We start from the raw sequence: 115,343 nt of genomic DNA, 5'->3' as shown, positions 1-115,343 counted from the left end.
AAGAAACGAATTATATCTTTGCATTCCAATTCGGAGGAAGAGTTAACCAATTAATTAACGCAATCGGAATTGTATATAGTGCGGGATGGAGCAGTTGGTAGCTCGTCGGGCTCATAACCCGAAGGTCATCAGTTCGAGTCTGGTTCCCGCTACCAAAATTGATTCGCTAATTGTAAAATTAGTGGCAGTCAAAATGGCCCGTTCGTCTAGGGGTGAGGACGCCAGATTTTCATTCTGGTAACAGGGGTTCGATTCCCCTACGGGCTACGATCTTCCTTACGTGTAAGGAGGATTTAATGAACTAACCTACAGAGGTAGGATAGTAGTAACATAGAGTGCGGGATGGAGCAGTTGGTAGCTCGTCGGGCTCATAACCCGAAGGTCATCAGTTCGAGTCTGGTTCCCGCTACCAAAACAGGTTCGTCAGCGCAAGTTGAAGGCAACCTTAAATGGCCCGTTCGTCTACCGGTTAGGACGCCAGATTTTCATTCTGGAAATAGGGGTTCGATTCCCCTACGGGCTACAATCTTCCTTTACTATGTAAAGATAGATCATTAACTTGACTACAGTGGTAGGAGAGTATTAACATAGAGTGCGGGATGGAGCAGTTGGTAGCTCGTCGGGCTCATAACCCGAAGGTCATCAGTTCGAGTCTGGTTCCCGCTACCAAAAGAGGTTCGTCAACGTAAGTTGAAGGCAACCTTAAATGGCCCGTTCGTCTACCGGTTAGGACGCCAGATTTTCATTCTGGAAATAGGGGTTCGATTCCCCTACGGGCTACAAAGCCGCTTTACGAAAGTAGAGCGGCTTTTTGCTTTTACGGGTTTTATAGATTTTTCCTACTATAGCCTATATCTGGGGTATTTGATTCAATCCTCATAAAGTTCTATATATTGCGAATTGAATTAGAATTCATGGAAAAAAGAACCGTTTTACATATCTCCGCAATTTTATTAATCATTTTAGGTATCGCTATTATTTTTGTAGGCTTATCAGGACCTAGGCTTATGCTGCCACCAGTGATTACTGGTTTAGGATTTTTTGTAGTCAGCGGGGCACTATTTGCATTAAAAAAATAGAACAATTTTTTCGTTTTTCTGTTTGTTTCGATAAGGAGGCTACTAATTTCTAATCATGGCTGTTTCATTAAAAAAAACAATCATTATATTGAGTTAATTATTAAGCTTTTATTTATCGAAATCATTTTATCATGAAAAAAACAATTCTTTATCTGGCCTGCATGGCAGTACCGTTGGTGTATAGCTGTAGCGGTAACAATTCTGAAAAAAAAGCCGCTGTAAAAACCGATACTACGGTGAGCAGCGAGTGTTTTGTAGCTATTGATGCTTTAGATACGGCTAATCTTCACCTGAATACAAGCAGTGAGGGAAAAATTACCGGACATCTGCTAATCAATTATAAAGATAAGGGAGATAATATTGGTGAAGTAGCCGGGAAATTTACCGGGGATACCCTATTTGTAGATTATACCTTTAAAATAGGGAATGCAAATCCAACTGTTTATAAAAATCCTTTGGCATTTTTAAAGAAAGATGGCAAACTGATCTTAGGCGTTGGTCAGATTGAAACTTCTGTAGGCAGGTCTTATTTTGTAAAAGGTAAACCAATCTCTTTTGATAAAGGCAGATTTACATTTGCTCCTGAAGCTTGTAAATAATTAAAAAATACCATACTCCAAACAAAGCTGCGCCGATCCAACCGCTTTTTTAGGAGGCCTTCTAGGAGCTGTTTTTAGGTACAGTGACTGTTGTGGTTGGTGATGCTGGCACTTTTGTAAACAAAACATTAGCTAATGTTTTGAAATTAATTAGGATGCAATAATACGCTTTGTTAAGCGCTGTGCTGAATTTCAACGCAGCGCTTCATACGCGCTTTATTCCTCTTTTAAAAATCTGGTTACCCAGCCGATTTGCCCTGGTTCGCTCTATTTTCTTTAAGAAGAGCCCCAAATCATTCAGTTTTTTTCTCTAAACCTTCAGTGATTCTGGCAATACTACATTCTTTAAGCCTCTAAATAGGCGATTAAGAGGGGTGTTTGGGGAGAATAAAACTAATTTCAAATAAATTCTATTAAATTAGTAGACTTTATTATCTTTGAACTCAATAAGCATTAAGAATTTGATTCTCAGTTCGTCCGGACTGTTGCTTAAAAATTAGATGTTTGGTTAGATCTAAGTTTTGTTTGGTTAAAAGCCAGGTTGGATGACCTGGCTTTTTCATTGTCCGGGCCACCAGCTTTCCGCTCAAAGGGATGAATCATAAGGGAATTAATTCTTAATTTACGACACACAAATAAATGAACCTACATAAATGACAAAAATTTCAACCAAAACCAAAAAACTCTTAATTCATGAAGACTGGGCAGTAGTCATCCTCGGCTCCCTTGTTATCTTAAGTAGTCTTTTCTTTTTCCTATTGCCAATTCCAGTTTTTAAATGGGATAGCCTAACCAGTTTAACCGACAAAATTTTCCAGCTGGAGAATTTAACTGCTATTTTTATCCAGTTTGTATTTATTACAGTGATTGGAGCAGTGGGTGCCTTCATTATGGGAAAATCTGTAAAAAACTTTTTTATGGGCTTTCCGGCAGTTTATGTACTCACCATTCTTGCCTTGCTGATTGCCGGGAGTTCCAGTATGCGTGCACTGAACCTGGAAGCTGTAATTTTTAGCTTAATGATTGGCCTGGCCATCAGTAATTTCTTTACACTGCCGCAATGGTTTAAATCAGCCCTTTCTACGGAGCTCTTTGTAAAAATCGGATTGGTACTATTGGGGACTACGGTGATCTTTGCAGATATTTTAAAAGCGGGATCTTTAGGCTTAATTCAGGCTTTAGTAGTGGTCATCTCCGTATGGTATTTCGCTTTCTGGCTTTGTAAGAAGTTGAAAGTAGATGATGAACTGACCATGATGATCTCCAGTGCAGTATCTATATGCGGGGTTTCTGCCGCAATAGCAACGTCCGGCGCGATCAAAGGAGATTCTAAAAAGCTCTCTTATGTGATTTCTATGGTATTGATTACTGCCATTCCAATGATGATTTTTATGCCTTACATCGCCCAATATTTCTCTTTTCCACAAGCAGTAACAGGTGCCTGGCTAGGTGGTAGTATTGATACTTCCGGTGCAGTAGTGGCTTCTGGAACTCTGGTAGGGGAAGAGGCTTTGAAAATTAGTACAATTGTGAAGTTCTCCCAAAATGTATTGCTTGGGATTGCTGCTTTTGCCATCAGTATTTACTGGTCTTATACCAACCATAAGGATGAAAACGGAGAACGGGTAAGGCCAACTATAGGGGTGATCTGGGAACGCTTTCCTAAGTTCGTGCTGGGTTTCATTGGTGCTTCTTTATTGTTCTCTTTTTTCTTGCCTCAAGAGACGATTTCTAACGTAAAAGACAGCTTGAAAAACTTACAGGGTGCCTGGTTTGCATTGGCATTTACCAGTATCGGTTTAGAGACTAACTTTAAGGATTTATTCGGTAATCAAAGTAAAAAACCATTGTATGCTTTCTTACTGGCACAACTATTTAACGTGATCATTACGCTGATTATCGCTTTTTATTTATTTGGTGGCACGGAGGTCTTTGCATAAGTTTTTCGAAAATACAGATCATGGCAGGTTCCTTGCTGTTCTATCTGTACATTTGAAATTGTGTTTGTAAAAGATGAGTGATACCCCAAAGAAAAGTCTGTTTAAAGCGATAAAAGGAAAGGTGATTATTGCCTTGTTACTCGCCTGTTTTGCCTTAATTATGGCTTGGGCAGTGAGTAAAGTCGCTTTTAATGAAATGCTGAATACCGTAGAGAATATATCTACACCTAGTGAAAGATTGAGGATGGTCAATCTCATTTCCTTAAAGATCAGCCGACTGGATCAATTGCAGAAAACGCAAGCTTCAAACGATCCGAAAAACTATAGTAAACTCTTGAAGGAATCCGGGGAGTTACGTGCTTCTCTGGATTCTTTATCCAGCTTATATGTTAAAGATTCTGTTCAATTGCAGCGGATCAGCAGTATTCAAAAGCTGCTGAAAGAACGTGATAACCAGTTTTTGAATTACCTAAAGGTGAGAGAGCGACTGGTAAACAATAAATCTTTCTCTACCCAGGTACAGAATCTAAGTGAAATGGTCAATAAAAGTGGGAATGATAGTACTGTTCTCGCTTCCCAATTGCAAACTTCTACCACCACCATTTACTCTTCAGAGGATAAAAACAGAGGTTTCTTTGGTCGTCTTTTTGGAAAGAAAAAAGAAAGTGAAGACAATAAGTCCTATAAGATCATCAATGAAAAGAATTTGAAAGTAGATACCATCTCACTTTCAAATGAAGACAAGACTTCTAAAAGTCTGGAAGAAACACTTCGGAACATTGAGAAAGAACAAAGAAGAAATAGTGCCCGGTTTTTAAATAAAGAAGCGGAACTGGCCAATGCGAATAACCTTTTGATCAATCAGATGCTTAATATTCTCCGTAAGGTAGAAAGCGAAGTGGTGACACAAATTGAGCTCAATGGGATTCAGGCAAAGTATGTGGTAAATACTGGGATCAATACCATTAGTGTCATCATGCTGGTTTTTTTCCTGCTCATGCTCCTGATGCTTTATTTTATCCTAACTGACATCACAAGAAGTAATCGCTATAAAAATGACCTGGAAGAGGCTAGAGATCTAGCGGAATATCATGGGATGGCCAAACAGCGTTTCCTTTCCAATATGAGCCATGAAATCAGGACACCGCTCCAATCTATAATTGGCTATGCCGAACTCATTCGTCAGCAGGAAAAACCTGATGCCAGGGATATTGATGCGATTTATCATTCCTCAGAACACTTATTACAGATTGTAAATGAGGTGCTAGACTATAACCGGATTATTTCTGGCAAGTTTACTTTTATAGAAAAGCCCTTTGATATTGCCAAGTTATTGGAAGAAGTAATTTTCGTGATGCGCCCGCAGGCCGAGCGTAAATCTCTGGATCTGCTCACGGAGATTTCCCTTCATGAAACAAAATACATCAGTGGTGATCCTTTCCGATTAAAGCAAATTCTATATAATTTATTGGGTAATGCCATCAAATTCACCAATGAAGGAGAAGTGGTTTTGTCCGTATTTTACAAGCGACAAGGCGAAAATCTTCATTTTACTTTTATGGTAAGAGATACTGGGATCGGAATTTCGGAGGCTTCAAAGGCAGTGATTTTTAATGAATTTGAACAGATAAATGAAAATGATCAGGAAGTACTGCATCAGGCAGGAACCGGATTGGGGTTAACCATCATTAAGTCTCTGATAGAAACTCAAGGCGGGAGAATTTATGTGAAAAGTCGGGAGGGGGTAGGCAGCGTATTCACTGTTTACCTTACTTTTAAAATAGCAGAAGAGCCGATAGAAGAGAAGTTATCACAATCAAAAGATCGGTTGCGCTGGAAACCATTTAAAGTATGGGTGGTAGATGATGATCCGCTAATATTAGAACTCTGCAGTATTATTTTTAAACGCAATTATATTGATTATAGAAGTTTTAACTCTCCGGTACAGCTGTTGAATGAGGCAGAGAAAGCTGCAGATTTAAAGTATATTTTATTAGATATGCGGATGCCAGAAATGAATGGTATCGAACTCTGTCAGCTGCTGCGGAAAAAGATGGGCAATACAGTGATGATCTTTGCAATTACCGCTCAGGTACTTCCCGATGAACGTGAATTCCTTTTAAATAATGGATTCGATGGCCTGGTGATGAAGCCTTTCCGTGAAAATGAATTACTGGCCGTTTTTTCTGAAGAGTTAGCAGATAAATCTTTTTCAAACGAGGAGGAACTCGTAGTCGAGGATCGAATCGAACCAGATCAAGAAGAAATGCCAGCAGTTACTTCCGAATCTTTAATTGCCCTGGATCTTGGGCCTTTAAGAAAAATGACCTTTGATGATGAGGAGCAATTGAAAAAGATCCTGAGCAGGTTTACCTTGGATTGTGAAAATGACCTTCAGGAATTGGCGGAGGCCATGCAGCATGAAGATACCGAAACGCTAGCTTTGCTGAGCCACAGGCTGGCTGGTCGCATCGCACAGATTGGCTCCAAAAACCTGGCCAGTAACTTCCGACAGCTAGAGCTTCTGTTTCATCAGCAAACTGCTCCCGATGAAAAAAGCAGACAAGCTGTTGTCGGCTTATCCGCAAAATTGAAGCAGTTGCTGGATCAAATTCGGAAGATGTAATGATTTTATTCTATCTCATAGCGTTCCATTTTACTGTATAGGGTCTTCCGATCGATATTCAGTAATTTGGCAGCTTTTGATTTATTGTATTTTACTTTAACTAATGTTTCCATGATCAGCATCTTTTCATTGACCTCATTGATGGCTTTAAGATCTGAACCATTTGGCTTAGGAACCTGATTGATAGAAATGATCATTTCTTCCGGTAAAGCATCTATCTCCGCAGTTTCAGTAGGAGTTAGGAGTACCATTCTTTTGATCACATTCTTCAGTTCTCTTAAATTTCCCGGCCAGTCGTATTGCAGTAAAAGGTCTTTTGCAGCTGGAGAGAGGTGTTGTACATTTCTATGCAGCTCTTCATTCGAAAGTTTAATGAAATGATTGATAAATAGCTCGATGTCTTTTCCCCTATCCCTTAATGGTGGAAGTTGAATTTTAAACTCGTTTAAGCGATGGTATAGATCTTCTCTGAAATCACCATTACTCACACTGTTTTTAAGGTCATCATTGGTCGCTGTAATGATTCTGACGTCTACTTTTACATTTTTAGTACTGCCTAAAGGTTGAATGGTTTTTTCCTGTAAGGCACGAAGCATCTTTACCTGGACTTCGTAGCTTAGGTTTCCTACCTCATCCAAAAACAAGGTACCTCCATTTCCGGCTTCAAACTGCCCTTTTTTATCGTTTAGGGCACCCGTAAAAGCGCCTTTGGCATGGCCAAACAATTCACTTGCGGCCAATTCTTTTGACAATGCACCACAATCTATTGCCACGAAAGGTTTGTCTTTACGCTTGCTGTGCATGTGTAATGCTCTGGCAGCATATTCTTTCCCTGTTCCAGTTTCACCTTGAATAATCACCGACATATCTGTTGGTGCAACCAGGTTAATGTGTTCGTACAATTTATCAGCTATGCTGCTTTTTCCTTTGATGGCATCGGCATGTTCGATCGAATTGCCGGAAACGGGCTTTTCTTTTTTACCTAAAGCATTGTTGATGATCATCAGCAATTCATCAGGATTTACAGGCTTCGTAATGTAATCGAATGCCCCTAATTGTATAGATTTTACGGCGGTTCTTACATCATTAAAACTGGTCATAATGATCACCGGCTGGGTCATGCCCATGTCCCGGATATGAGAGAGTACATCGAGACCTGTGCCATCTGGAAGGCGGTAATCCAGCAGAAATAAGTCGAAATTTTGTTCTGCTGTTAGCTTCAGACTTTTCTTTACATCATTGATCGCAGTTGGTTCATGACCATGCTTGGTCAGGAAGCCTTCCAGAATTTGCGAAAAGGTAAGGTCGTCTTCAATAATCAATATTTTTGCCATAAGAATTTCGCTTGTAATTATAGCAAAAATACGAAAGCCAGGGGACATCCGGCTTTCGTACACTATATTAATTGTTATTTATTGATGGTTTACTCAATAACAGCACCGTCTTTATTGATTTTTAACGATGCGGCTTCGTCTCCTTTTTTAACATCTACCTGAAAGAATTCAGTTTTATCAGCGTTCACGATTAAGAATGCTGCTGCTGGAGTCCAGTCTTTATATTTGTCGGAAGCCAATGTCGTTTTTACTGCATCCGGAAGGTCTTTCAATTCAACTGGAGTTTTGGTAGTGCTATCTTTTTTTACACTGATGATAACTGGGTTTTTAACGTCAGTTGCTTTTACTTGTGTTAATCCTGCGAATGCTAAAAATGCGGCTGATAAGATGATCTTTTTCATAACTCTATATTTAAATTTAAATTCCTTTTGTTTCAATTACGATTATATAAGGTTCATAATGGTGCCAGAATCAACGGATTGGCCGTAAGTGGCTTGTAATCAGTGTTTGGATGGGTTGTGTCAAAATTAGAACTGTTGCATTATTCCACACTTTGTGGCCGAAAGAAACAAGGGGATGGGCTATTTCGACAAATTATTACCTGATGAGAAAGTAATGGATTTTTCTTAACTTTGCCTTATGCTATCTAAGAAGACTAAATATGCAATAAAGGCGCTTGTCGCGCTCGGAAAAAACGCTGGAAACCCTCCTATGCAGATCGTGAGATTGGCAGAACAGGAAATGATCCCCCGCAAATTCCTGGAGCAGATTCTATTGGATATGCGTAATGCAGGGTATTTATACAGTAAGAAAGGTGCCGGCGGCGGTTATAGTTTAAATAAAGAACCAGGAGACATTTTTCTGGCTGATATTCTGCGCATCACCGATGGTCCTATTGCTATGGTTCCTTGTGCCAGCCTTAAATTTTACCGTAAATGCGATGAATGCCATGATGAAATCACTTGTGGAATTAGAAAAACCTTTATCGATGTCCGGGATGCTACACTCAAAGTCTTAGCGCAAACCTCTATTGCAGATGTTATTGCGCGGGAAACTGATGGTAATTTCATAGAATAATCAACTATTTTCAAATAAAGCCTACTACGTCTATAGTCTTTTTGTATATTTGTGTCAGCAATACAAAGATATAATCCCTTTAAACCTAAGACTATGATTTTAAATAAGATTGAAAGTGGTGTAAAAGAATCTAAAATTACATTAGTAGGTGCTGGTCCAGGTGATCCTGAACTGATCAGTTTAAAGGGAGTAAAAGCCATCAACACAGCGGATGTAGTGCTGTATGATGCGCAGGTGAATGAAGCATTGCTTAATCACGCACCTGAAAAAGCAATTAAGATATTTGTAGGGAATAAATCTGAAGACGTATCCTATTCCCAAGATGCAATCAATAAGTTGATGATCGATTACGCTTTAAACTTTGGCCATGTGGTGAGGTTAAAAAGTGGTGATCCATTTGTTTTTGCCCAAGGATTTGAAGAAGTGGATTATGCAGAGTCGTATAACATCCAAACGGAAATCATTCCAGGGATCTCCAGTGCTTTAGGTGTTCCTGGTTTACATAAAATTCCAATGACTTATGCTACATTGAGTGATAGCTTTTGGGTATTGAGTGGTACAAACGCAGCTGGAGAGCTTTCTCCGGATTTGAAAGTTGCCGCAAAATCCAAAGCAACTGTAGTGGTATTAATGGGAATTGAGAAGATCAGAGAGATTGTGGCTATTTTTCAGCAGGAAGGTAAACACAGAATGCCGGTAGCTGTCATTGAAAATGGTTCTTCTGTGAATGAAAATATTAAAATAGGGGTTGTGGATACCATTGCAGAGTTAATTGAAGACCATAAAATCTCCGCGCCAGCATTACTGGTATTCGGAGATGTGGTTTCCTTACATCCTTCTTTTGCCAGAATCAAGAATTTCTATGAACTGATGGAACTGCAATAAGCGTTTATTTTGTCAAATTAACTATAATTTTTTCAGAGAGCCGGATATCAAATCCGGCTTTTTTACGTTTATGGGTGGGATATTGGTGATCGTCGCATATTTGATACGAACACCATTCCTCATTTATTATTTAACTTTGTCCAAAATATCTATTATATGAATATGAAGAAAGCGAACTTTTGCTATCGTGGAATATTAAGTTTGTCCTTATTGGCAATGGTTCCATTCGTGTCTGTAGCACAAAAGCCAAACTGGCAGAACCTGGACCTTAAAACAGATACCACCTTTGGTATTAGTACTGAAAAAGCTTATAACGAATTGTTAAAAGGGAAAAAGTCTAAACCTGTAATTGTTGCAGTATTAGATGGTGGGGTTGATATTAAACATGAAGACCTGAAAAGTGTCATTTGGGTAAATAAGAAAGAGATCGCCGGAAACGGAAAAGACGATGATAAAAACGGATACATTGATGATGTAAACGGCTGGAGCTTTTTAGGATCTAGCAAAGGATCTATCAACTATGAAACTTTAGAATTAACACGTTTAGTTCGCAGAGACAATGCGAAGTTCACCAATTTAGATGCGACTTCAGTAAAGGCGGGAGATCTTCCTGCATTTGAAGCTTATCAAAAAAACAGAGCAGAATTTGAAAAGCAATTGGTAGAAGCTAAAGAAAACCTGGAACGCTATACTGCTTTAAAAAATGCAATTGATGAAGTAGTGAAAAAGATCGGTAAAGAAAACCCAACCGCAGCAGATTTCCAAAGCTACCGTCCTACAAATGACATGGAAAAAAATATCCAGAGAATCATGGTGCAGCAATTAGAAGGTACCAACTTCAAAGACTTTTATGCAGAGCAGATTGTAGATGGTGTGGATCATTTTAAATCTCAGGTAGAGTATAACCTGAACCTTGATTTTGATCCAAGACCAATCGTTGGTGATGATCCTAATGATGTGAAAGACCGTTTCTATGGTAATAATGATGTTGCCGGACCAGATGCTTTACATGGTTCACATGTGGCGGGAATTATTGGTGCAGTAAGAAACAATAAGATTGGTATCAATGGTGTGGCAAATAATGTGGTGATCTTACCAGTTCGTAATACGCCAAATGGTGACGAACGTGATAAAGATGTGGCCAATGGTATTCGTTATGCAGTTGATAATGGAGCGAAGGTGATCAACATGAGTTTTGGAAAAGGTTATTCCTGGGATAAAAAGATCGTGGATGATGCGGTGAAATATGCAGTATCGAAAGATGTCCTATTAGTTCATGCTGCAGGAAACGATAATAAAAACCTGGATGAAGCTCAAAACTTTCCTAACCCGGAATACCAAGATGGTGGTGTAGCTTTTTCATGGATCACAGTAGGTGCTTCAGGATGGAAAAACGACGAAACCATTAAAGCTGATTTTTCTAACTACGGAAAAACGAAAGTAGATGTGTTTGCACCTGGTGTAAACATTAACTCGACTACTCCGGGTTCTAAATATCAAAAGCTGAATGGTACCAGTATGGCTGCTCCGGTGGTAGCTGGTCTGGCCGGTTTAATCCGTTCTTATTACCCTAACTTATCTGCTGCTGAAGTGAAAGACATCATTATGAAGTCTGTAGTGAAAGTAGATCAAGTTGTAAAAGTACAGCAAGGTGATGCCGTTAAAGATATTCCTTTTACTGATTTATGTATTAGTGGTGGTGTTGTTAATGCTTATAACGCACTTAAACTAGCTGCTGAATACAAGAAATAATCGCATAAGTTTTAAAAAAAAAAGCCTGACATCTATCGATGCCAGGCTTTTTTTGTCCTAAAAATTACCCATTACTAGGTATATTTCCTTAATTACAAGCGGAATGCAGTGAAATATAACGCAGTTAATCTAACGCTATTGTATTTTTGTTAAAATGACAGGCAGATTTGATATGGGGTTATGAAATCCATGCTTGTTTTTCAAAAAAATTAAAAATTCTAAGATGTTTTCTTTTTTTAACAAAAAAACGCACATCGACCATATTGAGTGGTTAGGTGTCGACATGCATGCACATTGGTTACCGGGCATTGATGACGGTGCTAAAAATATGGAAATGACGCTAAATTTTATGAAAAGTTTACAGGCGCTGGGCTTCAAAAAATTGCTGGCAACACCTCATATTTTTGCCGAACTGTATCCAAATAATAAGGAGATCATAGAAAACACCTTAGAAAGCACCAAACAGGCTTTAAATGCCAGCTCATTATCCATAGAAACCGGCGCTGCAGCAGAGTATATGGTAAATGAGGATTTCCAAATTAGCAGCAATCTGATTTGCCTCCCCAAAAAGCACATTTTAATAGAGATGTCCTATGTATCGGAAATGCCAAACATAGAGCAAGTTATCTTTAACCTTCAGGTTAAGGGATATGTAGTCGTTTTGGCTCATCCTGAACGTTATAGTTTTTACCAGGATAAGCACCAGCGTTTCCACCGCTTGAAGGAGATGGGGGTATTGTTCCAGCTGAACTTACTTTCCGTATCTGGCTATTATGGCAAAGAGGTAAAAAGACTCGCCGAGTACCTGCTTCAAAAGAAATACTATGATTTAGCAGGAACAGACTTACACCACGACAAACATTTGCAGGCATTGATTGCTGAAATACAGAGTGGACGCTTGTTTACTAAGCTTGGAAATGTTGATTTCAAGAATATGGAGCTGTTTTTCTAGCTAAATACCCATTTGTAGCTAGGTGTAATTGAAATTTAAAACGATTATTTTTGCTTTCACATGATTCTGGTGATTAAGCCGTTTTTTAGATCAAAATTACTATGGTTAAAGTTTTGTTGTCAAGAAAGTGTCTTAATTATTTGGCTATTTTCTCTATTATTTTGCTGAACTCTTGTTCTACGACAAAAAAAGTTCCTTATTTCCAGGATATTACCGCTAATGGTCAGTCTGACATTGAAAATACTACTATTTTTAAGGGCTTAACTATAAATCCTGACGATATTTTATCAATTTCCTTGGCAACTGTTGACCCAACTACTGGTATGCCAGTAAATCAATTGGCTAATCAGACGGTAAACAGCAATGCTATAGCTGCAGTCGCAGCTTCAGGAAGCAGTACCTCTGCAGCCAGTGGTTTCCTGGTGGATAAAAATGGAGAGGTAGACCTCTCTATCATTGGCCAGGTTAAAGTTGCCGGATTAACCACTTATGAGGCAAGGGAACTCCTGAAAACCAAAGCCGCTGTCTTTTATAAAGACCCCAACGTGCAGGTCAGATATGCCAATTTCAAGGTGACTGTATTGGGAGAGGTGGCAAAACCTTCTTCTTATATTCTCCCAAATGAAAAGGTGAGCGTGCTGGATGCTCTCGGTATGGCTGGCGACCTCACCATTTTTGGAAAAAGGGAAAATGTATTGTTGATCAGAGATCAGGATGGCAAAAAAGAATTTGCACGATTAGACCTCAATTCTTCACGGATTTTTGAAAGCCCATTTTATTATCTCAAACAGAACGATGTGATCTATGTGGAGCCTAATAAAGGCAAAGCAGCCTCCTTAAACCAGGCAAGAACGCAAACTTTTGCAGTGATTGGAACAGTCTTGTCCGTTTTAATTGTATTGTTTTCAAGGATTTAACCGCCATTACTTTATTAACCGCTAGACTATAATAAATGAATAACATAAATTCTGAACATAAAACCGCGCATGAAAATTCAGATGGCCTGGATGTTAAACAGCTCCTATTACGCTTATTGGACAATTGGTATTGGATTGCGTTATCCGTATTCCTTTGTCTGGGACTTTCTTATTTATATGGGAAGTATAAAACGCCCTATTATAAAATTTCCGCCAGAGTCCTGGTAAATGACGAGAAAAAAGGAGCAGGAATGTCGGGGGGGGGGGATCTTTTAGGTGACATTGGTGGGCTTCTAGGAACAAAAAGTACCGTAGATAATGAAGCCGAGATCCTTAAAACCCGGAACCTGATGGCTGAAGTAGTGAAAGATATGAACCTGAATGTCACCTATTATAGGACGGGGGCGATTAAGAATGTAGAATTGTATGAATCCCCTTATCAAGTCAAGGTTTTAGCTCCGGTAGATACCATTAAATCGGCTGAGGTAAAAGTAAGCTTTGCAGAAAAAGGAAAAGTAGCGGTGACTGCCGATGGACTGGATACCTTGGTTGCCTTTGGCCGTTCTTTTGCGATTCCAGAGGTAGGTATAGTTCAGATTGTAGAAAATCCGGACGTTGCTTCGGCTAATGAAAATTACCTTTTTACCATCATGTCTGTGGATTCAAGGGTAATTGATCTGATGGCTGCATTAACCGTAGAGGTTAAAAATAAACAGGTGACCGTGATTGACCTTGCCCTGAATCATCCTGTGCCAAAAAAGGGAGAAGATATCTTGGGAAAGCTGATTGAAAAGTACGTACAGGCTAATCTTAAAGATAAGAATGAAGTGGCAGATAGCACGGTAAAGTTTATCCACAACCGACTGGCACATATCAGTGGCGAACTGGGTGGATTGGAAGGCAATATTCAATCTTTTAAGCAGAAGAATAACCTGGCAGACATGTCGGAGCAATCTAAATTACTGGTACAAACCAGTGGCCAATATGTCAATGATCTGGGGAAGATAGAAACGCAAATCAGTGTTTTAAGTAGTTTACAGGACTATTTAAAAGATGAAGGCAAGAATAAAAAAGTGCTGCCAAGCTCATTGATCCCTACAGATATGGTGTTCAATGGAGTGGTAGAGAAATACAATGCCCTGACTTTAGAACGTGCAAGGCGAATGATTGGGCTGACAGAATCGAATCCTAGCATCCAGTTGATGGACAAGGAGATCTCCAATGCCAGAGCTGATATTGAAACTAATATTGCCAGTACGCTAAATGGTTTTCTGATCACCAGAAACCGCATTAATGAACAAATGAAAAAGGCAGAAGGCCAGGTCCGAAATGTTCCTCAAATGGAGCGCAGTTACTTGAACCTCGCCCGACAACAACAGATCAAACAGGAGCTTTACATTTTCCTGATGCAGAAAAGTGAGGAAACCGCGATTTCTAAAACAGCGAACATTGCCAATTCAAGAACGATAGACCCTCCTAAATCTGAAATCAAAGCTTATAGTCCTAAAAAAGCTTATGTATACTTGTTTGGATTGATTGCCGGCTTAGCTATTCCTCTGGGATTAATGTACCTGAAAGACCTCTTGAATGATAAAGTACAGCTGAAAGAGGATGTCACCAGGCTGACTAAAGTGCCCATCATTGGAGAAATCAGTCATCAGGAAGACAACGAGAATATGGCGATTGCAAACAGTTCACGTTCCGCAATTTCAGAACAGTTCAGGGCATTGCGAACCAATCTTTCCTTTCTGTTTAAGAACAAAAATGAAAAAGTCATTCTGTTTACCAGCAGCATGTCGGGCGAAGGAAAATCCTTTGTGGCAATGAACCTCGGACATATTTTGGCACTAGCCAATAAGAAGGTGCTGCTGATGGAGCTGGATCTTCGTAAACCTGGTTTGTCGGCAAAACTGAACCTGCCAGGTACAGTTGGATTTACCAATTATGTGGCCAATTCGGAATTCAAAACAGCAGATATCATCATGCCGCTGAAAATCCAGGAGAACTTATTTATGATCAGTTCAGGTCCGATTCCCCCAAATCCAGCAGAATTATTGTTGAGTGAAAGAACACATTCGCTGATGGAAGAATTAAAAGAACAATTTGATTATATCATCATTGATGCGCCGCCGATAGGTATTGTGACCGATGCGCAATTGCTGGCTTCTTATGCAGATGTATGTATGTACGTAGTGAGACAAAATTACACCTTAAAACAGCAATTGACGATTGTGGATGATCTGCAAAAGAGTCAGAAGATGAAAGGTTTAAGTCTGGTGATCAACGATATCAAGGCAACCAAAGGATACGGCTATGGTTACACCTATGGCGACTATGGAACCAGTCCGCAGAAAACAGGTTTTTTCAACAAATTATTCAAATCATAATTATTAAAAGATCAAATGAAATCAGGAAATAAAGTCGTGATGAACACGGGGATATTATATGCCCGTATGTTGATTACCATGGGGATTTCATTATACGCAACCCGGTTAGTGTTAACCGCCTTGGGTGCGGCAGATTATGGTGTTTTTAACCTGATCGCCGGACTGATTGCGATGCTTTCTTTTCTAAATACAGCAATGGCCACTTCCACCCAGCGTTACCTTTCCTTTTATCAGGGGAAAAATGACCTGGCGATGCAAAGGAGAGTGTTTTCAAATAGTCTTGTTTTGCATCTGGGGATAGGGATACTGATTGTTGCTGGATTGGAAATCGCAGGATTATTTTTGTTCAATGGTTTCCTGAATATTCCGGCGGATAGAATTCATGTTGCAGAGATGATCTATCATTTTATGTCGGTAACAGTTTTCTTTACGATCGTCGCTGTTCCTTTCACCGGCTCCTTGGTGGCACATGAAAATATGCTATGGGTAGCGATAGTGAATGTAGTGGAAACCCTGTTGAAACTAGGAATCGCTTATTTATTATATGTGGTTGCTCAGGACAAACTGGCTGTTTATGGTTTGTTGACTGCAGGGATTAGCATCTCCAGTTTATTGATGTATGCGGTGTACTGCTGCTATAAGTATGAAGATTGCACGTTGAAAGGGATCTTTTCAATTGATACAAAGTTGATGAAGGAGCTGACTTCTTTTGCCGGTTGGAATCTATTTGGCTCTTTATGTGCCTTAGGTAGGGCAGAAGGTTTGGCGATCTTGCTGAATATCTTTCTAGGAACAGTAGTGAATGCGGCTTTCGGTATTGCTAATCAGGTGGCTGCACAGCTTAACTTTTTTTCTTTCACACTATTGCGTGCCATCAACCCACAGATCATGAAAAGTGAAGGCGCCAACAACCGTGAAAAGATGCTGAGACTGTCTATGATCGGTAGCAAATTTGGATTCTTTTTATTGGCTTTTGTGGCTGTTCCCTGCATTTTTGAAATGGATACGATCCTTCATTTATGGTTAACCAAGGTGCCTGAATATACTGTGGTATTTTGTTCCTTAATGTTGTGTGCCACTTTAATTAACCAGCTCACTATAGGCTTACAATCTGCAGTACAAGCTACCGGAAGGGTTAAAGCATATCAGATGGTAGTCGGCTCTGTTTTATTACTCGCCTTACCACTGGCTTATGTGCTGTTAAAGTTAGGTTATCCACCTTATTATGTGTTTATTGGCTATTGTGCGGTTGAATTAATCGCCTGTACATTGAGGTTGTTTTTCTTAAGAAGTATCGCCGGATTGTCTATTTCGCTTTACTTCTCTAACGTAATTTTTAAAATTATTATTCCGCTTGCTCTGCTGGTGCTGACTTGCTATTTATCGGTTACTTACCTGCATTTTGAATTCAGGTTTTTCTTTACCGGCATCGCTGGAGTCCTGATTTTCGGAACAGGAATTTACCTTTTCGGATTGTGCGAAGATGAGAAGTTATTCATAAAAAAGATGATTCCTGCTTTACTGGAAAAGCTGCAGGCAAAGAAGCGGCAATTAAAACATACTTAAAACCAATCAAATATAAACTGAATAGACTTAACCTGCGCTGAAACCTAGTTTCGGCGCATTTGAGCAAGACCGGTATTAAAAAAATAGAAAACTCCGAATGAAAAATTTAATTAAAAAGATCGTTCCAAAATCAGCTAAACGGCTTTATAGAGCGAAGCAAACACAGTTGTCGATTATTAAAGATTATTTATATGACTACCGGAAGTTTAATAGAGAGTCTGCCTCTTTCAAACTAAGAAGTAAGGAAATGATGCAAGCCTATATTCTTAAGGAATATCACGCTGTGGAAAAAGGATTGGCATTACGTGAGCCGCGTCCCGGCTTTGGGGGACCAAGGATTGGAGCATTAGCAGATATTCTGGATGATTATGTGACTAAGTATGGTATCGATGCAATTACGGACATGACCGCTTATACACTTCGTGAATATTTGAATTTTGATGAAGGTCATCAGCAGGTATCTGCGGAATTGAAAAGTAAACTGGAGTGTCTGTTATTGCGATGCGATGAGTCTACGGTAAACAAAACCGGAGGAACAAAGATGGTTCCAAAACAGGAGATTCTGGAGTCCCTAAACTTTGATTACGAGCGCTTTTTCAAATCCAGAAATAGCGTCAGAGATTTTACGGACGAACCTGTGCCCACAGAAAAGATACTTAAAGTGATCGATACCGCCAGGTATACACCTTCAGTATGTAACAGGCAATCCTGGAAGGTCTATGTGATTGAACATTCCAATGTAGAACTGAAACGGAAACTTTTGAATGTTCAAAATGGAAATAAAGGTTTTGGAGAACACATCAGTTCCTTAATTGTGATCACCGGAAAGCTGTCTTCTTTTTTCGCTTATGAAAGAAATCAGGTGTACATCGACGGAGGAATGTTTGCCATGTCGATCGTGTTGGGATTACATGCTCAGGGCTTAGGAGTTTGCTGTCTGAATACCAGTTATGCTAAAAAGCAGTATGAGGCATTTACAAATTCTATGGAAATGGATAGCGATTGTGTTCCGATCATGTTTTTAGCCGTCGGGAATCTCAAAGAGCATTACAGTGTAGCCATCTCGGAGCGCAGGCCATTGACAGATATAGTGGAAGTAAGGTAGTAAACGTAATTTTTAATATATAATTGATGAACAAGTTAAAAGAAGTATTTAAAGGGATTTATGTAGAGTTTTTCTGGTCTTTAGCCCTTTTCTGTTCCCTTTTTATAAAGGGTAAAAAGGATGCGAAGAAAGTATTAGTACTTCCTGCAGCCAATTTAAATGGTGGATTTGGGGAGGATATTATGATCACTTCCTTTATCAATACCTTCGCTAATGATGCGCAGGTTTGTATTTTAAATGGCTATAAAATTATTCGTGAAGACTATAGAGCAATCAATAAAAATGTGGTGTTTCTGGATGGATTTAATGAAAAGGTAAATTTTCTTAAGTTGTTGTTCCTGATCAAAGACTGTGCTTTAGTGTATGTCATCGGAGCAGACATCATGGATGGCACCTATCGTGTTCATAATTCCATCAATCGCCTTAGGGTAATTGAGCTGGCACATCGCATTGGTGTGAAAGCTCAGATCTCTGGGTTTAGTGTCAGCAAAAATATATTGCCGGTCGTGAAAGCGAAGTTTTCATCGGTCGCAAAAGATGTTAAATTGAAAATCAGAGATGTAGAATCTTATGTGAGAATGAAAGATTTCATTCCTGCAGACCGACTGATCCTGACCAATGATATCGCTTTTATCTGCCCGGACTTACCTGGAGTTTATCAAAGTAAAACTTATGACGCTTATAAAACATGGGTAACACAAGTAAAATCTAGTGGTAAAACCGTAATTGGAGTTTGCCCAAATGCAATCCAAGCTAAGAAAATTGGGTTTGACAAATACCTTTCCGGTTTTAAGAGTTTGTTAGAAGGATTTTTGGATGCGGGAGATTACGTTTTTGTTTTTCTTTATCATGACATCAGACCGATTTGCGATGAGGCCAGCGACAGTACCATCAGTCGGATTCTTGACGGCTACTTTCGCGCAAAAGGCCTAGACTGCTTTTTTACAGATCAGATTAAAAATGGAGTGGAGCTGAAAGGCTACGTTTCATTGGTAGATTTTACCATCACCGGAAGAATGCATCTGGGAATTTCAGGACTTACCTATTCGAAGCCAATGTTTGGCGTTTCTTATGCCAATAAGTTCGAAGGTATGGTGAAGCTGTTTGAAATTGATCCGAACCTTTGTCTGATTGATTATGATAAGCTGGACAATTCAAAAGAAAAGATCCGCTTGTTTACGGAGAACTTCCCATCAATTCAAAACAGTGTAAAAAAGAACATCAGTAGTGTAAAATTAGAAACCACCAATAACTATACCTATGGGTAAAGGAATATTATTATTTCTGATCATCTTCTGCTATATCTTTAGATCGGTAGTCCTTAAATCTAAAAATAAGGATACCCGATTTCTGTGGGTCAGCTTTTTTATTTTCTGTATTCCTTTTGAATTTGGAAAAGCATTAAATACCCCGAAATTCGATGATATCGCCGGAACAGTACAGCCAATTTATATCATTTCCTTAACCATAGGTTTGATCATTGCGGTATTGCCTTCTGCAAAAAGAAGATGGATGGAATATTCCTTTAAACCCAATAACTGGGTCAATTGCGTTTGCTCACTGCTCCTTTTATCCTTTCTAAACCCTTACAATTCTTTTCCTACAGGAACCTGGGTTTTGACCATCTTTTTCTTGTCAAACATTCTTTTATTTAAAATGCTCAGCAGTTTCCTGAGTATGCAGGATGTGCTGAATGGCCTGTTTGATGGCTTAATGCTATTGACGGTGGTCCAGTTTTTTCTGGCCATTTGTTTTCCGGTGTTAGGTATTTCTGCAGTCACCAAACTGTTTCATGAATCTGCCGAAATATGGGCCACCAGATTGGATACCAGAAGTGGGGCAGTAGGGTTCTTTAATCACCCCGGCAGACTGGCCTTATTCATGGTGATAACGGCCGCATTTTTCCTGGCCACTTATCTTTATGATTTTAGGGAAAAAGCCAGTAAAATGGCACTGATTCTATGTGTGCTCATTATTTTTCTAACGTATTCCAGGACCTCTTATCTGGCCCTGATCATCACGCTTTCCAGCTGTTATTACCTCAATAAAAACGCGCATAAAAATCTTTTTTCTGTTGGCAATATCTTGAAGTTCGTGGTGCCAACGGTACTGGCATTGGTTTATTTGATCGCCTATTCTCCTTTGAGTGAACTTTTCATGGGGAGTGATTCATCTGATCAATACGACAACCGGATGGTACATTGGCTGATGGCACTTCATTTATTTGACGCTTCGCCGATTATTGGCGTAGGCTTAAATGGCCACCTTTCTTACTTGTCTCAACACTTGGGTATTGTCAATCAAATGACAACAGACGATTTTTTTGCCATCAATCCCATCCATAATATTCACCTGATTGTCCTTGCCGAAGTGGGGATTATAGGGATGACCTTATGGATAGGCTTTTTATTTGGCAACATCTTTAAAGCTAAAAAAGAAATTAGTAAAAGGCATAATGAAATCCTTTCTCTCAGTATGATCGGCTTATTTATCGCTTATATCATTTATGGACTTAGCGGCTGGGCTCCATTTTCAACCGCCATCTTACCCATATTTCTTTTCATCACCTTTTTTTCAATTAAATATAGACAGCAATGAGGAAGATATTAATTGTTACTCCCTATATGCCATTTCCTCTAAATTCGGGTGGCAGAATCGCCCAATTCGAATTCGACAACGAGTTGCGCCATCATTTTGACATGACCATCGCATTTACCATGACAGCTCAAGAGCAAAAAGATCTGGAGCAGCTGAAAGTCTTATGGCCGAATGTGAGTTTTAAACCATATTTGATTACGGAACAATCTATTTCCAAAAAGATGAGTTCAGTACTATTCCGCTTCTCAGAATTTTCGAACCGCTTAATCGGTAAAGGCGTCTTTTCCGCTTTTTGTAAAACAAATTTAGATCGCCTGCTGAAGGTGAATACTACACTCTTCAGGTCCAAAAGCTTTGGCTTTCCTCGTGGCTTTATTGACCATTTCAGAAATGTCTTGCTGGAGAATAACTTCGAATTTGTACAGGTAGAATTTCACCAGCTGATCTCTTTTGCCAAATATATTCCCCGCAGTTCTTACCGGATTTTTGTCCACCATGAATTGCGGTTTGTTAGAGAAAAAAGAGAACTGGAACTTTTCAGTTTCAGTTCTGGTTTCCTGAATCGGGTCTATAAAAAGAACAAATCATTTGAGCTGTCTGCATTAGAAAAATATGATATGGTCTGTACGCTTTCAGAGGTAGATAAGATCATTTTGGAAAAAGACTTGAAAACAGCAAAATTGGTTTCTTCTCCTGTTCCTATTAAAGCGATGGCATCCGGAACGGAATATTCTTTTGATCATAAACTAGTATTCCTTGGCGGAGAAGATCATTTTCCAAATAAAGAAGGATTGGATTGGTTTCTACGGAATTGCTGGACTGGATTGAAAGCAAATTACCCTAAGCTGGAATTGCTGGTCATTGGAAAATGGCACCAGAACAGTGTCGCTGAATATGAAGCAGAGGTAGGTGCTGTGAATTTTGTGGGCTATGTAGAAGACCTGTCCAATGTGTTGGCGAATAGCATTTTTATTGTGCCAATTCGCATTGGCAGTGGGATTCGCATGAAAATTATCGAAGCGGTAAATATGGGTGTTCCTTTTGTGTCTACAGAAGTAGGGGTGGAAGGGCTATGCTTTAAAAATGGTAAAGACTGCTTGATTGGCAATACCCCTCAGGAGTTCTGTTCTTCCATTGCCAAGCTTATTGAATCGGATGATTTAGGGCCCCGATTGTCAAAAAATGCACTGCATACTTTGAATGAAGAGAATTCTTATCAGAAGTTAATGGACAAAAGATTGGCTATATATATTTAATCAATCAGCAGCAGAGTTTAGCAAGCAAAGCGCAGTGGCTTAGGAAAAGCGTGGATAAATTGATAAGGAAATGAAAAATATTGAAAAGCAATCGCCGATGTTTCAGCAAAATAAATCTACTATAGCGGGTAAGGAACAAACTTCTAAACCGAAATTACTCGTTTTAGTGGTATTGTATAAAAAGACGATTTTAGAATCTCCCACGATAAAATCTCTTTTGTCGCAGCACAAAGATTTATTTGAACTGGAACTGGTAATTTGGGACAATAGTCCGGAAAGATGCCCAGACGATCAGATCTATGAACTTGAACAGGATTTTGGCAAATTTCAATACCGATGGTCACCGGAAAATACTTGGCTTTCTAAGCTTTATAATCAAGTGCTGTCTGCCCGTACCTACGATTATGCTTTGCTGCTGGACCAGGATACAGACATTCCTCCTTATTATTTTGATAAGTTGGGAGATGCCCTCTTTAAATTCCCAAAAATTGCGCTATTCCTACCTCTGGTGCTCCATGAGGAAAAAGTAGTAAGCCCTGGTTCCTGGGTGTATTTCAAAGGAAAACATTGGAAAAAAATTAAAACGGGAATACTGCCTGCAAAGAATGTATTGGCCATCACCAGTGGAATGGTGATCTCTGCAAAGGTGTTTTTTGAAAATCAGATGAAATTCGATGAACGTTTAAGTCTTTATGGAATTGACACCGGATTTATGCTCAACTTTTCAAAATTTGAAAAGGAGCTTTATGTGCTGCCTATCAAATTTGATCATGATACAGTGCTGTGGTCTAACCCATCTGCCGATGTCATGTTAATCAGATTTAGAAATTTGAAAAGTACCTGGCCAAAGATTTTATCAGATAGACCCGTAGCAAGGACGCTGGTTTATTTTTACAGTATGGCGGTGTCTTTTAAACTGGCACTGAAATATCAGGACCTCAGATTTTTGAAGTAATCATCCTTATTGAATTATACCCATTAAAATATAATCGCTGAATAATGAATATCATTTGCGTACACCAGAGTGCTGATATGTATGGTTCCGACCGGAGTTTTTTACAAGTTGTAAACTACCTAAGCCTGTCGTCCAACTTTGAAAAGATAACCGTTATTCTTCCACGAAACGGCCCGTTGGTGCTGGAACTGGAAAAACTAAAGGTGGAAATTATTTTCATGAACCTGTCTTTATTAAGTAAAACCTATTTGATGAAACTTCAATGGGGGAAGATCATTTTTCCTTTGTTTTCATTTTCCGCTAAAAAGAAACTGTTTGATCAGTATGATGTGGTGTATGTGAACACTTCGGTGATCCTTGACTTTTACTTGCTGGCACCCTTCCTGAAGCAAATGAAAATTATTCATATCCGGGAGATTCCAAATCGGATGATCAGCAAAGTGTTGTCTTTCTTTTTGAAAGGGGCTAAATCTAAAATCATATTCAATTCTCAGTCTACCTTAAAGAGTTTTGATCCTTTAGCACAAAGTCTGGTGATTCACAATGCATTTGAAGGCTTCGCAAAAGTAAAAGCCATCTCCGAAACAGGAGTCATCTCTGAAAAAGAAACTGTTATTTTCTCAGAAAGTCTAGCATTGGGGATTTCTGAAAAGGCACCACTAAAGGTATTGCTGATTGGTAGGATCAACAGTTGGAAAGGACAGGCTTTTACCATTGAGGCCTTAACATTGATCGCCAATGCGAATGTATTGTTGAGAATAGTGGGGAGTACCTCCGCTGGAAATGAGCAGATGGTGTTGGATTTAAAGGAAAAAGTGGTTCAGCTTGGCTTAAAGGACAAAGTGGAATTTATGGATTTTGTTTCCGATACAGCAGAAGTTTATAGCTGGTCGGATGTGGTGATTGTGCCGAGTACCAAACCTGAACCCTTTGGTAGAATTGCGATTGAAGCGATGAGCTTAAATAAGCCGGTTATTGCAGCTAATCATGGCGGATTGCCCGAAATTATTGAGCATGGATACAGTGGGTTTTTATTCGAACCGGGTAACAAAGCTGAGTTTGTAAAGGTGCTCCGCGAGTATATCGACGACCTGGAGTTGTTGAACAAGCATGGTCGAAATGCTAAAAAGGTATTCGAAGAAAAGTTTTCTTTAGTTGGCTTTTATAAAAAATTAGATGAAGCCTTTAAAAATGAACCCGCTTAAAAGAACAGCCAAATGAAAAAAATAATCTTGTGCTCTTTTCTACTTTCAACGGCCTTATTGGGTATGCAGATCAATCCCATTTATGGGCAAAACTATCCAGCTGGTCAGTTAAAAGTGGGTGCTTATTATTTTGATGGCTGGACAGGTAAGACCAATCACATTACTAAGTCACTAACAGAGAATTATAAGGAACGCGCTCCGGTTTGGGGTTGGGTGACCAGTACGCCTGAGATCATTCGCAAGCAAGTCGCCGCTGCGGTCAGCGCAAATCTTGATTTTTTTACCTTTTGCTGGTATTACTCTGATCTTTCTAAAAAGGAGCTGGAGGAACCCAGAAATAATGCACTTCAGCTATTTGTCCATTCAAAAGAAAAACAAGGACTGAAATTCAATTTGCTGGTGGCCAATCATTACGGATATATTATTGGCCCTGCAGACTGGCCAAAGGTCTCAAAAATATGGCTTGATCTTTTTGAAGATAAAGCCTATTTGACTCTTAATGAAAAACCATTGATTTCCTTTCTAAGTTTAAAAATGCTGATGAGCTCATTTGGTTCCGCTGCAAAAATTAAACAGGCTTTAGGACAATTGAGAGCTGATGCGGTAAGTAGAGGAATGAAAGGGCTAAGTATTGGCATCAGCATTACACCCGATGAAAAAGAAATCGCCTTGGCTAAGCAATGCGGATTTGATGTGCTGACCGGCTACAATTACCATGACCAAACCTTAATTAATGGACAGTCAGTCAGTCCGGTCACCGCTATTCCTAAAAGAGAAAAGGCAGTTTGGACCAGCTTTTTAAAATTTGATATGCCTTATATCCCAGTAAGTACTTTAAACTGGGATCCGCGTCCCTGGGATGAAATGAACAGAATCAGTAAGCCTTCTCCGCATTTTAAAGGGTATGCTCCGGAATCGGTTTATCAGACGGTGAAAGGATTGAAGGAATGGACACTCCAAAATAATCCGACTAAATCAGATGATCATATCGCAGTGCTCTATGCCTGGAATGAATATGGAGAAGGCGCATGGTTAACCCCATCTGTGATTTATAAAAATAGACTGTTAGATGCAGTTAAGAAAGCTTTAAAAAACTAATACGTTAATGAAAATAATATTTCAATCGATTATCAGAAAGAGAAATCCTGCTTTCAAATTTGATGAAAACATCAGCAGCCGAACTTTATTCAACCTGGCATTCAGTAAAAGTATGGAGTTGCTGAGGGGGATGCTGTTCCAGATTTTTCATTTGAAAAAGCCAAAGCCGATCTTTTTGGGCAGGGGAGTGAGAACCTTTAATAACCAGCACATCAGCATTGGAAAGTGGGTTAAAATTGACACCGGAGTATACCTAAGTGGATTGGGCAAAGGGAAATTGATAATTGGTGACGCTTCCGGAATCGGAGCCTATTCTCAAGTGATCATTTCTACTTCATTTAACAATTTAGGAGAGTTTATACATATTGGCAAACAGGTAGGAATCGGGCAGTTTGCAAGTATTGGTGGTTCTGGTGGTGTTTCCATTGGAAACAATACCATCATTGGACAATATTTCAGCTGCCACCCGGAAAATCATAACTACAATGATCCGGGTAAATTGATCAAAAATCAAGGGACTACCCGTGCTAAAATTACTATTGGGGAAAACTGCTGGATAGGAGCTAAGGTAACTATCCTCGCAGGAGTTTCCATTGGGGATAATTCAATCATAGCTGCGGGAGCGGTGGTCAATAAAAGTATGCCTGCAAACTCTATTATTGCCGGTGTTCCTGCTCGCGTGATTAAAGGGACTTATGATTAAAAATGGGCTTTTTAATAAAAAAAATGCAAGATGTTTAATAAGGAGAAAAGGTTTAAGAGTATAGTTTTAAAAGTTTTATGCGCGTTGGTTTTAAGCGCTGGCACGAAGGTATACGGGAATGGCTTATCAGATTCCATCCCTTTAAAAGTACTGATTTTGGGCAACAGCATTACCTGGCATGGTGCAAAGCCTACGGTAGGCTGGTCTGGCAACTGGGGTATGGCAGCAAGCGCTGTCAGTAAAGATTTTTTGCACCTGCTGAAGTCCAGAATATACGGTTTAAGTCCTCAGACGGAATTTCAATTCGCCAATATTGCGGACTCTTTTGAAAGGAAATTCTGGAAATATAATGCCGCAGATTTTAAGAAATTCAGCGATTGGCAACCAGACTTAATTGTGCTGGAAATAGGGGAGAACATCAACGATACATTGGCGGTAAAATACGAGCTAGGCAAACATCTAGCGCATTTTTCGGCTGAATTGTCTGAAGGGAAACCCGTTAAAATTTGTCTGGTTGGCAGCTTTTGGCCAAACCAGTATATAGACCAGATCATGAGATCAACCGCGCTCCAGAACAACTGGATGTATGTAGATCTACAAGGTCTTTATAAAGATAGAAATGAAAATACTGCCATTCAGCAGTACCAAAATCAAGGCGTAGGGATGCACCCTTCCGATGCTGGAATGGAACATATAGCAAATAGAATCTGGAATGAAATACAACACTTATTTAAGTAATCTATAATGAAAATAGCAATTATTGGTACCCGGGGCATCCCAAATCATTATGGAGGATTTGAGCAATGCGCAGAATATTTAGCATTGGGTTTAGTGAAGAAAGGACACGAGGTTGTGGTTTATAATTCTCATAACCACCCTTATCAACAGGATAAATGGAATGGTGTAGACTTGCGTCATTGTTATGATCCGGAATACAAACTGGGGACGGCCGGACAATTTATCTATGATTTGAACTGCATTCTTGACGTAAGAAAACAAAAATGCGATGTGATTCTTCAGCTAGGTTACACCAGTGGCTCGGTTTGGGGATGGCTGCTGCCAAAGAAGGTGGTGGTTACTACTAACATGGACGGACTGGAATGGAAACGTACCAAATACTCCGATAAAGTAAGGACGTTCCTACAGTGGGCAGAAAAGCTAGGGGTGAAATATAGTGATCACCTGATCTCGGATTCTATAGGTATACAAGATTATTTGAAGGAAAAATACAATGTAGATTCTACCTTTATCGCCTACGGTGCAACGTTGTTTAAAGAGCCTACAATAGGCATTCTGAAAAGTTACGACTTAGTTCCTTATCAATATGATATGCTGATTGCCAGATTGGAGCCGGAAAATAGTATTGAAATTATCTTGGATGGCGTCGCAAAAGCAAATGTGAAACGCCCTTTTCTGGTGGTTGGGAAGCATGAAACCACTTATGGAAATTATTTAAAAAAGAAGTTCGAGGCCTATCCGCAAATCAAGTTTATCGGAGGTGTTTACAATATTGATATTTTGAATAACCTGCGTTATTATGCGAACATTTACTTCCATGGACATACCGTTGGCGGAACCAATCCTTCTTTATTAGAAGCAATGGCATCTAATAGCTTAATGTGTGCCAATGACAACCCTTTCAATAGATATATATTAGGGGAAGATGCCATCTATTTCAGGACGGCTGATGAAGTGGCTGGTCATTTGAAAACTGTCCGTTATGACCTTGAAAAGTATCAAATGATGAGAAGAAACAATTGTGATAAGATTAGGGAAATATACGATTGGGAATTGATTGTAAATCAGTATGAAAAACACCTTATGGAGGTAAAAGGTGTATTTACAAGATAGTTTAATCCGGGGGGATGTATTCCTTAGGCAGTATTGGAACGCATTTGATTGCGTTCCAATACTGCCGGGAATTCTTTTAAGCACCCGTTTATTTCAACCTTATTTGACTATCGAAAATCCTTTTTCAATTTAAGCATCAGGCCAAAAGAGTTGTTCAATAATTTTCCCTGATCCAATGCTGTGGCAAAACCCGCACTATATCCATTTTTGAGCGTCTTAGTGCCTTCCAAATAGTAGGAAAATTGATTCACCTTTTCAAATATCTCAAGATTTTTAGGACTTTTTATATTGCCTGTGGAGTTACCATAGATACTAGTTCCAAAAGTTCCATAGTTGTTCGAATAGGTAACTTTGGTCATAAAATCCCAGTTGTAAAGCCTTCCGGTAAGTCCGGCATGAAGGGCAACAACCCGGTTGTTAATGAAGTAATCTGACTTCTTTACGGCCTGAGCGGCTCGGGCTTCCTGTCTGGGGGTGATCAATGGATTTCCAATTCCCATGCCTTGGTAAGACCAGCCTTCTACATAATAAAAGTTGTTGTAGTAATCCTCGTCCCCCGACTTGGTAAATTTAGACCATGGATAGCCGGCCTGATCTTTTGAATAGAAGTATTCCAATAATAGCTTCTTCCAGGCAAAACCCGAACTTTTCGGGTCAAAGCGTTTGTTTTCCAGCGTAACCCCTGTTAAACCATCTTTGATGTTGGCTAGTTTAGATAAAGCACCTACATCATAAAAGGTTTGTCGGTAGAGCATCACCTTAAGGTCATCGAAATCATAATCAGCACCGAAGTCGATGGAGCCAAGCTGATTCCCGATTTTAGAGGTCGGAACCCCTTTCGTGCCATATGATTTTCCGGTCACAACATAAAAAAAGGTCTCGGTAGGAGAGAGTTTGAAATTGCTACCATACGCGGCTTGTTCATTCCCCCAAAATACCTGGTGGTTGAAGCCTCCATACATTTTAAAGCGCCAATCTGCTTTTCCTAACCTCACATATAATGACTTCTGATGGAAATAGCTGACCGGTTTAGTGTCGTTGATGTCGTATTTACTAGTGGGCCCGGCAATGATGCTGTCCAGGATTTTTGTTCTTCCCAGCCAGCCATGCAAAAAGTTTCCTTTCACGGAAAATAGGCCGCCGAAGATAGGTAAAGTGTAATAATTAGGAATCGATAGTTCCAGTTTTGGAATGCCTGGAGCATTTCCGGAGACTGAAAAGTTACCCGTACTCAGCACCGTATCGCCATTTAAACCCATCACATCTTTTGACCTTCCTGCTTTGAGCTGAAAGATGCCCATTCGTCCTTTCGCATAGGCGGAGATCAGTTGCATATTTGAACCTTTTCCTGCATTTGCCCTGGCCTCAAGCCCAAATCCCCAGTCGAAAAGTGATTTCATGGCCAGGCTGTCGGTGCTGCGGTAATCTTTCTCTGCTTTTCCAAGAAAACTTCCTGATAGACCAGAGAGTGGGACTGAGCCAAATTGGTTGGATCGTATCCAGAAAGGAACAACTTTGTTCGTCGTGCCTATGGCTTGTGCCTCTACTGAATATTTAATTTCAGGTCGCTGTGCCTGAACTGCAGTGGAAATTGTCAAAAGCAATAGTGTGGGGAGAAGCGCGTGTTTTACTTGTTGGATGCCATTCATGGAGATGGTGTTTTTAGGTGAGCTTATACATATTGATTTCCATAAGTTTCTGCCATCGTTTTTACGACGTCTTTAATTTCCTGTTCCTGGTTTTTTGGGTAAATCAGCAAGGCATTGCCATCATCTACGACAATAAAATTATCGAGACCTCTGATAACTGCCAACTTGTTTTCATTGATCTGGATGATGCTGTTTTGGGTATCCTTTACATTGATTTGCTTTGCGGAAATGACATTTCCAGAAGCATCTTTATCTGCTGATTCATGCAGGGAAGCCCAGGTGCCTAGATCAGACCAGCCGAAATCTGCGGGAATGGTGTAAATATTATCCGCCTGTTCCATGATGGCATAATCGATGGAGATATTTGGTGCTTTTGGATAATGCTCGTCAACAAAAGCCCTTTCTTCGGGAAGGTTATAATACGGATTTCCAGCTTCAAATAGCGCGTGGATGCTGCTGGTATATCGCTTCAAAGCCTGGAGGATCGATTTCGCTTTCCAGATAAATATTCCGGCATTCCATAGGTAATTTCCTTCTTTCAGGTACTCAATTGCTGTGAGCAGGTTCGGTTTTTCCCTGAACTTCTCCACTTTATAAATGCCTTTTTCACTTTCTGCTCCGTATTGGATATAGCCGTATCCGGTATCTGGCCGTATTGGACTGATGCCTAGTGTAACTAGGGCCTCATGCGTATCGGTATACGCCAAAGCTGCGCGGATTTTCTCTATGAAAATGGCCTCGTATTGTATGAAATGGTCAGAAGGCGCCACAACCAGATTTGCCTCCGGATTCAGTGCTGCCAGTTTAAATGAAGCATAGGCAATGCAGGGTGCCGTATTGTTTCTGCTGGGTTCACAAATGAGTTGATCCGGAGAAATTCCGTGTAACTGCTCCTGAACAAGCTCAGAATATTGACTATTGGTGACAATATAAATATGTGATGCTGGACATAACTTCAGGAAGCGCTCATAAGTGATTTGTAATAATGACCGACCTATTCCTAAAATATCTAAAAACTGCTTCGGAAAATGATTACGGCTTTTTGGCCAAAAGCGACTGCCCACGCCACCAGCTATAATCAGTACATAATTGTTTTTATCCATGTTTCTCAGGTGTTATAAAGACACAAACTCATTTTGATTGCCCGTTAGGTGTACTTGTTTTTCCTCCAGATCTACTGTGGTAACAGGATGGATTAGAGACCTCCCGATGCTATTGTAATAGTATCCTAAGTCAATCATTTTTTGAAGATCATATAGGTTTCGGCCATCAAAAATGACTTTATTGTCCATGATTTCTTCCATCTTTTCAAAGTCTGGATTTCTAAAAACGGACCATTCTGTAGCGATGAGCAGTGCATCTGCAGCCTTTAAGGCCTCATATTGGTGGTCTGCATAACTGATTTTATCACCAAGTAAAGCCTTGATGTTATCCATTCCTTCAGGGTCAAAAGCAGTTACCGTAGCGCCATTTAGGAGCAGTCTATTGATAATGTATAAGGCTGGTGCCTCTCTGATGTCGTCTGTTTCCGGTTTGAAAGCCAATCCCCATAAAGCAAAATGTTTGCCTTTAAGATCTCCTTTGTAATATTTCAAGACCTTATCTACCAGTACCGTTTTTTGCTTTTCATTTACAGTCATTACTGCTTTCAAAATCTGGAAATCATATTGATTTTCTTCTGCTGATTTTGACAAAGCCTGTACGTCTTTAGGGAAACAGCTGCCGCCATAACCAAGACCAGGGAATAGAAAACGTTTACCAATCCGTTCATCCGAACCAATTCCCAAACGCACCGAATCAACATCTGCATGAACCAGTTCGCATAAATTGGCAATCTCATTCATGAAAGTGATTTTAGTCGCAAGAAAAGCGTTTGCAGCGTATTTAGTAAGTTCCGAAGACTTCTCGTCCATAAACAAAATCGGGTTTCCAGACCTAACATAAGGGGCATACAGCTCGGTCATCAGTTTCTTTGCTTTTTCGCTTTTTGTCCCGATCACTACACGATCTGGTTTCATAAAATCTTCTACTGCAACTCCTTCTCTTAAAAATTCAGGATTCGAAACTACATCTGCTTCTACTGCTGTATTTGCTTTGAAAACTGCCTTTACTTGATCTGCCGTACCTACCGGAACGGTAGATTTGTTCACAATCACTTTATAAGAAGTGATCAGCTTCGAGACATCTGCTGCAGCACCTAGAATGTAAGAAAGATCTGCATTGCCATCTCCACCCGGTGGGGTCGGCAATGCCATAAAGATAATCTGTGCATCCTTGATCGCCATGGCCAGATTGGTAGTGAAACTCAGCCTCTTTTGCGAGATGTTTCTCAGAAACAAAATGTCCAGCCCTGGTTCATAAATTGGAATAATCCCATGCTGCATCTTTTCAACCTTTAACTGATCAATGTCTACACAGATCACCTCATTTCCTGTCTCAGCGAGACAAGTACCGGTCACTAGACCGACATACCCTGTTCCTATTACCGCGATTTTCATAAATGATTTATTTTTTAATCTTATTTTATTGTAAAAATACCCATCATTTTGCGAAATGAAGTCCTGTGGATGTTGTTAATGTTGTTGTTTTTGTTAAAATACCTATTTGTGGGGAGCTTTTTATTCGTTAATGGAGTTAATTTTGATAAATGTTATTGTGTTTTTAATCTAGCAAGATTATTTTCTGTTATTATTTTAATAATAGCCGATTTTTTGAGCAGTTTTTATTGATAATATTTTAATAATTCAAACTAATTTATCCAAATTCAGATGCAGACTCGTTATTTGTACTTACTTAGATACATTTTACCTATTACCGATGTCGTAATGCTTAATTTAATCTATGTTTTAGCTTATTACCTTACGGAATATCTGGGAAAGACGGTTTCTTATGAACTATGGCAGCATTATATGGTGGTTTGTAACCTTTCATGGCTGTTTAACTCGGCGATTTTTGGTCTTTATACGGATTATGGCTCGAGAAGGTTGGAAAGAATTTACAGAGGAACCTGGAGAAGCATTGCTTTACACGCCGTGATTTTTGCTTTATACCTGCTGTTCTCTAGGGACATCGAGTTTTCAAGAACATTTTTGGTGGTGTTTTATGCTTTATTGGTGTTCGGATTTGTACTCAACCGTTTTCTAGGAACTGCGTTTCAATCTCTACTGGTTCATAGGTTTAATGTCAGTAAAAAGGTGGCTTTGATTGGAGTAAATCCTACAGGTCTTCGTTTGGCTCATTACTTTGACCGACAGTATAATATAGATTTTTATGGTTATATTGATGACGGAAGCCGCATATATGCGGACGAAAACGGTCGCCTGTCCACAAACTTCATTTCTAAAATGGGAAAAGCTGCATTAAACGGAGTGAAAGACATTTACGTCTCTTTGGAGCCGCATAAAATGGCATTGATACAGCCTTTTTTGCAGGAGGCTGATAAACACTGCCTCCGTGTTAAATTCATTCCAGATATGGCTACCACCATCGCCACACCTTATACCATCAGTTATGTAGGAGGGGAATTTCCTGTTATTTCATTAAGAAAAGAACCGCTGGAAAGTATCGGAAATCGTTTCAAAAAGCGTGCCTTCGACATCATTTTTAGTGTGGGCGTGATTGTATTTATCATGAGCTGGCTCTATCCTTTAATCGCAATCCTGATTAAAATGGAAAACAAGGGGCCAGTATTATTTAAACAGCTAAGAAGCGGTCGTAACGACGAACCTTTCTATTGTTATAAGTTCCGGAGTATGAAGGTCAATAACGACAGTGATCAGAAGCAAGCAACTAAAGATGATGATCGCATTACCGGAATTGGAAAATTCCTGCGTAAATCCAGTTTGGATGAACTTCCGCAATTCTTTAATGTATTGATGGGCAATATGAGCGTAGTAGGGCCAAGGCCGCATATGCTGAAACATACAGAGGAATACCGGGCCATCATCAACCAGTTTATGGTCAGACATTTCCTGAAACCAGGAATCACCGGCTGGGCACAGGTAAACGGTCTTAGAGGAGAAACTAAGGAGGAAGGTTCTATGCAGAAACGAGTGCAGCACGATATCTGGTACCTGGAAAACTGGACCGCAATGCTTGAAGTGAAGATTGTTTTTATGACAGTCATCAATATGATCAAAGGAGAAGATAATGCGTATTAACAGCTTTTAAAGTATATAAAATGAGGAAGAAGATTTTAATTACCGGGGGAGCGGGTTTTATTGGCTCTCATGTAGTCAGACAGTTTATTAAAAAATACGCTGATTACCAGATCATCAATCTGGATAAGCTAACTTATGCGGGTAATCTGTTGAACCTTAAAGATGTAGAGGATGCGCCCAATTACCGTTTTATCAAAGGAGACATCACGGATGCAGCATTCATAACCGAACTTTTTCATCAGGAACACCCAGATGCAGTCATTCACCTGGCTGCCGAATCACATGTAGACCGTTCCATTAGCAGTCCTATGGAATTTGTAATGACCAATGTGATTGGGACCGTAAATTTATTGAATGCAGCAAAAGAAATGTGGAAAGGCGACTATGCCAATCACCGTTTTTACCATGTGAGTACGGATGAAGTATATGGCTCGCTGGGCGAAACAGGAATGTTTACAGAAACTACTGCTTATGATCCACATAGCCCGTACTCTGCTTCAAAAGCAAGTTCTGATCATTTTGTTCGGGCCTACCATGATACTTATGGTCTAGATGTAGTCATTTCCAACTGTTCAAACAATTATGGGTCTCATCATTTTCCAGAGAAATTAATCCCACTGGCGATTAATAATATCAAAAATAACAAGCCAGTTCCGGTATATGGAAAGGGAGAAAATATCAGAGATTGGCTCTGGGTAGAAGACCATGCTGCGGCAATAGACCGGATCTTTCACCAGGCTAAAGCTGGTGATACCTATAACATTGGAGGGCATAATGAATGGAAAAATATAGACCTGATCCATTTACTGTGCCGGATTATGGACGAAAAACTCGGCCGTGAAGCAGGGGCATCTGCCGCATTGATTACTTATGTGACAGATCGTGCAGGTCATGATCTTCGCTATGCGATCGATTCCAGCAAGCTGCAAAACGAGCTGAACTGGACACCTTCTTTGCAGTTTGAGGAAGGATTGGCGAAAACAGTGGATTGGTACCTGGAAAATGAAGAATGGTTAGAAAATGTAACTTCAGGTATATATCAGGACTATTACAAAGAACAATATGCAGAACATGAGCATTAAAAAAATACTTATTTTTGGCGGGGTTGGGCAACTCGGACAATGTTTGAGCAAAGTCAGTAAGGAGCGTAATTTGTCTGGTCTTGTTTTTCTGGATGAAGTAGAAGGGAACATCCTGGATCTGGAGATTTTAAAGGCTTTATTCCAAAAAGAATCGCCGGACTTTGTCATCAATTGTGCGGCCTATACAGCCGTAGATAAAGCGGAAGATGATGCGGAACTTTGCGAAAAAATCAACAGCACTGGTGCAGCAAACTTAGCCCGGTTTTGTACAGAATCTAAAGCCGTATTGATCCATATTTCTACTGATTTCGTCTTTGAAGGTAATGTGCCGGCCTTATTGAAAGAAACTGATGTCGCCTCGCCAATCAATGTTTATGGGAAAACAAAATTGCAGGGAGAGCTGGAGATTGCGGCACATCTGGAAGCCCATTATATCCTGCGCACTAGCTGGCTGTATTCTGAATTTGCAGGTAATTTCGTCAAAACAATGCTGAAACTAGGTGCCGAACGTGAAGAACTGAGCATCATTGTGGATCAGGTAGGTACCCCAACTTATGGCGTAGACCTCGCTGGGGTAATTCTTGACCTCATCGATTCCGGTCAGACTGGAGCCTATGGAACTTACCATTATAGCAATGATGGCCTATGTTCCTGGTATGATTTTACAAAAGCAATTTTCGAAATCAGCAGCACTAAACTGAAAATTCATCCCATTCCAACAAGTGCTTATCCTACTAAGGCTAGGCGTCCATCCTTCTCTGTGATGGATAAAACTAAAATAAAAACCACATTTAACCTGGAAATTCCTTATTGGAGAGACAGCCTTGTTAGGTGTATTCACGCCATAAAATAAACAATACATGAAAGGAATTATACTTGCCGGGGGGAGCGGTACGCGTTTGCATCCCTTAACCCTGGTGATGAGTAAGCAAATGATGCCGGTTTATGATAAACCGATGATTTACTATCCACTGTCTACTTTAATGCTGGCAGGCATTAACGAGATCCTAATTATATCCACACCTCATGACCTTCCCAATTTTGAGAAATTGCTGGGTGATGGCAGTCAGCTGGGCTGTAAGTTTTCTTATGCTGTACAGCAGGAGCCGAATGGTTTGGCACAGGCTTTCGTGATTGGTGCCGATTTTATCGGAAAAGACAAAGTAGCATTGGTATTAGGAGATAACATATTCTATGGGGATGGAATGGCCAGGTTATTGCAAAGCAGCGCTGATCCTGAGGGTGGGGTGGTCTTTGCATATCCCGTGTCAGATCCTGAACGTTACGGGGTTGTTGAATTCGATGCGAACAATAAAGCTGTTTCTATTGAAGAGAAACCAGTTGTTCCTAAGTCGGATTATGCCGTTCCAGGCCTGTATTTCTACGACAATTCTGTGGTTGAAATTGCCCGAAACATCAAGCCTTCTCCAAGAGGGGAGTATGAAATTACAGACGTCAATAAGGTCTATCTGGAGCAAGGGAAACTTAAAGTAGGGGTATTGAGCAGGGGAACAGCCTGGTTAGATACGGGAACTTTTGCCTCCTTAATGCAGGCAGGTCAGTTTGTCCAGGTAATTGAGGAACGACAGGGGTTAAAGATCGGATGTATTGAAGAGGTGGCTTACCGGATGAACTTCATTGATCAGGTACAGCTGTCTAAAATTGCTGCACCTTTGGTAAAAAGCGGTTATGGCGCCTACTTGTTGAAAATGATTAAATAGAGCAGTTTTGTGTATTTTTTTAACTCTTTTGTTTCCTTTTTTTTCAGCATAGTTTATAATATTTTTATTCATATTTTCTCTAATGACTTTTTATAATTAGGGATATCTGATGTTTATGTGCTAATTCCCGGATTCTGTGACAGTTTTGTGGGTATTTGATACAACTTTTGGTCTTTATAATCTGTTATTTCAAACAAGTGCTATATTTGGACAGATCTATTGCGCCAAATTTTTAATAATTAAGTAGAAAAGCATCCTTTTAACTAAGTGAATTCCATTTGTTGAGTCCTTCTTCAATAAAATCACTAGTTATAGGGATGTTTTTTTTCATTACTTGGATTAATTTTTGCGGTTAAATGGTCTTTAGAAGTTCAATCATTTGGGGAATTTTTAATTCCTAAATGTTGTGAATCATTTGAATTTCTTTAAAATTAAATTAACTAGTTTTTTTTATGCTGATGCTCATCTTTAGTTTATGTTTGTTCAAATCTATATTGCTGTTCATTCTAAGCAATAATCTCCCATTTGTATCGTTTTTCAATTGTCACTTTATTGATACCTTCTGATGGAGCAGGTCGAAATTCGCATAAATCAGTCGAAAATGATGGTTTTTGATTTGAGAAAAGATGATGCGCTTTAGTATAACAACTAGTTACACACTTTTAAATATGAATCTAATCAATCCATAATTATTAATCTAATCCCTATTTACAATGTTAAATTATTATCTTAATTCTTTCGCTTTACGAGTCGTAAGCGAAACCAGTCAACGCTATGATGAGCAATCTTTAGACGTCAATTTGTTAATGAATAATTGTATCTGGTAGTAGCCTGGGGTGAGTATCATTTTAACCTCCCAGCGCTCCGTAGTTTACACTTTTACAAAAGATAAAGAACCCGTTTTTTATCTTTTTAATCTATTTAATTAACCTTATGGAATCTAATAACAACGTCATATACGATACCTGGAACAGGTATAGTGACTTTTACACACGTTCGACTATAGCCCTGCCTGAAGTGAATTTAGATCAGTTTTTACCCTCATTTCTTAGCTCGGGGAACTTCTACTATTTAGTTGATTTTTGCGATAAAAAAATCAAGTATATAGACCCGGGTATTGCAGATGTTTTGGGCCTTGATCCTACATCTGCCACTGTAGAAGATATTTTAGGACGCATTCATCCCGAGGATGTCAACTATGTAGCTCAAACGGAATCTGCTAGTGTTCGATTTATGCTGGATCAAATGAACAAAGAAAGCATTAAAAGTTATTATAAAACCTCTTATTGTTTTCGCTTCAAACTGGCAGATGGCAGTTATGAATTGTTTCACAATGAATCTGTTTACCTTTCAAAAGATGATTCTGGACGAATCAATCAGGTATTGCATATTCATACCAATGTGAACCACATCACTTCAGTAAATAATTATATCCCATCGCTGGTAGACACAAAAGGAACCAAGAAAGTTTGGCCGGTAAATGTCAGCCGTGATCCGGAAAGTCAGCCCTTAAATTTGCAGTTTAGCAAAAGAGAAATGGAAATTATCAAACTGATTGCATTGGGCTATAAAAGTGAAGAGATTGCGGATAGCTTATTCATCTCCTTGCATACCGTGCATTCGCACCGTAAAAATATCATTAGGAAGTCTGGAGTCAAAACCAGTTCCGAACTGATCAGTTTATGTGTGAGAGAAGGGTTAATCTAACCCGAATCTAATCACAAAAACAGCCTGTATTTTATTTAAATACAGGCTGTTTTTGTTAAAAGGAATTTACCCGACGGTCACCAGTAAGCAATGAGGGATCTTTCTTTCCTCCATAAAACATAGCCTTTCATATTTATACTCATTTACCTTAATCGTATCATGTAGATCCTGAAATATGGCAATCATGAGATCATAGACCATAATACAATTGAGGTTGAGCTCATTTCTTTTGAAAATTTGCAGACTTTCATTGCAATATTCATAAGCCTTTACAAATTCTCCACGCAGCCTGAGCTGATTGGCCTGTACCATTCTGAACATACATTCTGAATATTCGGTTAGCTTGAACCTCGTTCCGTTGTGATGGATCTTTAATAAAATACGTTCCAGCTGATCTGTTTTTTTTCCTGGCTGAATTTTGGAATTTGCCAGTGCAAAAATATTCATGATCAATACGGGGAAAGCAGACCTTTTGGAAAAAATTCTGGGCTGCTGTTTTCTGATGGCCTGTATAATTTCCAATGTACCTTTATCTGTTCCATAAAAGGTATTGAGCAGAATTAGAAGTAAGTAGGAGATGCCCTGTCTGGTATCCAATGAAGCCTTGTTTTCCAGAAATGGATAGTTGAATTTTTCTAGATCCTGAATCAGTGGGTGGCTGGTATCTACGCGGTTGCTGAGCTTCAAATAGATCAACCAGTAAACTTCATAAGGGCTTATATGCCAGTTGCTTAGATCCATAGCTGCAATTTTGGTTAGCCTGATGGCGATGCAGTCCTGATCCATGCTCATCACGTCAAAAATAGCCAGGATACTTTGGTAAATGGCCCTGTTCTCATCGGTATCGGCTACATCTGCCAATACATTGACTGCTTCTTTATAACAGGAGTCCACGAAATCAAAATTGATTAGCTGTTTGATAAGAATGTCATGTAATTTATGCTCGGTAAGCAGTTTAAACGTATCTGGACTGTAACGGGCGCGGAACCTTATGTTCTCTGCAATGAATAAAATGAGGTAATTGCGTTCAAAATAGTTGATTTCCAGATCGAACACGTGTGCCAATGCCCCAAAATCACCAATTCGGATGATAAAACGAATGGTCCATTGTATCAGGTGGAACCTCACATTATTGCTTTCGTAATTACGCTGTATAAATTCAAAGAAAGTCCAGTTCACTTGCAGATGGAACTTTTCCAGCAGTTCAATAAATAGAAAATATTCGAAGAGATGCGGGTAAATAAAACGGACGTATTCCCTTGGCTGGTAATCATCCTGGCTCTTTTCCTCCACCAAAATACCTTCGGAAACCAGTTCCATATATGCATTTTTAAAGGCTGATAATTCTGAAATTAGCAGGTCTTTCGGTACTGAATTAGCTTTCTTACCATACTCAGTAAGCTGAACTACTTTTTTTAAGAATAAAATCTTTTCCGTATAGTAATTGGATTTATATATTTTTTCTTGAATGAACCTCGAAATCAGTTCATGAAAGGTAATGCTGCTCGAATAGTTAAAGTAAGGGTTTTCTTCCTTCAGCTGATAATAAAGCTGGATATATAATGGAAATTTTAATTGAGATTTGAGTTTTGGATTTAGTTCATGAACATCAGAACAGTTGATCTTCTCAATAATCCGATCTATTTCCTTACCTGTTAAGGCAGGAACATTGGAAACCTCATTGTGATTGAAGTAATTTCCTGTAAACCATTTAGACCTTAAAAATGCAGAATGTCTGATGCAATCATAGAATCTCGTCCAGGTGGTAGAACGCATGCTCATGACCAGTTTTATAGCATCATTGTGCTCAATACTGCAAATGAAGCTGATGATGTTTTCAAACATCTGCTTTTTTAGATCCCTTTTGACCATCACTTCCGAAAAGCCATCAATAATGACCACAAACTTTCTACCCGTGTTTTTATGATTTTCTCTGACGAGATCCAGCAGACTTTCGTGATTGGAGATGCCCAATTGTATTTTTAGCAGATCCTCAAAGCTAATGTTGTGTTGATCGGAGTTGAAAATATTATTGGCGGAGAGAAATAATACTGTGGAATCTAAATGAACTGCCATTTCTCCATGGAAGAATTTTTCTGCTAAATGGCTTAATAAAATCGTTCTTCCATAACCTGGCTGTGAAATGAAGCAAGTATAACTATAATCACTTTTCAAAAAATCATCAAAGTCATGTTCAGCAAATTTTCTGCTGATGGTCATCTCATAGGGAATGCCAGATCTATTTTTGATGCCTTTTAACGTGAAATTCGTTACTTTTTTAGCATTCATCCGAACATCAGTCCAGCTGTTTATCGGAGCTTGTGTGTTGGATGGAAGTGCGTTGATCCAAGTTTGTGGATCCTCCTTATTTACATACTCAGAAAGTGTCGTCAGCGTGAACTTAGAAAAATTGTGTTTTACAACCGCAAAACCAAACAACCTTTTGATCGTCGTTTCGCTGACGTTTTTATTGAGCGTTTTGCTGATTTCAATGGAGATCCTTTTACAATCAGCAGGAGTGATGGTTCGAATTCCTGTTTTTAATAGGATGAGACTCTTCACTTCATTTAGGGTAAATATATCCTCCATATGTAGTCTGAGTGAGCATTAATTTCTTAAACTAAACGAATATAATGCTTTCAATACAATAATGAACAGGTGTAAATCAAGTAAAAGCTGAATAAATAACAAGAGTGTCGTATAAATACCTGGCGATTAGGTTTTTATACGCGTTTTCACACATGTGGAGAAAAATTGCCCGCAACAAAATGAACAAAATGAACAAGAAAATCATTTTGCTTTGCTTAAATGAACAATTCGAACAGGTTTAACGAGCGGGCGTATGATTAGAATTGCACCAAAGTAAAAACTAATCGTTCCAATACCGCTCCTATGAAATCTACATCTGCCCACTCGGGAAAGCTTAGAAACTTAAAGGTAATAAAATTTATTCTTATAAGTTGTATCTTTCTAACGCTAAATAATTCTAAAACGTATGCACAGGTAAAAAATTATGCAACGGTAACACCTTCGACCGGAGCATTTACCTATCCCGTACTTTTAACAGGGGAGGGGAATGCTGAAGTTGATGCAGGAGGAGGCTCCGTCGACGACCCTGGAAATGCCGCAATAGGAGGTACCGGGACATTCGCCACCATGAATGCTAATTTTATCTCCGTCTTTGGTTTGCTGGGTGCTAATGGGGAATCCTGGCTGCAATTGAAATTCCCGCAGCCGGTAGCAGCAGGAAAAACAACATATATCCGTTTTGGCGTACCTACCATTACTAAGGGGGTTCATCTTGATTTACTCCAAATTGTAGGGAATCTGACAGGTTTGATTAAAAATAACCTGGTAAAATTTGAAGCTTATAAAGATGCCAATGCTGGCTCGGTTGGAACGCTTGTAACGGATGCTAATCTTCAGGCTGGAGTGGTTCAGGATGCTAATGGTTTTACTTATTTTGCAGTAACTTCTTCTTCCGCTTACAACTCTGTACGCATCAAATTAAGTCTGAAGTCGAAATTACTCAACCTTTCTTTAGCCTCAACACTGAGTATGAATGTGTATGAAGCCTTTACCATTTTACCCTCAGCTGAAGGAAATTGTTCAACCGCGGTGCTGGCAAGTATTGGCGAATCAATAGGAGTAAATGTAACCTTATCTTCATTAGTAACCAATCCTGCACTTGCTGCAGATAATAATACCACGACTTTTTCTATACTTAGGGCGGGTTTGGTTGGTGTTGCGTCAGCAAGTGCCCAATCCATATATTTTAATCAATCTTCTGATGCGAATGCAGTAGCTAAAATCTGGCTCTCTGTTCCACCAAGCTTATTGACAGTAAATTTATTCAATGGTATCCAATTCCAGGCCTATAATGGAAATACGCCCGTTGGCGCTCAGGTCACTGCCAGCTCTCTTCTTGGAGGTCTGGACTTATTAGGACTTTTTGCAAACTCAAAACCTATTCCCGTTTATTTTACCCCCGGAGGATCCTTTGATCGCATCCAGGTGATTATGGGTAATGTAGTTGCACTAGGCGCAAACATTGTAGGCGGCGGACTTAATATTCATGAAGTAGAAGTAACGGTTCCAAGACCATCTTTAGCCGGTGTAACTAATGGTGCCTTGGCAGGTGTCTGCGGAAATACAGTGAATTTAGCGATAACTACGCCAGCAAATGGTAATACCTATACCTGGTATCGTAAAAGTGGATCTTCAAAAGTCTCGCGCGGAACGAGCACAAATGGAACTTTTACAGAACAATTAACTAACCCTGGTACTTACACGTACTATGTATCTGCACTAAACACCGGATGTACGGTAGAGTCAGACCTCGATAGCGCAACGGTTACCTTAACCGCCATTCCGGTTTTACCGATAGTAACGGCAAATCCCATATGTTCAGGATTGCCTGGAATTTTTACGGTAGCGAATGCCGAAGCTGGGGTGACTTACAATTGGTATACGGCCAATTCAGGTGGGGTTCCAGTATTTTCAGGAGCCACTTATGCCACCGGCCCCTTATTGGCAAATACAACTTTCTATGTGGAAGGGGCAAATGGCAGCTGTCTAATTGCACCCCGAACGCCAATTACCCTTACTGTAAATGCAATCCCTGCAGATGCGCAGGTGATCACTAACAATGTGATCATTAGCAGCGGCCAAACCGTAAACTTAAACGCGATCCCAACTACTGCAGGCAGCACGATCAGCTGGTATACGTCCTCAACAGGGGGAGCAGCCATCGCAACAGGAAATACTTTCAGTACTCCAGCACTCAGCGCTCCAATCACCTACTATGCCGGAACCATCGGCGCCGGTGGCTGCCCAAGTGTAAATCGTGTAGCCATATCGGTTACGATCGCTCCGGTAGGAACAGGATTGAACTGTAAAACAGCAAATGCACAAACCAATGGCGTGGAAGGATTACTTTGTGTGGGATGCGCGATAGTTGATCCAACGTTTGCAGTCGACAATATTTCAACCAATTTCAGCTCAATACATGCTCCGGTAAGTTTGCTTGCCGCAGCGTATCAGCGCCTGATTTTTCCAGCTGCAGGTATTGCGACAGATAGCATCCGCTTAACGCTTGCAGTTCCAGGCGGACTGGCAGATGTTTCCTTGCTTGGAGGAATTACAGTGAATATCATGAATGGCAATACCGTTGTAAGTTCTTATCAGCTGAACTCTAGACTGATACACCTGCAGTTATTGCCCGATGGTCAGACCGTTAAAGTGACGGTACCTGCAGGAGGAGTTTATGATAGGGTAGAGCTGAGACTTTCCGGAGTGGCACAAGCACTTACTACACTGAATGTGTACGGAGCAGAAGTGATCTATCCTAATCCAGTGATCAGCGCCGGAACAACAGTTTGTTCAGGAACGGGAACAAACTTAACGGCAACACCTGTAACTGGTACTACACTGAGCTGGTATGCAAACTCCACAGGAGGAACAGCACTGGCTATTGGGAATACTTATTCACCAGAAAACTTAACCACTACCACTACTTATTATGTGGAAGTAGCCAGGGGCGGCTGTGTCAACACAAACCGAGTACCGGTTATTGTAACGGTGAATCCGGCAATCGTATTTGCAGCGACTACTTTAAACAATGCAACCATAGGTTCTTCTTATACTAAACAATTGAATGCAGCCACTGGTGGAACACCAGCCTTTACTTATGCACTGGCTCCAGGTAGTACACTGCCAAATGGAATGAGCTTGTCCAGTACAGGGGTGATTTCGGGAATACCATCGGTATCCTCAGCTCCAGCTGATTTTGCTTTCTCCGCGATTGCGAAAGATAGCAAAGGATGTGTGGCAAATGCAGCTTATACTTTAAAACTAACTCCGGCTCTAGCGCTCCCGGCAGCAACGCTGCTTAATGGAATTGTCAGCGTAATTTATCCAAACCAACCGCTGCCGGTAGTTACTGGTGGAACAGGTCCATATACTTATGTGGTAACCGGCACGCCTCCGGGAGTAACTTTCAATAATGACAATACCAACCCTGGCATTTCAGGTACCCCAACACTTGCCGGTACTTATACGGTGAAAGTGACGGCCACAGATGCCAATGGAAATAGCATCAGCCAAAACTATACCCTGGTCGTGAAAGACCTGCTGGTATTGCCTCCGGCAACATTGGCCAATGGTACAGTGGGTGTCAATTATCCAGCGCAAACCATTCCGGCTGCTATCGGTGGAACTTCACCTTATACTTATGCGGCTGTAGGAACGCCTCCAGGATTAACATTCAATACCAGTACCCGTGAAATTTCCGGAATCCCTACAACTGCAGGTCCATACACGATGCAGGTTACTGCAACCGATTTCGAAGGAAAAACGGTAAGTAATACTTATCCGCTAACGATCGGCCCTGCATTGGTACTTCCTCCAGGTACTTTGGCAGATGGTAATGTAGCTATACTTTATACCCCTCAAACTATCCCATCTGCGATCGGTGGAACATCACCTTATACCTATACTATCGCTAACTTACCTTTAAACCTGACTTTCGATTCAGGCACAAGGGTGATTTCAGGAACACCTGCACAATCTGGTGCTTACAGCATCATCGTAACGGTAAGAGATCAGGTAGGAACTACGGCAAGCAATACTTATGCTTTAAGGATTATCGGTGCTTTATCTCTGCCATCTGCAGCATTGGCTGATGGTACAGTAGGTACGGCTTATCTACCTGTAGTACTGCCTTCAGTAACTGGCGGAACAGGACCTTATACCTATACTTCGGCAAATGTGCCTAATGGGTTGAATTTCGATCCAGCAACAAATACCTTGTCGGGAACTCCAGCAATTGGTGGAACATTTACATTCCAGATCACCGCCAAGGATGCCTCTGGCAATACTACCACCACAGATTTTGTGATTAAGGTAAAAGTAGGCGATCCTGCAGTGGCTGCTGCCAGCACCTGTTTTGGATCAACAGCTACACTGAGTGTAACTAATTTAATTCCAGGCGTAACCTATAACTGGTACGCTGCAACAGGAAGTACTTCCATCTTTACAGGTAACTCCTTTACGACACCAGCGTTAACAGCCAACGCTACTTATTATGTAGAAGCAGTTTCTGGTACCGCAGTAAGTAACCGTATACCGGTTGCCGTAACGGTAAGACCTGCAGCAACTTTAGCTGTAGTTACCGTAAACCAAATCATCAGTGCCGGACAAACAGCTACCTTGCAAGCTACTGCAGATGCAGGAAATACCGTCAGCTGGTTCAGCAATTCAACTGGCGGTACGGCATTAGCCACAGGCAATAGCTTTACTACACCAGTATTAAATACCACCACCACTTATTATATTGAAACTCAAAATGCTGTTAGCTGTGTAAGCGCCACCAGAGTTCCGGTAACTGTTACTGTAACAGGCCTGCCTACCAACACCAATTGTAACGCGGCAACGGGGCAACAGACTGTAATTGATGGAGTTTGTTTATTGTGCGGTATTACCGACGCAGGTGCTTCTACAGATGCAGACCCAGCCACATTCACTTCTATTCGTTTAACGGTTGGTGTAGGTGCAACTGGTTACCAGCGCTTAATCTTTGCGAATCCTGGAGTGGCAACAGACAGTATCCGTCTGGATCTTGGCTTCCCTGTGGGACTCACTGATTTAGGTGTGCTGAGTGGTGTAACTGTGACCGTTTTCAACGGAACCACACCAGTGAAAAGCTATCCTTTAAATTCTACGCTCATCCACCTTTCTCTGTTAAGCCCATCAAGGCTGACCGCTACATTTGCAGCAACTGGTGTTTATGATAGGGTAGAGATTCGTTTCGGTGCATTGGTTTCTGCATTAAGTACGCTTAATGTGTATGGTGCCACCGTGATCTATCCAAACCCAACAATAGCCAGTACAGGTCAGACAACCTGTGCGGGTAACACCACTACTTTAACTGCAACAGCAAATGGAGGGACTGCCTTAAAATGGTATGCTACCGCAAACAGCGGTACTGTATTGGCAACAGGACCTAGCTTTACTACTCCGGTTTTAAATGCAACCACAACCTATTATATAGAAGTCGGTAAAAATAATTGTGCCAATACAGAGCGTGTACCAGTTACAGTAACCATTACACCTGCACCTTCAGCACCAGTATTGGCCAGCGTACCAGCAGTTTGCTACGGTAGTACTGCGAGCCTGAGCGTAAATAATGCAACACCAGGATTAAATTACAACTGGTACACTTTAGCAGCAGGAGGCACTGCTGTATTCACAGGTGTAACATTTGTAACACCTGCTTTACTAGCCAATACTACTTATTATGTAGAAGCTGCCAGTCTAGGATGCGGCGTGTCTACCCGTACTGCGGTACCGGTAACGGTGAACCCAATGGTCGCGTTACCACAGGTGACTGCTTCTGCAACTACGGTAAATGCCGGACAAACGGTGATTTTAAACATCAGTCCGATCACGCCGGATGTGACCTATAACTGGTTTACAGACGTAGCTTCAACAACTCCGGTATATACCGGTTCTACCTTTGTAACGCCGCCGCTATTGGTGAATACCACTTATTTTGTGGAAGCAAAATCAGACCTGACGGGCTGTCTTTCTTCTAGCCGTGTACAAGTCACTATCACGGTAAACAATGGAGGTAATCCAAATCCAGTGCCTTGTCAGGCTGCAGTTTCGGAAACACATGGTGTAGACGGAGTAGCCTTACTTTCTGGGGTATTCAATCCTGAACTTGCATTTGATAACGATACCCAAACCGGATCATCATTACTAATGCCAGTAGGAGCATTGGGAGCTTCAGTTTACCAGCGCCTTAATTTTGGTAGTATCTCCACCGTAGGTGATACCGTTAAGGTTTTATTAAATACACCAGGTAAATTATTGTCACTTGGTTTATTGTCAAATATTCAAATTGGAACCTATAACGGAGCGAACAGTAATAACGATGGCGTTCAAATCAATAATCAGCTGGTGAACCTGCAGTTATTGAGCAACAACACGCAGGCCTTGCTTACTTTCGTGCCAACAGCGCCTTTTGATCAGGTAGAAGTTCGCTTGAATTCTGGTCTTGCGGGTGTATTGTCGAGTGTGAACTTAAACTATGCACAAAGAGTGATGCTGGCGCCAACCCTGACGGTTGCTAATCCAACTGCTTGTGCCAACCAGGCTGTTACTTTAACAGTTCAGAATCCAAACCCAATCCTAACCTATATATGGTATGATGCCACAGGTGCAACGGTACTTTCTACTGGTCTTACGTTTAGCCCAACAGTAACCGCAAACACGATTTTCTATGTGTCGGCGAATACAGCAACTTGTGCCAGCTATAAAACAAAAGTTTCCGTAACGGTAACGCCAATTCCTGATATACCAGTCTTGCTGAATGCCAATGTGGAAACCTGTTCAGGAAGCGATGTGGTACTTTCTGTAAAAGACCCATTGCTTGGCGTAACTTACAGGTGGTACGATAGCAATGGTGTACTTCAGGCAGGTAAGGATGGAATTACCTTTACTATTCAGAATGTAACTGCCAATACCTCATATGCTGTAGAAGCTTTCATCAGCTCCTGCGGAATCACTTCTGCCACTAAAGCAACTGCTTCGATCACTGTAGGTAACTTAAGTAATCCAGTACTTCTACCCGCTTCAGTAACGGTAAGCTCTGGTGCTCCTGCAATATTGACGGCAACCTCAAGTACTGCCGGTGCAGTATTTAAATGGTACACTTCAAATGTGGAACCAGTTCCATTCTTTACCGGTGCAGTATTACAAGTTCCGGGAGTAGTAAATCCTGGTCCTGGTAACCTTGTGACTACCTATTATGTCACTGCAGAAATTCCAGGCGGCTGCGTTTCTCTTGCCAGATCTACAGCTACAGTTACCGTACTGCCTGCTGGCCTTCCAGTAGATGCACCTTGCGAATATGCTTCCGTTCAAGTAACTGGAGGTGTAGATGGTGTCGGTGTATTAGCAGGCCTGTTTAATCCTGAGAATGCAGTTGACAATTCAGCAACTACCGCTTCTTCATTGGTCATGCCAGTGGGTATTTTAGGAGCCTCAGTTTATCAGACTGTTGGATTCACCAGTCTGTCGAATATCGGCGATACCGTTCGTGTACGTGTGACCGTTCCTGGTAAACTGTTGGATGTAGGTTTGCTTTCTTCGGTAGAACTGACCACTTATAATAACCTGGTAAGTAATGGCGACATGATTACGGTGAGTAATCCTATAGTTAAACTTGATCTGTTAACAAATAATAGCGAAGGAATCCTTTCTTTCGTACCATCAAAACAATTTGATGCAGTAGAATTGAGGTTGAGATCTGGACTGGCATCCCTGCTGAGTACCATTGATCTGAACTATGTACGGCGCGTACAAATTGCACCTAAAGTATCTAGTCCTACAGCTTCAGCTTGTGTGGGTACTGGTGCTGTGCTGAGCGTGCTAAACCCTAATCCTGCTTATATTTATAAATGGTATATCGGAACCGCAGCAACAGCAGTTGCAACAGGTCCTGATTATACAACCGCAAATAACCTCGCTGTTGGTAGTTACGATTATTATGTAACCGCTACACGCAACAATTGCGAAAGTGCAAAAACTAAAGTAACGGTAACGATACTGGCTGCACCAAATGCACCGGTAGCTGTGGCAGGAAATCCGACAACTACTTGTCCGAATCAACCAGCTGTCTTAGCAGTAACTGCAGTAGCAGGTGTGACTTACAACTGGTATGATGCTTTAACAGGTGGAAATATGCTGGCTTCAAATACCAGTACTTATACTACTGCGGCAAACCTGAGCGTTGGCCCTCATGATTTCTTTGTGGAAGCAGTCAATAGCAACTCATGTGTGAGCACATTGGCGAGAACGAAAATCACCATCACCGTAAATCCTTTTGCTACACCAGCAGACATTACAGTAGCAGGTGCTGATCTTCCTTTCTGTGGCAGTACAAAAGCGACACTAACAGCAAGCACAAGTGCTGCGGTGATCAATCCCAAATTTGCCTGGTATACCGATGTTGCATTGACACAATTAGTATCCAGCAATGCGGTGTATGAACCTACCATTACTGCGAGTACTACCTTCTATGTAACTGTTTTTGGAGATAACCTATGTTTAGGTAATGCTACAAGTGCGAAAGTAGTGAGCATTCTAGTGAATACGCCTGCAACTGCAAATGACATTACCGTAATCGGAAATGAAGCTTCATTCTGTGCAGGAGCGAAAGCGAGCCTGAAAGCATCAAGCACGATCAGTAACCCTACATTTGTATGGTGTAGTGATGCAAACTTGTCGACTGAAGTTTTCAGAGGTCCAGTATATGAACCAACAGTTACTGTAAACACAACCTTCTATGTAAGTGTGAGCGGCGACAATAAATGTCCAAATCTTCCAGGAACAGGTAAAGCGGTTGCGATCACGGTCAATACGCCTGCAATTGCAAGCGACATCACCGTAACCGGTGCAGATGCTCCTTTCTGTGCAGGTACAAAAGCCAGCTTAAGAGCAAGCAGTGTTGGAGTAGATAACCCAACATACATTTGGTATACCAATGAAGGTTTAACAGAGGAAGTATTCAGAGGTTCGTTATACGAGCCAATAGTAACCGCAAATGCAACCTATTATGTAGTAGTGAGCGGAACGAATAAATGTCCAAACAATATTGGAAATGCAAAAGTAGTAACCATCACCATGAATACGCCTGCAACAGCAGTAGATATTGTGATTGATGGTAACAATGCCAATTACTGTAAAGGATCTAAAGCAACTTTAAAAGCGAGTAGCACTACAGTAACTGCTCCGGTGTTTACCTGGTACAATGATATCGACCTGACAGATGTAGCTTTCAGCGGTCCGGTGTTTGAACCAGTATTTAGTGCTACTACTACCTATTACGTAACCGTAAGCGGTGCAAATAAATGTGAAAATGTAAGAGGAACTGCAAAGGTAGTCACTGTAGTGCTGAACCCACCAGCAGTAGCCACCGACATTAACATTGCAGGTAACAGCGCACCATTCTGTATCGGTACCAAAGCATTATTAACAGCAAGCAGCGACAATGTAGACAGTCCGATATTTACCTGGTACAGCAATCCTGAACTAACAGATATCGCCTTCAGCGGTCCGGTATTCGAACCTATAGTAAATACTTCTATCACTTATTATGTAACGGTAGCAGGTGCCAACAGATGTCAGACCACCATGGGCAATGCGAAAATTGTAACGCTGGTTGTAAACCCACCAGCAACAGCTTCAGATCTGATCGTTTCAGGTGCAGAGACCGCTGTTTGTGAAGGGACATCGGTGAAATTAATTGCATCGAGCACCACGGTAAGTAGCCCGGTATTTACCTGGTATACCGATATCAATTTAACAAACGCGGTCTTTACAGGCCCAGAATTAGAAAAGGTATTTACGAGCACCACCACGTATTATGTGACAATAAAAGGAGCCAATAAATGTGAAAACCTTCCTGGTACAGGTAAGATGATTACTGTAACTGTAAACGGATTGCCGGAAGTGCCAGTGATTGTAAATAGTGCAGGAGGCGGGGTATGTGCTGGGGATGCAGCAACATTAAGTGTACAAACGCCAAAAACAGGAACCAATTACGAATGGTATGACGCTGCAACCGGAGGTACCTTACTGGGCAGCGGTCCATCGTTCTCAACAGGAGCATTATTAATTACTAAAGATTTCTACCTGCTGGCCACCAATACTTCAGGTTGTGGTCTGGTGAACGGAAGAGTTAAAGTAACCGTAAATGTCAATGTGAAACCAGATGTACCTTCCGTAGTATTGGCCGCAGTAAATGCCTGCTCGGGTACATCAACAGTATTAACAATAGCGAATCCTGCAAACGGAGTTACCTATAACTGGTACGGCACTGCAGCTGCCGGATCAATATTGGGAACCGGTGTTAACTTTAACACAGGACCAATCTTAAGTACCACTACTTTCTATGCGGAAGCAGCAACAGCCACTTGTACCAGTACCAGCAGAACAGCAGTAACTGTAACTGCAGTTGCCTTGCCAGCTGCACCAGCATCGGTGTCGGGAAATACCGATCCATTCTGCAGTGGAAATACAAGTGTACTGACAGTGAGCAATCCTGATCCAGGCCTGACTTACCAATGGTTCAGTGCAGAAGTTGGCGGTGCTCCTCTGGCAGAAGGCAACAGCTTTACTACGCGAGCGCTGGCAGCCACCACTACTTATTATGTAGGCAGTAAAAACACCATTACCGGATGTATCAGTAGCAGCCGTACCGCGGTAGTGGTCACCATCCTACCTAAATTGACCGCTCCGGTAGTCGTAGTACAATCGGCCACAGCAGCAAGTGTGACTTTCGGATGGGCAGCAGTGACAGGAGCGAGAGCTTATGAAGTGTCTGTTGATAATGGCAATACCTGGATCACACCAAGCTCAGGAGCTACCGGAACCACACACATCATCGAAGGCTTAAAACCAGATCAGCAAGTGATGATCAGGGTAAGAGCAGCCGGGCAGTTGGCTTGTCAGCTGAGCGATGCCGCTGCTCTAAGTGGAAAAGCCGAAAATCCAATCGGCAACCAGGTCTTTATACCAAATACATTCACACCAAATAATGACGGTAAAAATGATATCCTGTTTGTCTACGGAAATACAATTGCTAAAATGAGACTGCGCGTGTACAACCAATGGGGTCAGTTCCTTTTCGAGTCCAACAACATTCAGAATGGATGGGATGGTACTTACAAAGGCCAGTTACAGCCGAATGGAGTATATGTCTACCAGTTTGAAGCCGAATTGAATGACGGCACTAAAACAACTAAAAAAGGAACAATAACCCTATTGAGATAATTAAAAACACATTTGTAATGAAGAACCTAATTAGAATTATTATAGTAAGCGCGTTTTTAAGTTTGGGAACAGGAAGGGTTATCGCACAGATAGACCCGCACTTCTCACAGTATTATGCCAACCCCTTATGGCTAAACCCAGCCCTAACGGGGGTAACTGATGGAGATTATAGAGTGTCTATCAACGCAAAGCAACAGTGGGGGACGATTTCTAATTCGTTTTTAACCGGGGGTGCGTCATTTGATATGGCCCCCGTTAAAAATCTAGCTTTCGGAGCCATGGTCTTAAATCAGAGTGCCGGTGATATCGGCTATAACTACCTAAACGCCCTGGTGTCGGCCGCTTACCGGATTCATTTCGGACAAACCGGATTGAATATGATCAACTTCGGTGTGCAGGCAGGAATCCTCAACAAAAGTTTTGATGCCTCTAAAATCACATTGGGCAGTCAATTTAACCCGGTAACTGGTTATGACCCCAATTTTGGTATCAATGAAAACTATGCTGCCACCAACTCACTCGTTCCCGATGTGAATGTAGGGGTGATGTATTTTGATGGAAATCCAGACCAGACGGTCAATGTATTTGGTGGTGCTACTGCAGCGCATATCCTCCGACCTAACGATAAGTTCTTAGGAGCAGAGGTCAAAATGCCCATCCGTTATGCGGCACATGGCGGAGCAAGGGTAAGGGTAACCGATATGCTGGATATTACGCCTAATGCGTTATACATGAGACAAGGAAATGCAAGGGAAACTTCTTTTGGTGCCTATGCCAAGGTGATGTTAAATACAGAAGCCGACCTGATGTTTGGTACCAACTATAGGGTAGACGATGCCGCAATTGCCTTCTTCGGCCTGAACATTAAAAATATGGTATTTGGATTGAGTTATGATTTCAATACTTCAAGCCTGAATAAGGCCACCCGAAGCCAGGGAGGATTGGAACTGTCGGTCTCCTTTACCAGAAGAAAAGGAATTATTGGTCCTAACTTCTTTTGTCCAAGATTATAACCCTACCTATCATGAAACTTAGAATATTACTCGTTTTTATGCTGCTGGCCAGTATGGCTTCTGCTCAGTTTGTAACCAATAGTAAAAGGATTGCAGATGTGTATTATCAGAATAAAGAATATTATGCTGCTGCGGAATATTATAAAAAAGCATTACAGATCTCCTCCGATTCCGCGGGCTTTGTAGTGCCTTATGGCTTTGTTAGCAAGATTCAGCCAGATAACCCGAAGAAAGAAGATTATGAATACTGTGTCTATCAATTGGCAGAATCTTTAAGACAGTACAAAAACTTTAGAGATGCCGAAAAGTGGTACGAAATTGCCCTTGGCTTCAGTAATCCTAAATACAATTTAGCGTACTTCTGGTATGGCGTAACCTTAAGAGCGAACCAGAATTATGATCAGGCCATTACTGCTTTTCAGACTTTTCAAAGTAAGTATAAAAAACAGGATGAATATCAGGAACGCGCAAAAACAGGCATCGCTTCCTGTCAGTTTGCACGCTTTGAAGTGAGCCATCCCAGGTTGTATAGCCTAACCAGGTTAAACAATGATATCAATCAGAAAGGCTCCAATTATGCGCCTTTATTGAGAGGTAATATTTTATACTTTACTTCCTCCAGGCCTGTGGATACCAAAAGTAAAAGTATCGTCCTTTCAGATGATAAAAGCAATGCAAAGGTGACCAGAAAAGAAAGCCCATATATTAATGCGATTTATGAAACTGCCGGAAACCCATTGAAAGAAAAGATCACGATCAGCAAAGTTCCAAGTACCCTGAAAGGAAAAGATATTGCAGCACCGGCCTTTCTCCCAAATGGGAAAACAATGTTCATGACCGTATGGACTGCCAAAGACACCAGAAAAATTTACCAGAGTACCCGCAACTCCTCCGCAGAAAGTTCCGCATGGTCTGATCCGGTGGAACTGGGTGGAAATATAAACATCAATGGCTTTAATGCCATGCAGCCCTTCGTGAGCAGAAATGGAAAATACCTGATCTTTTCTTCGGATCGTCCGGGTGGTTTCGGAAAATATGATTTATGGTATTGCGCGATTCGTCCAGACGGATCCCTTGGTCAGGCCGTTAATATGGGAAATACCATCAATACTGCCGGTGATGAGGAAGCACCATATTACAATGTGAAAACGAAAAAATTACTATTTAGCAGTAATGGGAAAGTAGGGCTGGGCGGTTTTGATTTCTATGAAAGTGAAGGTGATTTCGACAGCTGGTCCGATCCACGTAATCTTGGTTACCCTTTCAATTCTTCTAAAGACGACCTTTACTTTACACCCGTAGATGGAGATGATGTGGAAGGTTATATCAGCTCCGACAGGGAGTCGCTATGCTGCCTGGAACTCTTTTACCTGAAGCGTGAATTCCTGAATGTAAGAGGTCAGATCATCGATTGTGAGACCAAAAAACCACTGGAAAATGTCATTGTAACGGTGTCCGATTCCCTGCAGGAATTTAAGTTTACCACAGGGGCGGATGGGAAGTATAACTTTAAACTGAATACCAATCGTCAGTTGCAGCTCACCGCAGAAAAAGCAAAATATTTCAGTAAAAAGCTGCGTTATACCTATGATCAGCTTGCCCAGAAAGATACCCTGATTACTGAAGAAATTTGTCTGATCCCGAACGGCCCTAAACCAATCCGTTTAAATAATGTGCTTTATGAGTTTAATAAAGCCGACCTGACAGAGGCCTCTAAAGCGGAACTGGAAGTCCTGTACAATGTGATGATTGATAATCCATTGGTGGAAATTGAATTGAGTGCCCATACTGATACGATAGGTTCCCAGGCCTATAACCTCGACCTGAGTAATAGAAGGGCCAAATCATGTGTGGATTACCTGGTCAGCAGAGGAATTCCCGCCAGCCGCATGATCAGCAAAGGCTATGGCTCAACCATGCCGGTTGCCCCGAACTTCCTACCAAATAAAAAAGACAATCCTGCCGGAAGAGCACTCAACAGACGCACAGAATTTAAAGCCATTAATAACAAAGAAGATTAAGATAAACATAGATTCCCGGTTTAGCCCCCGATTGATAAAGCCCGTTTTAACCGGATTTATCATCGGGGGTTTTACTTTTTAGTTCATAATCAACACTTTGTTGAAAAAACATTTACCACGTATCTTCTAAAACTGTAAATTGGTCTTTATTTTTCAACTATGCGCTACTCAAAATATGCCGTCCTGGTGCTATTGCTCTTCTGTTTCGCGCTGGCTAATGCCCAAACTGTTCAGGTAACTAATATTCTGGATGCCGGACCGGGGTCATTAAGACAAGCTATGCTGGGGATTCCTACAGATAGAACGGTGCCATATATCATCCAGTTTAACATCCCTGGAACACCAGCCAATGACGGTGCGCGTACCATCCGATTAAAAACAGCATTGCCAGTAATTCCTTCCAATGTGGTCATCGATGGGAGTACCCAGAGCTGGGTACCATTAGGGGTTTCTGGAGCTAAAATAATCCTGGAGCCAGAGGTACCTGGAACTACCTTTTCAGGTTTGACCATCGGTAACAATTACACCAATTTTGCCCCTGTAACTGACGTAGAGATTTATGGCTTATACCTGAAAGACTTTGCAAAAATTACCGATTTAAGGAATGTCAATCAAGGACAGGGTTCAGGAATTGTAGTCAATTACAGAGCGGGAAATATCAAAATTGGTGCCCCCGGAAAAGGAAATGTAATCAGTGGGAACATCAATGGGATTTCTTTGCAGAGCAACTATTATTATAACAGTACCCCAGTTAGCCCGATCATCATTCAGTCTAATTTAATAGGTATTCATTATGATGGAGTTACCGCAAAAACGAATATAACGGGGATACTCGGAAACCTGGATGAAAGTTCGATCAACGTCGGGGGCGACAATGCCAATGAAGGAAACGTCATCTCTGCGAATCAGTTCAACGTAGTCATCAATAGGGTCAATCAATTCAATACTGCGAACCGGTTTGAAATTAACCTTGTGAACAATAAAATAGGAACTGATTATACCGGGACGGTCGACTTTTCCCGCCTGGCTTTATTTCTTTCTTCTTCCACATTGGAACTTGCAGGGGTAAAGGTGAATGCAACAGCTTCAAATCTGACCATGCGGAAAAATGTGGTTTCGGGTAATAGAACCGTTGGGATCTCCATCACCAATGCTTCCTTTATCATTACCGGAAATAGAATCGGAACAGGAACCGCAGGAACTGAAAATCTAAAAAATGGTACCGGGGTAAGAGTCGAGAGTATGGGCGAAGGTACACTTGGCGGCGGTGATCCCGGAGAAGATAACCTTATTGCCTACAATGATTACGGCTTTGAATCCGTCTCCAACAGACCCGTAAAAATTACCAGAAACAGTTTTTTCTGTAATGTGATCGGGGGTATCATGCCCACCAGAAACATCCTCCAGCCTTATATTCAGCTCTTAAAAAAAGAACCAGGTTCTGTGTCTGGAAAAGCAACGCCAAATGCTGAAATAGAACTTTTCTACACAGACAACTGTCCGAATTGTGAAGGGAAAGAATACTTTGCAACGGTACGTTCAGGGACAGACGGCAGGTGGCAATCACCTGTGCCAGCTAACAGGAATGTGACCGCTACGGCCAGTTTGTTAAATGCCACAACTTCGCCATTTGCTAACGGAGATTTACTGCCAAATGAAGCAATAGAAGAGCCAGTCACTTGTCTGGGAAATGGCTCGATTAAAGTACTGGAACCAAGGGTCGGGATTACTTTTCAATGGTACAAAATTTTACCGGACGCTTCACGTGTTCCAATTGGCAATACACAGGAAATTCTGAACCTGGAAGAAGGCTTTTACGAATTGGAAATAAATGATGGCTGTAAAGTGATCAAACATGCCCCGCTTTATGAAATTAAAGATCAGAAACTAGGAGAAGCAATCATTACCGTTCCTCCACCTGACTGCGGGCAAACGAATTTTACCTTTAGCGCAAATGCGGATCGTGGAAAAGGAGTGGTCACTTATGAATGGTTTAACAACGCAGGTGTATCATTAGGTTTCGGCAGACAAAAGACATTTGAGCAAGGCAGTTATTATGTGATTGCAAGGGATGAAGCAGGCTGTGTAAAGACTTCTGCTGTGTTCAGTATTGCCAGAAAACCGATGCCGGTAGTCAATACCAGGAATGCCACCTTTACAGACGCCAGCTGCGGTCAGAGTAATGGCGGGATCACTGGATTAATTATTGATGATGCGACAGGTACACCAACTTATGCCTGGTACAAATTTGATGCGATCAGCAATCGGTACATCAATACATCGATCACTACCCTGGATTTAACAGATCAGGAAGGCGGGAGGTATCAGCTAGTTATTACGGATGCCGGTGCGTGTTCACCAATAAATAAGTTTTTTGAGATCCAAATCAGAAATACACTTTCCATCACGGAAGGAGTCATTAAAAATACCACCTGTAATCGCGATAATGGAACCATTAACCAGGTGGTGATTTACAATGCCGACCAATACGAATGGTTTGATCCGGCAGGAAACCCTATAGGTGGTAAAGTGCTAGGTTATACATCTGGAACCACCCTTCCAATTTTAGAAAATCTTAAAGTAGGCCGCTACCGCCTGGTAGCCAGTTTGAGCAATGCCACCTGTACAAAAGAGCAGTTTTTCAACGTGACGGCTATTGTGCCTACACAATACCAGTTTACAGTGAATATTAGTCCGGCAACCTGCGGATTAAACAATGGGAAAATCACACTGAATTACCAGACCAGTTCGCCGCTTCCGGTAAGTTACAAATGGAAAGACATTGCGGGTGTAGACAGGTCTGGAACCATCCGGGAATTGAAAGACCTGGAGCCTGGAACTTATAGTCTATTCGCTTATGACGTGAATGGCTGCGAAATGATCTTAGGTCCTTATGAAATCGTACTGGTTCCTTTATTGGTCATCGAGCCATCCAGCGGAGTGGTCACAGATGATGGTTGTACTTTATTACGCGGTGCGGTTAAAGGCATCCGTATCAATGGCGGGATTGCACCTTATACTTTCAGCTGGACCAATGAGGCTGGCGCATTGGTGCAATCTACACAAGATCTGATTGGCGTGCCGGAAGGAAAATATAAACTGACGGTAAAAGACCAGACCAGCTGCGGATTGGCCATCAGCGAAGTTTATACCGTTGCTAATCCAGCCTTTATTATTCCAACACCAGTCATGAACGACTTGCGGGTGTGTTATGCCACAGAAATTATGCTTTCGGTTATTGCGCCTGAAGAAGGTACCTACCAGCTTTTCCAGAAGGAAGATGATACCATGCCGATCATGGAATCTACCAACGGGCGATTCATTTTCAAAGCCTCAAAAACGGCAGATTACTTTCTGCGCCGTAAGCTGGGAAGCTGCGTTTCTGAGTTCACAAAAGTGAATGTGGAAGTGACCAACGATAACCTGGACATCAAGAACACCATGACCCCTAATGGAGATGGGATGAATGATTTCTGGCTGATCACCGGATTGCCGGAAAAGATAAATATCGATATCAAGCTCTACACCAGAAGCGGACAGCTGGTCTACGAATCACTTGGACAATACACCAAACCTTTTGATGGCAGATTCAGAGGAAAAGACCTGCCTGCCGGTGTATATTATTATGTGATCGACCTTCGTGCAGATTGCAAACCTTTGGGTGGCAGTTTAACATTACTACGTTAAAAAATACCGGGTTAATAGATTAGAATTGTCTGGTAGCGCATTTTGCCTGATACCTGTTATTGAGCAAAATGCCCAGCACAATTTCATGCGTGCCATTGTTCACAGATTTTAAAGCAGAGGTGGTCACATCATAGGAATAACTGATGTTGAAGAAAGAGCCAATATTTAAACCGGCCAATGCAGAAAAGGAATCGTTGTTCCGGTAACTTCCGCCTACCCAGAATTTGTCCTGATAGGCTACTTTTAAACTCGCATCAAAGGTTGGCGGAGCAGAAATCCAATAGCTTAGCAGGGCAGAAGGGATCATAGCTACGTCTTCATCAACAAAGAATTTATAACCCGCCGTTCCATAAAATACGGTGGTCTGATAAGCGGAAAGGCTGCTGCTCTTTACCGCTGTAGGGACCCGGTAACCCAACAGCTGCTTGGCAGAACCGCCAAGAAAGAACCTCGGACTATACAGCCAAACTCCAAAACCAACATCAGGACGGATGCGGTTATTGTAATCCGCAGTGAGCAAAGGATCACTGCTGTTTTCTACATTCACACGCTTTACATCAATGCTCGTAGAAGCAAATCCGCCTGAAACACCTACAGACAGATTCAGATCGTAACTCAGGCCAAGGTGGTACGCATAAGTCGCATTCACATTGGTTTGTCTGATGCGCCCCGCTTTATCCGCTAGCGCATAAAAGCCAATGCCATGGTGCGGCTCTGCGGCAGTATAAGAATTGACATAACTGCGGCTCAATGGATTGTCGCCGTTACCTGAAAAAGAATTCACAGAACTCCTCACAAAATCTTCTCCTATCGGCGCATGAATGGAAACATATTGTGTAACCGGTGCGCCTTCCAATCCTTTCCATTGATTTCTATACCCCAATTTCACATCTGTATAGTTGTCTATGCCTGAGAGTGCTGGATTAAACAAATAATTATTGAAAATATATTGCGTAGAACGCGGGTTTTCCTGCGACCAGCTTTTTACACTTAACAACAGGAACAATAAGAGGCTAATTTTTGATTTCATTGTAACTCATTGCTAAATGACTCTCAATAATAAGATAAATTTTACTGATAATGAACACTATGCTGATTTCTATACTTAGATTTGTGAATGAAACACTCAGAAAGTCACATTCAAATGGTCGCAGATACGCTAATGCCTGGCTTCATACCTCATGATCCTAAGGAAACTACCTTGATCTTTCACTTTACTTTACCTCCGGATGAGAGCTATAAAGTGGAATATCTGAAGTCTGCTAAAAATGTCTGGGAATTTAGCAAATCTGAAAAAGTAGTGCGTTAAAAATTACAATTATTTCTTTTAAGAAAACCAGGAATTTAATTACTTTTGATTGATACTCAGTATGATAGCTGAATTGGTGTGAGGGCACCTCTATATTATAAATAGGATAATTAAATATTTTAATTGCTATAGCGTAGTTAAATAGGCTATAAAATCATCAAACTGAGTAATAATCTCCCGTTTTTTTTCTGGGGCTTTGCGCTGTTTTTTAGCTTTCCGTTATACGAGTAAGGGGAAGTTTACCTGCATCTGGCCTGATTATTGCAAAAAGATGTTATAGGGTGTGATTAAATTGTCATATAATTTTCTTCCTGTATACCATAGAGATACGCAATACCTGAGGTATGGTAATTGTTAAACGGTAGGTAACTAGATCTTAAAAAATTGGAAAATAACTTGGGGGGGGTCTTAGTTTCATCAGATGAAGAGGCAAGACTGGAAAATTTAAAAAAATACAAGATACTATATACGAAAACTGAACCTTATTTTGATCAGCTGGCTGCGATTACCGCAACTATGATGAAGACACCTATTGCGATGATCAATTTCGTAGATAGGGATGTGGTCTGGACAAAAGCTGATCAGCACGGACAAAGCGGCAAAGAATTGGAGCGAGGAGCGAGCCTCTGCTCGCTAGCCATTCTCAATGATAGTTTCACCGTATATGAGGATTTAATTCAGAATCCTGCATTGGTGTCTAATCCACTTTATGTCGGAGAGTCTGGCTTGGGCTTTTATGCCGCTGCTGCCATTACCACCAACGAGGGTTTTAGAGTTGGGGCAGTTTGTGTCATCGATAAAAAGCCCCGTGTATTTGGAGAGGAAGATCGTAAAAAACTGGAAAAAATTGCCCTGATGGTCCGACTGGAAATGAATAAAAGAATCGGGATCTCTTAAACAGTAATGCCTTCTTTTTTCAGGATGTAGTTATAAATTCCAGTAATGGGTTTCTGGTAGATCTTGCCGACATGAATGTGGTTCTTTATACAGATTTCTCTCAGGATATCCTGATAGTAAAAGGCAATAGACCCTACAAAATGGCAATTCAGTGTTTTGTAATTACTGTATTCTTTGATGTTGCTGTCTACAAATTCCTGAAAGCCAGCTCTTAAAATTTGCTGGATATAAGGGTGATCGGTATGGTCGGCCATGAAACGGCTCACCGAAGCCAGGTAGGTATTTGGAGATGGCATTTGATACAATTGAGTCACAACCGTCTCTTTGTCGATGGGGTAAGCCTTCGCGAAAGCAGTAGAGAGTTCCGTAGGCATGGTGCCATAAAGGTAGCCAGTAATCATCTTGCGGCCGAAAAAGGTGCCTGAACCTTCATCACCCAATACATAACCCAACCCATGATGGCCGCTGTGTACATTCTTGCCATCATAATAGGAAATGTTAGAACCTGTGCCCAGAATACAGGTCAATCCTTCCTGATCACCGCAGGTGGCATAAGCCGATCCGATCAGGTCATGCTCCACTGAAACATAAGCCTGGGTGAAAAAAGAGGAAATTCCATTAGAAATTACCTCCACCTTATCCGGTGAAGAGCATCCAGCGCCAAAAAAGTAAATTTCCTTTACCTGATCTGCATAAGCGGCAATTTCTTTCTTCTTAGAAAAAAGCTTAAATATGTCCTGCGCATTCAAAAAATAAGGATTAATTCCTTGGGTGCTAAAGCTAATGGTTTCTTCCGGGGTGTATCCCATCCAATCGGTTTTAGAAGAACCGCTGTCTGCTACTAGTATCATTCGCTAAAAATAACAATCTTATTGAATATTTAACGTTCCGCTAATTTCTTTTAGGCTGATTTCTGTCAGTTTTGCCTGATATTGGGCATCTAGATATCGGGTGATTGCCGTTATTGAGTTTCTCTGTGCCTCCCTGAGTTCTAATGGAGCGATACTGCCCAGTCTATATTTCTCAAGTGTAATGTCCAGATTATTTTTAGCAATATCCAGATTGTGCTGCTCCACTTTCAGTAAGTCCAGATTGGTCTGGTAATTCTGAAAAGCTGTGAGTAACTGCGCATTCAAATCCAGCCTGGTTTTCTCCAGATTCAGCTCCGAAGAATTGATCTCTATTTTTGCATTGCGTTCATTCTGGCGTTGTAAAAAGCCGTTAAACAGGTTCAAACTGGCAGTTACACCATAGGTGAAACCCCGGGCGCGGAACTTCTGGTTAAATCCTGTTGGACTGGTGCTATTCGAGAACTCATAACCGCTATTTAAGCCAACGGTAGGGTAACGCTGTCCCTTTACCTGTTTTAATGCCAGCTCAGCAATCTTTTTATTGATAAAAGCAGATTGCAATGCCGGACTCAATTGTTCCGTTAAACCGGCTAGTGCTGTATAGTTCAGGTTTTCTTCGATTTTGATTTGCTCTTCTACTTCAAAAACTAGGTTAAGGTCGCGGGCCATCACCTGATTTAAAGTCACCATGCTGTTTCTTAATAAATTCTGCTGCTGCAGGTAGGCAGAAGTATCTGCATTATAATCCACGGTTGCAGCAAGTACATCCAGTTTTGAACCCCTTCCGATGGCCAGTTTATTCTGCGCAATAGTTAAACGCATCTTAGAAATGTCTAGTGAAGTATCCGCAGCCATCACCAATTGCTGCTGCCTGGCAACGGCATAATAACCACTGATCACGTCGGCAACGGTAGTCAGGATGGTTCCTTTTGCAGTCACTTCTCCCAGTTTCTGTAATTCCTTCAGGCGGTCATAATTGGCAAACATCTGGAAACCGTCAAAAACCGTCCAGCCCAGCGAAGCGCCATAGTTCTGGTTGGTGCTTTTTACACCATCTGATTTTTTCTCGACACCTGTTGCTGCGGTTTGCACGGTATTCTGTCTGCTGCCACCCTTACTGTAATCGGCGGTCAGCTGCGGCAGCATTCCTGCGTTCCCTGGATTCACATTGTTTTTCGCAATGCGGATATCATTGTTCACGAGCTTAATGTCGTAATTGTTCTTTAATGCAGTGCTGATGGCCTCTTCCAGACTCAGTTTTTGCTGTGCAAAACCAGTACTGCCCAGTAGCAATAAGGCAATGCTGAACAAGAGGTTTTTGCTTTTTAGGTAGCTTGGAAACTGGATCATGATCTCTTCTCTTTTTTTTCTGACGCCTCTTCTGCCAATGCGGCTTTCAGCGAAAGTTCTAATTCTGTATTTGCTTTGTGTTCTTTTGACCAGTAGGAATAAATAGCCGGGATTACAAATAGGGTTAGGATCAGGGCAAACGTCGTTCCCCCAACGATCACGATTCCCATACCCATCCTACTTTTTGCAGCAGCACCTAAGGCCATTGCAATAGGCAATGCGCCGATGGCAATCGCCAAACTGGTCATTAAAATTGGCCTTAACCTGGAAACTGAGGCTTCTCTGATGGCGTCATGTACACTTTTACCAGTCTCTTTAAGCTGATTGGCAAACTCCACGATCAGGATACCATTTTTGGTCACCAGGCCGATGAGCATAATCGTCCCAATCTGACTAAAGATATTCCAGCTTTGTCCGAAGAGCCATAGGGATAAAAATGCTCCGGCAACGGCCATAGGTACGGTCAGGATAATGATAATGGGATCAATAAAGCTTTCAAACTGGGCTGATAAAATGAGGTACACCAGCAATAGCGCCAATCCAAAAGCAAACATGGTATTGGAAGAACTTTCCTTAAAATCTCTGGATTCACCACCAAGATCTGTGGAGAAAGATTCGTCAAGTATTTTCTCAGAAATCCGGTCCATGGCCGCGATTCCTTCACCAATACTCTTACCTGGAGCCAAACCTGCTGAAACAGTGGCCGAAATGAAACGATTATTTCTATACAATTGCGGCGGACTACTTTTTTCAATTGCTGTGACCAGATTGTCAATTTGGATCAGTTCGCCCTTGTCGTTTCTAACATATACTGAACTTAAATCCAATGGATCTTTACGGTCGTTCATCTCAAACTGTCCAATCACCTGATATTGCTTGCCGTTCATGAAGAAATAAGAGAATCGCTGTCCGCTCAATCCCAATTGCAGCGCAAGGCCGATATCGGAAACCGATACACCCAGGTTTCTAGCCTTGTCCCGATCAATAGTTAAATCGATCTCCGGTTTATTAAACTTAAGATCTACGTCAGAAGTGGTAAAGGTGGGGTCTGTGGCCACCTCATTCATAAACAAGGGCATTTTTTCACGAAGCTTTTCGAAGTTTTGTGCCTGAATGATATAGTTGACTGGTAATCCGCCCCGACGGCCCACAGAAATGGTTGGCTGCTGTGTGACCACTACTTTTCCCTCCGTATAGCCTCTGGTAATCTTGGTCAGCTTGGCCGCAATTTCATCCTGCGTCCTTCCACGGTCTCCCGGATCACTTAAACCCATCCGGATGAAACCACTATTCGTAGATCCCGAGCCTCCAAATCCTGGAGAGGTGATGGTAATATTTACCTTTGTTTCCGGAATGGAATCACTGATCATCTGCTGAATTTTCATCATAAAACGATCCGTATATTCAAAGGAAGAACCCTCAGGGGTAGTGACCCTCATATTGATGGCACTTCTATCGTCATAAGGCGCAGTTTCTTTTGGGAGCAGCTGCCAAAAAAGCCCGATCACAGCCACGCAGACTACAATAATCGGAATGGCCAGCCATTTTTTATCCAGGAATTTATTCAGGTTTTCCGCATAACTTTCATTCAGCCTCACAAAGTAAGGCTCGGTCATATTGTAAAACTTAGATTTCTTATGCCCTGTTGATTTCATCAGGTAGGCATTCAGCATCGGTGTTAATGTTAAAGATACGAATGCGGAGATGAGGACGGCGGCACCAATCACAATCCCGAACTCCCGAAAGAGCCGGCCCACAAATCCTTCTAAAAAGATCACCGGTAAAAACACTGCAGCCAGGGTGACCGAGATCGAAATTACGGCAAAGAAAATTTCATTGGAACCTTTAATGGCGGCTTCGAAAGGAGAATAGCCTTCCTCTACTTTCTTGAAAATATTTTCTGTGACCACAATCCCGTCATCTACTACCAGACCGGTGGCCAGTACAATCGCCAGGAGCGACAATACGTTGATCGAGAAGCCGAAAATGTACATGATAAAGAAGGTGAAGACCAAGGATACCGGAATGTCAATTAAAGGGCGAATGGCAATGGCCCAATCCCTAAAGAACAGGTAAATGATGAGGATCACCAGTACCAGGGAGAGCATAATGGTTTCTGCAACCTCTGTCACCGACATCTTGATGAACTTTGTATTGTCTAGGGAGATGTTTAACTTAATGTCTTCCGGAATGTCTTTTTTTAACTGCTCAAATCTTTTGTCGAATTCTTTAGAAATCTCCAGGTAATTGGCACCAGGCTGGGGAATCAATCCCACCGCAACCATTGGTTTTCCGGATTCTCTTAAAATGGTCTCTTCGTTTTCTGAACCCAAAGCGGCATAGCCAATGTCCTTCAAACGCACCACCTGATCTCCATCATTTTTCAGAATCAGGTTGTTAAATTCCTCTTCATTGGTCAATTTACCCAATGTTTTTACAATCAATTCCGTATTGGCTCCGGTAATTTTTCCGGAAGGCAGTTCTACGTTTTCATTGTTCAGGGCAGTCACAATATCTTGTGTGGTTAAACCATAAGCCGCCAGTTTATCCGGAGAAATCCGGATGCGCATCGCATATTTCCGCTGTCCCTGGATTTGGACACTGCTCACCCCGGTAATGGTTTGCAAACGATCTGCAATCACGTTTTCTGCGTAGTCACTCAGCTCCATGACATTCCTTTTATCACTTTGGATGGTCATGGTGATAATCGCATCAGAGTTGGCGTCCGCCTTACTCACTACCGGATTTCCATCAATGTCTTTCGGTAAACTTCTCGCCGCCTGGGAAACTTTATCCCTCACGTCATTCGCCGCGTCATCAATGTCTTTATTCAGGTTAAATTCTATGGTAATATTACTGCTTCCCTGGTTACTGGAAGAGGAAATGTTCCTGATCCCGTCAATTCCGTTGATGGATTTCTCCAGGGGTTCTGTAATTTGTGATTCAATAATATCTGAATTTGCTCCAGGGTAGGAGGTCCTCACCGAAACTACGGTAGGGTCGATGTTCGGATATTCCCGGACACCCAGAAAATTATAGCCGATCACTCCGAAAAGGAGGATCATGAGGTTCATAACGATGGCCAGAACGGGCCTCTTTATACTGGTGGTTGAAATACTCATAAATAAAACTTAATTTTTAACCACAGTTACTTTCACAGGAGCATCCTGCTTTAAGGCCATTGCACCAGTAGTGAGCACGGTATCACCCACATTTAATCCCGAAGTAATCACAATATGTTCCGCAGTACGCGTCCCTGCTTCTACAGGAATCTGCTGTGCTTTTCCATTTTTGCTGATGAATACCGTTTTTCCTTTTAACACCGGAATAATGGCTTCATTTGGAATAAGGATCGCATCTTTTGTGGTACTCAGCGCCAGTTTAATTTTAGCAAAAGAACCCGGACGAAGTTCCTGATTCGCATTAGGAACCAATGCTCTGATCTGTAAAGTTCTGGTTGCCGTATTGATGCCCGGTTCAATTGCATATACGCTTCCTGTAAATGTTTTCGCATAACCATCGGTGGTAAAGGAAATGTCTGCACCCGATTTAATCTGTCCGATGTATTTTTCCGGAACAGAGAAGCTCAGTTTTAATGGGTTAACGCTGGATAGATTGGCAATGACCATCGTTGGGGTTAAATAAACACCCTCAGAGATAGAGCGCAGACCAATTTTTCCGTTAAATGGGGCATAAATGGCGGTTTTTGCCAGTTGTGCCCGCACCAGCTGCACCTGTGCTTTTAAGGATTGCAGGTTCGCCAATGAGGTGTCATATTCTTCCTGACTAATGGCACCTTTATCCAATAGCTGTTTAGAGCGGTTTTCATTGGTTGCACTCAAACTTTGTTTGGTCAGTGCATCCTGTAATTGTGCCTGTATGTCGCGATCGTTGATCTTCACCAGCAAAGTACCCTTGGTTACGTTAGAGCCCTCTTTGAAATTAATCTTAGTCACCAATCCAGATACCTCCGAACGCAGGTCTACGGTTTCATTGGCTTCCAGGGTTCCGGTGATGTCTATATTGCTGTCAAAATCACCTGTTGAAACGACCATTCCGTTCACCTGTAATCCCTTTGCCGGACCTCCTTTGCCTTTTGACATTCCGGGGCCGTCGCCGGCAATTTTTTTATTCGCTGAAATCCGATAGTAAACTAAATAGGCGATGCCTAGAGCGATGAGGGTATAGATAATGTACCTTAGTTTCATATTTGTGTGGTGTGTGTAGTCATGTAACAAGCAAAAATATTTATTTAAACCGCCTCTAATCGCTTGTATTAAGGATGTTACAGCTTAATTGCCAATTTAAAGGCAAGCAAAAAGGATAAGTCATAAATTTGCGAAACAGTATGACCCTTGAAAAGGCAGATGGTTTAGCGTAATTTAGGCAATTCGTATAATAATTGTGTGACAAAAGGAAAAGAGATCGGTTAGGCGCTTAAGGGAGCCGATGAAAAGATCTGGGAAATATTAAAATCAGCAGGAAACAATTCAATGAAAAAAACAGTAACAGGATTAGTATTATTACTATCATTAGGTATGACCGCAAAATCGCAGGTGAAAGTAGATTTCGAGGTGAGCTTTATAGAGCCACAAGCCCACTATGTGGAAATGGAGATGAACATTTCCGGATTAACAAAAGACTATGTAGATGTAAAGATGCCGGTATGGGCACCAGGTTCCTACCTGATTCGTGAGTTTGAGAAAAGTGTAGAAGATTTTACTGCCACTGCAAACGGCAAACCGGCAAAATTTGAGAAAGTAAGAAAAAATGCCTGGAGAATCTATACCGCAAAAGCAAAAGACGTAAAAATTAAATATAGAGTGTATGCCTTTGAAGTTTCTGTGCGTACTTCTTTCATTGACGACCGCCATGCTTTCCTATCGAGCACGGGTATTTTCATGTATCCTGATGGGATGCTGAACCTACCAAGTACGGTAAAAGTGATTCCTTTTAAAGGCTGGACACAGGTGTCTACAGGTTTAGAGCCAGTTCCAGGAAAAGCATTCACTTATAGAGCAGCAGATTTTGATGTGTTATTCGATAGCCCGATCGAAGTAGGAAATCAGGATATTTTCGAATTTCAAGCTTCTGGTGTAAAACATACGGTAGCGATGTTTGGTGGTGGTAACTACGATAAAGAACGCTTAAAAGTAGATATGGCGAAAGTTGTGGAGCAGGGTACCGCTATTTATGGCGAAAACCCGAACAAACACTACACTTTTATCGTACACAACTTTTCAAGAGGTGGCGGCGGTTTAGAGCATTTAAACTCTACAGTGCTTGGCGCTTCCCGCGATGCCTACAATACACCAGAAGGTTATTTAGGGTTCATGAACCTGGTTGCTCATGAATACTACCATTTATGGAATGTCAAAAGAATGCGCCCGATTGCTTTAGGCCCATTTGATTACGACAATGAGAACTATACCACTAACCTTTGGGTGTCGGAAGGTTTCACTTCTTATTATGAGAACAAACTGGTATTGCGCGCAGGTTTTGTAAATCAGCAGGAATTTGTAGATGGATTGGTGACCGCAGTAGCTAACGTATCAAATACACCTGGTGCTAAAGTACAGTCTGCAGCAGAATCTAGTTATGATGCCTGGATTAAAGGATACAGACCAAATGAAAACTCTAACAACACTGGTGTTTCTTATTACAGCAAAGGTGAGGTTGTAGGTCTGTTGATGGACATCGAGATTGCAAATGCAACAAAAGGAAAGAAAAGTCTGGATGATGTGATGAAAGCGATGTACCTGCAAGGGAAAAAACTAAACAGAGGATATACTGACGCCGAATTTAAGGCAATGGTAGAAAAGATCAGCGGAAAAGATTTTACTGATTTCTGGGCTAAATATGTGACAGGTACACATGCATTGGAGTATGATAAATACTTAGGCTATGCAGGTATCAAGGTCAAAAATGAAAACGAAGGAAAACAAATTCCATATGTGGGCGTAGCAGCAAAGAAAACTGAAGGAAGAATCTTCATCTCTGCAGTATCAAGAAATTCGGCTGCATGGGTAGATGGACTGAATGTAAATGATGAACTGATCAGCGTAAACGGTATTCCCGTAACGGCAGTGGTATTGGACCGTATGCCAGTAATTGCAAACAGCAAAGTAGGTGACGTGATCACAGTGAAGGTTGCAAGAGATGGTTTGGAAAGAGATTTCAAGGTAACCTTGAAAGCCAATCCAAACTTGAAACTGGTAGCAGAGCTGGATCCAAATGCCAGTGCAGCAGCAGTTGCAGTACGTAAAGGCTGGATGGGCGTTTAATCTGGTAACCTGTAAAAGAAAAGGGTTAATCTGTAGGAATTCATGCGGATTAACCCTTTTCTTTTTATTCGTTTTTACGAAACTAGAACGTGAAACGGATAGATAGTCCTACGCCTGAAGCGTCGAAATCTGTCTCAGGAACCAATCCGATCGCTGGTTTCCAGTCCAAAGAAAGGTTGATTGGCGCATCAGCAAATTTGTAATCTAAACCTAAAACACCGTCTACAGCTAAATAAAGGTCGCTGCCATTGTGTGGTTTATATTTAACAGATCCTACTGTACCGCCAATACCATAATACCAGTTTAAACCAGCAGCATTGTTGATCGGGTTATAGATTTCATATAAACCAGTTACACGGAAATAATTCGTGTGATCAGTAGATCTAAAATTGGCAATTAAATCTATCATTTTGTTACCACCCAATGTTGTTTTGAAAGTCACACCGTTCGCGGCGCCAAAGCGACCACCAATAGCATTTTTGTAGCTTTGTGCGTTTGATGTTGATTGGAATGCAAATGTAGCCATCACTGATAGGCAAATAATAGTAAGTAATTTCTTCATAATTGTGTTTTTATTTAATTTTTATAGCTAATTCGTGTCATTACAACTATTGTGCCGTATTCCATCTAAAATAGTGTTTTTGTAACATTTTAGTGGTAATTCGGCATGTGTTTCATATTTAGAATTGATCTTTACTCAATTTGGAATTATACTTCTGCTGTAGGAGTACCTTGATTCTCTTTATGGAGAGATGAGATGTGAAAAACAAAATAGGCTCCGGGTAGTGATGATAATGCTGAAATGCTGTAAAATAACAAGCTGATGGTAATCGCTATCTGTGGATCAAGTACAAAATACCTGGCGCCATACATGAATACGAGTTCTCTTGCACCCAGCCCACCAATAGTAAGTGGAAATAATGCCAATAAAGAGGAGGCCATAAACAGTAATATATAAGGTAGGAAAGGTCCCTCCACGCGCAAGGTATACAGTATAAATAAAGCGCAGAGCAGCTGACAGGTTTGTCCGCCCAATGCTTTAAGGTGGATCATTAAAAAAGAAGGAACATATGGCTTAAACCATAGCTTTAATATCAGGTAATAGCCGGCTGTTCCCATGATGATTAGGATCCATGCCCAATAACCAGGGATAGGCAATCCGGTTGTTTTAGACAGGAGCAGCAACAGCAATACAGTGAGTGCCCAAAGGCCACTCAGTTTGTCCATGAACACAGCAGTCAATAATTTGCGAGTCTCGATGCCATATTCTTTGCGCAGCAGGAAAATCTTATAGCCGTCGCCGCTAATTCCGCCAGGAAGGAACATGTTATAAAACATCCCCAACAGGTATAATTTATAGTTCAGCCATTCCGAAAGCTTCAATCCGATACATCCAAAAAAGGTTCTGACTCTGGATGAGGCAAACAATTGAGAACATATAAAGGCAATGAAGGCAGCTCCCAATGGTAATGGATCGGCTTGTGCGATGGTCGCTCGGGTCTTTTCCAGGTCTACATTGGAGAATACCCAATATAAAGCACCAGCAGTAAGCAATATTTTGATCAGAATTTTAAAAATGGAAAAAAGGGTTTTTGACTTTATCATCTCGCTTATTTTGGCTTGGATACTCGTTTCACAAAAGAAGCAATTGTCACAAACTCTGCGTTTTTCTGTTTTAATTTATGGATTAACTGATCCATTCTTTTGATCATTTTCGTGCCAGTATTCTTGCGGACATATCCTGGAAAGCCAAAACGCTCCGGATCATCCAGATCGGTGAATTCCCATGGATGAAAATAGACATTCAGGTAGCCATCCACTTTTGTGGTCCAGCGGGCCATGGCTGTATATAACCATAAAGGAAGATTATGAAAAGACAGCCAGAACAATGGGAACCTGATCAGCGGTGTAACTGAAGCTGGGATCTGCAGGACCTGGTCTGTTTTGAAATGAGTTCTTGGGAGGTGCAGGTTATTGTACCGGCCCGGCAGCCAGGTAGGGTTAATGGAACTGTTGTATTCGTAACCGGCATTTTGTATATCCAGGTCGTCGGTAGGCTGCATTCTCGCCATGCGGTACCCAGTAACAGGTTTCTGGATGATTTTTTCCAGTTCCAGTCTGGAAGAAAGTAAATGCTCCACTTTAAAATCAGAATGGTAATACCCGTGAGAAGCCAGTTCATGGCCCTGATCCAGTATGCGCTGAATCGTTGCTGGGGCATTTTGTGCAAAAATGACGGTGCTAAAAAATGTTGCTTTTACCTGCTGGCGTTCCAATATATCCAGTATGGCCTCTGTACCTGTAATAGAGATGTCCATTTGATCTTTAAAAGAGATCTCTTTATGGTATTCGAAGGGCATGTCAAACTCTTCAATATCGAAACTTAGTAGTATCACGTGTGTTGTTTTTTAGCTTTTTATATTTGTTGACCGAACGATGTAATTCGGCCTTAATTTGACCTGCATAAACATCTTTCCGAGGTAAATTCCAATAATACCCAAGATGATCAGTTGTATGCCCCCAAAAAATGCAATGGTCATAATGATGGATGCCCAGCCAGAAACTTCGTGTCCAAAGGTAAAGGCATAGAGTACATAAGGCAAATATAAGACGGATATTCCGGAAAATGCGAAACCGAGATAAACGACATTGTACAATGGCTTAATTGAGAAGGAAGTAACGCCTTGCAGCGCTAAGCCCACCATCTTTTTAAGCGTATATTTAGAACTTCCTGAAAATCTTTCTGCGGGGTCATAGCTGACCGCATATTGTTTAAAGCCAATCCATTTCACTAAACCCCGTAAAAAGGGTTCATTTTCATGAAATTCTTTGAAAACATCTACTACCTTTCGATCCAGCAATCTGAAATCTGAGGCGCCCTGATCCAACTCCACTGAAGCCATCCGGTTCAATACCTGATAGAATAATTTTGAAGTGATCCGCTTTTTGAATGGCAATCTTTTATCCTCATTTCTAATGGTATAAACCACTTCATGTCCTTCTTCCCACCTTTGGATCAGCTCTGGAATCAGTTCTGGAGGATGCTGCATATCACCATCCATACAGATGACACCGGCACCACGTGCATAATCCATCCCTGCTTTAACGGCCTGCTGATGTCCGAAATTCCGGGAAAACTCTATGTGAAAAATATGGTCGCTGTGTTTGGCCATCATTTCTAATACGGCCATGGTACTGTCTGTGCAGCCATCTGCCACAAAAATGATCTCAAATGAATAGTTGGGCAAGCCGGTAAATACCTCCCGGATACTGGCCGCAATTACTGGGATATTGTCTGCTTCATTATAAGCAGGAATAACAATGGATATTAATTTCTGACTAGTCATGAGCTGGAATGGATTTTCTAAAATCTACTGTCAACATTTGATATACGATAGTTAGCCAAACCAATACACAAGGTAAAGCCTTTAAAGAATAAGGCATAATATAGGTTCTCCTGATGTATCTTGGAAATAAATCTGAAGGGGAGAAACTGGTCAGTAACATGGCAAAAACAAATAGGGCAATGACCCACCATTTTTTTGGATCCGGCTGAATGATAAACCAGATGGCGACACCCAGCATGGCAATAATATAGGTTGGCGATTCGGAACCACTGCTGAAAATAACGGTAAAGATCAATACCGAACTCAGCATCATCAATTGAAAATCGGTGCTTTTATATTGACTGACACGAAGGTAAGGCAAGGCAAATAACAGGAGTCCAGCCAATAGAAATGGAGTGTTTGGAATAGAAGCATCACCGGATATGCGCCTCACCATTCCCATAACAGAGATGTCCTGCATAGAAATTAAGGACGCATTCAGCGAGTTTTTATACACCAAAGAGTCCTTCCAATCGATATGAGAAGACCAGACAAAGTTCAGGTCTGAAAGCACTGCGGGTAAAAATGTCAGTACCGGTAATAAAATCAATCCGCCGATGACAAACTTGGTTTTATTTTTCGCGAAGAAGAAGAAGGCTAGTCCTACAATACCGTATAATTTCACTAAAAGTCCGATGATGATGATCGCTGCTGCTTTGACTTCCTGCTGTTTATAGATAAAAGAAAAGGAGAGTAAGATCAATCCAGTCAGCGCCACATTGAACTGAAAACTCAATAAGGCGGTAAGGGCTTCATGCAAACAGATGATGGCTACCCATGACTGCTGTTTTTGCTTGATCGGCAGGTTGTAAATTCCCCAATATAAAACCAGTGCATTACAGACGTTCCATAAAACGGTTCCGAAAGCATCTGGTAAAAGTGCAAATGGGGCGATGAGCAAGGCAAAGAATGGGCCATAGTGATTGCTGTCCAGATACAGAAGCGGGTTTTCTGTATACAAATTCAAGTGCTCTACACTATGCCAAAAGACATGCTTGAAAATCTTGTAGTTGTTGTAAGTGCCGTGCAGGTACTGTTTGGTAGCTGAAACGACAGCAGCAATCAGGTATAAGCCTAATATTACTTTTTTATCCAGGATAAATGCAAGTAAGCGGTTCGGAGCTTTGCTTGGAATAGAAAGTGAGGACATAAATGCAAATGTGTGTTTTTTGCCTGTTTTAATCATTCGAGCTCGGGTATTGATCAATACGAATAGGGATGTGGCCCGATCTCTTGGCTTACAGGTGTTTTTCTTATTTAATTAATTTGGTAAATGTTTTTTTATAGCGCTCGCTACCTGCGGTCTATAGTTTTTATGGAATAGAACGCTTTAATAAGCAAAGGTAAATTTTCGGCATCTATAATAGATGATTTGATTGAAAATAAGTTACAGTAATTATGGTTAAGTTTAGTAGGTATAGGTAAAGATCAATTTAACTGAGGCTCAATGAATCCAGCATCCTAGGGGAATGTCATTTAAAGCCGGTTTAACAGTATTAGTTTAGATTACAACCACTGCGAATGTTTTTTGAACTGGGTTTTTGCAGCTGAAAAATTTAGGCTACCCCGGGGAATTCTGGAGTGAAAATCTCACAGAATCTTCTCCTGATTATTCTTAGCAAAAGAAAACATACCATTATAATAATTGGTTTTAATAGCACTAATAATTTGTTAGATTTGAGAAAGACCAGGTAATAATTATAAAAATAACCGTTTATGGCTGCAAATATCACACGCGTATTTGATTTACTTCAATACAATTTAGAGAATTTTCCCAAAGAAGAGTTTATAAGTGGTAAGGTTAAGGGGGAGTGGAAAAAATATAGTACCCAGCATTTTTGTGAAACCGTTGATACCTTGAGCAGAGGCTTGCTGGGGATCGGTGTAATTAAGGGGTCGAAGGTAGCGGTTATGTCTGCCAATCGCCCGGAATGGAACATTACTGATTTTGCAATTATACAGTTGGGTGCCTATCAGGTACCTTTATATCCGACATTAGCGGAGCATGATATTAAGTTTATTCTGGAAAATGCGGCCGTAAATGTTGTTTTTGTAGCGGATGAACTGATCTATCAGAAAGTAAAAACAGCAGCTGCAGAATTGAAATCTGAGCTGAAAGTATATAGTTTCGATCCGGTAAAAGGAATTCCTTCCTGGGAGGAATTGCTGGAGGCAGGAAAGGCTCAGGCCGGACTGGACCTGGAAGTGTACCGTGCGGAGGTAAAAGCGGAAGATATTTTAACCTTAATCTATACCTCTGGTACGACTGGTACCCCAAAAGGGGTGATGCTGACTCATGATAACCTGGTGAAAAATTTTGAAAAGTCTTCGGTGCTGGTTCCTCCGGGACTCCATAAGGCCTTGAGCTTTTTACCATTGTCGCATATTTTTGAACGCATGATTGTGTACCTCCACATGTATAAAGGAGCATCGGTATATTATGCAGAAAGTATGGAAACTATTGTGGCCGACATACAGTTTGTGAAACCCAATGCTTTCTCTACCGTTCCACGTTTGCTGGAAAAGGTCTATGATAAAATCATGGAGAAAGGAAAGGAACTAACAGGAATCAAAAGAGGCATATTCTTCTGGGCGCTTGCTGTTGCGGAAAAATTCGAATTCGACAACGGTCCTTTTTATAAGTTCAAACTCGGCATTGCCAGAAAGCTGGTGTTTAAAAAATGGCAGGAAGCACTGGGTGGCGAAATTGTAGTGATTGTTTCCGGAGGAGCAGCTTTAAACGCACGTTTATGCAGAATCTTCTGGGCAGCAGGAATGCCGGTGATGGAGGGATATGGTTTAACGGAAACTTCGCCGGTGATCACAGTAAACTATATTGGTGCCACCAGGTTTGGAACTGTAGGTCCGCCAATTGAAGGCGTAGAAGTGAAGATTGCAGAAGATGGGGAAGTGTTGGCCCGTGGACACAACATTATGAAAGGCTATTACAACCATCCGGAACTGACTGCCGAGTCTATCGACAAAGATGGCTGGTTCCATACCGGAGATATTGGCGAATTGATCGAGGGCAGGTTCTTGAAAATTACCGATCGTAAAAAAGAGATCTTTAAAACAGCAGGTGGTAAGTATGTGGCCCCACAGATGCTGGAAAATAAATTGAAAGAATCCCCATTGGTGGAGCAGGTGATGGTGCTTGGTGAAAACAGAAAGTTTCCATCGGCTTTAATTATTCCTACTTTTGCAGCGCTTAAAGCCTGGTGTGCTAAAAAGGGAATTGCTTATACCACCAATGAACTGATGATCAAAGATCCGCAGGTCTTGAAAAAGTATGATGAAATTGTTGCTTTTAGCGGCAAGGAGTTTGGCAAATGGGAGCAGGTGAAACGCATTGCATTGCTCTCCAAAGAGTGGAGCATTGAAGGCGGTGAGCTGACCCCTAAACTGAGCTTAAAAAGAAAGGTCATTCTGGAGAAAAACGGACTGGTCATAGAAAAAATTTATACGGATGCAGCGGATTATAAAGGCTAGAATATTTTTAAATATCAATGGATTTTTGCTGATCACAGCCATTCTTCTATCAGGATGCGCAGGGACTCGGCCGGGCAGACAAGGTGGCAGTGACTACCGCAATGGGATGGTGGTTTCTGCCAGTCCTTTTGCGTCGAAAGTAGGCCTGGACATCTTGAAAAAAGGTGGGAATGCGGTGGATGCTGCAGTAGCGGTTCAGTTTGCATTAGCCGTAGTATACCCCAATGCCGGAAATATCGGTGGCGGTGGTTTTATGGTGTATCGCGCTGCAGATGGCAGTAGCAATACCCTTGATTTTAGAGAAAAAGCCGGTGCTGCAGCATCAAGGGATATGTACCTGGATCAATCCGGTGCACCGATTGTTGATAAAAGCCTGTACGGGCAGCTGGCTGCAGGTGTTCCCGGTTCGGTAGCAGGAATGGTGGCCGCACATCAAAAATATGGGAAATTGCCATGGGCAGCTTTAGTAGAGCCGGCAATTTTTCTCGCCAGAAATGGTTTCCCCCTGAGCAAGCAACAGGTGGCTGAGCTCAACGAGCTTCGCGAAAAATTACTGGAATTCAATCCGGATGGTACCGCATTGCTGAAAGAAGGCAAATGGGCCGAAGGGGAGCTGCTGAAACAGGAAGAACTGGCCAGTACGCTGGAACTGATCCGCGACAAAGGAAGGGCAGGCTTTTACGATGGTAAAGTCGCTGATCTTTTATTAAAGGAGATGAACCGCGGCGGCGGCATCCTGACCAAAGCTGATTTACAAAATTATCAGGCGATCTGGCGCAAAGCCATCACCGGAACTTATAAAGATTACCGCATCATTACCATGCCTCCTCCATCTAGTGGTGGTATTGCCCTGATTCAGCTCCTGAAATCTGTAGAGCCATTTCCACTGAAAAAATGGGGATTCCAGCAGGATTCTACCGTGCAGCTCATGGTAGAAGCAGAACGTAGGGTCTATGCCGATCGTGCCACGCACCTTGGTGATCCAGATTTCTATGATGTTCCTGCCCCTGCCTTAATGGAAGATCAGTACATTAGGGATCGCATGAAAAGCATGGACTGGCAAAAGGCAATGCCTAGCGCATCGGTTAAAGCCGGAGTTGTCAATAGAAAAGAACATGAAGAAACTACGCACTATTCTATTGTCGATCAGGAAGGTAATGCCGTTTCTGTAACTACCACCTTGAATGGCTCTTATGGTGCTACGGTTGTGATAAAAGGCGCAGGATTTCTGCTCAACAATGAAATGGACGATTTCTCTGTGAAACCAGGTGCAGCCAATATGTATGGACTGGTTGGTGGCGAAGCGAATGCCATCGCCCCAGGAAAACGAATGCTGAGCTCTATGACACCTACAATTCTTGAAAAAGATGGAGCGCTATTCATGGTGGTGGGTACACCCGGAGGCTCCACAATTATAACGTCTGTTTTTCAGACCATTCTAAATGTGATCGAATTTGACCAAAATATGCAGCAGGCAGTGTCCGCTGAACGTTTTCACCACCAATGGCTGCCTGATTTGATTTACACGGAAAAGGGGGCAATAGATTCAATTACCCGCGTTAAACTCCAAACTAAAGGCTATATCGTCGCGCCAAGAGGGCCAATGGGTAGAGTAGATGCGATCCTGAAAACAAAACAGGGTGGTTATCAGGGGGCTGCAGATCCGCGTGGTGATGATCAATGGCTAGGCTGGTAGCTGTCTGAAATTCCACACACTTATTTTCTAATTGCAGTCGTTTAAAGCAGTTTAAATAATTGGCCTGAGTATTGAAATGAATTCAATGATTAAACATTGTAATAATTTATTCAATACTTATCTTATGAAACAAAATTTATTTAAAACCCTGCCTGTAGCTTTTGCTGCGCTCCTAATCGGAGGTTCTGTTCAGGCACAGGATCAAGCAGGTACAACCTCAAATCAGTTGACGACCTGGTCGATTGGCCTTAATGCTGGGGTTTTAACTCCTTTATCTCCTCTTGGTGGACATAATGATTTCTCTAATATGAAATCCAGCCTTGGTTACGGACTTTATATTAAGAAACAAATTACTCCTTATTTCTCCCTGCGTTTAGACGGAGTGAGAGGTAAACTTAAAGGTGATAACTCTGAAAACTGGAAAAGCGGTGCGCCAAATGCCAGTCCTGTAAATGCTTTTGAAACTAACCTTGATTATTCAGGAAGTTTAAACGCTGTGGTAAATTTGTTTAATATCAGCATGTTCAATGCCAACAGTGCAGTACAATTGTACGCTTCTGGTGGTGCTGGTTTAGCGGGTTATAAAGTGAAAACTTCAGCTACCTCAGGTGGTGCGTTAGTAGACTATGCTGGTGGTAAAACAATCTCTGAATTGATTATCCCTGTTGGATTAGGTGCTAAATTTAAATTAGCAGACCGTGTAAACCTGGATTTAGGCTGGACGGTTAACTTTGTTGATGGCGATAATCTTGATGGTTATGCACGTGGTAACAGCAGCGATAAATATAACTACGGTTATGCAGGTTTAGAGTTTGCCTTAGGAAAAGGATCGAAACAATTGGCATGGCATAACCCGGTAGCTTTAACTTACGAAGAAGCTTTATCGGCGAAACAAACTGCAAATGCATTGAAAGCTGAAAATGATAAATTAAGAGGCGAAATGAACGACCTGTTAAAAGATTCTGATGGCGATGGTGTTGCTGATAAACTGGATAAATGTCCAGGTACTCCAGCAGGCGTAGTTGTTGACGGTTCTGGTTGTCCATTGAAAATCCCTGTACCAGTAATTCAGGAAAAAGTAATCATTACTGAAGCTGACCGTAAGGTAGTAGAAGAAGCGATTAAAAACTTAGAGTTTGATTTAGGAAAAGCAACTATCCGTGCTAAATCTTACACTACTTTAAACCGTGTAGCAGCATTATTAGTAGAGAAAAACTTTAGCCTTAAATTGGCAGGTCATACTGATAACACTGGTTCTATGGCTTTAAACTTACGTTTATCGAAAGAAAGAGCAGAAGCAGTAAAAGCGTATTTAGTATCTCAAGGTGCGAATCCTTCACGTATTGAAGCAGTAGGTTATGGTCCAAACCAACCAATTGCAACCAATAAAACTGCCGCTGGTCGTCAACAGAACAGAAGAGTAGAATTTACACTTTACTAGTCGGTATTTAATACGGAATGGAAAACCGCCTTGCTTATTGCAAGGCGGTTTTTTGCGTTTTTAAAGACATTTGTTTTTTGTGGGTTCATGTTGGATTATTGGAGGGGATTGGTAGGGCCATTCTTCGCAAATTTGCGCCCTAAACCTGTTTAAAGGCCAATTTTACGCTTTAACAGGTGAGTATCCGAATATCTGGGTCGACTATGCCAAAGTGATCCTCAGTAAGGGGCAGCTGGAATCGGCGTCGGGATTAAAAATCAGCAAAGGAGAAAATGACCTCCATTTGAGCTGGGATTCCAGCATTGTTGAAACTGCTGAAAACGATAATTTGTCGATGGTCATGATCAGCCATCCCGGCAGAAAACGTGCAACCAGCTATTTAAATGCGGCAAGAAGAGCAGAGGGGAGTTGTTTTCTTCCGCTAAATCAAGAATGGAAAATCAACGAACAGATGGAGATCTATGTGTGTTTTAAATCTGCCAATGGAGCGTTGATTTCCGATAGCAGCTATGTAGGTAATCTGAACGGCTTTCCGAAAAGTAAAGAAGCGGAAGCGGAGGAAGCGAACTATCATCAGCTGGAAGCTCGTTATGAGCTTGTGGCTAGGGATTATGGAAAAAAAAGGCCGGATTTTGCGGAGGGAAATCCCCGAAGCCAAGGCTTTCCGCTGCATGGAAAGGGAATACTTCGCTTTAAAAAGTAAACTGTTAAAACTATCTGGAAAACCTACCTAAGGTGCATAAAAACGGCGCCAGATCTTCCTGTTTTTCTACCAGCTAAAATATTATAATATTTTTTTTCTTTGCTTGCATTTGATTTTTTTATTCGATAGCTTTGTTATGCAAGCATAGTAATTAATGAAACAACAAGAGACAGTAGATTATTTCCTGAAAGTGGTTTGGCAGAACGTTTCCAACACTTATAATCAGATCGCTTCCGGATTCGGAATCACGCAGGCTATTGGCTATGTGCTGATCAATATTGAGAAAGAAGGAACTGCGGTTTCCAAGCTGGCCGGTCTGCTGGGGGTGAAAGCCACCAGTTTATCAAGAATGCTAAACAATATGGAAGAACAGGGGTTAATATACCGGGAGACTTCCATCGGAGACAAGCGTTCGGTTAAAGTTTTCCTGACTGATTTGGGTAGGGAGAAAAGATTGCTCGCAAGAGCAGTGGTGATCTCTTTTAATGAATACCTGAATAAGCATTTTAGCAATCAGGAGAAGAATAACCTGATCTCTTCCTTACAGAAACTGAATAAACTTACACTGGCATATAAAATTCCTACTGAAAATTATGAACAAGAAGATAAATAGAGTAGCAGTATTGGGCTCAGGTATTATGGGTTCACGTATTGCTTGTCACTTTGCGAACATTGGAGTTGAAGTACTTTTATTGGACATTGCTCCAAAGGAACTCAGCGCAGAGGAGCAGTCAAAAGGACTGAGTCTGGACCATCCTGCGGTTAAGAATCGAATTGTAAATGCGGCATTGCAAAATACGGTAAAAACTAATCCTTCGCCTGTTTACAGCAAAAAGGTCTTGAATAAAATTACGACAGGGAACTTTACCGACGACATGTCAAAGATCGGGTCTTACGACTGGATCATTGAGGTGGTGGTAGAAAACCTGGACATCAAAAGAAAAGTATTTGAGCGGGTAGAGCAATTCCGTAAACCGGGATCGCTGGTTACTTCGAATACTTCGGGAATTCCAATCCATTTAATGGCGGAAGGAAGATCTGATGATTTCAAAGCCAATTTCTGCGGTACTCACTTCTTTAATCCGCCTCGTTACCTGAGGTTGCTGGAAATCATTCCTACCCCGGACACCCATCCGGATCTGGTAGATTTTTTAATGTATTACGGAGATAAATTTTTAGGGAAAACAACGGTGCTATGTAAGGATACCCCGGCATTTATTGCCAATAGGGTAGGTGTATACTCCATCATGGCTTTACTGCATCTGGTGGAGAAAATGGACCTGACTGTAGAAGAAGTTGATAAGTTTACCGGCCCTGCTTTAGGCAGGCCAAAATCGGCGACTTTCCGTACTACTGATGTGGTGGGATTAGATACCATGATTAAAGTTTCCAAAGGGCTGTATGACAATTGTCCAGAGGATAAAGCACATAATCTTTTTAAGCTTCCTGCTTATGTAGAGAAAATGGAAGCCAACAACTGGTTGGGCGATAAAACAAAACAAGGTTTCTATAAAAAAACAAAAACTGCTGAAGGCAAAACAGAAATTTTAGCCCTAGACCTAAAAACCCTGGAATACCGTCCTCAGGAAAAAGTGAAATCAGCAACGCTGGATATCACCAAATCCATTGAGAATGTAAAAGACAGAATGAAAGTTTTTGCCGCAGGAAAAGATAAAGTCGGAGAATTGTTCCGTGCTTCTTTTTTCGGATTGTTTGAATATGTATCGGATCGCATCCCGGAAATCTCTGATGAGCTGTACCGGATTGATGATGCCATGCGTGCCGGCTTTGCCTGGGATTTAGGCCCTTTCGAAGTTTGGGATGCAGTAGGCATTACAGATGCGATTGTAGGTATGAAAAAATATGGGCACGAGGCTGCGCCATGGGTACATGAAATGCTGGCTGCCGGACACACTACTTTTTACAAGGTGGAAGATGGCGTAAAAAAATATTATGACATTCCTTCGAAAAGCTATAAAGCAGTTCCAGGAGCAGAAGCCTTTATCATCCTTGATAATTTAAGGGCAAATAAAACGATTTGGAAAAATGGAGGTGCTTCGATCATTGATCTTGGTGATGGCATCCTGAATGTCGAATTCCATTCTAAAATGAATACCATTGGCGGCGATACTTTACAAGCCATCAATAAAGCAATAGACCTTGCGGAAAAAGAATACAGAGGGGTCGTGATCGGAAACGATGGCGCTAATTTCTCTGCCGGTGCAAATGTGGGCATGATTTTCATGATGGCTGTAGAACAGGAATGGGAAGAGTTAAGCCTAGCCATCCGTATGTTCCAGAATACTTCCATGCGCATCCGTTATTCTTCGATCCCAGTAGTAGTTGCTCCGCATAATTTAACACTTGGCGGTGGCTGTGAGTTTAGTTTACATGCCGACCATGTGCAGCTTAATGCGGAAACTTATATGGGATTGGTAGAGTTTGGCGTTGGGGTGATTCCTGGTGGTGGCGGTACCAAGGAGTTCGCTTTGCGTGCTTCCGACGAATATAAAGAAGATCAGATTGTACAAAATGTATTGAAAGACAGGTTCCTGACCATCGGTATGGCGAAAGTTTCCACTTCCGCAGTAGAAGCCTTTGAATTGGGGTATTTGCAGAAAAATAAATATTCGATTTCGATGAACAGAAGCAGGTTGATCGCCGATGCAAAAGCAAAAGCAATTGAGCTGGCAGATGCAGGATACACGAAACCGGTGCCTCGTAGAGACATCCGGGTGTTGGGTAAACAAGGTTTAGGTATTGTTTATGCCGGCGCAAATACCATGTATTCCGGACATTATATCTCTGAACATGATAAGAAAATCTCTGAAAAATTGGGTTGGGTAATGTGTGGTGGAGATCTTTCCGCGCCAACGGAGGTCACAGAACAGTATTTACTGGATCTGGAAAGAGAAGCCTTCCTATCGCTTTGCGGAGAACGTAAAACACTGGAACGAATTCAAAGTATTGTGACCAAAGGGAAACCTTTAAGAAACTAATTTTTTTCTATTAAAAGACACAGACATGCAAGAAGCATATATTATAGCAGGCTATCGTACCGCAGTGGGCAAGGCTCCCCGTGGTGTATTTCGTTTTACCAGAGCTGATGATTTAGCGGCAGATGTGATCAGACAGCTGGTGGCTTCTGTGCCTAATCTGGATACGACACAAATTGATGATGTGATTGTTGGAAATGCAACTCCTGAAGCAGAACAAGGCCTGAATATCGGGCGTATGGTTTCGCTGATGGGATTGGATACCGATAAAGTTCCAGGTGTAACGGTCAATCGTTATTGCGCTTCAGGATTGGAAACCATTGCAACAGCAGTGGCTAAAATTAAAAGCGGTATGGCAGATTGTATCATTGCCGGCGGGGTAGAAGTGATGTCGGGCATGCCTTTTGGCGGCTGGAAAGTAGTTCCTAACCCTGATGTGGCGATGAAAAACCCAGATTGGTATTGGGGAATGGGCTTAACTGCAGAAGCAGTGGCCAATGAATATAAAGTAAGCAGGGAAGATCAGGATGCTTTCGCCTTTCAATCGAATATGAAAGCGGTGGAAGCGATCAAAAATGGTCACCTGAAAGCAGGCGTTGCGCCGATCACAGTAGTAGAAAATTACCTGGACGGCAATATGAAAAAGAAAACCCGCAGTTATGTGGTGGATACTGATGAAGGACCAAGAGCGGATACTTCTCTGGAAAAACTAGCCAAATTGAAACCTGTTTTTGCAACGGATGGCAGTGTGACCGCCGGTAACTCTTCGCAGACTTCTGATGGTGCTGCCTTTGTACTGGTGGTTTCTGAGAAGAAAATGAAAGAATTAGGCGTAGCGCCAATTGCGCGTTTAGTGAGTTATGGCATTGCTGGTGTTCCACCTAGAATTATGGGTATCGGGCCAATTGAAGCCATTCCAAAAGCTTTGAAAATGGCAGGGATGAAACTGGAAGAACTTGACCTGATCGAACTGAATGAGGCTTTCGCTTCACAGTCGCTGGCCGTGATCCGGACTTTAGGCATCGATGCTTCGAAAGTAAATGTGAATGGTGGTGCCATTGCGCTCGGACATCCATTAGGCTGTACCGGTGCTAAATTATCAGTGCAGTTATTTAATGAATTGAAACGAAGGGATCAGAAATATGGTATGGTGACCATGTGCGTGGGTAGCGGACAAGGGGCTGCCGGAATTTTCGAAATGCTTTAATAAGATATTATGGAAACTACAGACAAAAAAGCAATTAAAGGTGGAGCGTTTTTAATTACAGAAACCAATTACCAGGATGTATTTATTCCTGAAGAATTTGATGAAGAGCAGCAAATGATTGCGCAGACCTGCCGCGATTTTCTAGCGACAGAAGTGTATCCAAATCTGGATCGTATCGATACCCAAGAAGAAGGATTGATGCCTTCCTTAATGGATAAAGCTGGTGCACTGGGTATTTTAGGGGTTTCCATTCCTGAAGAATTTGGTGGCTTTGGTAAAAATTTCAATACTTCGATGCTGGTTGCTGATGTAATTGGCGCAGGTCATTCCTTTGCCGTAGCACTTTCTGCCCATACCGGAATCGGTACTTTACCTATTTTGTATTATGGCAATGAAGCGCAGAAAGCGAAGTACATTCCTAAACTTGGAACTGGCGAATGGAAGGCAGCGTACTGCTTGACAGAACCAAATTCTGGTTCAGATGCCAATTCTGGAAAAACTAAAGCAAAACTTTCTGAAGATGGAAAACACTACCTGATCACTGGTCAGAAAATGTGGATCACCAACGGTGGTTTCGCTGATATATTTATTGTGTTCGCTAAGATTGATGACGATGCCAATCTAACGGCTTTCATTGTAGAGCGTGATTTTGGAGGCATTACTATGAATCCTGAAGAGCATAAAATGGGGATTAAAGGTTCTTCTACCAGACAAGTATTCTTCAATGACTGTCCGGTGCCAGTAGAAAATATGCTTTCTGAGCGTCAGAATGGTTTTAAAATCGCAGTGAATATTTTAAATATTGGTCGTATTAAATTATCGGCAGCAGCGATTGGTGCTTCAAAAGCGGTGATTGATACCGCGATTAAATATTCTAATGAAAGAATTCAATTTGATCGTCCAATTTCTAAATATGGTGCCATCAGGTACAAATTAGCGGAAATGGCGGCAAAAGTATATGCTGTGGAATCTGCAAACTATCGCGCTGGTCAGAATATTGACGATGCGTATGAAAGGTTGGTTGCCGGAGGAATGGATGCAAGCAAGGCCAAACTGAAATCTACGGAAGAGTATGCGATAGAATGTGCGATTCTGAAAGTCTGGGGTTCTGAAGCATTGGATTACGTAGTAGATGAAGGTGTACAGATTTATGGCGGTATGGGATTCTCGGCGGAAGCGCCAATGGATCGTGCTTATCGCGATGCCAGGATCAACAGAATCTTTGAAGGAACCAATGAGATCAACAGACTGCTGACTGTAGATATGATGTTGAAACGTGCCATGAAAGGCGAGTTGGATTTGATGACGCCTGCTACTGCTGTAGCGGCTGAATTGATGTCTATTCCTGATTTCGGAGAAGAAGATGATGCGTTATTCGCGGCCGAAAAAAAAATCATCAAGAATCTGAAAAAAGCAACCTTAATGGTCGCCGGTGCTGCGGTTCAGAAATTGATGATGAGCCTTTCTAAAGAGCAGGAGATTTTGATGAACATTGCCGATATGGCCAGCTACGTTTACGTCGCGGAATCAGCGATGCTGAGAACCGAAAAGTTGGTGAGCCTTCGTGGTGAAGCGGCTTGTGAAGGTCAGTTGAACCTGATGCGCATCTATTTTGTTGAGGCTGTTGATGCCTTGCAAAAAGCAGGTAAAGAAGCATTATGGGCATTTGCTGATGGGGATGAGCAGCGTATGATGATGGTAGGTTTACGCCGTTTTGCTAAAATGGAGGCCTTCAATGTAAAAGAAACCCGTCAGCAGGTGGCACAGCAAGTCATTGCCGCAAATAAATATTGTTACTAAGGTATAATTCATAATTAAACTGAACGCTCTTAATCTGATTAAGGGCGTTTTTTTGAACTCCCTTTTCTATTTGTTAAAATTGGTTAAAAATTGCGGCATAGCCAATAAAAGACTATTTTTGTCTATTATGTTAAAAAACAAGATTTTGCTGTTGTCATTTTTGCTATGCGGTTTATTTGCTGCATGTGAGAAGACTCCTCCTTACGACCCGGAGAAACAGTTGGAATTGGACGCGATAACGATACAAAAATATAGGGACAGTACCAGGGCAAATTTGACCGTGGATCCTTCAGGTTTGAATTATGAGATTTTGGGCGCAGGAACAGGTACGGTATTTCCAAAATTACAAGATAGTTTGGTAGTATACTTTGATGCCCGTGTATTAAAGTCAGCATTGACTTTTCGGACGGTTCCAGAAACAGATTCGGTGACGGTAAAGCTTGCGGATGCGATGCAAGGCTGGCAGATAGGCCTTCCGAAAATCACGAAAGGCGGCCGGATCAGGCTGATCATTCCTTCTGCTTTAGCTTACAAAGATTTTTCCGGCACCAATATCCCGCCGCGTGCGATATTAGATTATACCATTACCCTAAAGAATATAAAATAGAAAATACAAAATGATTAAAAAGTTATCACTTTATACCATTGCCTTACTGGCTACCATCGTTATTTTTAGTTCCTGTAAAAAGGAGTATGAGTCAGTTCAGACGATAGATGATACTAAACTGGCAGATTACTTCGCAAAAAACAACATCAATGCCATTGCGGATTCTGCTAAAACAGGCTATTTTTATGTGCCTACACCGCCCGCTGGAAGTACAGATGCCAACAACTATAAACTGACGGATTCAGTACGTTATCGCATCACAGTAGCTGCATTTTCTAACGGAGCTGTATTTGCTACAACTCCTACTTATCGTAATGAAGGACAGCGTGTGGGTAGCCCATTTGGGTTTTTCAGTAAATCTGTTCCTGCCATTAGTCAAGTACTTAAAAAGTTAAACCCTGGAGCGTCTGTTAAAATTTACCTGCCTTCCTACCTAGCTTTTGGTAGAAATGGATTGCCATCTGTAGGCATTGCTTCGAATGAAATTATCGTAGTATCGATTACGACTTATAAAGAAAAACAAGCGGTTTTGGACGATGCACTTATTCAGGCTTATTTAAAAGCTAATTCGATTACAAACGCGGTTAAAGATGCATCTTCTGGAATATATTTGCAAACGACTACTGTTGGTACAGGAACAGAGGTGATCAACCTGAATTCTTTAGTGAATTTCAGTTATGTATTAAAGAGTTTAGACGGCGGCTTGAATCAGGATGCCAGCATGACTAATATGCCTAAAAAGTTAATTCCAGCATTTAGAATTATGCTGCCAAAATTCACTAAAGGTTCTAAAGTGAGGATGTTTATTCCTTCCGGACTGGCTTATGGAAATGCGTTAGTGTCTGATTCTAATGGTGGAGAGTCTATTCCTCCAAATTCAAACTTAGACTACAGCGTAGAAGTATTAGAGGTAACCAATTAAAATATAATGGCGGCATTATTCATTTAATGCCGCTTTAAAAACTTTCAAGACCCTTTCTCTGGCAAAAGCATGTTCTACCATTGGTAGGGTGTGCTTTAATTGTTTATAAGCAGGAACCCAGCGGTCTACATATTCCAGCTTCGGGTCAAATTTCTTCAGCTGAAGCTCCGGGTTAAATACCCTGAAATAAGGTGCGGCATCATTTCCAGATCCGCAAGCCCATTGCCATCCTCCTACATTGCTGGCCATCTCATAATCTAATAGTTTTTCCGCGAAATAAGCTTCTCCCCATCGCCAGTCGATGAGCAAATGCTTGCATAGGAAACTGGCGACTACCATCCGTACACGATTGTGCATGTATCCGGTTTCGTTGAGCTGCCGCATGCCCGCATCCACTAAAGGATAGCCGGTATTACCCTGGCACCAGGCCTCAAATTCATCTGGATGATTTCGCCATTTGATCAGGTCGTATTTAGGTTTGAAGGATTTGGTGACGGTATGTGGGAAATGAAATAAAATCATCTGGTAAAAGTCTCGCCAGGCCAGTTCCGAAACCCATTTTGAGGCCTTTTGTTCCACTGCGGTTTTTGCGGCTTTCCGGATGCTGATGGTGCCGAAACGCAGGTGCATGCCAATATGGGAGGTGGCATCTGCTGCCGGAAAATCTCTGTTGAGTTCATAACCTTCCAGTTTGTCTTCGAAATTTTTTCCTGGAAATGGCTGAGTGCTGTTTTCAAATCCCAGTTCTTTTAAGGTAGGGATTGGAAATGCCGCGTTTGGCCAGAAATTGCCGAAATATTTTTCAGTAGGGTAGGCACGCAGGTAAAAATCATTGAGTTTTTGCTGCCACTGTCTGAAATAAGGCGTGAACACGGTATAAGGCAGGCCATCTGCTTTGGTGATTTCATCCTTTTCGAAGATCACCTGGTCCTTGGAGCTAAAAAATTGGATGTTCGTTGCCTGGAGCTGTGCTTTGATGGCCGCATCTCTTTTGATGGCATCAGGTTCATAGTCCTGATTGCTGTACACCGCATTGATTTGATAAGTTTGACTAAGCGTAGCCCAGATGTCTGTTGGTTTTCCGTGTTGAATCAGGATAGAACTGCTTTGGTTTTTCTGGAGCTGATCACTGAGTGTGCTTAATGTTTGATGGAGGAAATTGACCCGGGCATCTTGCCTATTTGCCAGTTTGCTCAGGATCTCCGTGTCGAAAATAAAAAGAAGCAGTACCGGGTACTCGCCTTTTAGGGCATGGTAAATGGCAGCATTGTCTTCCAGTCGCAGGTCTCTTCGCAACCAGCAGATGTTAATTTTAGGCTTCATATAGGGTATTTGAACGGTTGATGAGGATAGATTTGTTTTTTCTTCCTATTCAGTCTGGTAAATATCGGCTAAAGCCAGTTCTAATTTCGAATATTTAAACTTAAATCCAGTATTCAGTAGTTTTTGAACACTGGTGTTATTGCTGCTCAAAACTACTGAAGCAAGCTCGCCCAGGATAATTTTTAAGACAAATTCCGGGACATTAAATGGCCAGACTGGGCGATGCAGCTGTCTTGCAATGGCTTTGGTGAGGATGATGTTGTTGACTGGATGTGCTGCAGCTGCATTGTAAGCACCGATATAACTCTCGTTTTCCGCGGAAATTTTAAACATTTCCAGGATGTCATCCAGGTGTACCCATGGCACCCATTGTTTGCCGGTACCTAAACCCGCGCCAAAGAAGAAGCGAATCGGCTGCTCCATTGCTTTTAAAGCACCTCCCTGTTTTGCAAGGATGACTCCAATTCTCCATTTTACCACTCTGATCCCCAAGGAGAGCCCTTGGTCTGCTGCTGCTTCCCATTTTGCGCAGCATTCTGCCAGAAATCCGCTGCCATTCGGACTTTCTTCAGTTAAGATACTGTCGCCTGTATCTCCATAATAACCTACTGCCGCCGCGGAAATGAAAGTTTTAACAGGGGCATTTTGTTCTTTTATGGTTTTGTATAAAAGCTGAGTGGATAATACCCGGCTGTCGATGATCTTTTTCTTGCGGGCATCGGTCCATTTTTCTCCTGCAATATTTTCCCCTGCCAGGTGGATGATGGTGTCTATGCCCGACAAACATTCGGGGTCTATTTTGGCCTGGTAGACATCCCATAAATACACCTTTACATCTTTTATGCTGGTGGCTTTTCTGGAGAGTACCGATACTTTATGTCCTCTTTTGATCAAAATTGGAATGAGTTTTTTACCCAGCATTCCGGTAGCGCCGGTAATTAGAATGTGCTTATTCATAATTAAATAACCAATAATTGTGCGATTAGTTTAGTTATCGCGATTTATCTTCAAATGTTTGTTGCGATTATGTAAATATTGCTTTAGTAATTCGTACTAAGCTAAAAATTCGTATATTTTTGTAGAATTGATATTTAATTGACATTCCTTAAATGAAATCTAAAAGAATACTAGTCTGGTTTAGAAACGATCTTCGATTACACGACAATGAAATGTTGGTTGAAGCACTTGCTAAATCTGAAAGTATTTTACCGGTTTACTTTTTTGATCCTCAATATTTCCACCAGACCAGATTTGAAACTTTGAAAACCGGCATCCATCGGGCAAAGTTTTTATTGGAAAGTGTGGCAGCCTTAAGGTTGTCATTTCAGCAGTTGGGCGGAGATATTTTATTGGTTCAGGGAAGTCCGGAAGAGTTCATGACAAAACTTGTGGAGGATTTTGATATCTCTGAAGTCTACCACCATCGCGAGGTGGCTCCAGAAGAAACTGCTATATCTACTAGAATGGAGGATCTTTTATGGAAGCAGAAGATCAATTTAAAACACTTTATCGGCCATACCTTATATAATAAGGAAGACCTTCCTTTTCCGATCAAGGATATTCCAGACGTTTTTGTACAATTCAAGAAAAAGACAGAACGTGATGCAATGGTGAAGGCTTGTTTTTTAAGTCCTGAAGAGGTCACCTTTGTGGAAAATGAAGATTGGGGTATTTTACCGACACTCGCTGATTTGGGTTTTGAAGAAAAATCCGATGATTTACCGGAATTTGCGCAGATAGGCGGGGAAGATGCGGGATTAGCACACCTCAAGGAATTGCTGCTGGAAGGGGCAGAGATTCATCAAAAACCATTAAAAAATACAGGGGATAAACAAGGTTTTACTTCAAGATTGTCGGGTTGGCTGTCTTTAGGCTGTCTATCGCCAAGAAAAGTGTATTGGAAGTTGAAGGAGGCGGAAGCAGAATTTGGTGGTAATGCTAATTTCAATCAGATTTTGCTGGGCTTATTGTGGCGTGATTATTTCCGTTTCATGTTTAAAAAACACAGTATCGCCTTTTTTCAGGAACCCGAGGATTTTGAAAAGGAATTTTTTAGTCCGACGGAAATTGGACATCCTGACTTGCTGAAATGGAAACAAGGAACTACGGGACACCCAATTATTGACCGCTATATGCAGGAGTTGAATGCGCAGGGATATATTACCCATACCGGGCGTTTACTCGTGGCTACTTATCTGATTCATGTTCTAAAGATTCATTGGACCAATGGTGCAGTTTATTTTGAGGAAAAGCTGATCGATTATGCACCGGCAAGCAATTGGGGCAACTGGGCAAATGTTGCCGGAGTAGGAAAGGACCTTAAATATAAAAACACTTTCGAACTGGATAAGCAGATTAAACTATTGTAAACAGCTGTTTCTGATTTATCGTCTATAGCTTAACTTACTTTTTTAACCTTATCTATCACACTGATGTCGTCATCTATTGCCCTTATGACTAGGATTTGTTTGCTGTTTTCAATGTTCAATAGCCAAACTATCACATCCGCTGTTCTTACCTTGATGCCAGAAGTAATGTTATAATCTTCATATTGGTTATGAACGTGCTTTCTGATTTCATCAGAAATGTCTTTTTCTGTGCCGTAAGAAAGGTGATAAACCAATTCTCCAGTTTTTGTAAACACGGCTTTATTCTTTTGATCATTAAGAATGAAATTGACCACAAACCTTTTGTTGACCTCAAACCATTGTAGTGCTGTAGCCTCTTTAAATAGTTCGCTGAATGAGTTGGAAACCCTTTCTGAAACCACCGATTTTCTGGTATTCCCCTTAATGGTTACCGCTTCCAGTGTAGTAGTTTGCGCACTCGCATTTTTCAAGCCTATGAAAATTATTAACTTTTTCATCTTTAATTTGTTCCCTTTAATAGTGAAACATTCACTAAGTGCATTGGAAGCGATGTTATCTCATCATTCCTTTCTACGTATCCACAGGTCTTTCATTGTTTCCTTAAAGCGGATCACCGCTTTTACGAGTAATGCCGTAGAAATTGAGGGGCTTGAATTACCAATAGGCAGGTGTTTGGCCAGTCAGGTGAAGCGACTTTCTTTAATGGGAAGCTAAGTGGATCCTCGTGAAAATGGCCTGCTTTTTGCAAAGCATTTATTGAAATGCCTGGGGCATGAAACTTTGTACCTCGGACTGGAAACTTCTTATTCAGATTTAAAGAAAATTGCAGACTCGTATCAGCCGGATTTTGCTTTTACGGTTTTAACTTTTTTAAATCTGAGAAAGAATATTAATAAAATTATAGGTAAAGTTATGGATCACCTCAACGTGCTCCTATTAGTGACAGGCAGTTTAATCTCTGAATTTGATGTCCTTGTACAGGATCGGCTTACGCCGCCAAAGAATGTCTCTGATATGACGGATTTTTTGGAATATTTATAAAGAAAATTGCCTTATTTAATAGGTAAAATCCTAATTTTGCTTCAATATAGCATATTCACACATAATGGATAATTTATCTTATCTCAGCGGCGAAAACGCCGAATACGTAGAGTCCCTTTATCAAGCATTTAAGGAAGATCCCAATTCGGTTGAATTTGGTTGGCAGAAATTTTTTGAAGGCTTTGACTTCGGGAGAAGCTCATCTCCGGTTACAGGAGAAGAAACCCCTGAACATTTCCTAAAAGAAGTTAGTGTTTTAAACATGATCAACGGTTACCGTCAGCGTGGCCACTTGTTTACACACACTAACCCGGTTAGAGAAAGACGCAAGCACTTGCCAACTTTAGATCTGGTAAATTTCAATTTGTCTGACGCCGATCTGGATACTGTATTCAATGCAGGTATTGAGCTGGGCATCGGAGCGGTTAAATTAAGCGAAATTGTTGCTTTCTTAAATCAGACTTACTGCCGTTCGATCGGCGCGGAGTATAAGTACGTACGTACCCCGGAAGTCTTGTCATGGATTGAGAAAAAAATGGAAAGTGTTCGTAACACCCCTAATTTCTCTATCGAAGAGAAAACAAGGATCCTGACCAAATTGAATGAGGCGGTATGCTTTGAGAATTTCCTGGGTACAAAGTTCCTTGGACAAAAAAGGTTCTCTCTGGAAGGTGCTGAGGCATTGATTCCGGCATTGGACTCGGTGATTGAAAAAGGTGCCGCTTTAGGTATTGAAGAGTTCGTGATTGGTATGGCGCATCGTGGAAGGCTGAACGTTTTGGCCAACATTATGCAGAAATCCTATAAAGATATTTTTGCTGAATTTGAAGGTAAAGGCTATAGCGCGGAATCACCATTTGGTGGTGATGTGAAGTATCACTTAGGTTATTCTACGGACGTAACCACCAACAATGGCAGCAATGTTCACTTGAGTTTATGTCCTAACCCTTCTCATCTGGAAACAGTAAACGGAGTGGTAGAAGGTATGACCAGGTCGAAAATTGATTTCAAATATGACGGTGATGATGCTCGTATTGCACCAATACTGATTCATGGTGATGCTTCTATCGCTGGTCAGGGGATTGTTTATGAAGTAATTCAGATGGCTGGACTAGACGGTTACAAAACCGGTGGTACCATTCACCTGATCATCAACAACCAGATTGGCTTCACTACGAACTATAAAGATGCCCGTTCGAGTACTTATTGTACAGATATTGCTAAAGTAACCTTATCACCGGTTTTCCATGTAAATGGAGATGATGTTGAGGCCTTGGTTTATGCAATTAATCTGGCTATGGAGTACCGTCAGAAATATAAAAATGACGTGTTCATCGATATTTTATGTTACCGTAGATTCGGTCATAATGAATCTGATGAGCCTAAATTTACGCAGCCTTTATTATACAAAGCAATTGAGCAGCATGCGAATCCTCGCGATATCTATGTAGATCAGTTGGTTAAAGAAGGTAAATTGGAAGCATCTGCTGCGAAAACAATGGAAAAAGATTTCCGTGGTATCTTGCAGGGCTGCTTAAATGAAGCTAAGGCGATTACTTCTACGTATCAGGATGTGAAATTTGGTGGCGCATGGAAAGACATGCGTATTGCTACAGTGAAAGATTTCGAAGTTTCTCCTGATACCTCAGTAGATGAGGCGACTTTATTAAATGTTGCAGAACGTATCAGTACTTTGCCTTCAGACAGAAAGTTCTTCAAGAAAATTGAGAAGCTTTTTGATGAGCGCAGCAAAATGGCAAAAACTGCTCATGTGTTCGATTGGGCAATGGGTGAGCAATTGGCTTATGGTACGTTATTAAACGAAGGTAAACGTGTTCGTTTAAGCGGTCAGGATGTGGAAAGAGGAACTTTCTCTCACCGTCATGCCGTATTAACTTTAGAAGATTCTGAAGAAGAATACATCCCATTGGCGAATGTTTCTAAAGATCAGGCTTCTTTTGATATTTACAATTCACACTTGTCCGAGTATGGTGTATTGGGCTTTGAATATGGTTATGCCATGGCAAATCCAAATGCATTAACGATTTGGGAAGCTCAATTTGGTGATTTCTTTAACGGTGCTCAGATCGTAGTGGATCAATATATTGCCAGTGCAGAAACGAAATGGCAGCGTGAAAATGGTTTGGTAATGTTATTGCCGCATGGTTATGAAGGTCAAGGTCCGGAACACTCTTCCGCGCGTATTGAGCGTTTTATGGAGCTATGTGCAGATTACAACATGCAAGTTGCCAACTGTTCAACGCCAGCGAATTTCTTTCATGCGATCCGCAGACAATTCAAACGTGATTTCAGAAAGCCATTGGTGGTATTTACACCGAAAAGTCTTTTACGTCACCCCGCCTGTGTATCTAAATTAGCCGAGTTCACAGCAGGTAAATTCCAGGAAGTAATTGACGATGCAAATGTGAAAGCTGCTGAAGTAACCAGAGTATTGTTCTGCAGCGGTAAGATCTATTATGAATTGTTGGAAAAACAACAAAAAGAAGAGATTAACCAGGTAGCTATTGTTAGGGTAGAGCAATTGTACCCAACACCAGTAGCACAGATGGAAGCGGTTTATGCGAAATATAAAAATGCAACTGAAGCAGTTTGGGTTCAGGAAGAACCTGAAAACATGGGTGCATGGCCATATTTGTTACGTAGACTAAGAAAAACTATCTTTAGTGATATTGAAGTGATTTCAAGAAAAGAGAGCAGCAGTACAGCTTCTGGTTTTGCAAAACAACATGCTGATCAGCAAGCGTATATTTTAGCTAAATCTTTTGAATTGCCTGTTTCTAAAGGAGATAAGGACATCGCTAAAAAGTCTGTGAGTAAAGTATATAATGTAGATTAGAAAATATAATACATCAGTTATGAGTATAGAAATAAAAGTTCCGCCAGTAGGCGAGTCAATTACCGAAGTTGTTTTATCACGTTGGGTGAAAAATGATGGTGATGCAGTAGAAATGGATGAAGTAATTGCGGAATTAGAGTCTGATAAAGCAACTTTTGAATTAACTGCAGAACAGGCTGGAACTTTAAGGATTGTAGCTGCCGAAGGTGATACCCTGGCGATAGGTGCAGTTGTTTGTAATATTGAAGAAGGTGGAGTTGCTCCTGCGGCAAAAGCTGAAGAAGCACCAAAAGCGGCTGTTGCTGAAGATAAAGTTGCTGCTCCTGTAGCTGTGGCAAAATCTGGGGATAGCTACGCAACTGGTACGCCATCTCCTTCTGCCGGAAAAATCCTTGCGGAAAAAGACGTAGATGCTGCTGCTGTAAAAGGTACTGGTGTTGACGGAAGAATCACTAAAGAAGATGCGTTAAAAGCAGAAAAAGCAGCACCTAAGAAAGCTGCAGCTCCTGCTGCCCCAGTTGTAGCTGCTGTTGCAGGTGCAAGAGGAGAGCGCAGACAAAAGATGTCGCCATTGCGTAAAACTGTTGCCAAACGTTTGGTAGCTGTGAAAAACGAAACCGCGATGCTGACTACTTTCAACGAGGTAAACATGAAACCAATCATGGACCTTCGTTCGAAATATAAAGATCAGTTTAAAGAAAAATATGGTGTTGGTCTGGGTTTCATGAGTTTCTTCACGAAAGCAGTTTGTGAAGCAGCAAAAGATTTCCCAGCAGTAAACGCTAGGATTGATGGTGAAGAGGTAGTTTACAATGATTTTGTAGATGTTTCTATCGCTGTTTCTGCACCAAAAGGATTGGTTGTTCCAATCATTAGAAATGCAGAAAGCATGACTTTGGCTCAGATTGAGAAAACTGTAATTGAATTGGCTACTAAAGCTCGTGATAGCAAATTGACTATCGAAGAGATGACAGGTGGTACGTTTACGATCACTAATGGTGGTGTATTCGGTTCCATGATGTCAACGCCAATTATCAACTCTCCACAATCAGCGATTTTAGGTATGCATAATATCATTGAGCGTCCTATTGCAGAAAAAGGTGAGGTGGTGATTCGTCCGATGATGTATTTAGCATTGTCTTACGACCACAGAATCATTGATGGTAGAGAATCAGTAGGTTTCTTAGTAAGAGTGAAACAATTATTAGAAGATCCAGCAAGATTATTGTTAGGTATCTAAGCTTGTTTTATAGCGTATAAAAAATCTCCGTATCAGGTTGATACGGGGATTTTTTTGTTTGTGAAGTATTTGGTAACATTCAAAATCCTTAATAAGAGAAGAGGTAGTCTCCTCAGTTTGGAGGAATCGTTATGTTGTATTTGGAAACTGGTACAAGTGCTTATAACGGAGTTAATGTATCAAATATGTACCTCAATGGAGAACCTCGTTTTTATAATACGGTGTTTTTTGCAGGTAGAAAATGGCATATTTCAAATAGTAGCCAGTGTATTCAGGCCTTCTATTGTTTTCAGGTTAGCAGAGTTTTATTTGCTCTACGCTGAGGCTTTGAATGAAGTCGATCCTTCCAATGCAATGGTACTCAAATATGTGAACATGGTGAGAAAAAGAGCGGGGATTCCTAAGTTGGAAATCCTTAATCCTTCGATTTTCGGGAACCAGGAACTACAACGGTCAGCGATCAGAAGGGAGAGCAGGGTAGAACTTTGCACCGAAGGACAGCGCTATTTTGACGTGAGGCGTTGGATGATTGCCGAAAATCCTTCTGGAAAGGAAAAAAACTGGTACAGAATCCGGGTTGGTAATACAATAAAAATGGCCTGAAATTAAGATTTCAGGCCATTTTGTTTCAGTACTTTTGGTTTGTAAACAGGACTTGATATTTTTCTTGCTTAATCTACTTTTCTGACTCTTCCCGATCCTGAGGATGCTTTGCTTACTGAGCTTGGATTTCCAGTGTAGTTTACGCTTCCTGAACCACTGGTAGCCGCGTCAATGCTTTTTTGTGCATCAATATAGACTGATCCAGAGCCGCTAACGTGTGCATCCACATTTTCTGCTGAGAATGCTCTGCCCGAAAAACCTCCGGATCCACTCAATGCGATTTCTGCTTTTTTTGCTTTCCCGCTAATATTTACACCTCCGGAACCGCTTATGGCTGCATCAAAAGTCTGTGCATTCACTGTAGCTTTAATATTTCCAGAACCACTAAGTGCTACATCTAAGGAATTGGTATTGATGGTTTGTTCCACTTCAATACTTCCTGATCCGGATAAAGACAGACTGGTTAGTTTTTTAACCGTGATGTAAGCTGTAATCCTGGTATTGTTGGAGTCATTCTTGAACCATCGTTTCCATTCTGAGTTTTTTGGTCTGATGGACAGCGTTCCATTTTTCACTTCTGTGATCAGTTGGTCTATCGCCTCCTGGTCGCCCTCTAGCTTCAAGCTTTCCGTATTCCCGATTTTTACATAGGTTTTGATGGAACCTCCAATGGCAATGCCCGTGAAATTGCTCACTTTTCTTTCTTCATCCATTAAATGGGAAGCACTGATTCTTATAGCTGAAGCAGCCTGACTGTGTAATCCCAGGCTCAATAATGCGAATGTTAGTATTAAACTTAATCTTTTCATATTGTTTCGGTTTTCTATAAGACGCCAGGCCATTCCCAAATGTTGCAGAGTTTTGTGATTATTTATAATATATTTTTAGTTTTTATATAAAAGTTAGGATCTACTTGAAAATTAGCCTGATTTACACCAGTTGTTAGACGAATGGTTTTCCACTTGGTAGTTGGGTAAATGAAAGAAAATTGTCCAGGTTTCAAGCTTACTTTTACCGGCATATCGAAATCTTTAACGGTTTCTGTCCATCGGTAGGTCAGCTTGTTTCCTTCGATTTTATATTCAAGAACTGGTACCATAATAGTTCTTAAATACTGGTCAAATACTTTTTTGAGCTTCAATCCGCTTTGTTTGGCGATGTAGTTTTCTATTTCTTCAGTAGTCACCGTTTTATGGTAAAAGGTTTTGTTCAAGCCCCTCAGGATCCCTCTGAACTTTTCATCATCGTTGATCAATTGTCGGATGGTATGAACCATATTGGCTCCTTTATAATACATATCGCCGGAACCTTCATGGTTGACACCGTAAATACCAATGATTGGAATGTCGTTGGCAATGGCCTTTCTGATGCCAATTACATAGTCGGAACCCGCTTTTTTTCCTTGTGTTGATTCTGTAAAAAGTGTCTCAGAATAGTTGGTGAAGCTTTCATGGATCCACATATCGGCAATGTCTTTAGACGTGATGTTGTTTCCAAACCACTCGTGACCGCTTTCATGGATGGTGATAAAATCGAACTTTAAGCCCCATCCGCTGCCGGAAAGATCTTTGCCTAAATAACCTTGTTTGAACTGGTTGCCATAGGCGACTGCACTTTGGTGTTCCATTCCCAGGTGTGGTGCCTGAACCAGTTTGTAACCGTCTTCATAGAAAGGATATGGGCCAAACCAATATTCAAATGATTTCAGCATGGGTTTCACATCAGCATCCCAATGTGGACGTGCCTTAACGCTATCTTCTTTTAGAGCCCAGTAATCAATGCTGAGTTTTCCTTTTTCACCTGGAAACTCATCTCTCCAGTGTGCATATTTACCAATGTATAGGGCTACGTTATAGTTATTGATCGGGTTGCTGACAAACCAATTGTACTGGGTATAGCCATCTGGTTTTTCAACGATACTTTTTAAGCGGCCGTTGGAAACTTCCTGAAGTCCTTTAGGAACGCTGATGCTGATCATCATGCTGTCTACTTCATCGCTTTGATGGTCTTTTGTTGGCCACCAGCTGCTGGCACCTAATCCCTGACAAGCCATAGACACCCATGGGTTTCCAGATTTGTCTTTGCTGAAAATGAAGCCGCCGTCCCAAGGTGGGGTTTTAGCAATGATCGGATTGCCGGAGTAAAAAACGGTAAAACTTTCTTTACTGCCTTTTTTGATATTAGATGGAAAGGTCACAAAGATCGCGTTGAATTCTCTTGTAAAAGGAAGCTCCTGATTTTTGTAGATGACTTTCTCTACTTTCAGGTTGGCAAAAAGGTCAAATTGGAGCTTATTGAAATCCTGAGTGGCGGTAAAGCGGAACTCATTACTGCCACTGATGAATTTCTGGTCAATGTCGACTTTCAGGTCCAAATGGTAGTAATTGATATCGTAACAGCTGCGCAAAGGGCTTAATGTTCCTCTAAGTGTATCCGCACGACTAAAAGTATGTTTCTCTTTAAGGAGCTGTGCTTTACCCAGCTGATGGATGCTGAGTAAAGCCAGGAGTATATATATTAACTTTTTCATTTTTAAATTAAGGCTTTAACAGGGTCACAGATACTGCCGAGGCGTTATTAGCGTCATGATAAATGCGGTGTGTTGCTTTCTGGAAATCACTGTCGGCAGCATGGTAGATGTCTGTGAATACCTGTGGATTTCTATCTACCAATGGGAACCAGGAGTTTTGAACCTGAATCATGATGCGGTGACCTTTTTTAAAGGTATGTGCTACATCAGGAATACTGTAGTTCACTTTAGTGATTTGTCCTGGGATGAAAGGTTCTGGTTTCTCGAAGCTATTTCTGAATTTACCGCGCATCACTTCTCCACGCACCAACATTTGATACCCACCCATGATGATATTTTTAGGGTTAGGTTCCATTGGAAGCGCATCTTCTGGATATACGTCAATCAGTTTAACTACATAATCGGCATCTGTTCCAGTAGTAGAAACGACTAGGTTTGCGATTAATGGACCTGCAAGGGTAAGGTCTTCTGTCAATACTGCGGTTTGAAAAACCTGTACATCTGGTCGGCGGGCAGCAAAACGCTGGTCATCGATCATATATTCTCTGGTTCTTCTTGCCTGCACACCATCCTGATAAGGAACAGGAGTATTCGGGTCGCTTTCATATTGGTTAAAGCTGTTGGCGACAGTTGGTTTTTCAAAACTCAAACGTCCTTCTGGCTGGAAGTAAAGCGTTTTGTTTTCTGTGTTTTTTGGTGGCCAGGTTTCAAAGGCTTTCCACTCATTACTGCCGGTCAGAAAGATATTGGCTTCTGCTAGTTTAGCATCGGCCGCAGCTTTCAGGTATTGCATAAAAAAAGGGAACTCCAGGTTTTTCTGGTAGCTGGTACTCGTGGCTTGTCCGAAGTCAATGTCTCCGAAGCTTTCACCTGTACCTCTAGACCATCCGCCATGGAACCATGGGCCCATTACGAGGTTGTTTTTAGCGCCAGGATTTTGATCTTCAATCGCTTTATAGGTATGTAATGCCCCGTAAGCATCTTCTGCATCAAAGAATCCACCAACAACTAATACTGCTGGTTTTACGCCTTTTAAATGCGGTCTGATGTTCATGTTTTTCCAGAATTGGTCGTAAGTACCATGTGTCATCAGGTCGTTCCAGAACTTAATGCTATCGCCAAAATATTTTTGCTTGGCATTTTTCAAGGCACCTAGGCTAAGGTAAAATCGGTAATTATCTGCGATTGGGTATTTAAAAGGTTTTGGGCCTTTATCAGGGGTAATTGGTTTTGGTCTTGGAACGCCAAAAGAGGAGTAGAAGCTGAAGGCATCAGCCAGCATGAATGCACCATTATGGTGAAAATCATCTCCTAAAAACCAATCGGTAACTGGTGCCTGCGGAGAGACTGCTTTCAGGCCATTGTGTGCGCCTGGCAATGCTGCAGTGGAATAAAAACCTGGATAAGAAATCCCGTAAATACCGGCTTTACCATTATTTGAAGGGATGTTTTTGATCAGCCAGTCTATCGTATCATAGGTATCTGAGCTCTCATCAATGTCTTTTTTACTTTTTTTCTGATCATTATGAGGCCGTACATCTACAAATTCGCCTTCGCTCATCCATTTTCCACGTACATCCTGGTACACAAAAATAAAGCCTTCTCTCAGAAATAACGGGGAAGGACCCAGGGTAGTTTTGTATTTATCCTCTCCGTAAGGAGCAACCGTATAAGGTGTTCGGTTGATCATAAATGGATACTTTTGGTTTTTATCCTTGGGGATATAAATGGCAGTAAATAATTTAATGCCGTCGCGCATTGGAATATGGCGTTCGATTTTGGTGTAATTCTGGCGTACATACGCGGAATCGGACAGCTGTGCGAAGCCTGAGGTTCCTGCAAAAAGCAGCAGGATGGCTAGCCAGGAAAATTTAAAGCGGGTCATGTTGGGTATTGTTTTTATGGAAGCTTAAATATACAGAAATCGCAACTTCATTTTTGAAAATGTAACATTAAAGATGAGGAAAGAATTGCTTTTAGGGGGATTATTAGGATAGGTTTATTAACTTTGTTCCACAAAAAAATCCTTAATATGCAATACGATGTAGTTGTTATTGGCTCGGGCCCGGGCGGTTATGTTGGCGCAATCAGATGTGCTCAACTTGGCTTAAAAACGGCAGTGATAGAAAAATATAAAACTTTTGGAGGTACCTGCTTAAACGTGGGTTGTATCCCTTCAAAAGCATTGTTGGACTCTTCAGAGCATTTTCACAATGCTGCACATACTTTCCAGACTCATGGAATCAACCTGAAAGATTTGAAAGTGGATATGCCACAGATGATCGCTCGTAAGGATGATGTAGTAGCTCAGAATACTGCCGGAATTCAATACCTCTTCAAAAAAAATAAAATTGATTCTTTCCAGGGATTGGGCTCTTTTGTAGACAAGAACACGATTCTTATCACTAAAGAAGACGGAACGACAGAAACAATTACTGCTAAAAATGTGATCATTGCTTCAGGTTCTAAACCAACAGCATTGCCATTTTTACCGATTGATAAAAAGAGAATCATTACTTCGACAGAAGCGTTGAACATCAAAGAAGTGCCGAAAGAAATGGTGGTTATCGGTGGTGGTGTAATCGGACTGGAATTAGGATCTGTTTACGCACGTTTAGGTACTAAAGTATCTGTAGTGGAATTCATGCCTTCGATCATTGGTACAATGGATGCTGGTTTAGGAAAAGAATTGCAGCGTGTATTGAAAAAATCTTTAGGCATGGAGTTCTTTATGGGGCATAAAGTAACTGGTGCAACTGCTAAAGGCAAACGCGTAACGGTAACTGCTGAAAATTCAAAAGGCGCTGCTGTGAGCATTGAAGCTGATTACTGTATCGTTGCAGTAGGTCGTACGGCTTATACTGAGGGATTAGGATTAGAAAATATCGGCATCAAAACGGAAGATCGCGGTAATAAGATCCCGGTAAATGAGCATTTAGAGACTTCGGTTCCCGGTGTTTATGCAATTGGTGACGTGATTAAAGGTGCAATGCTTGCACATAAAGCAGAAGATGAAGGTATTTATGTTGCGGAAACTTTAGCCGGACAAAAACCACACATCAACTATAACCTGATTCCAGGAGTAGTATATACCTGGCCGGAAGTAGCCTCAGTAGGATTTACTGAAGAGCAGCTGAAAGAAAAAGGTACGGCTTATAAAGCGGGTTCATTTCCTTTCAAAGCGAGTGGACGTGCAAAAGCAAGTATGGATACGGATGGTTTCGTAAAAGTATTAGCTGATGCGACTACAGATGAAATCTTAGGTGTACACATGATTGGTCCACGTGCAGCAGATATGATCGCTGAGGCTGTGGTAGCCATGGAATTCCGTGCTTCAGCAGAAGACATTGCGAGAATTTGCCATGCACACCCAACTTATACAGAAGCATTAAAAGAAGCAGCAATGGCTGCAACTGAAAACAGAGCGATTCATATTTAATCCTCGTTCTTGAGATGGAAAAGAAACCTCACAGCAATGTGGGGTTTCTTTGTTTATGAGCTATTGTCATAGGCTGATTAATAACTATCTTCAGCTAAACTGCTCGTCCTTAAAAAGAAAGGATTATTAATTATCGAACATAAAAAAAGAGGAATCTGCTCAATGCAAATTCCTCTTTTTTATTTGATGATCCGGGTGGTTTAGTGTTTACCGTCCAGGTCGTATTCTTTAACGTCTACATGATCATATGGTTCTGCGATCAGTTCTTCCATCGACTGGCCTTTTTCATTAAAGCCAAATCTAGTTAAGATGTTATCGAAGATCTGATACATTACTGGTACTACAATCAGCGTTAAGAAGAGGGAACTGGTTAGTCCACCTACAATTACCCATGCCAGACCGTTTTTCCATTCCGCACCGGCACCACTGGCCAATGCAATAGGAAGCATACCGATTACCATCGCAATCGTGGTCATCAGAATAGGACGTAAACGTGCATGGTTGGCCAGAATAAGGGCTTCATGCGTTGATTTACCTTCTGCTTTCATCTGGTTCGTAAAATCGACCAGGATGATCGCATTTTTCGCTACCAGACCGATCAGCATGATCAATCCTAAGATGGTAAAGATACCTAATGAGTTGTTCGTAATTGCCAGGGCAAGTAAGGCACCGATTACCGATAAGGGAATCGAGAACATCACTACCAGAGGATAGACGAAACTGTCGTATAGTGCTACCATGATCAGGTATACTAAGATCACCGAAGCCATCATCGCAATACCTAAAGTACCGAAACCTTCACTTTGATTTTCCTGGTCACCACCCCATACATAACTTACGCCTACTGGTTTCTTCAGTTTGCCATTGCCTTCCAATTCCAGCAATTTATTTTGTAGTTCTGTTACAATTGTACCCGTCGGCCTACCGATAGACTGCGCTTTTACAGAAACGGAAGTACTCTTATCTCTACGTTCCAGCTGACTTGGGCCTGAGCCTTCTTTAATATCGGCAAATTGAATCAGTTTTACTTTATCTCCTCTGTCGTTTATGAAAGTCAGGTTTCTTACATCATCAATATTACGACGGTCGAAGCTTTGGAACTGGATATTGATGTCGTACTCGTACTCACCTTTGCGGTATTTACCGTCTGTGTTTCCACTAAAAGCAGTCTGCATGGTCATACCTACAGTTTGCAGGGTCAATCCTAAAGCAGCCATTTTATCACGGTCTACCTGAACATTGATCTCTGGACTACCTTTTTCCACAGATAATTTCACCTCTGCAGATCCTGGAATTCCTCTTAAAACTTCCATTGCACCTTCTGCGTATTTCATGGCACTATCCAGGTCGGATCCCATTACAACAAGGTCGATAGGCGCGTTTTCTGCAATACCTAGAATACTAATTGGTACTGTTTTTACTTTCGCGCCAACCAGGAATTTCGACAATTCACGACTCACTTTCGTAGCATAAATATCGGAAGCATCTGCACGGTCTTTACGCTCTACTAATTTTACATTGATCTCAGATTTATAAGCAGTAGCCTGAGAAGCACCCATATCACCACTGGATTGTCCAACGGTAGTAATCATTTGTGTGATCTCTGGTTTCTTCACTAAGAATGCTTCCGCTCTTTGGGTAAATTGGTTTGTTTTCTCGAGAGAGGCATCTTTTGGAAGCTCAATCTGTACCAGGAACTCACCTTTATCACTCTTAGGGAAAAACTCTGTACCGATGAAACCACCGATTGTTAATCCACATGAGCTCAATAACAGCATAAATACTCCGATAATCGTAATGGCTTTATGACGTAAAGTCCATTCTAAAATACCAGTTACCCAAACTGTAAATTTATGTAATTGCTTTTCGAACCATAAAATGAAACGTCCGAAAGCATTTTTACCTTCAATTTTTTCCAGTTTACCGAAGCGAGATGATAATAAAGGAACGATAGTAAATGAAGTAACTAATGATAGGAGGGTTGCAATAATGACCACCACACAGAATTGACGCAGGATATTAGAAACTAATCCTGAACTTACTGCGATCGGGAAGAACACTACCACAATTACCAGGGTAATCGAGACAACGGTAAAACCAATTTCGGCGGTCGCATCATAAGCTGCACGAACGCGGTTTTTACCCATCTCCATGTGTCTGTAGATATTTTCCAATACCACAATCGCATCATCCACCAGGATACCTACCACCAGGGAAAGTCCTAGTAAAGACATCAAGTTTAAGGTATATCCGAATAAACTCATCCCGATAAATGTAGCAATCAGGGAAGCTGGAATGGACACCATTACAATTGCTGCGTTACGTAAACTGTGCAGGAAGAAAAGCATCACGAAGGCTACCAGGATAATGGCCATGATTAAATCGTGGATTACCGCATCAGCCGACTCCAGCGTAAAGATCGAACTGTCGTTGGCAATGATGATTTTTAAATCTACAGCTTTATAGTCTTTTTCAAGGCTAGCCACAATTTTATGCATGCCTTTACTCACTTCTACTGCATTCGCATCAGATTGTTTAATGATCTGAACAGCGATGGCTCCTTTTCTGTCGATACGTGCAATTTTCTCTACTTCTTTTTGCGAATCTTGTACGTCTGCAACATCGCTTAATCTAATTTGAGCACCAGTTTTGCTGGTGGCTACTACCAGATTTCTCAACTCGTCAACCGTTTTGAATTTACCGGAAAGACGAATTAATACGTCCTGATTTTCGGTTTTCACACTTCCTGTAGGGAAGTCAAGGTTGGAGGTTAAAATCGCTTGCTGAATTTGAGGGATAGAAAGGTTGTAACCTTCAATCTTAGCTGCGTTTAAGCCTACTACGATTTCACGTTCAGACCCCCCTACCAGGTTAACCTGAGCCACACCTGAAACCCTGGAAAGGATCGGGGCAATACGTTTATCAATCAAATCATAGAAAGCGGCATCATCCATTTTCGCGGATGCCGACATGGTGATTACCGGTAAATCATCCAGCGAGAATTTATTCAGGGAAGGCTGTTTCACATCCGTTGGTAAATCTGCAAGGATGGAGTTTACTTTACGCTGCGCCTCATTCAAAGATAAATCCACATTGGCTTTATCATTTAAGGTGATGGTTACTACGGATAAACTCTCATAAGAGACCGCATTTAGTTTCTTAATGTTCTCCATGGAGGAGACGGCATCTTCAATCTTTTTGGTTACGGTATTCTCTACCTCATTAGGTGAAGCTCCGGGATAGATAGTGGAAATAGAGACTACATTGTTCGAGAACTTTGGTAATAATTCATAGCTCAGGCTAAAGTAGCTCAATAGCCCCATCAGCGTTAGCGCGGTAAAAACCACGATAACGAGTGTTGGGCGCTTTATAGAAATTTCTGTTATTTTCATCAGAATAGTTTTGTTATATATTCATGCTAATTGTTGGTTATTTTACAGGAACAACCGGCGTTCCATCAACTAAGTTGATTTGTCCACTGGTGATCACTGTTTCGCCTTCTTTCAGGCCATCCAGCACTTCAACATTTTCTCCAAGGATTCTACCTGCAACTACTTTGCGCAATACTGCTTTATTTCCTTCACCCAATACAAAGATCTGGTTGCTGCTCACACTACCGAAGAATGCACCACGAGGGATGATGATGGTAGGGGCAAGGTGTGGGAATTTGAATACTGCAGTACCGTACATGCCTGCTTTAAGGGTGTTTTTCTTGTTGTTTTCTACTAAGATTTCTACAGGGAAGTTTAGGGAAGCATCTGCTTTTGCAGCGATGAACGTCACTTTTCCTTGGAAATCATCTGTTGGGAAAACATTTGCTTTGATCGGTACCTGATCACCAATGTTGATGTTAGCTACCTGCGACTCGTCTACGTTTACTTTTAATTTCAATTTAGACACGTCTACCAGTTCAAACAATTGTGTGCCCTGTGCATTTGCATACGCACCGACTTCCACATATTTTTTGTTCACCACACCATTGATAGGAGACCTCATATTCGCATCACTTACTCTTTTTTGTGAGCTCTGCAGTCTTAATCTAGCATTTTTAACCGCCAGTTTTGCCTGATCTAATTGTTGCTGTGTTACTCCGCCAGTTTGGAAAGAGCTTGCATATCTTGCTTCGTCTCTGATGGCATTTTGTAAAGTTGCTTCTGCAGTTTCTTTATCCGTGTTTAAGATTTCTGCATCAATGCGTGCCAATGGCTGACCTTTAGTTACTCTATCGCCTTCTTTTACGTAAATAGCAGTCACACGACCAGCAATTTCCGCCATGTAATTCAATTCCTGAATAGGAGCAAATACACCGTTAACGCTAAAATCAAGGTTAATAGGTTCTTTTTTCGCTACTTCAGTACGAACAGAAATTGCACCGCTACCTTCCGCAACAATTGCCGTTTTTTCTGCATTTTTCTTTTTATTGTTTTTCAACACCAGGGCGATCCCGACTATGGCAATTATGATTACTAAGGCAGTAATTATTCCTTTTTTCATTGTAGTAGTGATTTTATATTTCCGTTTGATTTGATTAATTGAATTTCGGCAATCTTATAGTTCAATAAGGCCTGGGTATAGCTGTTCTGTGCTTCAGTAAGCGCATTTTCTGTGTCTAACAAGTCAGTTAAGGCAGCAAGACCGTTGTTGTAATTGTTTTGAGTGCTGTTGTAAATTTCCTGCGCAAGCAATACGTTTGCACGTTGGGAATTAATCGTGTTTACACTGTTTTTCAATTGGATCTTTGCGTTCTCGTATGCAAGATTCAAGGCATTACGTGTCTCTCTCCTGTCTTCCGTAGCTTTCTTCAAGTCTACATCTGCCTGACGAACTCTGGAACGCGTAGCGAAACCATTGAAGATCGGCACTTTTAAAGTCACACCCACTGCTGAGGCCCCATACCAGAAAGCTTCACCGTTTTTCTTGAATAAATCGAATTTATCACTCTGTCCGGTGTAAGAATAGTTGGCAGCTAAAGCTAGTGTAGGGTAGTATTCTGCCACATAAGCCTTACGCTGTAAAGTCAGCAGGTCTTTTTGGATGTTCAGCAGTTTCATTTCCGTTCTGTTCTCTACATTTACAGAATCTGCAAAGTTCGGAAGTGTCGGATTGTGGTCCAATTCTGATTTAGGTAAAACAATTGCGGTTTCTACCGGCATTCCCATAGAGAACTTCAATTGGTTTTCTAATTGAACGATAGCGTTTAAGGTCTGCTCACGTCTGGTTTCCAGGTTAGTCAGGTTTACTTTAATTCTATCTACATCAATTTTTCTGGCCAAACCGTTTTTGTACTGATTGCCGATGATGTTTTCTACCACTTTCACATTTTTGATATTGGTATCAATCACGTTCAGCTGCTGTCTGTTCACCAATACCTGGTAATAGTTGTTGGCTACCTGCTCAATGATCTGCTCGTCTGTTAACTCAGCGCTAGCATTGTAATAACTTTCACTGGTTCTCGCTGCTTTTAAGCCAGTAAATACCTGCTGATTGAAAAGCTGCTGATTCAATTGAACACCAGCACTTGAATTCCATGCTCTACCCATTTTGAAGGCTAAATCCGGTCCAACTACCAACTGTCCAATGATTGGATTGTACGTTAATCCAGCATTTCCAGTTACTGTTGGAAGTGCCTGAGCTCTGACCTCCTCTGTTTTATAACGCCCCCCTTCGATGTCCAGTTTCGCCTTACGCGTATTTGCACTGTTCTGAATGGCGTAGTTTAAGGCGTCTTTGAGAATCAGCGTTTGCTGTGCGCTTGCTACATGAGATAATAATAATCCCAGCAGCAGTAGTGGGATCAGTCTTACCTGTTTAATTATAGTATTCATGTTTATTATAATTTGTGGTCTATTGTTATTTAAATCCGTCTATTGCTTTATTGTTGTTATTGCTGCGGTCTTACCGCTTATTCATGACGCTTTTAACCGGGCTTCGTTACTTTAATCCTTTGATAAAAATTTTCGACAGCTGGTGCTGTTTTTCCAATATGGATTTCATTTCCTTTTTACTTGGGAACAATTCTTTATTGCCATGGAGTAAACATAGGGAAGTGATTCCCGCCTGACTGTCCAGATAAAGCTCTGCTATTTTGTAAGGGTCTACTGGAGCGATTTCACCATTGTCGATGGCGCGCTGTAAAACCTTGGCATGGAAATCTTCATTTCTGGCCTTCATCTCTAAAAATGAAGCCCTAAGGCTATCGGAATTCAGTGAGGCATCCGGACTGCCACCTGAAAGGTGCAGCATATAGTATTTTTGAAAATAACGATGTCTGATCTCTACAAAAGCCGCTAAACACTCTTCTACCGTCGTTTTGGTAGCCTGGTCTTTTTCTAGTGCGTCAAAATAATCGCTGAAAATCTTTACAATCACCGCTAGAACCAAACTGCTTTTATCTGGAAAATAATAATATAAAGAAGGTTTAGAGACGGATAAGTCGTCTGCTATTTCGTTCATTGTGGTTTTGTTGATGCCATAATGCATAAACCGCTTGACTGCACCCTCAATAATCAATTCCCTTTTTTTATCTGTCTCTACCATTCTACTTTTCTACTTTCTGACTTTTTTATTTCAACAGTCAAAAATACTACCATAATTTAGTAAGTAGGATTTTGTCATGAAAATCCGTCGAAAATTACTTTATGATGACAAATTATTGCGGCTGAGCTTTTAATCCGCTTAAAAAGATGTCAGCAAACATTCTTTCTTTTTGAAAGATGAGTTTAAACTGCTCTTTTCCTGGGAACATACTTTTGTCTTTAGAAAGGATGTTGAAATGAATACCAGATAAGGCGTCAATGAAAATTTCTGTGGCGAGTTTAGTATCACTCATAAAGAACTCTTTATTATTGACTCCGCGGCTAAATAATGAGCCGATAATAATGAATTCGAAAGTTTTAGCTTTATGAAACTTTTCCGCCAGATTTTCTGGAAGCTCATTTCCTATAATCTGACTGGACTCCAGGATGTTGTAGTATTTTTGAATAAAAGCCTGTCTTTTTTGTAGCAGTTTGAGGACGCCTTCGCTTGCTGTTTTAGTTTTGTCAATAGATTTCACTAAATCTCTGCTGATGATTTGCATGAGGTGCTCTATTGCACTTACATAGAGGCTGAGTTTATCAGGGAAATAATAGTAAAGCAATGCTTTTGAAAAGGAAATATCCTTTGCGATTTCGGTCATGGTGGTTTTTGATAAACCATAATGGGCAAAACGCTTTAAAGCCGCCTCAATAATTAAAATTCTCTTCTTATCCTGATTTTCCATTTAAATTTTTTGTTCCCTCTGTTGTTGTAAATACTGTTTTTTAAACAATAGAGACGAAAAATAGTCAATTTTTTTAAATATTTATTTAATCATATTGATTCCCCTCCCGAACAATTACATTTGTAGCCTATAGCAAATCTTTCATTTTAACTATGAGTATCTTCCAACAAAATACTTCCCTTAAACCTTATAATACGTTTGGTATCGCTGTTAATGCCCGTTATTTTGCAGAAGTCAGTACGCCTGCAGACTTACAGGAACTGATGAATTCTGAACTGCTCCGCACACAATCCTTATTGATTTTAGGTGGGGGCAGCAATGTTTTGTTTACGAAAGATTTTGAGGGATTAGCGCTTAAAGTGAGTATTCCAGGAATTTCTGCGGTAGCAGAAGGGGATGATGTGCTGGTTACCGCAGGAGCTGGAGTAGTATGGAATGATTTTGTGAATTACTGTGTACTGCATGGTTATGCCGGCGTGGAAAACCTAACGTTGATTCCTGGCACAGTAGGGGCCTCACCAATACAGAATATAGGTGCTTATGGCGTAGAACTGAAGGATGTGTTTGAATCTTGTATCGGAATAGAACTGGCTACCGGTACATCAAGGTCATTTAGCCATGCAAATTGTCACTTTGACTATCGCGACAGCATTTTCAAAAATGAGCTGAAAGGGAAATACCTGATTACCGAAGTTTGTTTTCGTTTAAGTCGTATAGCGAAAATTAACACGCAATATGGAGCCATTCAGGAAGAGTTGGCGAAACGTGGTCTAAGTATACCAACAATTGCTGATGTATCTGCTGTGGTGGCTCATATCCGGGTAAGTAAATTGCCCGATCCTTCTACTATAGGTAATGCGGGAAGCTTCTTTAAAAACCCGGTAATTGCTCAGGAAGATTTTCAAAAGATCTATGTGAAATTCCCGGAAGTTGTTCATTATCAGGTTCCTCATGATAAGGTGAAGCTGGCCGCAGGCTGGCTGATTGAGCAATGTGGCTTTAAAGGAAAGATCGTGGGAGAAACCGGTACCTGGAAAAATCAGGCATTGGTACTTGTCAACCATGGACACGCTACTGGACAGGAAGTGTACAGTTTTTCAGAAAACATAATAAATACTGTTGAGGCCAAGTTTGGTGTAAGGTTAGAAAGAGAAGTAAATATTTTGTGACATCCGGCTCTTTGTTATAGCCAACCCCGAAAAACAATTTCTTAATATTGGTGTTGATTTTTTGGTACTAATGTTGTATAGGGTTAGGTGTGTAAGATTAAACAAACTAGCGAGCGCCACTCATAAATCTTTGTTTGTTTGCCTTTTTAACCTTAAAACTTAAAACATTATGACAAAAAATGAATTCAACCTCCAACTAAACGACCATTCGGTTTCTTTGCAGTCATTCGCTTTAAATTTTACAAAAGATATTGAGGATGCAAATGACTTAGTACAGGACACCATGTTGAAAGCTGTAACTTACTACAGTAAATTTAAAGAAGGTACCAATTTAAAAGGATGGTTATTCACCATCATGAAAAATACCTTCATCAATAATTACAGACGACTGGTGAAAACCAACGCTTTAATTACAAAATCTGACGATATTTCTTCTGCCAATCTGCACTACAGTGCTTCAAAAAACACGAGCGACAGTAAGTTCATCATAGGCGATATCAATAAAGCGTTAGCTACGCTTCAACCAGAATATTATGTGCCGTTTATTAAATACTTTGAAGGCTATAAATACCATGAGATTGCGGAGATTTTAAATATTCCAATTGGTACCGTTAAAACCAGAATCCATGTAGCCCGTCAGATTTTAAAGAAATATCTGAAAACTTATTCAAAAGAAATTTTGGGAGCCGAAATCATGTAATCCTAGGAAAATGAAATATAGAGTGCCTTAACGTAATGTTAAGGCATTTTTTTTTTGCTCAAAAAAGAAAATTGCTAAACGGGCTCAAAATCATATTTTTGGGCTTAACTAAATTCTCAATGAACCTTACTTACCTGCTGTTGGCATTGGGCATGCTGCTGATTCCCATCCTGCTGCTCTTCGTTAAAAAAACCAGTCTGAACCAAACCATAAAATTTGCCATTCCTGCAGTGGTGATCACAGGATTGCTCTTTTCCTTTTTCACCACATTATTCGTGATTTTTGGCGCATGGGTGTTTAATCCTACTTATTTATCGGGAATTTCTCTTTGGCTGATTCCAGCAGAAGAAACGCTTTTTTATATGACCAGCTGCCTGGCAGGTATCGCTATTTATCAGGCATTAAATGTATTTTTTCCGGAAAATTCTTTGGATAAATTCAGCCTTTCGATGAGTAACCTGATGCTGGGGATTTGCATCGCCATGCTCTTTTTTGCGCACCTGAAATGGTACAGTACTGTCACGTTTGGCTTTCTCTTCGTATTGATCCTTTACATAGAATATGTCAATAAACTGCGATTTAGTTATTGGTTTTACCGGGCCTATCTATTGAGTTTAATGCTCTTTTATATCGCTTACGGCGTGATTTCCCTGCTTCCAGTGATCTCCTATAAAGACACGCTGGATTTAAGTGTTGGTTATATCCCTTTTGAAAGTCACTTTTATTTTATGGGCATGCTGCTATTGAGTATTTATCTTTTTGAACGGTTTAAAAGCAGCGCTACAAGCTAATGAAATTAACACTGTACAGTAAACAGCAGCTGGCTTTACGCAATGGACAGGATAAACCGGAGATCTGGGTGGCCTATAAAGGAGTCATTTACGAGGTCACTGATAGTCGATTATGGAGAAACGGGAAGCATTATGAACATTGGGCAGGTCAGGACCTTACCGAGGAACTCGCCGATGCACCGCATACTGAAACTGTCTTTGAGAAATTTATAGCAGTAGGGAAATTGAAAGTATAATAAAAGGAGTGCTGATTCAGCACTCCTTTTATTTTAACCTGCAAAATTCCGATTTAAGGCTATTTAGCAGGCTGATGATAGATTTCTCAATTAAGCATCAATCGTAAATGAACTCAATTTCACAAATTCCTGAATACGGGCTGCTACTTCTTCATCTGTTAAGTTCAAGATTTTTTCTGTTCCGAATTTCTCTACGCAGAAAGAAGCTAAAGCAGAACCATAGATGATGGCATTCTTCATGTTGTTGAAGTTTACCGTTCCTACTTTTGCCAGGTAGCCAATAAAACCACCAGCGAAAGTATCACCAGCTCCTGTTGGATCAAACACTTCTGCTAATGGCAATGCCGGTGCAGAGAATATTTTATCTTCATGGAATAACAATGCACCGTGTTCACCTTTTTTAATGATCAAGTATTTTGGACCCATTGTTAAGATTTTCTTCGCAGCTTTCACCAATGAGTATTCTCCTGACAACTGACGGGCTTCTTCATCATTGATCGTCAATACATCTACCAGTTTGATGGTTTGTAATAGGTCGTCCATCATGATGTCCATCCAGAAGTTCATCGTATCCAAAACGATCAGCTTTGGTCTGTTTTTTAATCTTTCTATCACCGTACGCTGGATCACTGGGGTTAGGTTACCGAGCATCAGGTATTCGCAATCCTGGTAATTCTCAGGTATGATCGGGTCGAAATCTGCTAAAACATTCAGCTCAGTGACTAATGTGTCTCTGCTGTTCATGTCATTGTGGTATTTTCCTGACCAGAAGAAAGATTTTTCTCCTTCTTTTATTTGTAATCCTTCGGTATCAATTCCGTGTGTATTAAATGCATCAATGTCTTCTTTATGGAAGTCATCACCAACAACAGCGACGATTTTCACCTTATCATAAAAGTAAGATGCAGCTAAACTTGCGTAAGTAGCGGCTCCACCGACTATCTTATCTGTTTTTCCGAAGGGAGTTTCAATAGCATCAAATGCCACAGTCCCTATGATTATCAGGCTCATAGATATTTTCTTAAAATTATTTTAAAATATTTCGTTACAAATATTGCATAAATAAATTAAAACCCCTAATATTGCATTCCCAAAACGAACGAAACTTAATGTTGTTTTAAGACTTCAAAAAGCCGTTTATCTTGGTAGCCAGTACTCCTTCTTAGCTCAGCTGGTTAGAGCATCTGACTGTTAATCAGAGGGTCGCTGGTTCGAGCCCAGCAGAGGGAGCAAAATTTGAAAGCCTTTCAGTGAAAACTGAAAGGCTTTTTTGTTTTTCAGAAAAAATTCTATATTTGATCATTAGAAAAATTAATGTTCTCAGAAAATCAAGTAGTTGTAAAAACAAAAATGCTGACAGCAGCCTAAAGCTGCACTCCTTGCACGGCACAATATTCTCCCATAACACATTGTTGGTGATACTTTACTATTGAGCAATTCATCCTGCGCTCCGGAACAAGTATGTGAATTGATCAGTAATCTCCATCAGAAAGATATTGGTACAGAAGAATGGACCGTTTCAGCAGAAATGAATGATTTCGATTTACTCAGACGCTGAGCACCCAATAGTTTAAACGAAAATGAAAAATATAATCTTAAAGAATGGCAAATAAATTAGACAAAATAGTCATCGTAGACCTAGAAGCAACTTGCTGGAATACGGGACAGCCCAAAGGAATGGAAAGTGATATTATTGAGGTTGGTGTATGTCTCCTGGACATTCGTACAGGCGAAATCTCTGAAAATAGAGGGATATTAGTGATACCTGAGCGGTCTGAGATTAGTACATTTTGTACCGAGCTGACCACAATTACTCCGAAAATGATTGAAAAGGAAGGGATAACATTTAAGGAAGCCTGCCGTATTTTGCAGAATCAATATTTGTCGCAGGGAAGACCTTGGGCAAGCTTTGGCGCCTACGATCAGAAGCAATTTATGAAGCAATGTACCGCCATGGGTATTGGATACCCTTTTGGTCCCTCTCATATCAATGTGAAGACACTCTTTGCATTAAAAAAGAAGTTGTCTCATGAAAAAGGAATGTCGGCTGCACTGAACTTACTCAAGATTCCTCTGGAGGGA

The 115,343-nt window shown here is 41.2% G+C and carries 84 protein-coding genes and 7 tRNA genes (1 of these 91 cut by a window edge); 63 read left to right on the top strand and 28 right to left on the bottom strand.

The annotated features are described in order from the left end of the window. Positions 1 to 79 precede the first annotated feature (79 nt). From H9X96_RS09860 to H9X96_RS09815, 10 genes are all read left to right on the top strand, one after another. A tRNA-Met gene (locus tag H9X96_RS09860) sits at positions 80 to 155 on the top strand. A 40-nt stretch (positions 156 to 195) separates the two neighbouring features. Then, a tRNA-Glu gene (locus H9X96_RS09855) sits at positions 196 to 267 on the top strand. A gap of 69 nt (positions 268 to 336) precedes the next feature. After that, positions 337 to 412 (top strand) — tRNA-Met (locus H9X96_RS09850). 39 nt (positions 413 to 451) lie between these two features. Beyond that, positions 452 to 523, top strand: a tRNA-Glu gene (locus tag H9X96_RS09845). Between the two features lie 70 nt (positions 524 to 593). Next, positions 594 to 669 (top strand) — tRNA-Met (locus H9X96_RS09840). Positions 670 to 708: 39 nt separating this feature from the next. After that, positions 709 to 780: transfer RNA gene (locus H9X96_RS09835), tRNA-Glu, on the top strand. A gap of 134 nt (positions 781 to 914) precedes the next feature. Further along, positions 915 to 1,079, top strand: a complete 165-nt coding sequence (locus H9X96_RS09830; RefSeq protein WP_187666116.1) for a hypothetical protein — start codon at positions 915 to 917, stop codon at positions 1,077 to 1,079. Between the two features lie 131 nt (positions 1,080 to 1,210). Beyond that, complete coding sequence (locus H9X96_RS09825; protein WP_187666115.1) at positions 1,211 to 1,678, top strand: hypothetical protein; 468 nt, start codon at positions 1,211 to 1,213, stop codon at positions 1,676 to 1,678. Positions 1,679 to 2,331: 653 nt separating this feature from the next. After that, positions 2,332 to 3,618 carry a YeiH family protein gene (locus tag H9X96_RS09820; RefSeq protein ID WP_222943871.1) on the top strand — a complete coding sequence of 429 codons (1,287 nt, stop codon included), beginning with the start codon at positions 2,332 to 2,334 and terminating at the stop codon, positions 3,616 to 3,618. A 73-nt stretch (positions 3,619 to 3,691) separates the two neighbouring features. Next, on the top strand, positions 3,692 to 6,244 hold the full coding sequence (locus tag H9X96_RS09815; protein WP_187666114.1) for an ATP-binding protein: 2,553 nt from the start codon (positions 3,692 to 3,694) through the stop codon (positions 6,242 to 6,244). 5 nt (positions 6,245 to 6,249) lie between these two features. Here the strand turns inward: H9X96_RS09815 and H9X96_RS09810 are convergent, their stop codons facing one another. Together H9X96_RS09810 and H9X96_RS09805 are read right to left on the bottom strand one after the other, a co-directional pair. After that, complete coding sequence (locus tag H9X96_RS09810; RefSeq protein WP_187666113.1) at positions 6,250 to 7,578, bottom strand: sigma-54 dependent transcriptional regulator; 1,329 nt, start codon at positions 7,576 to 7,578, stop codon at positions 6,250 to 6,252. An 89-nt stretch (positions 7,579 to 7,667) separates the two neighbouring features. Beyond that, positions 7,668 to 7,979 carry a hypothetical protein gene (locus H9X96_RS09805; RefSeq protein WP_187666112.1) on the bottom strand — a complete coding sequence of 104 codons (312 nt, stop codon included), beginning with the start codon at positions 7,977 to 7,979 and terminating at the stop codon, positions 7,668 to 7,670. Between the two features lie 238 nt (positions 7,980 to 8,217). On the opposite strand from H9X96_RS09805, the gene H9X96_RS09800 reads away from it, so the two are divergent. The 17 genes from H9X96_RS09800 to H9X96_RS09720 all read left to right on the top strand — a co-directional run bounded on the left by H9X96_RS09800 (position 8,218) and on the right by H9X96_RS09720 (position 27,885). Beyond that, a complete protein-coding gene (locus H9X96_RS09800; RefSeq protein ID WP_062546749.1) occupies positions 8,218 to 8,655 on the top strand; it encodes an Rrf2 family transcriptional regulator in 438 nt (145 codons plus the stop codon). A gap of 93 nt (positions 8,656 to 8,748) precedes the next feature. After that, complete coding sequence (gene cobA, locus H9X96_RS09795; RefSeq protein ID WP_187666111.1) at positions 8,749 to 9,540, top strand: uroporphyrinogen-III C-methyltransferase; 792 nt, start codon at positions 8,749 to 8,751, stop codon at positions 9,538 to 9,540. Between the two features lie 156 nt (positions 9,541 to 9,696). Beyond that, positions 9,697 to 11,292: a S8 family peptidase gene (locus tag H9X96_RS09790; protein ID WP_370576729.1), complete on the top strand. Its 1,596-nt coding sequence runs from the start codon at positions 9,697 to 9,699 to the stop codon at positions 11,290 to 11,292. Between the two features lie 223 nt (positions 11,293 to 11,515). Then, positions 11,516 to 12,244 carry a tyrosine-protein phosphatase gene (locus tag H9X96_RS09785; protein ID WP_187666110.1) on the top strand — a complete coding sequence of 243 codons (729 nt, stop codon included), beginning with the start codon at positions 11,516 to 11,518 and terminating at the stop codon, positions 12,242 to 12,244. A gap of 140 nt (positions 12,245 to 12,384) precedes the next feature. After that, on the top strand, positions 12,385 to 13,161 hold the full coding sequence (locus H9X96_RS09780) for a polysaccharide biosynthesis/export family protein (RefSeq protein ID WP_255431073.1): 777 nt from the start codon (positions 12,385 to 12,387) through the stop codon (positions 13,159 to 13,161). Between the two features lie 35 nt (positions 13,162 to 13,196). Beyond that, positions 13,197 to 15,548, top strand: a complete 2,352-nt coding sequence (locus H9X96_RS09775) for a tyrosine-protein kinase (RefSeq protein ID WP_187666108.1) — start codon at positions 13,197 to 13,199, stop codon at positions 15,546 to 15,548. Positions 15,549 to 15,563: 15 nt separating this feature from the next. Next, entirely contained in the window at positions 15,564 to 17,114 is a 1,551-nt protein-coding gene (locus tag H9X96_RS09770) for a hypothetical protein (protein ID WP_187666107.1), read from the top strand. Positions 17,115 to 17,211: 97 nt separating this feature from the next. Further along, positions 17,212 to 18,219, top strand: a complete 1,008-nt coding sequence (locus H9X96_RS09765) for a nitroreductase family protein (protein WP_187666106.1) — start codon at positions 17,212 to 17,214, stop codon at positions 18,217 to 18,219. Positions 18,220 to 18,245: 26 nt separating this feature from the next. Further along, complete coding sequence (locus H9X96_RS09760; protein ID WP_187666105.1) at positions 18,246 to 19,487, top strand: polysaccharide pyruvyl transferase family protein; 1,242 nt, start codon at positions 18,246 to 18,248, stop codon at positions 19,485 to 19,487. After that, positions 19,480 to 20,817 (top strand): O-antigen ligase, encoded by a 1,338-nt coding sequence (locus tag H9X96_RS09755; RefSeq protein ID WP_187666104.1) that lies wholly within the window; start codon positions 19,480 to 19,482, stop codon positions 20,815 to 20,817. The genes H9X96_RS09760 and H9X96_RS09755 overlap by 8 nt, the downstream gene beginning before the upstream one ends. After that, positions 20,814 to 22,073: a glycosyltransferase gene (locus H9X96_RS09750; RefSeq protein WP_187666103.1), complete on the top strand. Its 1,260-nt coding sequence runs from the start codon at positions 20,814 to 20,816 to the stop codon at positions 22,071 to 22,073. The genes H9X96_RS09755 and H9X96_RS09750 overlap by 4 nt, the downstream gene beginning before the upstream one ends. A gap of 70 nt (positions 22,074 to 22,143) precedes the next feature. Further along, positions 22,144 to 23,028 (top strand): glycosyltransferase, encoded by an 885-nt coding sequence (locus tag H9X96_RS09745; protein WP_187666102.1) that lies wholly within the window; start codon positions 22,144 to 22,146, stop codon positions 23,026 to 23,028. A gap of 44 nt (positions 23,029 to 23,072) precedes the next feature. Continuing rightward, positions 23,073 to 24,233, top strand: coding sequence for a glycosyltransferase family 4 protein (locus H9X96_RS09740; RefSeq protein ID WP_187666101.1), 1,161 nt, complete (start codon positions 23,073 to 23,075; stop codon positions 24,231 to 24,233). Between the two features lie 12 nt (positions 24,234 to 24,245). Then, on the top strand, positions 24,246 to 25,331 hold the full coding sequence (locus H9X96_RS09735; RefSeq protein WP_187666100.1) for a glycoside hydrolase family 99-like domain-containing protein: 1,086 nt from the start codon (positions 24,246 to 24,248) through the stop codon (positions 25,329 to 25,331). 7 nt (positions 25,332 to 25,338) lie between these two features. After that, complete coding sequence (locus H9X96_RS09730) at positions 25,339 to 26,034, top strand: DapH/DapD/GlmU-related protein (protein ID WP_187666099.1); 696 nt, start codon at positions 25,339 to 25,341, stop codon at positions 26,032 to 26,034. Positions 26,035 to 26,064: 30 nt separating this feature from the next. Continuing rightward, on the top strand, positions 26,065 to 26,772 hold the full coding sequence (locus H9X96_RS09725; protein WP_187666098.1) for an SGNH/GDSL hydrolase family protein: 708 nt from the start codon (positions 26,065 to 26,067) through the stop codon (positions 26,770 to 26,772). Between the two features lie 6 nt (positions 26,773 to 26,778). Beyond that, positions 26,779 to 27,885, top strand: coding sequence for a DUF1972 domain-containing protein (locus H9X96_RS09720; protein ID WP_187666097.1), 1,107 nt, complete (start codon positions 26,779 to 26,781; stop codon positions 27,883 to 27,885). 107 nt (positions 27,886 to 27,992) lie between these two features. On the opposite strand, the gene H9X96_RS09715 is transcribed toward H9X96_RS09720, so the two are convergent. The 3 genes from H9X96_RS09715 to H9X96_RS09705 are packed head-to-tail and all read right to left on the bottom strand — an operon-like array spanning position 27,993 to position 32,032. After that, entirely contained in the window at positions 27,993 to 29,534 is a 1,542-nt protein-coding gene (locus H9X96_RS09715; protein ID WP_187666096.1) for a capsule assembly Wzi family protein, read from the bottom strand. 23 nt (positions 29,535 to 29,557) lie between these two features. Beyond that, complete coding sequence (locus tag H9X96_RS09710) at positions 29,558 to 30,637, bottom strand: mannose-1-phosphate guanylyltransferase (RefSeq protein WP_187666095.1); 1,080 nt, start codon at positions 30,635 to 30,637, stop codon at positions 29,558 to 29,560. A gap of 12 nt (positions 30,638 to 30,649) precedes the next feature. Then, the gene (locus H9X96_RS09705; protein ID WP_187666094.1) at positions 30,650 to 32,032 is read right to left on the bottom strand and encodes a UDP-glucose/GDP-mannose dehydrogenase family protein; all 1,383 of its coding nucleotides are present in this window, start codon (positions 32,030 to 32,032) and stop codon (positions 30,650 to 30,652) included. Between the two features lie 327 nt (positions 32,033 to 32,359). On the opposite strand from H9X96_RS09705, the gene H9X96_RS09700 reads away from it, so the two are divergent. The 5 genes from H9X96_RS09700 to H9X96_RS09680 all read left to right on the top strand — a co-directional run bounded on the left by H9X96_RS09700 (position 32,360) and on the right by H9X96_RS09680 (position 38,204). Then, positions 32,360 to 33,694, top strand: coding sequence for an undecaprenyl-phosphate glucose phosphotransferase (locus H9X96_RS09700; protein ID WP_255431072.1), 1,335 nt, complete (start codon positions 32,360 to 32,362; stop codon positions 33,692 to 33,694). Positions 33,695 to 33,714: 20 nt separating this feature from the next. Then, a complete protein-coding gene (rfbB, locus tag H9X96_RS09695; protein WP_187666092.1) occupies positions 33,715 to 34,776 on the top strand; it encodes a dTDP-glucose 4,6-dehydratase in 1,062 nt (353 codons plus the stop codon). Beyond that, positions 34,766 to 35,629: a dTDP-4-dehydrorhamnose reductase gene (gene rfbD, locus H9X96_RS09690; protein WP_222943870.1), complete on the top strand. Its 864-nt coding sequence runs from the start codon at positions 34,766 to 34,768 to the stop codon at positions 35,627 to 35,629. Before rfbB ends, rfbD begins: the two co-directional genes overlap by 11 nt. 7 nt (positions 35,630 to 35,636) lie before the next feature. After that, positions 35,637 to 36,497, top strand: coding sequence for a glucose-1-phosphate thymidylyltransferase RfbA (gene rfbA / locus H9X96_RS09685; protein WP_187666091.1), 861 nt, complete (start codon positions 35,637 to 35,639; stop codon positions 36,495 to 36,497). Positions 36,498 to 37,430: 933 nt separating this feature from the next. Further along, complete coding sequence (locus H9X96_RS09680; RefSeq protein WP_187666090.1) at positions 37,431 to 38,204, top strand: LuxR C-terminal-related transcriptional regulator; 774 nt, start codon at positions 37,431 to 37,433, stop codon at positions 38,202 to 38,204. Positions 38,205 to 38,270: 66 nt separating this feature from the next. Here the strand turns inward: H9X96_RS09680 and H9X96_RS09675 are convergent, their stop codons facing one another. Further along, complete coding sequence (locus H9X96_RS09675; RefSeq protein ID WP_370576728.1) at positions 38,271 to 40,766, bottom strand: hypothetical protein; 2,496 nt, start codon at positions 40,764 to 40,766, stop codon at positions 38,271 to 38,273. A gap of 330 nt (positions 40,767 to 41,096) precedes the next feature. Between H9X96_RS09675 and H9X96_RS09670 the strand changes: the two genes are divergently transcribed. From H9X96_RS09670 to H9X96_RS09655, 4 genes are all read left to right on the top strand, one after another. Beyond that, on the top strand, positions 41,097 to 52,043 hold the full coding sequence (locus H9X96_RS09670; RefSeq protein ID WP_187666088.1) for a gliding motility-associated C-terminal domain-containing protein: 10,947 nt from the start codon (positions 41,097 to 41,099) through the stop codon (positions 52,041 to 52,043). A gap of 17 nt (positions 52,044 to 52,060) precedes the next feature. Next, positions 52,061 to 53,056: a PorP/SprF family type IX secretion system membrane protein gene (locus tag H9X96_RS09665; protein WP_187666087.1), complete on the top strand. Its 996-nt coding sequence runs from the start codon at positions 52,061 to 52,063 to the stop codon at positions 53,054 to 53,056. 11 nt (positions 53,057 to 53,067) lie between these two features. Next, positions 53,068 to 55,077: an OmpA family protein gene (locus H9X96_RS09660; RefSeq protein ID WP_255431071.1), complete on the top strand. Its 2,010-nt coding sequence runs from the start codon at positions 53,068 to 53,070 to the stop codon at positions 55,075 to 55,077. 159 nt (positions 55,078 to 55,236) lie between these two features. Then, positions 55,237 to 58,764 (top strand): gliding motility-associated C-terminal domain-containing protein, encoded by a 3,528-nt coding sequence (locus H9X96_RS09655; protein WP_187666086.1) that lies wholly within the window; start codon positions 55,237 to 55,239, stop codon positions 58,762 to 58,764. A gap of 19 nt (positions 58,765 to 58,783) precedes the next feature. Here H9X96_RS09655 and H9X96_RS09650 read toward each other — a convergent pair whose 3' ends face one another. Continuing rightward, positions 58,784 to 59,794 carry a type IX secretion system membrane protein PorP/SprF gene (locus H9X96_RS09650; RefSeq protein WP_187666085.1) on the bottom strand — a complete coding sequence of 337 codons (1,011 nt, stop codon included), beginning with the start codon at positions 59,792 to 59,794 and terminating at the stop codon, positions 58,784 to 58,786. Positions 59,795 to 59,881: 87 nt separating this feature from the next. Between H9X96_RS09650 and H9X96_RS09645 the strand changes: the two genes are divergently transcribed. After that, positions 59,882 to 60,073 carry a hypothetical protein gene (locus tag H9X96_RS09645; protein WP_187666084.1) on the top strand — a complete coding sequence of 64 codons (192 nt, stop codon included), beginning with the start codon at positions 59,882 to 59,884 and terminating at the stop codon, positions 60,071 to 60,073. A 384-nt stretch (positions 60,074 to 60,457) separates the two neighbouring features. After that, positions 60,458 to 60,970: a GAF domain-containing protein gene (locus H9X96_RS09640; RefSeq protein WP_187666083.1), complete on the top strand. Its 513-nt coding sequence runs from the start codon at positions 60,458 to 60,460 to the stop codon at positions 60,968 to 60,970. Here the strand turns inward: H9X96_RS09640 and H9X96_RS09635 are convergent. From H9X96_RS09635 to H9X96_RS09620, 4 genes are read right to left on the bottom strand one after another with little or no spacing between them, the layout of a single operon-like run. Beyond that, positions 60,967 to 61,821, bottom strand: a complete 855-nt coding sequence (locus H9X96_RS09635; protein WP_255431070.1) for an N-acetylglucosamine kinase — start codon at positions 61,819 to 61,821, stop codon at positions 60,967 to 60,969. The two genes, H9X96_RS09640 and H9X96_RS09635, sit on opposite strands and share 4 nt — an antisense overlap. An 18-nt stretch (positions 61,822 to 61,839) precedes the next feature. Then, entirely contained in the window at positions 61,840 to 63,171 is a 1,332-nt protein-coding gene (locus H9X96_RS09630; RefSeq protein WP_187666082.1) for a TolC family protein, read from the bottom strand. Next, complete coding sequence (locus H9X96_RS09625; RefSeq protein WP_187666081.1) at positions 63,168 to 66,293, bottom strand: efflux RND transporter permease subunit; 3,126 nt, start codon at positions 66,291 to 66,293, stop codon at positions 63,168 to 63,170. The genes H9X96_RS09630 and H9X96_RS09625 overlap by 4 nt, the downstream gene beginning before the upstream one ends. A gap of 9 nt (positions 66,294 to 66,302) precedes the next feature. After that, a complete protein-coding gene (locus H9X96_RS09620) occupies positions 66,303 to 67,379 on the bottom strand; it encodes an efflux RND transporter periplasmic adaptor subunit (RefSeq protein ID WP_187666080.1) in 1,077 nt (358 codons plus the stop codon). Positions 67,380 to 67,664: 285 nt separating this feature from the next. Here H9X96_RS09620 and H9X96_RS09615 point away from each other — a divergent pair, with 285 nt between their 5' ends. After that, positions 67,665 to 69,455: a M61 family metallopeptidase gene (locus tag H9X96_RS09615; protein WP_255431069.1), complete on the top strand. Its 1,791-nt coding sequence runs from the start codon at positions 67,665 to 67,667 to the stop codon at positions 69,453 to 69,455. Between the two features lie 82 nt (positions 69,456 to 69,537). Here H9X96_RS09615 and H9X96_RS09610 read toward each other — a convergent pair whose 3' ends face one another. From H9X96_RS09610 to H9X96_RS09590, 5 genes are all read right to left on the bottom strand, one after another. Continuing rightward, positions 69,538 to 70,017, bottom strand: a complete 480-nt coding sequence (locus tag H9X96_RS09610) for a hypothetical protein (RefSeq protein ID WP_187666079.1) — start codon at positions 70,015 to 70,017, stop codon at positions 69,538 to 69,540. A gap of 146 nt (positions 70,018 to 70,163) precedes the next feature. After that, a complete protein-coding gene (locus H9X96_RS09605; RefSeq protein WP_222943869.1) occupies positions 70,164 to 71,060 on the bottom strand; it encodes a lysylphosphatidylglycerol synthase transmembrane domain-containing protein in 897 nt (298 codons plus the stop codon). A 5-nt stretch (positions 71,061 to 71,065) separates the two neighbouring features. Beyond that, on the bottom strand, positions 71,066 to 71,851 hold the full coding sequence (locus H9X96_RS09600; protein ID WP_187666078.1) for a polysaccharide deacetylase family protein: 786 nt from the start codon (positions 71,849 to 71,851) through the stop codon (positions 71,066 to 71,068). Positions 71,852 to 71,863: 12 nt separating this feature from the next. After that, the gene (locus H9X96_RS09595) at positions 71,864 to 72,802 is read right to left on the bottom strand and encodes a glycosyltransferase family 2 protein (protein ID WP_187666077.1); all 939 of its coding nucleotides are present in this window, start codon (positions 72,800 to 72,802) and stop codon (positions 71,864 to 71,866) included. Then, positions 72,795 to 73,991, bottom strand: coding sequence for a glycosyltransferase family 87 protein (locus H9X96_RS09590; RefSeq protein ID WP_187666076.1), 1,197 nt, complete (start codon positions 73,989 to 73,991; stop codon positions 72,795 to 72,797). The genes H9X96_RS09595 and H9X96_RS09590 overlap by 8 nt, the downstream gene beginning before the upstream one ends. Before the next feature lie 566 nt (positions 73,992 to 74,557). Here H9X96_RS09590 and H9X96_RS09585 point away from each other — a divergent pair. The 10 genes from H9X96_RS09585 to H9X96_RS09540 all read left to right on the top strand — a co-directional run bounded on the left by H9X96_RS09585 (position 74,558) and on the right by H9X96_RS09540 (position 87,702). Continuing rightward, positions 74,558 to 76,330 (top strand): long-chain fatty acid--CoA ligase, encoded by a 1,773-nt coding sequence (locus H9X96_RS09585; RefSeq protein ID WP_187666075.1) that lies wholly within the window; start codon positions 74,558 to 74,560, stop codon positions 76,328 to 76,330. Continuing rightward, positions 76,308 to 78,026: a gamma-glutamyltransferase gene (gene ggt, locus H9X96_RS09580; RefSeq protein WP_187666074.1), complete on the top strand. Its 1,719-nt coding sequence runs from the start codon at positions 76,308 to 76,310 to the stop codon at positions 78,024 to 78,026. The genes H9X96_RS09585 and ggt overlap by 23 nt, the downstream gene beginning before the upstream one ends. A gap of 124 nt (positions 78,027 to 78,150) precedes the next feature. Then, on the top strand, positions 78,151 to 79,467 hold the full coding sequence (locus H9X96_RS09575; RefSeq protein ID WP_187666073.1) for an OmpA family protein: 1,317 nt from the start codon (positions 78,151 to 78,153) through the stop codon (positions 79,465 to 79,467). Positions 79,468 to 79,597: 130 nt separating this feature from the next. Further along, complete coding sequence (locus H9X96_RS09570) at positions 79,598 to 80,170, top strand: DUF6266 family protein (protein WP_370576732.1); 573 nt, start codon at positions 79,598 to 79,600, stop codon at positions 80,168 to 80,170. 154 nt (positions 80,171 to 80,324) lie between these two features. Further along, a complete protein-coding gene (locus tag H9X96_RS09565; protein ID WP_187666071.1) occupies positions 80,325 to 80,783 on the top strand; it encodes a MarR family winged helix-turn-helix transcriptional regulator in 459 nt (152 codons plus the stop codon). Then, entirely contained in the window at positions 80,764 to 83,169 is a 2,406-nt protein-coding gene (locus H9X96_RS09560; RefSeq protein WP_187666070.1) for a 3-hydroxyacyl-CoA dehydrogenase/enoyl-CoA hydratase family protein, read from the top strand. The genes H9X96_RS09565 and H9X96_RS09560 overlap by 20 nt, the downstream gene beginning before the upstream one ends. A 25-nt stretch (positions 83,170 to 83,194) precedes the next feature. After that, positions 83,195 to 84,373, top strand: coding sequence for an acetyl-CoA C-acyltransferase (locus H9X96_RS09555; RefSeq protein ID WP_187666069.1), 1,179 nt, complete (start codon positions 83,195 to 83,197; stop codon positions 84,371 to 84,373). A 9-nt stretch (positions 84,374 to 84,382) separates the two neighbouring features. Further along, the gene (locus H9X96_RS09550; RefSeq protein WP_187666068.1) at positions 84,383 to 86,173 is read left to right on the top strand and encodes an acyl-CoA dehydrogenase family protein; all 1,791 of its coding nucleotides are present in this window, start codon (positions 84,383 to 84,385) and stop codon (positions 86,171 to 86,173) included. 127 nt (positions 86,174 to 86,300) lie between these two features. Beyond that, positions 86,301 to 86,780, top strand: coding sequence for an FKBP-type peptidyl-prolyl cis-trans isomerase (locus H9X96_RS09545; protein WP_187666067.1), 480 nt, complete (start codon positions 86,301 to 86,303; stop codon positions 86,778 to 86,780). Positions 86,781 to 86,790: 10 nt separating this feature from the next. Beyond that, entirely contained in the window at positions 86,791 to 87,702 is a 912-nt protein-coding gene (locus H9X96_RS09540) for an FKBP-type peptidyl-prolyl cis-trans isomerase (RefSeq protein ID WP_187666066.1), read from the top strand. Positions 87,703 to 87,717: 15 nt separating this feature from the next. On the opposite strand, the gene H9X96_RS09535 is transcribed toward H9X96_RS09540, so the two are convergent. Continuing rightward, complete coding sequence (locus H9X96_RS09535; RefSeq protein ID WP_187666065.1) at positions 87,718 to 89,025, bottom strand: deoxyribodipyrimidine photo-lyase; 1,308 nt, start codon at positions 89,023 to 89,025, stop codon at positions 87,718 to 87,720. 45 nt (positions 89,026 to 89,070) lie between these two features. Then, on the bottom strand, positions 89,071 to 89,982 hold the full coding sequence (locus tag H9X96_RS09530; protein ID WP_187666064.1) for a TIGR01777 family oxidoreductase: 912 nt from the start codon (positions 89,980 to 89,982) through the stop codon (positions 89,071 to 89,073). A 152-nt stretch (positions 89,983 to 90,134) separates the two neighbouring features. Here H9X96_RS09530 and H9X96_RS09525 point away from each other — a divergent pair, with 152 nt between their 5' ends. After that, positions 90,135 to 91,394 (top strand): DASH family cryptochrome, encoded by a 1,260-nt coding sequence (locus tag H9X96_RS09525; RefSeq protein WP_187666063.1) that lies wholly within the window; start codon positions 90,135 to 90,137, stop codon positions 91,392 to 91,394. Between the two features lie 29 nt (positions 91,395 to 91,423). Here the strand turns inward: H9X96_RS09525 and H9X96_RS22680 are convergent, their stop codons facing one another. Continuing rightward, positions 91,424 to 91,891, bottom strand: coding sequence for a hypothetical protein (locus H9X96_RS22680; protein WP_222943867.1), 468 nt, complete (start codon positions 91,889 to 91,891; stop codon positions 91,424 to 91,426). A gap of 22 nt (positions 91,892 to 91,913) precedes the next feature. Here H9X96_RS22680 and H9X96_RS22675 point away from each other — a divergent pair, with 22 nt between their 5' ends. From H9X96_RS22675 to H9X96_RS09495, 5 genes are all read left to right on the top strand, one after another. Continuing rightward, positions 91,914 to 92,108, top strand: a complete 195-nt coding sequence (locus tag H9X96_RS22675) for a LytTR family DNA-binding domain-containing protein (RefSeq protein ID WP_222943866.1) — start codon at positions 91,914 to 91,916, stop codon at positions 92,106 to 92,108. Next, positions 92,109 to 92,435, top strand: a complete 327-nt coding sequence (locus tag H9X96_RS09510) for a hypothetical protein (RefSeq protein WP_187666060.1) — start codon at positions 92,109 to 92,111, stop codon at positions 92,433 to 92,435. 64 nt (positions 92,436 to 92,499) lie between these two features. Continuing rightward, a complete protein-coding gene (locus H9X96_RS09505; protein ID WP_187666059.1) occupies positions 92,500 to 95,292 on the top strand; it encodes a 2-oxoglutarate dehydrogenase E1 component in 2,793 nt (930 codons plus the stop codon). 19 nt (positions 95,293 to 95,311) lie between these two features. Further along, positions 95,312 to 96,532 carry a 2-oxoglutarate dehydrogenase complex dihydrolipoyllysine-residue succinyltransferase gene (gene odhB / locus H9X96_RS09500; RefSeq protein WP_187666058.1) on the top strand — a complete coding sequence of 407 codons (1,221 nt, stop codon included), beginning with the start codon at positions 95,312 to 95,314 and terminating at the stop codon, positions 96,530 to 96,532. 228 nt (positions 96,533 to 96,760) lie between these two features. After that, positions 96,761 to 97,135 carry a RagB/SusD family nutrient uptake outer membrane protein gene (locus tag H9X96_RS09495; RefSeq protein WP_255431067.1) on the top strand — a complete coding sequence of 125 codons (375 nt, stop codon included), beginning with the start codon at positions 96,761 to 96,763 and terminating at the stop codon, positions 97,133 to 97,135. Positions 97,136 to 97,203: 68 nt separating this feature from the next. On the opposite strand, the gene H9X96_RS09490 is transcribed toward H9X96_RS09495, so the two are convergent. From H9X96_RS09490 to H9X96_RS09480, 3 genes are all read right to left on the bottom strand, one after another. Next, positions 97,204 to 97,944 (bottom strand): head GIN domain-containing protein, encoded by a 741-nt coding sequence (locus H9X96_RS09490; protein ID WP_187666057.1) that lies wholly within the window; start codon positions 97,942 to 97,944, stop codon positions 97,204 to 97,206. 62 nt (positions 97,945 to 98,006) lie between these two features. Further along, entirely contained in the window at positions 98,007 to 99,665 is a 1,659-nt protein-coding gene (locus H9X96_RS09485) for a M1 family metallopeptidase (protein ID WP_187666056.1), read from the bottom strand. Positions 99,666 to 99,672: 7 nt separating this feature from the next. Next, a complete protein-coding gene (locus H9X96_RS09480; RefSeq protein WP_187666055.1) occupies positions 99,673 to 101,550 on the bottom strand; it encodes a CocE/NonD family hydrolase in 1,878 nt (625 codons plus the stop codon). A gap of 147 nt (positions 101,551 to 101,697) precedes the next feature. Between H9X96_RS09480 and lpdA the strand changes: the two genes are divergently transcribed. Beyond that, positions 101,698 to 103,104: a dihydrolipoyl dehydrogenase gene (gene lpdA, locus H9X96_RS09475; RefSeq protein WP_187666054.1), complete on the top strand. Its 1,407-nt coding sequence runs from the start codon at positions 101,698 to 101,700 to the stop codon at positions 103,102 to 103,104. 200 nt (positions 103,105 to 103,304) lie between these two features. On the opposite strand, the gene H9X96_RS09470 is transcribed toward lpdA, so the two are convergent. The 5 genes from H9X96_RS09470 to H9X96_RS09450 all read right to left on the bottom strand — a co-directional run bounded on the left by H9X96_RS09470 (position 103,305) and on the right by H9X96_RS09450 (position 110,365). Next, positions 103,305 to 106,496, bottom strand: coding sequence for an efflux RND transporter permease subunit (locus H9X96_RS09470; RefSeq protein ID WP_187666053.1), 3,192 nt, complete (start codon positions 106,494 to 106,496; stop codon positions 103,305 to 103,307). A gap of 37 nt (positions 106,497 to 106,533) precedes the next feature. Next, on the bottom strand, positions 106,534 to 107,598 hold the full coding sequence (locus H9X96_RS09465; RefSeq protein WP_187666052.1) for an efflux RND transporter periplasmic adaptor subunit: 1,065 nt from the start codon (positions 107,596 to 107,598) through the stop codon (positions 106,534 to 106,536). Continuing rightward, a complete protein-coding gene (locus H9X96_RS09460; RefSeq protein WP_187666051.1) occupies positions 107,595 to 108,929 on the bottom strand; it encodes a TolC family protein in 1,335 nt (444 codons plus the stop codon). The genes H9X96_RS09465 and H9X96_RS09460 overlap by 4 nt, the downstream gene beginning before the upstream one ends. Before the next feature lie 106 nt (positions 108,930 to 109,035). Next, complete coding sequence (locus tag H9X96_RS09455) at positions 109,036 to 109,641, bottom strand: TetR/AcrR family transcriptional regulator (protein WP_187666050.1); 606 nt, start codon at positions 109,639 to 109,641, stop codon at positions 109,036 to 109,038. 112 nt (positions 109,642 to 109,753) lie between these two features. Continuing rightward, entirely contained in the window at positions 109,754 to 110,365 is a 612-nt protein-coding gene (locus H9X96_RS09450; protein ID WP_187666049.1) for a TetR/AcrR family transcriptional regulator, read from the bottom strand. 152 nt (positions 110,366 to 110,517) lie between these two features. Here H9X96_RS09450 and murB point away from each other — a divergent pair, with 152 nt between their 5' ends. From murB to H9X96_RS09430, 4 genes are all read left to right on the top strand, one after another. Continuing rightward, positions 110,518 to 111,534, top strand: coding sequence for a UDP-N-acetylmuramate dehydrogenase (gene murB / locus H9X96_RS09445; protein WP_187666048.1), 1,017 nt, complete (start codon positions 110,518 to 110,520; stop codon positions 111,532 to 111,534). A 169-nt stretch (positions 111,535 to 111,703) separates the two neighbouring features. Beyond that, positions 111,704 to 112,234, top strand: a complete 531-nt coding sequence (locus H9X96_RS09440) for an RNA polymerase sigma factor (RefSeq protein ID WP_187666047.1) — start codon at positions 111,704 to 111,706, stop codon at positions 112,232 to 112,234. Positions 112,235 to 112,353: 119 nt separating this feature from the next. Then, a complete protein-coding gene (locus tag H9X96_RS09435) occupies positions 112,354 to 113,025 on the top strand; it encodes a lycopene cyclase domain-containing protein (protein WP_187666046.1) in 672 nt (223 codons plus the stop codon). Further along, complete coding sequence (locus H9X96_RS09430) at positions 113,025 to 113,261, top strand: cytochrome b5 domain-containing protein (protein ID WP_187666045.1); 237 nt, start codon at positions 113,025 to 113,027, stop codon at positions 113,259 to 113,261. The genes H9X96_RS09435 and H9X96_RS09430 overlap by 1 nt, the downstream gene beginning before the upstream one ends. 90 nt (positions 113,262 to 113,351) lie before the next feature. Here the strand turns inward: H9X96_RS09430 and H9X96_RS09425 are convergent, their stop codons facing one another. Then, positions 113,352 to 114,272, bottom strand: a complete 921-nt coding sequence (locus tag H9X96_RS09425; protein WP_187666044.1) for a PfkB family carbohydrate kinase — start codon at positions 114,270 to 114,272, stop codon at positions 113,352 to 113,354. A gap of 145 nt (positions 114,273 to 114,417) precedes the next feature. Here H9X96_RS09425 and H9X96_RS09420 point away from each other — a divergent pair. The 3 genes from H9X96_RS09420 to H9X96_RS09415 all read left to right on the top strand — a co-directional run. Further along, positions 114,418 to 114,491, top strand: a tRNA-Asn gene (locus H9X96_RS09420). Positions 114,492 to 114,690: 199 nt separating this feature from the next. Beyond that, complete coding sequence (locus H9X96_RS22890) at positions 114,691 to 114,819, top strand: hypothetical protein (protein ID WP_255431066.1); 129 nt, start codon at positions 114,691 to 114,693, stop codon at positions 114,817 to 114,819. A gap of 44 nt (positions 114,820 to 114,863) precedes the next feature. Beyond that, positions 114,864 to 115,343, top strand: the 5' portion of a protein-coding gene (locus H9X96_RS09415) for a 3'-5' exonuclease (protein ID WP_187666043.1). It continues 66 nt past the right edge of the window; 480 of the gene's 546 nt are visible here — the first part of the coding sequence; the start codon lies at positions 114,864 to 114,866; its stop codon lies off the right edge, out of view.

Source organism: Pedobacter sp. N36a, from assembly GCF_014472395.1.
Taxonomy (GTDB): Bacteria; Bacteroidota; Bacteroidia; order Sphingobacteriales; family Sphingobacteriaceae; genus Pedobacter.
The sequence above is the reverse complement of the archived record's forward strand: the minus strand, read 5'-3'. Positions and strand labels throughout refer to the sequence as shown.

Bases quoted from the DNA above. Each gene is read 5' to 3' on its own strand.
- H9X96_RS09830 (WP_187666116.1), top strand. From the start codon at position 915: ATGGAAAAAAGAACCGTTTTACATATCTCCGCAATTTTATTAATCATT.
- H9X96_RS09825 (WP_187666115.1), top strand. From the start codon at position 1,211: ATGAAAAAAACAATTCTTTATCTGGCCTGCATGGCAGTACCGTTGGTG.
- H9X96_RS09820 (WP_222943871.1), top strand. From the start codon at position 2,332: ATGACAAAAATTTCAACCAAAACCAAAAAACTCTTAATTCATGAAGAC.
- H9X96_RS09815 (WP_187666114.1), top strand. From the start codon at position 3,692: ATGAGTGATACCCCAAAGAAAAGTCTGTTTAAAGCGATAAAAGGAAAG.
- H9X96_RS09810 (WP_187666113.1), bottom strand. From the start codon at position 7,578: ATGGCAAAAATATTGATTATTGAAGACGACCTTACCTTTTCGCAAATT.
- H9X96_RS09805 (WP_187666112.1), bottom strand. From the start codon at position 7,979: ATGAAAAAGATCATCTTATCAGCCGCATTTTTAGCATTCGCAGGATTA.
- H9X96_RS09800 (WP_062546749.1), top strand. From the start codon at position 8,218: ATGCTATCTAAGAAGACTAAATATGCAATAAAGGCGCTTGTCGCGCTC.
- cobA (WP_187666111.1), top strand. From the start codon at position 8,749: ATGATTTTAAATAAGATTGAAAGTGGTGTAAAAGAATCTAAAATTACA.
- H9X96_RS09790 (WP_370576729.1), top strand. From the start codon at position 9,697: ATGAATATGAAGAAAGCGAACTTTTGCTATCGTGGAATATTAAGTTTG.
- H9X96_RS09785 (WP_187666110.1), top strand. From the start codon at position 11,516: ATGTTTTCTTTTTTTAACAAAAAAACGCACATCGACCATATTGAGTGG.
- H9X96_RS09775 (WP_187666108.1), top strand. From the start codon at position 13,197: ATGAATAACATAAATTCTGAACATAAAACCGCGCATGAAAATTCAGAT.
- H9X96_RS09770 (WP_187666107.1), top strand. From the start codon at position 15,564: ATGAAATCAGGAAATAAAGTCGTGATGAACACGGGGATATTATATGCC.
- H9X96_RS09765 (WP_187666106.1), top strand. From the start codon at position 17,212: ATGAAAAATTTAATTAAAAAGATCGTTCCAAAATCAGCTAAACGGCTT.
- H9X96_RS09760 (WP_187666105.1), top strand. From the start codon at position 18,246: ATGAACAAGTTAAAAGAAGTATTTAAAGGGATTTATGTAGAGTTTTTC.
- H9X96_RS09755 (WP_187666104.1), top strand. From the start codon at position 19,480: ATGGGTAAAGGAATATTATTATTTCTGATCATCTTCTGCTATATCTTT.
- H9X96_RS09750 (WP_187666103.1), top strand. From the start codon at position 20,814: ATGAGGAAGATATTAATTGTTACTCCCTATATGCCATTTCCTCTAAAT.
- H9X96_RS09745 (WP_187666102.1), top strand. From the start codon at position 22,144: ATGAAAAATATTGAAAAGCAATCGCCGATGTTTCAGCAAAATAAATCT.
- H9X96_RS09740 (WP_187666101.1), top strand. From the start codon at position 23,073: ATGAATATCATTTGCGTACACCAGAGTGCTGATATGTATGGTTCCGAC.
- H9X96_RS09735 (WP_187666100.1), top strand. From the start codon at position 24,246: ATGAAAAAAATAATCTTGTGCTCTTTTCTACTTTCAACGGCCTTATTG.
- H9X96_RS09730 (WP_187666099.1), top strand. From the start codon at position 25,339: ATGAAAATAATATTTCAATCGATTATCAGAAAGAGAAATCCTGCTTTC.
- H9X96_RS09725 (WP_187666098.1), top strand. From the start codon at position 26,065: ATGTTTAATAAGGAGAAAAGGTTTAAGAGTATAGTTTTAAAAGTTTTA.
- H9X96_RS09720 (WP_187666097.1), top strand. From the start codon at position 26,779: ATGAAAATAGCAATTATTGGTACCCGGGGCATCCCAAATCATTATGGA.
- H9X96_RS09715 (WP_187666096.1), bottom strand. From the start codon at position 29,534: ATGAATGGCATCCAACAAGTAAAACACGCGCTTCTCCCCACACTATTG.
- H9X96_RS09710 (WP_187666095.1), bottom strand. From the start codon at position 30,637: ATGGATAAAAACAATTATGTACTGATTATAGCTGGTGGCGTGGGCAGT.
- H9X96_RS09705 (WP_187666094.1), bottom strand. From the start codon at position 32,032: ATGAAAATCGCGGTAATAGGAACAGGGTATGTCGGTCTAGTGACCGGT.
- H9X96_RS09700 (WP_255431072.1), top strand. From the start codon at position 32,360: ATGCTTAATTTAATCTATGTTTTAGCTTATTACCTTACGGAATATCTG.
- rfbB (WP_187666092.1), top strand. From the start codon at position 33,715: ATGAGGAAGAAGATTTTAATTACCGGGGGAGCGGGTTTTATTGGCTCT.
- rfbD (WP_222943870.1), top strand. From the start codon at position 34,766: ATGAGCATTAAAAAAATACTTATTTTTGGCGGGGTTGGGCAACTCGGA.
- rfbA (WP_187666091.1), top strand. From the start codon at position 35,637: ATGAAAGGAATTATACTTGCCGGGGGGAGCGGTACGCGTTTGCATCCC.
- H9X96_RS09680 (WP_187666090.1), top strand. From the start codon at position 37,431: ATGGAATCTAATAACAACGTCATATACGATACCTGGAACAGGTATAGT.
- H9X96_RS09670 (WP_187666088.1), top strand. From the start codon at position 41,097: ATGAAATCTACATCTGCCCACTCGGGAAAGCTTAGAAACTTAAAGGTA.
- H9X96_RS09665 (WP_187666087.1), top strand. From the start codon at position 52,061: ATGAAGAACCTAATTAGAATTATTATAGTAAGCGCGTTTTTAAGTTTG.
- H9X96_RS09660 (WP_255431071.1), top strand. From the start codon at position 53,068: ATGAAACTTAGAATATTACTCGTTTTTATGCTGCTGGCCAGTATGGCT.
- H9X96_RS09655 (WP_187666086.1), top strand. From the start codon at position 55,237: ATGCGCTACTCAAAATATGCCGTCCTGGTGCTATTGCTCTTCTGTTTC.
- H9X96_RS09650 (WP_187666085.1), bottom strand. From the start codon at position 59,794: ATGAAATCAAAAATTAGCCTCTTATTGTTCCTGTTGTTAAGTGTAAAA.
- H9X96_RS09645 (WP_187666084.1), top strand. From the start codon at position 59,882: ATGAAACACTCAGAAAGTCACATTCAAATGGTCGCAGATACGCTAATG.
- H9X96_RS09635 (WP_255431070.1), bottom strand. From the start codon at position 61,821: ATGATACTAGTAGCAGACAGCGGTTCTTCTAAAACCGATTGGATGGGA.
- H9X96_RS09630 (WP_187666082.1), bottom strand. From the start codon at position 63,171: ATGATCCAGTTTCCAAGCTACCTAAAAAGCAAAAACCTCTTGTTCAGC.
- H9X96_RS09625 (WP_187666081.1), bottom strand. From the start codon at position 66,293: ATGAGTATTTCAACCACCAGTATAAAGAGGCCCGTTCTGGCCATCGTT.
- H9X96_RS09620 (WP_187666080.1), bottom strand. From the start codon at position 67,379: ATGAAACTAAGGTACATTATCTATACCCTCATCGCTCTAGGCATCGCC.
- H9X96_RS09615 (WP_255431069.1), top strand. From the start codon at position 67,665: ATGAAAAAAACAGTAACAGGATTAGTATTATTACTATCATTAGGTATG.
- H9X96_RS09610 (WP_187666079.1), bottom strand. From the start codon at position 70,017: ATGAAGAAATTACTTACTATTATTTGCCTATCAGTGATGGCTACATTT.
- H9X96_RS09605 (WP_222943869.1), bottom strand. From the start codon at position 71,060: ATGATAAAGTCAAAAACCCTTTTTTCCATTTTTAAAATTCTGATCAAA.
- H9X96_RS09595 (WP_187666077.1), bottom strand. From the start codon at position 72,802: ATGACTAGTCAGAAATTAATATCCATTGTTATTCCTGCTTATAATGAA.
- H9X96_RS09590 (WP_187666076.1), bottom strand. From the start codon at position 73,991: ATGTCCTCACTTTCTATTCCAAGCAAAGCTCCGAACCGCTTACTTGCA.
- H9X96_RS09585 (WP_187666075.1), top strand. From the start codon at position 74,558: ATGGCTGCAAATATCACACGCGTATTTGATTTACTTCAATACAATTTA.
- ggt (WP_187666074.1), top strand. From the start codon at position 76,308: ATGCAGCGGATTATAAAGGCTAGAATATTTTTAAATATCAATGGATTT.
- H9X96_RS09575 (WP_187666073.1), top strand. From the start codon at position 78,151: ATGAAACAAAATTTATTTAAAACCCTGCCTGTAGCTTTTGCTGCGCTC.
- H9X96_RS09565 (WP_187666071.1), top strand. From the start codon at position 80,325: ATGAAACAACAAGAGACAGTAGATTATTTCCTGAAAGTGGTTTGGCAG.
- H9X96_RS09560 (WP_187666070.1), top strand. From the start codon at position 80,764: ATGAACAAGAAGATAAATAGAGTAGCAGTATTGGGCTCAGGTATTATG.
- H9X96_RS09555 (WP_187666069.1), top strand. From the start codon at position 83,195: ATGCAAGAAGCATATATTATAGCAGGCTATCGTACCGCAGTGGGCAAG.
- H9X96_RS09550 (WP_187666068.1), top strand. From the start codon at position 84,383: ATGGAAACTACAGACAAAAAAGCAATTAAAGGTGGAGCGTTTTTAATT.
- H9X96_RS09545 (WP_187666067.1), top strand. From the start codon at position 86,301: ATGTTAAAAAACAAGATTTTGCTGTTGTCATTTTTGCTATGCGGTTTA.
- H9X96_RS09540 (WP_187666066.1), top strand. From the start codon at position 86,791: ATGATTAAAAAGTTATCACTTTATACCATTGCCTTACTGGCTACCATC.
- H9X96_RS09535 (WP_187666065.1), bottom strand. From the start codon at position 89,025: ATGAAGCCTAAAATTAACATCTGCTGGTTGCGAAGAGACCTGCGACTG.
- H9X96_RS09530 (WP_187666064.1), bottom strand. From the start codon at position 89,982: ATGAATAAGCACATTCTAATTACCGGCGCTACCGGAATGCTGGGTAAA.
- H9X96_RS09525 (WP_187666063.1), top strand. From the start codon at position 90,135: ATGAAATCTAAAAGAATACTAGTCTGGTTTAGAAACGATCTTCGATTA.
- H9X96_RS22680 (WP_222943867.1), bottom strand. From the start codon at position 91,891: ATGAAAAAGTTAATAATTTTCATAGGCTTGAAAAATGCGAGTGCGCAA.
- H9X96_RS09505 (WP_187666059.1), top strand. From the start codon at position 92,500: ATGGATAATTTATCTTATCTCAGCGGCGAAAACGCCGAATACGTAGAG.
- odhB (WP_187666058.1), top strand. From the start codon at position 95,312: ATGAGTATAGAAATAAAAGTTCCGCCAGTAGGCGAGTCAATTACCGAA.
- H9X96_RS09490 (WP_187666057.1), bottom strand. From the start codon at position 97,944: ATGAAAAGATTAAGTTTAATACTAACATTCGCATTATTGAGCCTGGGA.
- H9X96_RS09485 (WP_187666056.1), bottom strand. From the start codon at position 99,665: ATGAAAAAGTTAATATATATACTCCTGGCTTTACTCAGCATCCATCAG.
- H9X96_RS09480 (WP_187666055.1), bottom strand. From the start codon at position 101,550: ATGACCCGCTTTAAATTTTCCTGGCTAGCCATCCTGCTGCTTTTTGCA.
- lpdA (WP_187666054.1), top strand. From the start codon at position 101,698: ATGCAATACGATGTAGTTGTTATTGGCTCGGGCCCGGGCGGTTATGTT.
- H9X96_RS09470 (WP_187666053.1), bottom strand. From the start codon at position 106,496: ATGAAAATAACAGAAATTTCTATAAAGCGCCCAACACTCGTTATCGTG.
- H9X96_RS09465 (WP_187666052.1), bottom strand. From the start codon at position 107,598: ATGAAAAAAGGAATAATTACTGCCTTAGTAATCATAATTGCCATAGTC.
- H9X96_RS09460 (WP_187666051.1), bottom strand. From the start codon at position 108,929: ATGAATACTATAATTAAACAGGTAAGACTGATCCCACTACTGCTGCTG.
- H9X96_RS09455 (WP_187666050.1), bottom strand. From the start codon at position 109,641: ATGGTAGAGACAGATAAAAAAAGGGAATTGATTATTGAGGGTGCAGTC.
- H9X96_RS09450 (WP_187666049.1), bottom strand. From the start codon at position 110,365: ATGGAAAATCAGGATAAGAAGAGAATTTTAATTATTGAGGCGGCTTTA.
- murB (WP_187666048.1), top strand. From the start codon at position 110,518: ATGAGTATCTTCCAACAAAATACTTCCCTTAAACCTTATAATACGTTT.
- H9X96_RS09440 (WP_187666047.1), top strand. From the start codon at position 111,704: ATGACAAAAAATGAATTCAACCTCCAACTAAACGACCATTCGGTTTCT.
- H9X96_RS09435 (WP_187666046.1), top strand. From the start codon at position 112,354: ATGAACCTTACTTACCTGCTGTTGGCATTGGGCATGCTGCTGATTCCC.
- H9X96_RS09430 (WP_187666045.1), top strand. From the start codon at position 113,025: ATGAAATTAACACTGTACAGTAAACAGCAGCTGGCTTTACGCAATGGA.
- H9X96_RS09425 (WP_187666044.1), bottom strand. From the start codon at position 114,272: ATGAGCCTGATAATCATAGGGACTGTGGCATTTGATGCTATTGAAACT.